The organism is Bacillus sp. JNUCC-22, from assembly GCF_018861275.1.
Taxonomy (GTDB): domain Bacteria; phylum Bacillota; class Bacilli; order Bacillales; family Bacillaceae; genus Bacillus; species Bacillus velezensis.
In genome coordinates this window covers 1,920,265-2,035,607 of sequence record NZ_CP076408.1, presented here as the reverse complement: position 1 = coordinate 2,035,607, position 115,343 = coordinate 1,920,265, and the positions used below count along the sequence as shown (strand labels likewise).

The window sequence follows — 115,343 nt, the reverse complement described above, 5'->3', positions numbered from 1 at the left end:
GGATTTTAAACAGAAGACCGGAAAATACGGCGATTTTGAAAAAAAACTCGACCTTCCGCATTCCGCTCAGGGAACAAAGGGAATGCAGGCGGTATTCAAAGACGGGATTTTATATATATCGATTGCTAAACATCTGGGGGATGCAAGCCAGATCATTATCGAAGGCTGATCTTGTTTGCTGTGCCATCTATCAGATCTGAATCATCGATACTCATGATAGGGATGACGACAACGGTGCAATCACCGTTTTGTTCACCGTACCCTTCATTTCTTTTATTGGCTACTGTGTTTCTCACCATAACGGAAGAGCCGGTGTTAAAAGCTGCTCCGCCGCTGATTCCGTTCATTTTTATATACTCAAAATTGATAACGGATGGAAAAAACATCATGATTCGCCTCCTTTTTGTATATCATGTTTATATATTCGCAATGCGGGACGCATAGAACTTTCCAAGAGTGACGGGGAAAGAAGTGATTTTCTTTGAAAAAAATAATGAAAGAGATTTTCAAAAAAGTGTGTGAAGAAGAATTAGACCGGCTTAAGAAAGTGGAACAACAGCTTGATGAGCTTCAGGATAAGTGTCATTTTGAGCCGCAGACGGTTGAAGGGGAAAAAACATATGTCCATATTGAGCACGTCAAAGTGGACAAGGTTGAATACAATATTGATTTTGAAAAGCTGAGTATAGAAGAGCTGAGCGGTATGCTGAATATCGGCGCCACTTACCATACACCGGCGCACAGGCTCAAACAAGCCTGCGCTGAAGAATTTCGGGACGACCCGCAAAATGATGCTGCGAAAGAAAAAAGACAGACAAAGCAGCAGACACCCAATGTCACCATCAGGGGGAGAAACCATTGACCCCGTTGTTTCAGCCTCCTTTTTCGAGGGTATGTATTAACAGATGCAGCGAAGAACACAGACGAAAAAGGAGATGATGAATATGTCATTATCAAAAGTACAGCAGGACAGCCTTTATCATAAATTAATCGATTTAAAGGAAAGTCTTCAGGGAGAATCAAAAGAAAATCATTCAATGAGCGAAGACACAGGAGAACTGTCGAACGGAGTAGATAATCACTTAGCTGATCACGGAAGCATTTATTTGGACAGGGTCACGAATCAAACGCTGGACGGTGTCGATCAGAATCTTTTAGATGAGGTGAACGCCGCGCTTGAACGAATGGATAAAGGAACATACGGGATTTGCGAGAAAACGGGAAAAGAAATTCCTTATGAAAGACTTGAAGCCGTGCCGTACGCCAGAATGACCGTCGAAGCGCAGCGAGAAACAGAAGGGGATGTGAAAACAGACGCTCCGTCATATGAAAGGGAATTTCACGAGCAGGTGAAAGACCTCTCAAATAAAGAAACCGTTGATCAAAAAAGCTCACAAACTTACGAAATCCTGGATCGCGAGCAGGATTCACAATAATAGCAGCAGGTACATTCATATGTACCTGTTTTTTTATTCCATAAAAAATCTCAAAATCGAAATAAAATCATTGACTTTATATAAAAAAGAAAGTAACATACTATTTGTAAGTAAATATTAAAAGATTACCGGGAGGAATTTAGAATGTCTCAAGTATTATTTGTAAAATCAAGTGACCGTACGGCTGAAGAAGGCGTATCCGTAAAATTATACGAAGCGTTTCTGGCTGCTTATAAAGAAAACAATCCGAATGATGAAGTGATCGAACTTGATCTTCATAAAGAAAACCTTCCTTACCTCGGAAGAGATATGATTAACGGAACATTCAAAGCTTCAAAAGGAATTGAAATGACAGACGAAGAGAAAAAACAAGCGTCAACTGCTGACATTTACTTAAATCAATTTGTCAAAGCTGACAAAGTCGTGTTTGCATTCCCGCTTTGGAACTTCACAGTGCCTGCTGTGCTTCATACTTATGTTGATTACCTGTCTCGTGCAGGAGTTACTTTCACATACACGCCTGAAGGCCCTAAAGGTCTGATGGGAGATAAAAAAGTAGCGCTCTTAAACGCACGCGGCGGCGTATATTCTGAAGGACCGATGGCATCTCTTGAAATGTCATTAAACTTCATGAAAACCGTCCTCGGTTTCTGGGGTGTCCAAGATCTTCACACTGTTGTCGTTGAAGGCCATAATGCTGCACCGGATAACGCTCAAGCGATCATTGAAAAAGGACTGCAAGAAGCGAAAGATCTGGCTGCAAAATTCTAATTTCCATTAACTCTTGCGCCCCTACAGGGTGTGAGAGTTTTTTCTATTATAGAAGAAACTGGCGGAAGTTTTCGAGCTGATCTTATATTGATATATTGATATATTGATATTTTGTCGAAAAAACAATTTTTATGTAGAATAAAGCATTTTTCACAAAGAAAAAAGGTTTTCTGTAAAAGAATTAACCCTCTTGCCAAAATACGACTGATGGTGTAGGATATAAGAGAAGCTACATTGTTCGTATTGTTAATTAAGTTTTAACCTTTAAGCTGTAATAGGGAGTTTTATATCGAAGCCGGAATGTCATGCCTCCATTGCAGAGGACGACAGGAACGCTTCTGCAAACACCCACTTTGAGGAGTGGTGGTTTAAAACTTTCTTACTTGCGTACGGCATACGTAGCGAAAGCCATTTCCCTTGCGGAGATGGCTTTTTATTTTGAATTGCCATTGAGCAGCGTACTTTATCAGTATGATAAAATGAAAGAATCAAAGACAAAGTGAGGTTTTACAACATATGCTGGAGAAAGCCCAATCCCTTCTGGCGCATTATTTTGGCTACGACAGTCTTCGCGCGGGCCAAAAGCAGGCGATACAATCAGTTGCAGAGGAGAGAAAAAACACGGTCTGCATTATGCCGACGGGGGGCGGAAAATCAATCTGCTATCAGATTCCCGCACTGCTGTTTGAAGGAACCACAATCGTTATTTCCCCTCTTATTTCCTTAATGAAAGACCAAGTCGACGCGCTTGAAGAAGCGGGTATCGCGGCAGCTTATATTAACAGCACCCAGACAAGCCGTGACATTCATGAGCGCCTGACCGGTTTGAAACAAGGGGCTTACCGGCTTTTTTACATCACACCGGAGCGTTTGACTTCTTCTGAATTCATTCACATCCTGCAGAATATTACGGTTCCTCTTGTCGCCATTGACGAAGCTCACTGTATATCGCAATGGGGACATGATTTCAGGCCGAGTTACCGGAATATCGAAATCCTTTTTAATGAATTAAAAGAACCGCCCGTCATCATCGCATTAACGGCGACGGCTACGCCTGAGGTTCATGATGACATCTGCAAGCAGCTTCATATTAAGAAAGAACAAACTGTATATACCGGTTTTGCCAGAGAGAATTTAACGTTTAAAGTAGTAAAGGGCGAAAACAAAGACCGGTTTATCGAGCAGTATCTGGAAAAAAATAAACACGAAGCCGGCATTATATATACAGCGACAAGAAAAGAAACCGACCGTTTATATGAGAAATTAAAACGCAGCGGCATCAATGCCGGCCGTTATCACGGCGGATTGGCGGATGATGACAGAAAAGACCAGCAGGAGCGGTTTCTTAACGATCAGATACAAGTGATGGTAGCTACGTCCGCTTTCGGAATGGGAATCGATAAGAGCAACATCAGATTCGTTTTACACGCGCAGATTCCGAAAGATATGGAGAGCTATTACCAGGAAGCCGGACGGGCCGGGCGCGATGGTCTTAACAGCGAGTGTGTGCTCTTGTTTTCGCCGCAGGATATTATGGTGCAGCGTTTTTTAATAGACCAATCGGCCGCCGGAGAAGAAAAACAAAAGCAGGATCTCAAAAAACTGAGACAGATGGTGGATTACTGTCATACGGAAGATTGCCTGCAGCGGTTTATTCTGAAGTATTTCGGCGAGAATGAGGCAGAAGCTTGCGAAGCATGCGGCAATTGCACTGATACAAGGACCGCCCATGACGTCACAAAAGAAGCGCAGATGGTATTATCATGCATCATCAGAATGAATGAGCGTTTCGGAAAAACGATGGTGGCGCAGGTGCTTAGCGGGTCAAAAAATAAAAAAGTGCTGGAAAACGGCTTCAGCAGCCTGTCCACTTACGGCATTATGAAGCATCAATCCGCAGCGGAAATCAGTGATTTTATCGAATTCCTTATTTCAGATGAATATATCAGAATGGCGGACGGCACATTTCCGACGCTTATGGTCACCCAAAAAGGCAGGGACGTTCTGCTTGGAAAAAGCGCAGTCGCGAGAAAAGAAGCCTTACAGGCCGCCGCCGTTACCGAGAATGATGAATTATTTGAGCTTCTCCGGCGTCTCCGCAAAGAGATTGCAGCTGAACAGGGCGTGCCTCCATTTGTCGTATTCTCAGATCAGACGTTAAAAGAAATGTCGGCGAAACTTCCGAAAACGGATCAGGATCTTCTTTCCGTAAAAGGGGTCGGGGAACAAAAAAGATTGAAATACGGAGCAGTTTTTTTAGAAGAAATCCGAAATTATGTAAGAGAAACAGAGTGAAAAAAAGTTTTTTTTAGAAATTTGCACATTGTGTTTTTCATTCGCGCCGGAAAAATCAGAAGCTTGAAAACCCTTGCTGTATCAGGGTTTCAGCAAGACTTACCAAGCGAGAGAAATGTTTCATGTAAAGGAACTGTAATCTAATTCAAATCGTTTTGTTATTGAACTGACATTTTCATATGTTACGATATCACCTGTTAGCCGCCAATAAAAAGCTAACAAGGGAGGATTTACTTATGAAGAAGACGATTATGTCCTTTGTCGCAGTTGCAGCAATTTCAACAACTGCATTTGGAGCTCACGCTTCTGCTAAAGAAATCACGGTGCAAAAGGGTGACACGCTCTGGGGGATCTCGCAAAAAAACGGAGTGAACCTAAAGGACTTAAAAGAATGGAATCAGTTATCTTCTGATTTAATCATTGAAGGAGAGAAACTGACTATTTCTTCAGTAGAAACAACCACATCTGGGCAGTACACAGTGAAGCAGGGCGACAGCCTCTGGAAAATTGCTCAGAAATTCGGAACATCAGTCGGCAATCTGAAAAGCTTGAATAACTTGCAATCAGATATAATTTACGCAGGCACAACGTTAAATGTGAAAGGTCAGGCTCAGGCTGCACAGCCGGCTCAAGAAGCCAGCCAGCCGCAAACTGAACAAAAACCAGCTGCTGAGACAGAACAGCCGAAACAAGAAGCTGTCAAAAACGAGCAGCCTAAACAAGAACCTGTTCAAGAACAACAACAACCTAAACAAGAAGCGAAGGCTGTCGAAGCAAAACAGCAGCCTGTTCAATCAAATACAAACCAACAAGAGCCTAAAAAGCAGCTGACAATGACTGCAACTGCTTACTCTGCTAACGACGGCGGCATTTCCGGTGTAACGGCAACCGGTGTTGACTTAAACAAAAACCCTGATGCAAAAGTCATCGCGGTAGACCCTAGTGTCATTCCGCTTGGCTCTAAGGTTTATGTTGAAGGTTACGGAGTGGCAACAGCAGCAGATACAGGCGGCGCAATTAAAGGAAATAAAATTGACGTATTTGTTGCAAAGAAAAGTGACGCTAACAACTGGGGCGTCAGAACAGTAAATGTTAAAGTATTAGACTAGTTTCATATAGAGATGAAGAACACAAGGCGAAATGCTTTGTGTTCTTTTTTTCTTCCCTTTTTTGACTGTATATAATCGTTATATGCGGAAAAAGAAAAAGTGTTTCTCTAATATAATAAGGAATGGATGTGAAAAAAGAATTGAAGGGATGAATCTGATGGAGCCGGAATGTATATGTTTATGGAATGCCTTCACAGAATCATCGGTGTTTCAAGCAGGTATATGCACCGCTTTCGCCATTGTGCTCGTTATCGGACTGTCTATGCCTGCTGTCAGGCTGTTTCAGGCGCTTGACAGAGGGAGAGGAAGGCCAGCCGTTATTGAAAAGGTGAGACGTACTGGCGTGATGAAGAATGGCAGGCACGAGCTTGTACTTATTTTAAACGTAAAAAACCAAGACGGAACGCATGATAAACGTGAACTGACACACGCCGTATATAATGAAGAGATCAGCCGTTTTTATGAAGGAGCTTCCGTATGGGTGACGGCAGCGGCCGGCGGACGAATGATGATCGCTCCGCGCACGCCGCGGCATAAGGCGTCAAAATAAAAAGACGGGGCGGTTTTCCCGTCTTTATGTATTAATGCCGATCGATCCATATCCGTCCGCCTTCTGAGCCGGCTTCTATCCTGCATGTTCCTCCGATCGGGAATGTCATCAAAGGGGAGGTATGGCCGAAATCAGCATTTGCGATAACAGGCATGGATGACAGTTCTTCTTTTGTACGGATGACGGCACGCAGAGCCTCCTCAGACACATTTGAAGCATGCTGGAAACGTCCGATGACAATTCCCTTCACGGCTGAAAAAGCGGGAAGGTGGATGAGTGACTGCAAATCCCGGTCAAACATATGAATGTCCGACATATGATCATCTTCTATAAACAGAATCACTTGCTCCATCTCCGGAAAGTATTCGGTGCCCTGCAGAAGATTCAGCGTGCATAGATTTCCTCCGATCAGTGTTCCTTCCGCATATCCGGGTTGAATAACGAGCGGTCCCGGATTCCGATAAAAACGTCTGTCCTCCTGGTTCAAATACCATTTATCATCACTCCACTCAGATGAAGGCTTTACCTCATACGGGTTGTCAGAAGCACAGCAGGCCAAGAAAGAGTCAATCGTATAGTCCAGCCCTTTTTTCATGGCAAATGAAGAAAAATGGGGACCGGAATATGTAATAAGGCCGGTTTTTTGATATATGGCATGGCCGAGAGCGGTAATATCTGAATAGCCGCAAAGGATTTTCGGATGCCGCTTGATGTTTTCATAATCAAGATAGCGAAGCAGCTGATTTGATTGGAACCCGCCGAGTGTCGTCAAAATCGCTTTTATGTCAGGATCAGCGAAAGCTTCGTGCAGATCCCGTACACGCGATTCAATGGATGATGAATCAAATTCATTTATTTCTTTCGCATTCTCTGAAAAAGAGACACGAAAGCCGAGCTCCTCCAATTTTGACTTTGCGGCAATTATATTTTCATCTGACATAACGGACATGCTTGTGGCCGGAGACACAATACGAATGCCGTCACCTTTTTTCAATTTTTCCGGATACAAAAAAAACCCTCCTTAAATGGTTTAATCTATTACACCATATTAACGAGGGTTTATCTATCATTTTTTACAGGTCGACCCATTTAATGCCGCCTGATTGCGTATCATTGTCAATCCAGACATCAAAGTGATGCTTTTCATAAAAATGAACGAGCCTGTCGACATGATCCCAATCACGCTTAGCGATGTCGCCCGTCACTTTCGGGATATTCTGCTCTCTGGCGATATGTTTTAAAAATTTCATGCAGATCGAGCCGTAGCCATGGTTCGGCGGGCCTTTAATGTCCCCGATATGAATGGCATTGTCATAATAAGAGGCGATCAGTGAAAAACAGCCTCTTCCCCGGTAGGCTGATTCACAATCAGTCAGCATAATCTTACATGTTTGGCCATCATCAATCGAGGAAACAATGATCCAATCGTCATTGTTCGATTGATCAATACCAAGCACTCGCGCGTCTTTTGATACATCTATCAGATTTTCCCGCATTCTAAAAATCTGAAATTCAAGTTTATGAAGCTCTTTTTCCAGCTCTTTCTGATCTCTTTCTTCTGCAGTAAACAAAATCATACTCCTTTCACAGCGTAAAAGTCTTAGTTAAACACAAGTATCCATTGTAGTAAATGATGTCTTGGTTTGTAAATGGGTTTTGCAAAAACTTTTTTAGAAAAGTCTGCCGTTTATATGTGGATTGACGTTTTTAAGGCGGTGCGGATAGGGAAAGGAACAGTGAGCAGCGGAAAAAGGAGGAATCTATAATGGCAATTGACTCACTCATCGGCAAATTGAAGTACGTAATGACGGAATCTCCTGATAAAATGCTTTCCTTATATGTAAATACGGATATGAGAAATCCGGATCAGCAGGGGGGAGAGTGGAAAATCGCCTTGAAAACCGGTTTTCGGAGATTAAAAGAGTATCTGTCTGCCAGTGATCCGGAAGAAGAAAAATCTCTCGTCCGCATCATGGAACGTGTCTATCAATATATCGATGGGCTTGGTAAAGAGATGCCGCGAAGTCTCGTATTTTTTGCGTCGGGAGAAGGCGGTATTTGGGAGACGATTGAATTGCAGGTGCCTGTTGAAACACGATTTTATTGGGAAGAGACGGCTGTCCTTGATCAATTAGAAATTCTTCGTGAACAATTTCCGAGCACGGCTTTTATTCTCACCCAGCAGAATGAAGTGAAGATCATAGAAACCGTACTCGGAAAAATTGAAGGAGTGGAGCATTATCATTACGACGTCATCAATGAATCGTGGAAACCGCAGGATGTAAGCGGAAGCCGCTCCGCGTCGATGGACGAAGACGCTGCCAAAGCCCACGTCGAAGAAAACCAAAACAGGCTGTATAAACGATTGGCTTCAAACCTTGATCAAAAGGCCGCTTCACACCAATGGGAGCGTCTCGTAATCGCAGGGGACAAAGAAACAGCCGATATTCTCGATCAGCATATGAATAAACCGATAGATCGGATCATTCCAAAAAATCTGTTGAATGAAAACGAACATAAGGTGATAGAAGAACTGTTGAAGGAAGCATGATATGACGAAAGGCCGGGTCTTAAACACCCGGTCTTTTTTAGGGCTTAAGTTTGTCTAATTTCTGACGAAGCGGGCGAAACCGTTGACATCAAAGCTGAATTCTCATACCATTTGGATAGTCAGTAAAATTGAGAGAGGTCATAAGATGAATCAGACAGAAAACAAACCTAAAAGTTATACCGGTATCGTGCTGACATTGACCGTTCTGATCAACGGGTTAATTGCGGTGCTGTTTTTTATGCCGAAATCGGGACAGGTCAGCATTGCCAATATTCATATTCTGCCGATGTTAAATGCCATTTTTAACAGCTTTACTTTTATCTTTTTGCTGGCAGCGCTCTTTATGATTAAGCAAAAAAATATTCAAGCGCATAAACGTTTTATTTTGGCGGCGTTTACGACGACTTTGCTGTTTTTGATCTGCTATGTCGTATACCACTCTGTGGCTGAAAATACTTTATTCGGCGGCCACGGCATCATTCGGGGGATTTATTTCTTTATTTTAATTACGCACATCTGTCTTTCCGCCGTTATCGTGCCGCTTGCGCTGTTTACGCTGATCAGAGGATTCAGCATGCAAGTGGAACGCCACAAAAAAATCGCGAGATGGACGATGCCGCTCTGGCTGTATGTCAGTCTGACGGGTGTCATTGTATACTTAATGATCTCACCGTATTATTAAAAAAAGCCGTGCTCTGCGCGGCTTTTTTTCTGTTGATTGAAAAAAGGCGCCTCATACAGGGCGCCTTTTACTCTTCAAGCGTTTCAAGTGTTGTTACATTTAAGGATTGTTCAACGGTTTTTGTTTTTGCTTTTACTTTTTCTGCGTACGTGTAATCACCATAGCAGTAGGGATAACGGAAATTGTCTTTGTTCCCTCCGCAAGTGTAAAGTTTCGGATTCTTTTTGACCTGCTGCTCGGAGTATTGTTTTGCCAGTTCCTCAGTATGTGATCCTCCATGTTCAGCCACAAAATCAATATAGCCGGCTCCCATGTTGTAGCTTTGTATAATCGTATCCAAGTCTACGCCTTTTTTCTTGCCTGTTTGGTACATGAGAGTGAATTGTTTGATTCCCTGTTTGATACTGGTTTGAGGGTTTTTAATCTCATTTCGCTTTAAACCCAGAGATTCTGAAGACTGCATGGGATCATTTCCTCTTCCTTTTGACTCCTGATATATCATGCCGAGTACAAGCGATGTATATTTGGTGAGTCCTTTTTCATCCAGCTCGTCTTCAACAAGCGGTTTGTAATCTGTCAGCCGTTCAAGCACGATCGGCTTGACATCAAACGGAAGACTTTTGAGCCATTCATTATTTGAAAATAACAGAATGAGGAAGAAGGAAACCATGACAAAAACACATATCATCATAAGACCCGCGGCAGCGAAACAGCCTTTTTTCTTTTTCTCCACTGTGTTTCACCCTCAATTTCAGGAGCATTATGACTTTTTCATTATGACACAGATGAATGCGCGAAACCAAGCGGAAACCCGTATTTGAAACATAAATTTAAAATAACGGTTCTTTTGTCAGGCGCAGGATGTATCTGCATCAATTGACATTTGGTATAATTGGGCTACTTGAGAAAAGAAGGGTGAGGTATATGACTGAATTTCACGAATCCGGAAACACAAATGACCCCGCTGTCGATTTAGATGAGGAAACTTTATTTTTGGTTGCCCAGACTTTTAAGGCGCTGTCTGATCCGACCAGAATCAGAATTCTCCATTTGCTGTCACAGGGTGAGCACGCGGTAAATGATATCGCAGAAAAGCTGAATTTGCTGCAGTCTACCGTTTCTCATCAGCTGCGTTTTCTTAAAAATCTGCGCCTCGTCAAATCACGCAGAGAAGGAACATCCATCTATTATTCTCCTGAGGATGAACATGTGTTAGATGTGCTTCAGCAAATGATTCACCATACGCGGCACGATTAAAAAACATCCCTGCTTTTTAGACAGGGATGTCAGCCGTACTGACTGTTATTGGTTTGGTCTCTGCTCGTTTTTAAAACATAAAAAGAGAAGCCGCTGTAATACACTGCGATGAAATAAAAGATACTGATGGTCAGCGGATCGGCCCCGACCGTTTGGCTGTATGCCTCCGGATGGGTAAAGTCCGCTGTGATCCGGTAAATTTCAATAACGCGATAAACAAATCTCGATAGGAATAACGTTAATAGAATAAGTTCAATCCACAGGTGAGTGCGAAAATACATTTTTCCGCGGCGTTCTTCAAAAGAAATGTTCCGTTTAGCAAACAGGACCAGAAGCCAGCCGCAAAAAGTGCCGAATATAAGATGGCCGTATAAAGCCGGGTGTGTGATGCTGAAAAACGCCAGAGCTGCGGCCAGCAATGAAAACAAAATCATTCTTGTATAAAGCCAGCGGGGTTTCAAAGGCTGAAAGCCGACGGACCGTTTCACCTTTTTATACAAAAAAAAGGCAATCATTAAGACAGGGCAGATGCTTTGAAGTGTGATATGCATGGTGTGGAACTCCCCCTCCGTTGAGTAGTGTATGCTTATCCGGCTGGTTTTAGTAGTCTGATTTATTCGCAGGCTGAAAGCATCTTTTATCACAGTATGCACGTTTCTTTTTTTTGCATAAGAGAAGCGCCCGCGCCTTTTTCAGGATTTAAACAGAAAACTCTTGATAAACTAACGGTATTAGTTATAATAAAACTAATGATATTAGTTTTTAGGGGGATGTTGATGAGAATCTTACAATACGGAACCGTTTGGCAGCTGACTTTTTTTCCAGCGCTTTTCCCGGTGAATTGTTATTTGGTTGAAGAAGAAGAAGGAGTAACCCTGATTGACGCCGGACTGCCTAACAGTCATAAAGGAATCAAACAAGCATTGCGGCAGCTTGGGAAGCCGCTGAATGACATATTACTCACCCACGCGCACGGGGATCACATCGGTTCGCTTGACTCATTAGCTGCGGAATTTCCGGATGCTTCCGTCTGTATTTCTGAGCGGGATTCTTTCTTGCTGAAAGGTGACACTTCATTATTTGAGCATGAAGCACAAACGCCGATAAAGGGGGGAGTGCCGAAAAATGTTCAGACCGAACCTGATCGCCTGCTGAAAGGCGGCGAGCGGATCGGATCTTTACTTGTCATTCCCGCTCCCGGTCATACGCCGGGAAGCCTCGCTTTTAAAGATATGAGAAATGATATGCTGATCGTCGGAGATGCCTTTCAAGTACGGGGCGGCCTTGCTGTTTCTGGGAAGCTGAAATGGAAATTTCCGTTTCCGGCTTTTGCTACGTGGAATAAAGAAGAAGCTGTAAAAACAGCAAGAACACTTATCGCTCATCAACCAAGCAGTCTGGCCGCCGGACATGGAAATGTTCTCTGCAATCCCGTTGAAATGATGGCTGAGGCTGTTGAGGAAGCCGAACGAAGCCTGCCGGGAGGCCGATCATAATGTCACCGAGAGTCGGAATGAGCCTTGACATGATATTGAGAGCTGCAGCAGGCATCGCTGACGAAAAAGGGCTAAACGAAGTGACGCTTGCGGCTGTTGCAAAGTCCTTAAACGTAAAACCGCCTTCCCTTTACAATTTTGTCAATGGCCTTCAAGGAATTAAAGCAGAGCTGGCTGTCTCCGGTTTAACTATGTTATATGAAAAAATGGCGGCCTCTGCAGAAGGACTGACGGGCGAAACGGCTTTGCTTGCTCTTGCCGATGCCTATATCAATTTCGCCGAAGCCAATCCCGGATTATATGACGCAACATTTCAAAAGATAAAAGACGGGCGGATTGAGAATCTGTCAAGCCTGCTTGTAGAGCTTGTTGTCAGGCAGCTGACTGCTAACGGTTATGCACAGTCTGACACTGCGATTCATGCTGCGAGAGGACTGAGGAGCCTTCTTCACGGATTTGCCGTGTTGAGAAAACAGAGTGCATTTGAATTAACCGAATCAATTAAGGAAAGCCGGAAGTTTGCAGTTGTTGCTTTTCTAAGAGGTTTGCAGGAGAGGGAACAATAATATTATTATGTAAACTAAATAAAAAGACGCATCATGTAAAAAGGAGGGACAAATGGATTCATTACAACATATCATTTGTGAGCGGCGCACCTATTCACATATATTTGATTCTCATGCACACACATACTGCCAAATGCTCTTTCCGCTCGAAGGACAGCTGGACCTGGAGACAGAAAGACGTAAAATCAGATTAAAACCTGATCAAATGCTGTATATTCCGCCCGGGCATGAACATCGGTTCCGTTCTTTGGAGCGAAATGAATGTCTCGTTCTCGACATACCGGCATATTTTTTCAAAGGTTCATTTGCCCCCCGCGTTCTGAATAAGCTTGATCCTTTTTGGACATCGATTCGGTTTCTGCTGACAGAAGAGACAAAGCAGCAGTCGGCTCATTCATTGAGTCTGCTTGCAGAATATATTGCTGAAAAGATACAAGAAAACCGTACAAATGATTCAATTGCGTATATCCGCCGAAATCTCTCGAAGACTTTTACAATTAAAGAGCTTGCCGCAACGGAACATTACCACCCGGCGTATTATTCCGACTGGTTTAAAAAGCAGACGGGGAAAAGCCCGCAAGCTTATATTGCTGAGCTCCGTATGAAGAAAGCGGAACAAATGCTTATTGAAACAAAATGCCGGCTGACAGACATCAGTCAGGAGGTCGGCTTTCAAAATTTGTCTTCCTTTACCAGATGGTTTGTCAGACATAAGGGAATAACGCCGCGCTTCTTCCGAAACACCTTTCAATCTGATAAATAATCCTGAAAATCGGTTAAATAAACTGCTTCTTTTTTTGGTATCATGATTGTAAAAAAGGAGTTTTTGATATGGCAGTCATCGAAGATTTTATCAAGCTTGATCTTAGAATAGGAACGGTCGTAAAAGCGGAAGTATTCCCGGAAGCAAAGGTGCCGGCCATTAAGATGACAATAGATTTCGGCGAAGAGATCGGCATGAAACAATCAAGCGCCCAGATTACAAAACGGTACGAACCGGGTGATCTGATGGGCAGACAGGTTACAGCTATTGTCAACTTTCCGCCGCGGCGGATCGCCGGATTTAAGTCAGAAGTTCTCGTTCTCGGCGGCATCCCGGAAAAAGGAGACGTTGTCCTGCTTACGCCAGAGCAGACAGTACCGAACGGAACGAAAATCGGATAATAAAAAAAGACGTTTGCAGAAGCAAACGTCTTTTGCGTATTGAGGCGATACACCACACGCCACATTCGTGTGTGCCGCAAGGGCATGTGCATCGGCTTACACAATTCAGCTCATCGCTATATCAATATAGCATGGCGGGTGCGGAAATGCAAGAGATTTTTTAATATATGTTATATCTGGCTTTGTTTTACCGATCCCAGATTCCTTCGTGTAAGGTTTCATTTGAAATTTTATGATCTTGAATAAAGCAGTTCGACAAATGCAAGAGATTCATCTAATCTTATATCCTATGGTAAAATTTAGACAGAAAGAAGCAGAAAGGAGCCGTAAATGAAAGTATTTGAAGCAGCCTCGTTCATTTCAGCCGCAGAAAAGCGGGCAAAACAATACGATCAGATTAGAGAACAATTTATCAATCTCAGAAAAGCGTTTCAGGGAATGGCTGACTTAGACGACAGTGAGTTTTCAGGCAAAGGCGCAGACAACATCAAAGCATTCTTTCAAGATCACGCCGGTGTCACAGACAGCTGGCTTGATCTGATCGATATGAAGATTGCGTTTCTTAACAGTATTTCAGGAAAAGTAGCTGATGCCGGATTGGGCGATTCGTTTGTGGAAGAGTCCTTTTTAGAACACGAGCTGATCCATGCGAAGAATCAATCACAAGCCATCATGCAGGAGCAGCGCAATGAAATGAAAGGTATCCTTGATGAAATCAGCGATATCATTCATCTTGATGTTTTCTCTACAGAAGATGTCGATCAAAAGCTTGAGTCAGCAGATAAAAAAAGGAACGATACCATACATAAACTCGGAAAGCTTGATCACGATCTAACGAAAGAATACGCAGAAACCGAGGCAAATGAACATTTCATTCAGGCAGATTTTCAACAGCTCCAAAACGCTAGGGGAAAAGGGAAAAACGCCACTCCGCTTCACTATAACGCCAAGGCATACAGGGAAAGTGACATACATAAGAAAAAAGGCGAGATTGCAAGACATTCAGACACATATTTAACGTTTAAGAAGGAAGAAGCAAAAGAGCGGGAAATCAAGGATCTGAAGAAAAAGCTCGCTGACGGTGTGACCGATCCGGATGAATATTTGGAAATTGCAAATAAGATCGGCTATGAAAACCTTGAACCTTCCCAGCAGCAATATGTCATTCAGCTTGAACAAGCAAAACAGCTGGAAGAAGCCGGAGAAGTGACTTGGGATATTTTAAAAGGAGCCGGCATCGGCCTTTATGATGTCGGGAAAGACACGGTTAGCGGGTTATGGGACTTCATAACCGATCCGGGAGAAACCTTGTCAGCACTGGGGAATGCAGTACTTCATCCAGTAAAAACATATGATGCTGTTTCAGCAGCAATCGAGGAATCGTATCAAAAAGATATGGTGAACGGAGATGCTTACTCCAGATCAAGATGGGTGACATATGCAATTGGTTCAGCAGCTGTGGCTGTCGTCGGAACGAAAGGCGCAGGAGCCGTTAACAAAGCTGATGCGGCGGGGAAAGTCATAAACAAGGCAGGACAGGCAGGGAAGAAAATTAAAGACGTTAAACTTCCAGAACTGCTTCCTTATAACTCTAAATATGATCTTGCTCTGTCGGGTGACGTACCATACAATGTGGTTGACAGCCAAAACCTTAAAAATGAACTTTTGACCAATGCAAAGAAAATCCCGGATGGAACGAGAAAGCCGTTTACTGGTCAAGAAATAAACCTTCCTTGGTTAAATAAAGAAAAGTATGGTGCCTTTGAGGTTAAGGGCAAGGTAAAAGCAAAGGGAAAAGTTAAAGACATAAGCCGCAGAGTGTATACTATGAAAGATATTGATATGAACCAAAAAAATCGTAAAGGCCTTACGAATCTTCAATTAATGAAAAGTGGAAATGCACCTTTTGCGAAAGATGGGACACAAATAAATCTACACCATTTAATTCAAGAGGAACCTGGTCCAATGCTTGAAATTCCAAATAGCTTACATACTAAATATAGCGGCATTATCCATAGGCTTAAATCTGATGGTGAAAGCTTTAGAAACGATCCGGTTTTAAAAGCCCAGTATGATAATTTCCGAGACAGGTATTGGAAATGGAGAGCAAAACAATATGAAAAATAAAAAAGGAATGAGAGATATCAATGGACTTATATGAAAAAACTATAGAGTTTATAACTGAAAATAAAGCAGACAGTTATTTTACTAGAGGAATAAGTGAAAAAGAGATTATTAATATAGAGAAGGAGCTCCAACTACAACTTCCTGATAGTTATAAATGGTTTCTGAGAAACTTTGGCTCTGGCGGCTTATATGGAATTGATATTTTAGGGTATGACTTTGGCGGGGCTTCGGTAGTTGAAACCACAGAGGAATATCGTAATTATTATCATTTATCTGATGGACTTGTGATATTAGAAGATATTGATTTTTTTGCTTATGCCTTAGATACTAATAAAATGAACAGTAATAATGAATGCCCTGTTTTTATTTGGGATAGAGTACTTGGATACCAAGACAAGCTAGCCGACAGCTTTATTGAATTTTTCTACAGAAGGTTGCTTGAAAAAAAAGAAAACTGGGAAGAAGATGAAGACTGGGACGATTAATAAAAGAAAGCTCTCTATTAGAGAGCCTTTTTCAGATTTTCAATTTTTAACAGGCTTTATAATGAGCAAACAGGCATTACTCAAAATACTCGCCGCGCCTATCCAAAGCAGCCATTGTGTTGCGGTCAGCCTTGAGGCAGTTAGGATAAAGAGTCCAATGGCAATTGATATATAATTGCCGGCTCGGTCCAGTTTACGGTTGCAATGAATTTTATATTTAGCATGAGAAATAAATTGATCAATTTTATCTTTCAGCTCATAGCATTTTTCCTTCATTTTATCCTCTGTTTCTTTTACTTTTCGATAAAGCATATTATTCATCGTCTGCACTCCCATATCGCCGTTTTGAAAATTCAGCCATGATTTTTTCTTCATAGTCATCTGAGATGAATTGTGCCTGATCTTCAACTTTCAAATGTGCTTTTTCTTCAAAACCATCCTGTTCTTCACCATCAAAACGATAAAGTTTTTGCAATAGCCTCCAGAATGTTTCAATTTCATCAGTTGTGAAGTCATGAAACATATCCGCTAAAAAATAGGTGGATTTTTCTGAACAGGAAATTAACGCTTTTTTTCCTTCAGCGGTAATCTCAATATTGATTGCACGTTTATCCAGTTTGCTTGGCACAGTGTGAACATATCCTTTTTTCGCGAGGCTTGAAATTAATTTGTTAGCGGTTTGTTTTGTTGTGCCCAGCTTTTTAGCGATATTCATAAGTGTGGTATCTTCCGTCGGTAAATGGGCAATAGCAATAAGAGTCATGTGCTGTCGGGAAGTCAACATTTCTAAGTATTCGTCCCCCCGAGCCTGCACTTTATTGACAACCGAAAATAATGATGCGTAACTTTGTTGCATAACATGCAGTTCCTTCATTAATAAATTAATATCCATAAGGTATCTCCTATCTTAATTGTCACCATGTTGACAATTATAATATACAACGAAATGGGGAACAAGTCAACATGGTGACTAATTGGAGGGGTTACGGCTGTTTTCAAAAATGTCACAGGCAGTCGGAGTGTTTACAGAAGGGGTAATAAGTATAATAAATGCGAAAAGGGCATTAATCCAAAGTGAGAAGGTGTTTGACATGCAGAAAGTGAACTGGTCAGAACAGTATGAATGGTTCAATAAACAAGATGAAAAAGACGGGCGTTTAATGGCGCTCCTTCGTCATGAGCTTACATATGAGGAAGTCATACGGTTATATATGAAAGGGTTTTATTTGAAATCAAAAGAAGGGGATGTTTCGTTAAGTAAGAACGATATCCATCGTATGTTTGGGGTTGAAGAGAGAAAGGGCGGCACATCTTGATGAACGGGAAGAGAAAAACCCTTCCCGCTTTTCATGGAAGCTGTTATTCTTTTTCCAGCATGGAAGTCAGCCATTCTCTTAACGCAGTTTTCTGTACATACCGCTTTCCGTTTCTCGTGATATGCGGAATGTCGGAGGTGTCGGGCACGATTTGTTTCGCTTCTTCCTTGGTAACTCCGAAATAATACCAATATAGAAGTGTAAATCTTTTTCTTTAATGAGAATGTGGTCAGTGTGTTCATGAGGATCAGGTGATTTAAAGTTTTTCAATCCGTCTCCTATGAAATATCCGGCTAAAGCGATTCCGATGCCGGTATGATATCCATACAGCAAACCTCCAATAAACGTTATCATTTTTTATACGGTGAAGCCGGCCGAAAGGATTCAGCCTTCATCAAAACCGCCGGGCGTTTATTGCGGGCGGTTTTGATTGCTGAGCTTTTCCACCTGCACCTTTCCGGAGAAGAAAACAGCGCCTCCGCCCATATCCGCCAGCCGATCGGGCGTGAGCGAATTGACGAGCTGTTTTTTATCATCCATATCGGCCCAAAGACCTTGGCTGACTGCAACGCCGGGAAGCACCTGTTCGCCGACCGAAACTGTCAATTCACACTCTCCGCGGTGATTCCAAACTCTAACGGTTTCCCCGTCTTCTATGTTCCGGCGTACAGCATCTTCTGTATGAATAAAAAGCTTTGGCGCTTTTTCCAGTTTTACGTGTTTTTCATTATTCGAAAATGTCGAATTTAAAAAATTATGATTCGGTCCCGGGACAAATAAAAGCGGAAAATCGCCATCGCTCTCAAGAGGGATGTGTGTCGGCAGCGCCGGATAACCGTCTTGTTTCATCTTTTCAGAATATAATTCAATTTTTCCGCTCGGTGTCTTGAGCTGTCCCGGAAAAAGCGGTTTTTTCCGTTTGGCTTTCATGAAGGAATGGCGTGAGAGCGATTCGTAATCAATATCCTCGATATACGGATTGTCGGGAAAGTCCAGCGCCTGTCTGATCAATTCTTCATCGGAATCCTGAAGCTCCTGCTCGGTAAATCCCATTGCTCCGGCAAGCAAACGGAACACTTCCGTATTCGATTTGCTGTCCCCGTAGGGTTCGATCACCGGTTTTTGCAGCTGAATAAAATGATGCCAGTAAGACGTGTAAAAATCCGTGTTTTCAAAAGCGGATGCAGCAGGGAGCACGATATCCGCATATTTGGCGGTTTCCGTTAAAAACAGATCGTGAACGACTGTAAATAAATCCTCCCGCAGCAGGCCTTTTCTGACTTTATTCGCTTCCGGCGCAACCACTGCGGGATTCGTACCGTAAATAAACAGGGAGCGCACGGGCGGTTTTGTTTCTAAAAGAACGCTTCCGAGCCTGTTCATATTAAATGATCGTGGCTTCCTGCCGTAAAGCAGATCAGGCCGCTGGAGCGCTTGTCTGTTATAGTTTAATACCGCGCTGTTGTGCTTGATTGCGCCTCCTCCGGTGTTGAGCCACTGTCCTGTAACAGCCGGAAGGCAGGCAACGGTGCGGACGATCATTCCGCCATTGTCATGGTGCTGAATGCCGTTTCCGATCCTGATAAGGGAAGGGGAGGTTTCCCCGTACATTCTCGCAAGGCGTCTGATATCGTCGGCTTTAACGCCTGTAATAGCAGAAACTGTTTCCGGATCATAGTGTTTGACATGCGCTTTTAATTCGTCACTGCCTTCGGTGTATTCTGTGAGAAATGCTTCATTGTGAAGGTTTTCGTCGAATAAGACATGCATGATACCGAGGGCGAGTGCGGCATCTGTGCCGGGGCGAATGGGAATAAACCAATCGGCAAGCCGGCCGGTTTGGTTCTTATGTACATCGATAACGACAATTTTAGCCCCTTTTTTCCGGGCTTTTTGAGCAATCATGACTTGGTGCATATTCGTGCTGACGGCATTGATCCCCCAAAAAATAAAGAGCTTTGCATGTATGGTCTCCTCCGGATCAGTACCCGCTCCTTCTCCCATTGTATAGTTATAGCCTTCAGAACCGGCTTTGCTGCAGATCGTCCGTTCGAGATGACTCGCTCCGAGACGATGGAAAAAACGGCGGTCCATTCCCTCTGCCGCCAGTTTTCCCATATTGCCGTAAAAGCTGTACGGAAGAATGCTTTCCGCTCCTTCTTCGGCAATAAGCTCTTTCCAGCGCGCACTGATCGTATTGATCGCTTCCTCCCAGGAAATAGGCGCAAACGCGGCTTCACCTTTTTTACCGATCCGTTTTAACGGAACGGTTACGCGCTTTTCATCATAAATGCGCTCAGCCATGTGTCTGACTTTGTTGCAAATATTCCCTGATGTGACCGGGTGATCGGGGTCTCCCTGAATGTTAACGATTTTTCCGTCTTTTTTTGTCACAAGCAAGCCGCATTGATCGGGACAGTCTAGTGAGCATACCGACTTAAAGACCCCGTTCGGCTGTGTTGCAGCAGAATTCATAGCCCATTTCTCCTCTTTGTTTATATTGTAAGCATTATAACATTTCAAAATCGAACGTCAATTCAGAAAAAAAGTGTTGACATCACGGAAAGACTTTTCTATGATGAGTTTATTCTTTTAAACAGCCTGACAATTTCATCATTTTATTTTCTATCCAGAGAGGTGGAGGGACTGGCCCTACGAAACCTCGGCAACATTTATTGTGCCAATTCCAGCAAGCGTATGCTTGAAAGATAGGAAAGAATGATCTATACATATTTGTGCGCTTCAAGCGCATAAAGACGGTATATGAATCTCTTTCCTTCTTTGGGGAAAGAGATTTTTTTATGACAAAATTTATGTGAAAAGGATGTTTTGCACCATGACGGTTTTAATTACCGCACCATATCACGACGAGGGGCTGAAGGAGCTGACTGAGCTGTTCGGCCGGACTGTGCACCGGCCGTGGAAGAAGCACGGCCGGGCCTATCGGGAAGATGAATTGATCCGAATGATTCAAGAGACAAACGCGTCGGGGCTTATCACTGAACTTGATGAGGTGTCTGAGCGTGTTATTGACATATTGCCTGATTCCGCTTTTATCGGTGTCTGCAGAGGAATGCCGTCTAACGTGAATATTGCGGCGGCGACTAAAAGAAAAATCCCCGTTTTCTTTACACCGGCCCGCAATGCCCAGGCTGTTGCTGAAATGTTTATCGGAAATGTGATTTCATTTTTGCGTCATACGTATTCTTCCCATCAGTGGCTGAAGGACGGGAAGTGGAACGGTGATTATTTGCAGGCTTACGTCAAATTCAGAGGAAATGAGCTGACGGGGAAAACAGTCGGCCTTATCGGTTTCGGAGCTGTCGGACAGAGAATCGCCCGGCTATTGGCCGCTTTTGACTGCAAGGTGCTTTACTATGATCCATTTGTCCATCGTGAAAACCGGGAGTATGAAAAAACGACGATTGAACGGGTATTTTCTGAAAGTGATATTGTTTCCGTTCACTTACCGCGCACAGAAGAAACCATCGGCCTTATCGGCGCCCGGCACTTTCAATTGATGAAACAGGAAGCTGTTTTTGTCAATACGTCAAGAGCGGCGGTTACAGACAGGGAAGAGCTGCTGCGGGTGCTGAAAGAACGGCGGATTAAGGGAGCGATCCTTGACGTGTTTTATCACGAACCGCCTGAATCTTCTGATTATGAACTAATCTCTTTGCCGAATGTGTTAGCGACTCCCCATTTAGCGGGCGCAACATTTGAAGTGGAAGATCATCATGTGAAGATTTTAAATGAAGCGCTTTTCAAATGGAAACAAGATCAAACCTGCTCAATACGTGAACTTTATAACAAAAGAGAACTTGAAACGGAAGGATGAGGCTGTAATGGCTGAACAAAAAGGCTACCTTGTATTTGATATCGGGACGGGGAATGCGCGAGTCGCGGTCGTGACTTCTGGCGGCGAAGTGACCTCGCTTGAAAGGGAAGACATTGAATATGTGACGGATCCGCTTTATCCGGACGGACGATATTTCTCACCGGAAGGGTTATGGAAGCAAATCAGCGCTATGGCAAGGAAGGTTATTGGCAAAAGCCCTCATATTACATTAATCGGAATCACCTCTACAAGCCAGAGGCAGGGAATTGTTCTGATCAATAAAGATAAAAAGGCATTTCTCGGTCTGCCCAACATTGATAACAGAGGCCGTGAATGGGAAGACGGGATTGAGGCAAAAGAAGAAGTGCATCAGCAAACCGGACGTCTTCCGAGCGCTTTATTTTCCGCCATGAAACTTGTCGGATTAAAAGCTAGACAGCCGTCTTTATGGAAAGAAGTGAAGTACATCACAAGCATCAGTGACTGGGTGACATTTGAGCTGAGCGGTATTTTAAGCTATGAACCGTCACAGGCTGCTGAAACACTGCTGTTTGACGTAAGGAAAAAGGCGTGGTCAGAGAAATTATGCAACATCTTCGGTGTGCCTTCTGCCATTCTTCCTTCACTCGTCCGATCTGGGACGGTTGTCGGAATGTTAACGTTTAAGAAAGCGGCGGTTCTCGGCCTTTCTGAAAGAGTGCCTGTGATTGCAGGCGGGGGAGACACACAGCTTGCCATCAAAAGTGCAGATGCAAAGCCGGGAGATATCGTCATCGTATCCGGCACGACGACGCCGATTACAAAGATAACAGCGGAGACCGGAACCGAAAGTTTAGAGAATGCATGGCTGAATTGCCATACAGAAGAAGGTCAATGGCTTCTTGAAACGAATCCGGGTGTAACAGGACTCAATTATCAAAAATTAAAATCCATTTTTTATCCGAATGAATCCTACGGCGTTATGGAACGGGAAATCGCAAGTCTGCCGAAACATGATCATGCTTGTATTTCTGCGTTAGGCTCCTATTTATCGCCTGAGAAAAACGCACTGGCAAAAGGCGGATTTATTTTTGACGCTCCGCTGTCCCAAAACTTAAGCAGAGCCCATTTTGTCAAAGCCGCACTGCTGGAAATCGCTTTTTCAATCAAATGGAACTATGAGGCGTTAATAGAGGTGGCTTCCTTTTCACAAGATGATGTGAAGGTGTGCGGCGGCGGTTTCCAAAGTGATGCTTTGACGCAGTTTCTTGCTAACCTTCTCCAAAAGAAAATCTATAAGAGAGAGGGGTTCAGCCAGGCATCCGCAATGGGAGCGGCGATGATTTGCAACGAAGCTCTCGGTGTGAAAGCAGAGCTTTCGAGCCGCACAAAGGTAATTGAGCCGGAAGCGGATCAGACGGATCTCTTCCTATATGAAGAATGGAAACATACGCAAAAATTATTTACTCATTTTCAGCCGGCGGTGAAAGCCTGACTTGGGGATGAGGTGACAACATGAAAGATTGCTGAGGAGGAACAAAAATGCTTAATAAAATAGGAATTCCAAAACAGCTCGCATGGGGATTTTTGGGAGTCGTGCTGTTTATGATGGGGGACGGCCTTGAACAAGGCTGGCTCAGCCCGTTTTTAGTTGAAAACGGCTTGACGGTACAGCAATCAGCATCCCTGTTTACAGTTTACGGTATTTCTCTCGCTGCGGCGTCTTGGTTTTCAGGGGTCTGCCTCGAAGCCTTCGGCGCAAAGCGGACGATGTTTATGGGGCTGTTGTTTTACGTGATCGGAACAGCCGCGTTTATCGCATACGGATTTGAAAATCTTAATTTGCCGGTGATGTATGTCACGTATTTTATTAAAGGGCTGGGTTATCCGCTGTTTGCCTATTCTTTTTTGACATGGGTGATTTACCGGTCGCCGAAAAACAGGCTCAGTACGGCGGTCGGCTGGTTCTGGATTGCATATTGCTGCGGGATGTTTGTATTCGGTGCTTGGTATTCAAGCTGGGCCATCAAATCCTTCGGCTATTTGAATACACTGTGGAGTTCAATTTTCTGGGTCTGCCTCGGCGCGTTTTTTGCTTTGATTTTAAATAGGGACCGCTTTGAAAAGAAAAAGGCAGATAAGCGGGAAAAGGCGCAGGAATTAATGAAGGGAATCACCATCCTTGCTGAAAATCCGCGCGTGCTCTCTGGGGGGATCATTCGGATCATTAACAGCATCGGAACATACGGATTTCCGGTATTTCTTCCGATGCATATGGCGCAGCACGGCATTTCTACAAATGTATGGCTTCAAATTTGGGGAACGATTTTTCTCGGAAATATCGTCTTTAACTTAATCTTCGGCGCAGTCGGCGATGCCTTCGGCTGGAAAAAGACTGTCATGTGGTTCGGGGGAGTGGGCTGCGGCATTTTTACTCTTTTATTATATTATGCTCCTGTTGTATCACATGGGAACTTGCTTTTCGTCAGCATCGTCGGTTTTATATGGGGAGGGCTCCTCGCCGGGTTCGTTCCGATCGGGGCTATCGTGCCGACGGCGGCCGGCAGCGATAAAGGTGCTGCCATGTCTGTGTTAAATCTGGCTGCGGGCCTGTCGGCATTTGTCGGCCCCGCGCTTGCCTGGGCGTTCATCGGGCTTGTCGGCGCACAAGGCGTTGTATGGATTTTCGCAGCGCTCTATTTCGTAAGTGCAATCTTGACCAATCAAATCAAAATACCTGAAGAGAAAACGGCAAAACACAATAAAGCATTGCCTGAATACGCTTCTTAACAGCACCGCCCCGAAAATTCGGGGCGTTTTTTTACAGCTGCTGAAGAAACCCGGCAAAGCGCTGAATTTGTTCACGTAACGATTGTTTGTTTTCGTGAAATTGTTTGAAACGATGTCCGTTTGCTCCGGACGGATGCGGGAAGCCTTCCAGAATGACCGCATGACCCATTCTGCCGTTCTTCTTCAGCATGCGGCAGGCTGATTCTGCTGCTTTGCCGAGAGGGATAAGCAGAATGTCCTTTTTCATCATTTCTATTTCATCCGGAAAACATGTCAGCGCGTAACGGCTGAGAAGAGCTGACCTGCTGATTGCCGGCCGATGTCCCGTATAGTTTTTCTGTTTATAAAAAACAGGGTGTTTGATAACGGACGTTGTATGAAGAAGCTCCCGTTTTGAATCAAATAACCGGGATGAATCCTCAACGTGAAGCGCGGCCGGCAGACCGCATTCATTAAGCATTTCGATGATGTTCTGCCTCATTGAACCGGAAAGTCCGGCCGCTTTTTTTGTTTCATAGGCTATCGTTTCAAAAGTTTCGCCATCTTTTAAAAGCTGTGCCGCTTTTTTGTAAGCCAGCTGCATTTGAAAAAAACCGGGTGTGATTCCGGAAATGGCAACGACTGCATAAGGGTTAATATATTCATTATGAGGCGAATAATACAAATCCAGATCTCCGTCCTTAGCTAAATGGAAAGCCGGAGTCAGCAAATCCGATTTTGTAAACCCTCCCGAAGAAGATAGTGCTTTAAGCTGCTGCAAAAAATGCGCAAGCCGCTCACGATCGCAAATCATGTTATGCCTCCTTGGATCCGCGCCAGTTTCTCTTAGTGTCATCAAAAACGTCGGATGACATGCAGGCTCATAAACCGCTTTTACCGGCGTTCCAGAGCATTTTCAGCACGTGAGGCGTTCCTTTAACTTCGGCTGCCGTCGTTTGCACGGCTGTTTTTTTAGTAAGAAAGTCTTCCTGCAGTTCTTTCTGCTTTTGTGATAACAAACGGGTTTCTGTTTTGATTTCATCAACGGACGTCTGCATGGACGCTGTCACGGCGTTAATCTTCTTTATATCAGGCGCTGTGTTTCTTTTAAAATGGACGGCGGATACGGCTGCATAAATTAATGCGGCAGCCGCAACGGCAGCACTGATATACAAAATGATGATCATCTGCTTTTCACTCCTTTTTTTCAGTTGATACCCTTTACGGATCGTGTTGAATCATTTTATTTGCTAATTGTTTTTTTTCTGCTTATAATGTGAAATCGTACATAAGGACATTCAGAAAGGGTGAAAGACGTGGAAAGTTTACAAAACAAAACGGCTCTTATCACGGGTGCGGGCAGAGGAATCGGCCGCGCCGCCGCTATCGCTTTAGCCAAAGAAGGAGTCAATATCGGTTTAATCGGCCGCACAGAAGCAAATGTCGAAAAGGTTGCGGAAGAAGTGAAAGCCCTTGGTGTAAAGGCATCATTCGCTGCTGCCGATGTAAAAAACCAAAAAGAGGTAGAGCAAGCCGTCTCCTCTATTAAAGAAGAACTCGGTGAGATTGACATCTTGATTAACAATGCCGGAATCAGCAAATTCGGCGGATTTTTGGATCTTACGCCTGAAGAGTGGGAAGACATCATTCAAGTGAATGTAATGGGTGTATACCACGTGACACGCGCCGTTCTACCTGAAATGATTGAGAGAAAATCAGGAGATATCATTAATATTTCTTCTACGGCGGGCCAAAGAGGCGCCGCGGCGACAAGTGCGTACAGCGCTTCTAAATTTGCCGTTCTCGGTCTGACTGAATCTCTCATGCAGGAAGTCAGAAAACACAATATCCGTGTCAGCGCAATGACTCCGAGCACGGTTGCCAGCGACATGTCTATTGAATTAAATCTGACAGACGGCAATCCGGAAAAAGTCATGCAGCCTGAGGATCTTGCAGAATATATGGTTGCTCAATTGAAATTACATCCGCGCATTTTCATCAAAACTGCCGGTTTGTGGTCAACTAATCCTTAAACAAAAGGGGACCTGTCTTCGTGACGGGTCTTTTTTTGTTTCCGCAACCCGAATAAATGGGCATAAAGATCCGTTTTTGCAGAAAAAAGAGTGAAAAAGAAACCGATATCAGCTATAATTAAACTAAATAAACTATGTACCAAATGTTCATTAAAATTATTTTTCCCCGCCTCTAAAAAACAAATCAATACAAACCAAACTGTCCGAACAATAAAAGGGAAAACGGGATAGAAAGAGAATATTCAGTACATGGAATAATTTGTTAGAAGGAAGGGTGTGCACATATTGAAAGAAGAAAAAAGAAGTTCAACCGGTTTTTTAGTGAAACAAAGAGCTTTTTTAAAGCTTTACATGATTACAATGACAGAGCAGGAACGGCTTTACGGACTGAAGCTTCTCGAGGTGCTGCGTTCGGAATTTAAACCCATCGGTTTTAAGCCGAATCATACCGAGGTGTACCGTTCACTTCACGAACTATTGGATGACGGGATTTTAAAGCAAGTAAAAGTGAAAAAAGAGGGAGCCAAACTCCAGGAAGTCGTTCTCTATCAATTTAAAGACTATGAAGCTGCGAAGCTTTACAAAAAACAGCTGAAGACAGAGCTTGACCGCTGCAAAAAGCTGATAGAAAAAGCCATTTCAGATAATTTTTAAATCCGGCCGGAACGCACCCGGCCTCCCGGGCTCAAAAGGTGATTCTGTGATTCATTATACATAATAGCAGGCTCGGAACAATACATATCAATAATACCCTCAAACTTGACATCAACTCCTGAAGTGGTAACATAAAAAACGTGTGAAAAATACGAACAAAATACGAACAAGGGAGATGTTACCGATCTTAGATCAAAAGAAAGTTGCTTTTATCGGAGCAGGATCAATGGCTGAAGGAATGATATCAGGCATGGTCCGCGCAAAAAAAATTCCCAACCAAAACATCTGCGTGACAAACCGCCGCAATACAGAGCGACTCGCTGAATTGGAACATCAATACGGAATTCAAGGAATTGCTTTTGACAGCATGAAAACCGAAGACATTGATGTCTTTATTTTAGCCATGAAACCGAAGGATGCTGAAATCGCTCTGGCTGCGCTGAAACGGCGTATTCAACCTCATCAAATCATCCTGTCTGTTCTGGCAGGCATAACAACCTCATTTATACAACAATCATTACATGATAATCAGCCGGTTGTAAGAGTCATGCCGAACACATCCAGCATGATCGGCGAATCGGCAACAGCTGCGGCTTTCGGAGACCATGTCTCTTACGGTTCAGCAAAAACCGCGGTATCCCTTTTGGAATGCCTCGGGGAAGTGTACGTGATCAAGGAAGATCAGATGGACATTTTCACCGGTATCGCAGGCAGCGGACCGGCATACTTTTATTATTTAATGGAGTTTATTGAAAAAGCAGGTGAAGAAGCCGGCTTAGACAAACGGCTGTCCCGCAAAATCGGCGCGCAAACGTTATTGGGCGCCGCTAAAATGCTGATGGAAACGGGTGAAAAACCGGATGTGCTTCGGGAAAACATCACCTCTCCAAACGGCACGACGGAAGCCGGCCTCGATGCGCTCAGGTCAGAAGGCGGCGGAGAAGCCATTGCCAAAGCCATCAAACACGCGACCGAACGTTCTATTGAGATCAGCAAAACAATTGAAAAAACGGCAGCACTATAATCGTTAAAAAACAGGAGTGATACAGTGACGTCTCGGACGAAGATCAAAAGAGTCGCGGTGAAAATCGGCAGCAGCTCACTGACGAGCCTGCACGGGGAAATCAGCAGAAGAAAGCTGGAAGCATTGGTGGATCAAATCGCACAGCTGAAAGACAGCGGCTATGAAGTGATTTTAGTATCTTCCGGCGCAGTGGCGGCAGGTTATCGGAAGCTCGGATTTATTCAGAAACCGGAAAGCCTCCCTGAAAAACAGGCTTCTGCTTCCATCGGGCAGGGATTATTAATGGAGGCTTATTCAAAGCTGTTTTTAGCGCACGGTTATGTCGCATCACAAATTTTAATTACAAGAAGCGACTTTTCCGATGAATGCCGCTACCATAATGTCCGCAATACGATGAACGTCCTTTTGGAACGGGGCATTATTCCGATTATTAATGAAAATGACACGGTCACAGTCAACCGGCTGAAATTCGGAGATAACGATACACTCGCAGCGAAGGTGGCAGGTTTAATTGATGCCGACATGCTTGTGATTTTATCAGACATTGCCGGTTTATATGATGATAATCCGCGCAGCAACCCGAAAGCGAAAAGAATCAGTCATGTAAGTGACATCACTCCGGAAATAGAAGCAAGCGCGGGAGATGCCGGGAGTGAAATGGGAACCGGCGGAATGCGTTCGAAACTGGATGCTTTTAAAATTGTGATGGCCTCCGGTATTAAAGGCTTTCTCGGGCAGGCTAACATTCCGGACATTCTGCTTCAAGCGGTAGATGAGGCGGCTGAAGGAACTTATTTTGAAGCGGAAGGAACCCTGCCGTTAAACCACAAAGAACAATGGCTTGCATTTAATTCCGGCCCCGAAGGCGAAATTGTGATGGAAAAAGAAAGCAGCCGTGATGTCGCGAACGGAAATATGGAGCTGTCACCGCATGACATCGAGCAGATTAAGGGCAGATTCAGCAGCGGAGCGGTTGTCAGGCTGCTTGATCAGCAGGGAGAAGAGCTCGGACTCGGCATCGTCAACTATTCCTCAGCCCAGCTGAAGACATTTAAAGAAACGCCGCACAAACAGACCGATCAATCAGTCATTGATCCGGAAGCGTTTGTCTGCCACGTTGAACTATCCATTCCGATCGGCTGAGAAAGATCTATAAAAATATGAAAAAGCCCGAGGCTTCGTTTTGAAGCTCGGGTTTGTTTTTTATTGATATTGTTCAAGTTTGGAGAAAAATTGAATGACAAAATGATAGAAATCATTTGCAGACGGAGCCAGTTCCCTTCCTTTTGGTTTAATAATGCCTACAGTGCGCTTCACTTGAGGAAATTCAATCGGAATTTTGACCGTGAACCGAGGGGTGGTTTCTGCAAAGGTGCTTTCAGGTAATAAAGTAACTCCCATCCCCGCGGAGACTAATCCTTTAATGGCATCTAAATCCTCGCCCTCCGTCGATACAAGCGGCGCAAAGCCGGCCTGTCTGCAAGCGTCAATCGCCATGTTACGGAGAATAAACCCTTCAGGAAATAAAACAAATTGGTCGCCGCGCAGATCAATTAAATGAATATTTTTCTGTTTGGCAAGCGGATGGTGCGGCGGAACAAGCGCGTAAATCTTTTCCGTGAATAAGATATTGCCTGTTATGTCTGGGAATTCCGTCGGAACGGGGCCGAGCAGCGCCGCATCTATATCCCTGTTTCTTACCGCTTCGATTAAAAACTTATAAGACCCCTGGCGGAGCAAAAACTCAACGTTCGGGTATTCCTCTTTAAACGCCGAAATCACCGTCGGCAAAAGCTGGCTTGCAAGGCTCGTCGGAAATCCTATTTTGACGGTTCCGCGATTCGGATCAAGATATTCATCAATTTGTTCCTTCGCGTAATCAATTGCTTTCATCGCCGTTTTAACATGTTCTAAAAATTGTTTGCCGATCGGCGTTAATTTAATATTTCTGCCTTCCCGTTCAAATAAAGTGACTTGCAGCTCTTCTTCAAGATTTGCAATCTGCCTGCTGATGGCGGATTGTGCGACATGCAGATGATCAGCCGCTTCTGACACATGTTCCCGTTCTGCTACCTCCATAAAATACCGAAGCTGGCGTAATTCCATTGCGTTCACACCTATCTATCTCATTTTGAGATGTATTTGATCTAAATTATATATTGTTTATATTGTTTTGAAAACTTACAATTAATTTAAAGTTGTCAGATTTTATGACCGATAATTAACGGAAACTGATCGGGGGAGAGGAATTATGACTTACAATCAAATGCCGAAAGCACAAGGTCTCTACCGTCCGGAATTTGAGCACGATGCATGCGGAATCGGCTTGTATGCCCATTTAAAAGGGAAACCTTCACATGACATTGTCAAAAAGGGACTGAAGATGCTTTGCCAGCTGGATCACAGAGGAGGACAGGGCAGTGATCCGAATACGGGTGACGGCGCCGGCCTGATGGTTCAGATCCCTGATGCTTTTTTTAAGAAAGAGTGCGGAGAAATGAGACTGCCGGAAAAAGGCCGTTACGGGGTAGGAATGGTCTTTTTCTCGCAAAATGAAGAGGAAAGAAAAAAGATCGAAAAACAGGTGAATGCATTCATTGAGCAGGAAGGACAGATCGTTCTCGGCTGGAGAACCGTTCCTGTAAATGTCGGAAAAATCGGAACAGTGGCACAAAGTACTTGCCCGTATGTGCGTCAAGTATTCATCGGCGCCGCAAACGATTTGAAAGACAGCCTTGCTTTTGAACGCAAACTGTATGTCATCCGGAAGCAGGCGGAAAATTGGGGCGTTCAAGAACAGCTTGATTTTTACTTCGCAAGCCTGTCAAGCCAGACTATTGTTTATAAAGGGTTGTTAACGCCTGAGCAAGTTGACGCTTTTTATTTGGATTTGCAGGATGAAACCTTCGTATCTGCATTTTCACTCGTGCATTCAAGGTTCAGCACAAATACCTTTCCTACTTGGGAACGTGCCCATCCGAACCGCTATCTGATTCATAACGGAGAAATCAATACGCTCCGGGGCAATATCAATTGGATGAGAGCAAGGGAGCAGCAGTTCGTTTCAGAAAGCTTCGGAGACGATCTTCACAAAGTGCTGCCGATTCTAAATGCTGAGGGCAGTGACTCATCCATTCTTGATAATGCGTTTGAATTTTTCGTGATGGCGGGGCGGAAACCGGCACATACGGCAATGATGCTGATTCCGGAACCATGGACGGAAAACACTCACATGTCTAAAGCGAAACGGGCTTTTTATGAATATCACAGCTCTTTAATGGAGCCGTGGGACGGGCCGACCGCCATTTCGTTTACGGACGGAAAACAGATCGGCGCCATCCTTGACCGTAACGGCCTGCGTCCGGCACGTTACTATGTGACAAAAGATGACCATATTATTTTCTCATCTGAGGTCGGCGTTATTGAAGTAGAGCAGGAGAACATTCTTCATAAAAAACGTCTGGAGCCCGGAAAAATGCTGCTCATTGACTTAGAAGAAGGCCGGATTATTTCAGATGAAGAAGTGAAAACAGAAATTTCCAATGAATTCCCTTATCAAAAATGGCTTGAAGAAGAATTGGTTCAAGTGAATCCTGACCCGGAAATCCGGGAAGAGGAACAATTCGATGATCTTCTCGTCCGTCAAAAAGCGTTTGGCTATACGTATGAAGATATTCAGAAATATTTAATCCCTGTTATTAAAGAAGGCAAGGACCCGCTCGGCTCTATGGGAAATGATTCGCCGCTCGCCGTTTTATCCGACCGCGCCCAATCACTGTTTCATTACTTTAAACAGCTGTTTGCGCAAGTCACAAACCCGCCGATTGACGCGATCCGCGAGCAGCTGGTAACTTCTACGGTGACCTGGCTTGGGGCTGAAGGCGATCTGCTGCATCCGAGTGAAAGAAATGCACGCCGCATAAAGCTTTATACTCCTGTATTATCAAACGAACAGTTTTATGCGCTGAAAACACTTGTGCACCCTGACATTAAGAGCCAGAACATCCGCACGCTGTTTTCAGATGACCTAGAAAAAGGCCTGAAGGATTTGTTTCAGCAAGCGGAAAAAGCGATCAAGGAAGGCGTATCTCTGTTAATTTTATCTGACAGGGCAATGAGTAAAGAGTTGACGCCGATTCCGCCGCTTTTGGCCGTCAGTGCGCTGCATCAGCATTTGATCCGCCAAGGTCTGCGAACAAAAGCAAGCATTATCGTTGAATCCGGAGAAGCGCGTGAAGTTCATCACTTTGCGGCTCTTATCGGATATGGTGCCGATGCTGTCAATCCGTATTTGACTTACGCTACGTATAAGCAGGAAATCGATGAAGGCCGGCTTGATATTCCGTATGAAGAAGCTGTCAGCAAATACGGAAAGAGCGTAACAGAAGGCGTCGTGAAAGTGATGTCAAAAATGGGGATTTCAACTGTGCAAAGTTACAGGGGCGCTCAAATTTTTGAAGCGGTCGGCATCGGTGAAGACGTTATCGCCAAATACTTTACCGGTACTGCATCTCAGCTTGGCGGAATCGATATCGAGACGATTGCGCAAGAAGCGAAACAGCGCCATCAAGCGGCGTACAAGGATGATTACAGCCAAACCCTTGATCCGGGAAGTGAATTCCAATGGCGGAACGGAGGAGAGCACCACGCTTTCAACCCGAAAACCATCCATACGCTGCAATGGGCGTGCCGCAAAAATGATTACAGCCTGTTTAAGCAGTATTCTCATGCAGCGGATGAAGAACGAATCGGATTTTTACGCAATCTGTTCGCCTTCAAAGAAGACCGCAAGCCTTTAAAATTAGAGGAAGTTGAATCAGCTGCTTCCATCGTGAAACGTTTTAAAACAGGAGCGATGTCATTCGGTTCATTAAGCAAGGAAGCCCATGAGGCTTTAGCGATAGCGATGAACAGGCTTGGCGGAAAAAGCAACAGCGGAGAAGGCGGCGAGGACCCGAAACGTTTCGTTCCGGATGAAAATGGCGACGACAGAAGAAGTGCGATTAAACAGATTGCTTCCGGCCGTTTCGGCGTAAAGAGCCATTATCTCGTCAATGCGGATGAATTGCAGATCAAAATGGCGCAAGGGGCGAAGCCGGGAGAAGGCGGTCAGCTTCCGGGCAACAAAGTATATCCTTGGGTGGCGGATGTCCGCGGTTCTACTCCAGGTGTAGGGCTGATCTCACCGCCTCCTCACCATGATATTTATTCAATTGAAGATTTGGCGCAGCTGATCCATGATTTGAAAAATGCGAATCGAAGCGCGCGAATCAGCGTCAAGCTCGTGTCAAAAGCCGGTGTCGGCACGATTGCGGCCGGTGTGGCAAAAGGCACTGCGGATGTCATCGTCATCAGCGGCTACGACGGCGGAACGGGCGCGTCGCCGAAAACAAGTATTAAACATACGGGTCTTCCGTGGGAGCTTGGTCTTGCAGAAGCTCACCAAACGCTGATGCTGAACGGTTTACGGGATCGCGTGGTATTGGAAACGGACGGTAAGCTGATGACAGGCCGGGATGTCGTAATGGCCGCCTTGCTCGGTGCGGAGGAATTCGGCTTTGCTACAGCGCCGCTTGTCGTTCTCGGCTGCGTCATGATGCGCGCCTGCCATTTAGATACATGTCCTGTAGGTGTCGCGACGCAAAACCCGGAGCTTCGCAAAAAATTCATGGGCGATCCTGACCATATCGTAAACTACATGCTGTTTGTCGCAGAAGAAGTGCGTGAATATATGGCGCAGTTAGGCTTTAAGACGCTTGATGAAATGATCGGACGGACAGACGTTCTTCATGTCAGTGAACGTGCGAAAGCGCATTGGAAAGCGGGCCAGCTTGATTTATCCACACTGCTGTACCAGCCTGAAGGCGTACGCACTTTCCGTACGGCGCAAAACCACAAAATCGACGAGTCGCTTGATATGACGGTTATTCTTCCGGCGGTGCAGGCTGCAATTGAAGCCGGTCAGGAAGCGGAAGCTGAAATCAAGATCAATAATACAAATCGCGTAGCCGGAACCGTGACGGGAAGTGAAATTTCTAAACGCTACGGAGCGGAAGGCCTGCCGGATGATACGATCAGACTTCATTTTACCGGATCAGCCGGACAGAGTTTCGGAGCATTTGTCCCTAAGGGGATGACGCTTCATTTGAACGGGGATTCAAATGACTACGTAGGCAAAGGGCTTTCAGGCGGAAAAATCATCGTGAAAGCGCCTGATGACTTCAATTGTGAAACACACGATAACGTTATTATCGGGAATGTCGCATTTTACGGAGCAACAAGCGGGGAAGCGTACATTAACGGGCGCGCCGGTGAACGTTTTGCAGTCCGTAACAGCGGAGTCAATGTCGTTGTAGAAGGTATCGGAGACCACGGCTGTGAATACATGACAGGCGGCCGGGTTGTCGTCCTCGGCGAAGTCGGCAAAAACTTCGGGGCGGGAATGTCAGGCGGTATCGCATACGTCCTGAGTGATGATGCCAAAGCATTTAAACGCAAATGCAACATGGAAATGATTTCATTTGAAAAGCTGACGGATGAGGCGGAGATCAAAGAAGTGCAAGAAATGGTCAAACGGCATGCAGCGCTGACAAACAGCAAAAAAGCCGCAGCTCTCCTGGACAATTGGGAAAAAGCCTCAGAAACCTTTATCAAAGTCATTCCGAAAAACTATAAACAAATGCTCCTCAGCATCGAAGAACAAAAAGCGGCGGGTTTATCAGAAGAAGACGCAATTATGTATGCTTTTGAAGCCAATACAAAGGTCCTCCAAACGCCTGCCAAAGATCAAAAACAAGCGGTAGTACAGTAAGAAAGGGGAGAGGAACATGGGGAAACCAACTGGATTCATGGAAGAAAAACGAGAAAAACCGGCTGAGCGGGACCCTCTCACTCGCTTAAAGGATTGGAAAGAGTATTCGGCTCCATTTTCAGATGAAGCGTCAAAGCGGCAGGGGGCGCGGTGTATGGATTGCGGCACACCGTTTTGCCAAATCGGCGCTGATATCAACGGTTTTACGTCCGGCTGCCCGATTTATAATCTGATACCGGAGTGGAATGACCTCGTCTATCGGGGGCGCTGGAAAGAAGCCTTGGAGCGCCTTCTGAAAACGAATAACTTTCCTGAATTCACAGGGCGGGTCTGTCCCGCTCCTTGTGAAGGATCTTGTACGCTGGCTATTTCAGATCCGGCTGTTTCAATTAAAAACATCGAGCGGACGATCATTGACAAAGGTTTTGAGAACGGATGGATTCAGCCGAGAATTCCCGCGAAACGCACAGGTAAAAAAGTCGCTGTCGTCGGTTCAGGCCCGGCAGGTCTGGCAAGCGCTGATCAGCTGAATCAAGCCGGTCATTCCGTAACAGTCTATGAGCGTGCCGACAGAGCCGGCGGCCTGCTGATGTACGGCATTCCGAGCATGAAGCTTGAGAAAAATGTCGTCGAACGCCGTATTAAGCTTTTGACGCAGGAAGGTATAGATTTTGTAACAAATACCGAAATCGGCGTTGACATAACGGCAGATGAGCTGAAAGAACAATTTGATGCCGTCATTTTGTGCACAGGCGCCCAAAAGCAGCGCAATCTGCTGATTGAAGGCCGGGAAGCAAAAGGCGTCCATTATGCGATGGACTATTTAACACTGGCGACGAAAAGCTATTTAGATTCCAACTTCAAAGACAAACAATATATAGACGCTAAAGGGAAAGACGTCATCGTAATCGGCGGAGGAGACACAGGGGCTGACTGCGTGGCAACCGCGCTGCGCCAAAAAGCGCGCAGCGTGCACCAGTTCGGGAAACATCATAAACTTCCGCAAACGCGCACGAACGACAATATGTGGCCTGAACAGCCGCACGTCTTTACCCTTGAATACGCCTATGAAGAAGCGCAGGCAAAGTTCGGCAAAGACCCGAGAGAATATTCAATTCAGACGACAAAAATGGTGACCGATAAGCAGGGCCGCTTACAAGAGATTCACACCATTCAAATGGAAAAAGTCAGAAACGAATTCGGAAAGTATGAATTTCATGAACTGCCCGGGACAGAAAAAGTATGGCCTGCTCAGCTGGTGTTCATCGCCATCGGTTTTGAAGGGACAGAACAGCCATTATTGAAACAGTTCGGTGTCGATTCGGCAAATCATAAAATTCAGGCGGCATATGGGGATTATAAAACGAATGTTGACGGTGTTTTCGCCGCAGGGGATGCGAGAAGGGGCCAAAGCCTGATTGTATGGGCGATTAATGAAGGCCGGGAAGCAGCGCGCGAAGTCGACAGTTATTTAATGGGGAGCACTGTTTTACCGTAAATAAAGGGGTTTATTTATAAAACCGGCTGGGACCAGCCGGTTTTTCGTATTGAAATGAAACCTCCTTCTTCCTTTATTGGTGATATAAGGGTAACGTGGAAGATAACATATGGATTTTTGTTTTACAGAGTGGAGAGATTGTTATCTTCCGCAGACTGAGACGATTTGCAAGCCTTGAGCCGTTTATTATGACGCCTTCAAAAACGTGACGGGCTCTGTGTGTCTTCAGTCGATTTGCGGGCAGATTTTAATTGATGAAGAAAAACATATTGAATTTCAAGCGGAAGCGCTAATAAACAAATAAGGGAACGGAGGGGTCCGCTCCTCCTTTTTTAGACATCTATACGAAAGCGATATTGCCGAACTGCCGTCCTTCCCGCATTCTGTTAAAAGCGGCAGCTGCTTCACTGAGAGGGTACATGCGGTCGATAATGGGACGGATGCCGCAGCGGTTTACCAATTCCAGCATATCCGCGAATTCCTCATTGCTTCCCATTGATGTACCGAGAATATGAATCTGCGGAAAAAATAGCGAGCGAATAGGAAATCCGAGCTGATCGCCTGAACTGGCGCCAAATGTTACGATCCGGCCATTCGGTTTAATAATGTCAAGATAGTGTTGAAACAAGGCGGGGCCTACACCGTCAAGTATGATATCTGCTTTTTCGCCATTCAGCGCCTCATTCCAGTCACCGTAGCTGTCAATCGCCCGGTCTGCACCGTATGACAGTGCGGTTTGTTTTTTGTTTTCACTGCGGGAGGTGACGCTGACTGTCGCTCCGATAGCTTTTGCCATTAATAAGGCGTATGTTGCCACGCCGCTTCCGATGCCCGGAAGGATGAGGTGTTCGCCTTTTTTTAATTGTCCTTTTGTAAATAAGGCGCGATAAGCGGTTAATGCTGATAACGGCAGCACGCCCGCTTCCTCCCAAGTCAGGTGTTCGGGTTTTAAAACGGCGTTTTCCGCAGGAACGATGACATAAGGTGAAAATGTTCCGTCGCTCGGACCGCCTAAAATATCAGGGACGGCTGGTACGTCCTCAACGGTCTTCCAATTCAGCACCGGGTTGATGATGACTTCTGCATGCAGTAAATGAGACCGGACGCCGTGTCCTATTTCGGTTACGATTCCCGCGCCGTCTGAACCGAGAGTAAATTCATGGTTTCCGGTTTCGTGGTTTTTCATTAAAAACAAATCACGATGGTTTAATCCGGCTGTTTTCAGCTTTATTTTTACTTCGCCGTTTCCCGGCCTTTTGTCAGGTGTCTGCCTGAAATCAAAGCCATTTTCGTGTATGATAAGGGCATTCATCATTCTTCTCTCCTTTATGATTGATGAGAAAGATTTTACAGGCTGTATCAGCTGCAGTAAATAAATGAAAATTGATAGCCGGCTATCAATAAAAATCATAGCAAGAAGGTGCCCTTACATGGAAAGCGGAGACTTAAAGATTTTTCAGGCTGTCGCCCGCAAAGGAAGTATTTCAAAGGCGGCAGAAAGCCTGCATTATGTTCAATCAAATGTGACAAACCGGATTCAGCAGCTGGAACGGCAATTGCAAACACAGCTTTTTTACCGCACAAATCGGGGGATGACGCTGACGCCCGCAGGTGAAAACTTATTGAAAGACGCAGACAGAATCCTTCAATTGCTGCATGAGGCACAAAAAACGGCGCAAGAGGCAGGCGATCCGAACGGCCCGCTTCGAATCGGTTCTCTTGAAACGGCGGCAGCCGTCCATCTCCCTCAATTTTTCGCGGAGTATTGCAGCCGCTACCCGAAAGTACAGCTGTCTCTGTCAACCGGTGATACACATACCTTAGTGCAGCGCGTCTTACACTATGAGCTGGACGGCGCTTTTGTTTATGGACCGGTCGAATACGAAGATCTTGAGCAAGTTGCTGTATTTCAAGAAGAATTGGTCTTGGTCTCAAATAAGCGGAAAGGCAGTTTGCAAGACTTGTTGCGAGATCCGATTCTTTATTTTGCCGCGGGCTGTTCGCACCGCCGCAAAATAAAGAACATACTGAAAGAAGAGGCAGTGCCCGCACATAAAATCATTGAATTCGGTACGTTGGAAGCCATTATTGGGGCGGTGCAGGCGGGGATGGGGGTTTCCTTTCTGCCTGCATCAGCCGTCCGTTATTTTCAAAACAGGAAAAATCTTTTTCTTCATGAGCTTCCTGAACAGTTTCGGGATATGAATATATCATTTATCTACCGGAGTGATTTATTTTTGACATCGGCGTTTGAAGAACTGCTGAATAGATTAAAAGCATTACCGAACGGAAGATGAGAAAACAGGACAGCTGTGTACGCCAATTTTTTTCGTTCTGGTTTTTCTTAAAAAAACTTTCTTTTTCGGAAAATTTATGTATAATAAAAGAAAGTTTTTCGGATAAAGTATCTGCAATGATAAGGACATGAGACATTTTAACCGGCCATACAGAGAGGGAAGGCACGGCTGAGACCTTCCCGGCACGAAGAATGAGCTTACCGCCTTTTGAGCTGTATTGGTGAACGAAAGCAGCCGATACCGTATAGCCGCGTTACGGCAAAAATGAGCCGTCACTTGAAGTGGCGGGAATTTGGGTGGAACCGCGGGTCTGACACACACTCGTCCCTTCTTTTGGGATGAGTGTGTTTTTATGTTTATATAAGAAAAATGGCAATGATAAGGACATGAGACATTTTAACCGGCCATACAGAGAGGGAGGGCGCGGCTGAGACCTTCCCGGCACGAAGAATGAGCTTACCGCCTTTTGAGCTGTATCGGTGAACGAAAGCAGCCGATACCGTATAGCCGCGTTACGGCAAAAATGAGCCGTCACTTGAAGTGGCGGGAATTTGGGTGGAACCGCGGGTCTGACACACACTCGTCCCTTGCTTTGGGATGAGTGTGTTTTTTATTTTATTAAAAATAAAGGAGAGATCAGACCGTGAAGAAGCCGCACATTGTGATTACTTTTCCTGATGGGAAACAAAAAAAATACCGGAAAGGCGTTACGTTAGAAGAGATCGCTCAATCAATCAGTCCGAGTCTGAAAAAGGCGTCTGCCGCCGGAAAGGTAAACGGATCGTTATATGACCTTAGAAGAAGCATTCATAAGGATGCGGCGATTGAACTGTGCAGTTTTCAGTCTGAAGCAGGACTGGAAGTGATGAGACACACAGCAGCACACGTATTGGCGCAAGCGGTAAAACGTCTGTATCCGAAGGTTTGTTTAGGGATCGGACCCGTTATTGACAATGGCTTTTATTATGACTTTGATATGGATGAAACGATTACTGAAAAAGACCTGGCCGTCATTGAAAAAGAAATGAACCGAATCATTTCGGAAAATCCGGAAATTATCAGAGAAGAAATCTCCAGAGAAGAGGCAGAGCAGCTGTTTGCTCATGAACCGCTGAAGCTTGAGCTCTTAGCGGGTATTCCGCAGACTGATACAATCAGTATATACCGCCAGAGCGAATTCATTGATTTATGCCGGGGTCCGCACTTGGCGTCTGCCGGACAGATAAAAGCTTTTTCGCTCACTCATGTATCAGGGGCTTATTGGTGCGGCGACAGCAACCAAAAAATGCTCCAGCGCATCTATGGAAAAGCATTTTCCTCAGAAAAGGAGCTGAACAGACATTTTCAGGTGTTGAAAGAGGCGGAGATGAGAAATCATCGGAAATTGGGAGCGGAGTTACAACTTTTTATGTTTTCGGAAGAAGCGCCGGGTATGCCTTTTTATCTGCCGAACGGTCAGTTTATCCGAAACACGCTTGAATCATTTCTGCGTTCAAAGCAGGATGACTATCATTATCAGGAAGTGCGCACCCCTATGATGATGAACCAGCGTCTTTGGGAGCAATCCGGCCACTGGGATCATTATAAAGAGAATATGTATTTCTCAGAAGCTGATCATCAGCGCTTCGCGTTAAAGCCGATGAACTGCCCCGGCCACATGCTCATATTTAAAGAAAAGCTTCGTTCTTATCGTGATCTTCCGATTCGGATGGCTGAGTTCGGTCAGGTGCACCGTCACGAATTCAGCGGGGGGCTTAATGGCCTGCTCCGCGTCAGATCTTTTTGCCAGGATGACGCACACATTTTTGTAACGCAGGATCAGATCGAGAGTGAGATCGCTTCGGCGCTGCAGCTGATTCACGAGGTGTACACCGCATTTGGTTTTTCCTATGATATTGAGCTGTCAACAAGACCGGAAGATTACATGGGAAGCGAACACTTGTGGGACAGGGCTGAGAGCGCATTAGAAAAAGTATTAAAAGAACAGGGATATCGTTTTCGGTTTAATCGGGGAGATGGTGCATTTTATGGACCGAAAATTGATATTCATATAAAAGATGCGCTGAACCGGAGCCATCAATGCGCCACTGTCCAACTGGATTTTCAAATGCCGGAAAAATTTGATTTAACATATATTGATGAAAAAAACCAAAAAGTCCGTCCTGTTGTCATTCACCGGGCGGTATTCGGATCTCTCGACAGATTTCTCGGAATCATTACAGAACATTTCGGGGGAGCGTTCCCTTTATGGCTTGCACCGGTACAGGCAAAAATCATCCCAGTATCAAACACCGCACACCGGGACTGCGCAGAACAGGTGCACCTGCAAATGAAGAAAGCGGGTATCCGGGCTGAGCTCGATCAGCGCGATGAAAAACTCGGCTATAAAATCAGAGAAGCACAAATGAAAAAAATCCCGTATATTGCTGTTGTGGGAGATCGAGAGTGCCGCCATCAATCTGTACATGTAAGGCAATACGGGCGGGAAGACACATTTGAAGAGAATGTGAGTGATTTTATTTCCCGGATCATAAGAGAGGCAAAACAAAAAATAGAGATTTAACAAAAACAACATTGACATATCGCAAAATCACGATATAATAAAGCGTATGAAACCTATTGATGTTTTTAAAGCGTTGTCTAATGAGTCACGGCTTGAGATTTTGCAATGGCTGAAAGAGCCGGACCGTCACTTCGCCCCGCATGATGGCATTGATATGAATGAGATCGGAGTATGTGTCAGCCAGATCACCGATAAGCTTCAGATGACACAGTCAACGGCGTCTCAATATCTTTCCATCCTTCAGCGGGCGGGCCTTATCCAAACAAAACGGATTGGCAAATACACCTATTATAAAAGAGATGAAGACGCGATAAAGGCGATGGCCGATTATTTTCAGCGCGAAATGTAGGGCTGAATCCTTTAGAAGAGGGATTCAGTTTCTTTTTCCGACTACGCATCGACATATTGCGATTTGTTTCTGTTTGTTCAACTCTTTATATCGATATATCACAATATATCTTTATATAAATCATCAATGAAGGAGTGTGTCAGGTGCAAAATACCTGGAAGATTTACATTTTGGCAATTATCAGTTTTTTAGTGGGGACGTCTGAATATGTGATATCAGGGATGCTTGATAAAATTGCAGGTTCCTTGGGAGTTACTGTGGCAGCGGCAGGGCAGCTGATTACGATTTTTTCACTTGTTTATGCAATCGGAACGCCTGTCATGATGGCCCTTACAGCAAAACTGGACAGAAGGAAGCTCATGATCTATGCTCTGGGGCTGTTTGTTATCGGGAATATCATTTCTTTCCTTGTGCAGGGATTCGGCTTATTTGCGGGAGCGCGGGTGATCATGGCGCTTGGAGCAGGAACTGTGGTGGTCACCGCGCTTACGATCGCAGCAAAAATCGCTCCCCCGGGAAAACAGGCAAGTTCTCTCGCAACCGTCATTATGGGGTTTACGGCGGCGCTCATTATCGGTGTTCCGATCGGAAGAACCGTGTCTGAAGCTTTTGGCTGGAAGGTGGTTTTTGCCGGAATTGCGGCAATCGGAATCATTGCCATGCTTATTATACGTTTCGCGTTGCCTGAGATAAAAGGAGATAAACCGGTGCCGCTCATTCAGCAATTTTCTCTTTTGAAGAAACGAAAGGTGGCTGTCGGGCTGGCCATTACGTTTTTTTGGCTCGGAGGCTATTCGGTTGCGTATACGTACCTTTCTCCGTATTTACTGAACGTTACTCATATCGGAAGCGGAATACTGAGTACATTGCTGCTTATTTTCGGTGTTGCAAGTCTTGCCGGTTCTAAAGCAGGCGGTTTCAGCGCAGACAAATGGGGGGCGCGTATGACATTAACCGGCGGAATGGCGCTTCATGCTATCATGCTCATGTTATTGCCGTTTGTCACACATTCTGCTTTCGGAGCGGCGGCAGTGCTTATTTTTTGGTCCTTCGCCGCCTGGTCATCTGGGCCTGCTCAGCAGTATCATTTGGCAACGATGGAGCCTGAATCATCGGGTGTATTACTTGGCCTCAACCAGTCTGTCATGCAGCTGGCTATGGCAGCCGGAGCGGGCATCGGGGGCATTGTTGTCACCCATCTGTCTCTTGCGTCAGTGACATGGATCGGATCAGCGGGTGTTGTCATCGCGATGTGCGGCGTGCTTTCGCTTGCGTCATTAACGTCTGAAAAAACCTCATCTGAATACAGTGCAGAATAAACAAAAGCCTCATTTCTCAGCTTGAGAAACGAGGCTTTTTGTCTAGTTATTTTTTATATTGTTTCAAGTTTACGCCGATTGCGGCTCCGTTTCGGCTTGAGTCGGCAACTCCGGTGAAGGTGCCGTTTTCACGGTCAATCAGGATGCTTTGCACATTACCGATATCAACCGGGCTGCTGCCGAATTTATGCCCCATTTCGTTCAGTTTTGTGCGGGCTTCTTCCGGCACTCCTTTTTCATATCGATAGGATGTCATGCTGTTTGTGTAAATTCTCGGCTCTTCGACGGCCGCTTTCAGATCCATGCCGTACTCAACTTTGTTCAGGATCGTTTGCAGGACGGAAGAAATAATCGTTGCTCCGCCGGGGGAGCCGACAGTCAGGACAGGTTCGTTATTTTTGAATAAAATAGTCGGAGTCATGCTGCTGAGCGGACGTTTATTCGGCTGCACTTCATTTGCGCCGCCAGGCACCGCATCGAAGTCTGTTAACTCATTATTCAACACAACGCCGTATCCGGGAACCATAATGCCGGAACCGAACAGCTGTTCAATCGTTGTCGTATAAGATACGACATTGCCGAAGCGATCAGTTACCGTGAAGTGAGTCGTTTGGCCTTCTTGTTTGTCAGTCGGCTGCTCCACTTGTTTATAGTTTGCAGAACCTTCCTGATAGGCCCAAGGGTCGCCGGCTTTCGGTTTTTTATTGACTTTATCAATATCTATCAGCTGTCTGCGGGCATTGATATAATCTGGATTCAAGAGGCCTTTGAGAGGGACGTTGACGAATTCTGGATCCCCGGCAAATGCGGCGCGGTCAGCATAAGCCAAATGCATCGTTTCTGCAAGAAGCTGATATTTTTGCCAAGAACGGATATCATATTGAGAAAGCTTAAAATCATCCAGAAGGTTCAGCATTTGCAACAGGAAAACACCGCCCGAGCTTGGAGGAGGAGCAGTTGCGATATGATAGCCCTGGTAATCTCCCCAGATCGGTTCGTCAATCGTCACATTGAAGTTTTTAATATCTTTTTCTGTCATTGAGCCGCCGAATTCCTGCACTGTTTCCGCAAGCTTTTTGGAGAATGCTCCGTCATAGAATGCTTTTGTGCCTTTGTACTTAATAGCTGTAAATGTTTTGGCTAAGTCTTTTTGGATGAGTGTGTCTCCTTCTTTCAGAGGTTCTCCGTCCGGAAGAAACACGTCTTTTGCAGCAGTGTGTGATAATTTGTCTTTATAATCTGAGATGGCATCAGCTAAAACCGAATCGATCGGAAAGCCTTTTGAGGCAAGTTTAATGGAAGGGGTGATGAGTTGTTTCATGGAGCGTGTGCCCCATTTGTCGAGCGCTTTTTCAAGTCCTTTTAATGTTCCCGGAACACCGACTGCAGTCCCTTTCGTAACGCGTTCGGAGAAAGGGATGGCTTTGCCGTTTTCGTCAAGGAACATATCCGGTGTTGCGCCTGCCGGTGCGCGTTCTCGGCTGTCGATAATGGTGGTGTCTTTCGTCTTCGCATCATAAACCATCATAAATCCGCCGCCGCCGATTCCTGACATCATAGGTTCAGTTACGTTTAATGCGAATTGAATGGCAACCGCGGCGTCAATTGCATTGCCGCCTTTTTTCAGCACGTCGGCACCGATTTGTGAAGCGAGAGGGTGGGCGGTGGCAACCATGCCGTCTTTGCCGACATCTACCTGTTTGTAGTCGTCATAGGAAAACGGGTGTTTCTTAGCCTGAGCGTGATAAGGGATGCTTCCGGCCGCGAGCAACGTACTGAGCAGAACGATAAAACAGAGATTCATAAACTTTTTCTTTTTCATAGTCTGCCTCCTTTGTTTTCCGCTTACAATTATAGAGTAAGTAAAATGTGCTGTTTTCACAAGTGACAAACGGAATAGTCCGGTGCGCAAAAAGCCGGAGTTTCTGTGTGAATGTAATCAGTCGCAAATAGGCTAAATGGGAAACCGGACTGAAAAAGCTGTGAAACAAGCATAAAGACAAAAAATAAGCTACAATGAACAAAACAGAATTCACTCACATGACATATGAAAGGAACGTGAGCCATGTATTTAACGATCAAAGAGACAGCGGAGTTTACCAGTCTTCCTGAAGAATATGTGCACAATCTTGTTTTGACGAATAAAATAAGGGCCGTCCATGACGGACAGCAATATTTAATCAACAAGGAACAATTTCAAACCCATCTCGAGCAGTTGGAAAAATACAAGGAAATGATTCAAGAGTTTTTAAATGAGCCGCTTCCTGAAGACATTGATGTAAAAGATGAAGACTAGGACACAATTTCATATTGTGTCTTTTTTTTGCATTTTTTTCGGTTGCTCACAAAAAAACGGATGCTCAGATTTCATTTTAAGGCCGTTGTTTTCATTTTTTAATGCCTTGAGTCTCTATTTGTTTAAAAGCTTGTCACCGGGCTGAAAATGATGTTTTTGAGGAATTTGTTGAAACTGCGTATCTGATTCACCTTATGTAACACTATGTATATTATGTTACATAAGACCCTTTATCCTTTATCATTCAACGGGTTTCGGCTATAATAGTAACATAATACTCAATATGTTACTTTACCAATTATAAGGGGTTTTTTGATGCATATCGTACAGCCGATCCGAAGTTTGGAGAAGATCCAGGAAGTCAAACAGTATTTAATGAAGAAAAGTGATCGTGATTATTTTTTATTTATTTTTGGCATGAACAGCGCACTGCGGATTTCTGATGTTCTGCCGCTTCGCGTGAGGGATGTCAGGAACAAAGACCATGTGTGGGCAACCGAAAGCAAAACGAGAAAGAAAAGAAAAATTCTGATACTGGAGTCTTTAAAGGCCGACATATACGCTTATACAAAAGACATGAAAGAGGATGACTATTTGTTTAAATCGAAACGGACGAATAAGCCCATATCCCGGATTCAGGCATACAGAATATTAAAGGAAGCGGCTGCCGCTTGCGGATTGGAGGAAATCGGGACGCATACGCTTAGAAAGACGTTCGGGTATCATTTTTATCAGAGGACAAAAGACATTGCTGAACTGCAGAGGATTTTGAATCATTCTTCTCCGTCTATTACAATGCGTTATATCGGAATAGATGAAGATACGACGAGAGCCGCCTATAAAGTGTTCGGAGGGCTGTAGACTTGAAAAAAACGGCCGCCAGCGTTACTATAATAGAAGCAGGCTCTAGTAGCACAGCGGATAGTGCAGCAGTTTCCTAAACTGCAGGTCGGGAGTTCGAATCTCTCCTAGAGCGTTTTTTGTATGAGATAGGCGCAGCTTAATAATGTCGGTAAAACAAAAACCCCCTTGTTATACAAGGGGGTTTTGAGTTGAATATTTTGTGAAAACCTGGTGGAAATGATGTGAAAAAAGCCCGCTGTAAGCAAGCGGGCTTTTTCTTATATGACAGCATCAAATTGATTGACTTTCCAAACGTTGTTTTCTTTTACGAATGTTACATCGCGTTTTGCTGACGGAGAACCGTCAAGAGTCGGTACAGTGAAGCGGTATGTTTGGACGCTTCCTTTTTTAGAAAGAAGGGTCATTTTTGCTTTTTTCCAATTCAGGAGGTTATCTCCGTCGCCGACCGGAACAGCCAATTTGCCGTCTTTTACAGTGAAGTGGTAATCTTTGAGCCCTTTGTCAATCGCTTGCTTTGTAAAAGCGGGTGTCAGATATTTTACGGCTTTCGCTTTTGTTCCGAGGTCTTTGCACATAAATACATATTGCAGATTTTGATATTCAAACGGTTCAGATGTGCAATTTGCGTTTGATTTAAGCGCACCGCCGCTCATTGTGTTCCAGAAATGTTCTCTCGCTGACAGGGCCAGCTGAAGTGCTTGTTTTTGTGTAAGGTCATTAGGTGCATTTTTTGCAGTCGCCGCAGTGCCCAATGACAGAATCAATGTAATAGTAGTGAGGAATAATAGCCATTTTTTCATGATATAATCTCTCCTTCAATCAATCTCTTTCTCTTATGTTACAAATGTTACAATAATTACGGTAAGATTACAATACCTTTTCAGAAATATTTTCCGGACTTTTTATTTTTATGGTTTATTTCCATGTAAGACGTGAGAAAAAGATAAAGAGTTTCATTGAACAAAAGGTTTTTACAAGCTGTCTGCTGAATAATAAAATGGAAGAAAATCAAAAAAGGAGTCCTACATATGGAAGTACAAGATCATTTAGAAACAGCGGAAGGCCGCGGCCAGTCAGTCTGGCGATCGATGTCACTGTTTTTAGTGCCGCTGCTTTTAAGCAATGTATTGCAATCTGTCGGCCAATTGGTCGGAATGGTATTTGTCGGAAGGTGGCTCGGAGTCGATGCGCTTGCCGCTGTATCGTCTTTTTTTCCGCTGTTTTTTCTGCTGATCTCCTTTACGATCGGAATCGGTTCGGGAAGTTCCATTCTGATCGGGCAGGCTTACGGCGCGAAAAACGAAGAGAGGATGAAGGCGATTGTCGGCACTACACTGACTTTTACCTTTATGCTCGGTGTTGTCCTGGCAGTTGTCGGCAGTGTGTTTACGCTTGATATTCTGCGGCTGATGGGAACGCCGGAAAACGTAATAGATGTCAGTGTCCGATATGCGCGCATTTTGTTTTGCGCAATGCCGCTGATGTTTTTATATTTTGCGTATACGACATTTTTACGCGGAACGGGAGATTCAAAGACTCCGTTTTATACGTTAATCGTCAGTACAGTCATAAACATCGGGCTCTTGCCCTTATTGATTCTCGGGCTTTTCGGACTTCCGAAGTTCGGCATTTACGGTTCGGCGTATGCAACCGTGATTTCAAACATCGTGACATTTATCGTACTCATGGTTTATTTGCGGAAAAGGAAACATCCATTGGCATTTGACCGGACTGCGCTCCGTTCTCTTAAAATGGACAAAAAGCTGCTCGCGCTTTTACTCCGTCTCGGTATTCCGTCGAGCATCAATATGATTCTCGTGTCACTTTCTGAAATTGCGGTCATTTCATTTGTCAATCATTACGGATCAAACGCGACGGCTGCTTACGGGGTCGTCAACCAAGTGGCGAGTTATGTGCAGATGCCGGCGGTAAGCCTCGGTATCGCCGTTTCCATTTTTGCCGCCCAATCCATTGGCGCCAATCAATTCGGCCGGCTGAAACAGGTCATCAAAGTCGGCATCGGCCTGAATTATTTGATCGGCGGGGTTTTGATTGTGCTGATTTACACCTTCTCCCGGCAGATACTTGCTTTGTTTTTAACAGATCAGGATACACTCCACATTGCCCGCAATCTGATTATGATTACCCTTTGGAGCTATTTGATTTTCGGTCACGCTCAGATCGTTTCAGCGACAATGCGGGCGAGCGGTACGGTGTTATGGCCGACGATTATCAGTATTTTTGCGATTTGGGGAATTGAAGTGCCTGTGGCCTTTATTCTTTCTCATTATACGAATCTCGGCATTCTCGGCATTTGGGTCGGTTATCCGGCGGCTTTTGTCGTCAGCCTGCTGCTGCAATACGGATATTACCGGTTTGTATGGAAGAAAAAACAGATCACCCGGCTGATTCAATAAGGTTTTACCGCACATCGCTCAGTTCATACGGGCGATGTTTTTTTTAGAGAAGGAAAATGAGTTTAGAAAATGGAATTCCTATACATGCTAGAAAACAAGGAAAGGGCAGGTGCTTATGACGATTGAACATACGACTTATTTAGGGGTTTCAGCCATAAAAGCGGAGACTGATCAGGCTGAATGCATCATTGTGCCGGAGTGGGGATCAAATGTCATATCGCTTCGGGATAAAAGAACCGGTATGCGGCTTCTGAGAGAACCGGAAACTGCGGAGCAATTCCGCGCAAAACCGATGCTGTACGGCATTCCCGTTTTATTCCCGCCGAACCGGATTACGGACGGGACGTTTCGTTTTGACGGCCGCGCGTATCAATTTGAGATAAACGAAGAGGATAAACATAATCATATTCACGGCTTTCTTCACAATCAGCATTGGAAAGCGGCGGCAGCGAAAGAAGAGGGGGATGGAATGAAAGTCGAAACAGAAATTGATCTTTCAAAGATTCCCCGTGTTCATAAACAATTTCCGCACGATGTCATTGTCCGGATGACCTATACATTAAAAGACAATGTGTTTACGCAGCGGGCGCTGATTATCAACAAGGGAACGGAGGCTTTTCCTTGGGGGCTCGGCTATCATTCAACTTTTGTTTTCAATGAAGAGCGATCCCGTCTATTTTTGACGGCTGACCGCATGTGGGAATTAAATGAACGTTTCGTGCCGACGGGCCGTTTATTGGATGTTCCTGATAAAGAAGCGTTCCGTCATGGGATGTCTTTGAAAAATAAACAGTTTGACGATGTTTTTCTTTCTTCCGGACGGAATGGCGGCAATAATGAAGCTGTTATTTATCATCCGGATGAGCAATTATCCGTTTTGTATCAGGCAGACACGTCTTTCAAGCATTGGGTGGTGTATAACGGTGACGGAAAGCAGGGGTTTGTCAGTCTTGAGCCTTATACTTCCGTTACAGATGCATTTAATCTGAATCAGCCTGCATCACTGACAGGGCTTCAGATTCTGAAACCGGGCGAAGAAGCGGCTGCGTCATCCAGGATCACTATTTTGCATGACGAAGAATAGGAAAGAGGCGGGATAACATTGAAAACATATGTGAAACGCTTGAGCGCGGTGATTCTGCTTTTGATCATTGCCGCAGTTCCTTATATTGATGATGCGGCTAAGGCGGCTGAACAAAAAAATACTTTGCAAAAAGAGCTGGAACACATTCTGGATGAAGAACCTGCTTTAAAGGGAGCTTCAGCGGGCGTCAGTGTCCGGTCAGCAAAAACAGGGGAGGTGCTGTTCGGCAGCCGGGAAGATATGCGGCTGAGGCCTGCATCACTGATGAAGCTGCTGACGGCATCTGCGGCGCTTTCCGTTCTCGGAGAAGATTATACCTTTAAGACAGAAGTACGGGCAGACGGCGCCGTAAAAGGAAAACAGCTGCGCGGAAACCTTTATCTCAGGGGAAAAGGTGATCCGACCCTATTGGCTTCTGATTTTGAGAAGATGGCTAAACAGGTCAAAGCCAGGGGCATCCAAGTCATTAAAGGAGATCTGGTCGGGGATGATTCGTGGTATGACGATACCAGGTATTCAGTTGATCTTCCGTGGAGTGATGAAGGCCAATATTATGGCGCGCAAGTATCAGCTCTTACCGCTTCACCAAATGAGGATTATGATACCGGAACGGTGATTGCGGAAATCAGCCCGGCGAAACAGCCCGGTAAAAAGCCGCGCATTTCGATTTCTCCCCATACGGACGTCGTTCGTGTGAAAAATGAAGTGAAAACCGTCGCTTCTGATGAAAAGAAAGATTTGACGGTTGAACGGGAGCACGGTGGCAATGTGATTACGATAAAGGGAACCATACCTGCCGGCTCGGCACAGGCAAGAGAATGGGCGGCAGTGTGGGATCCGTCGTCCTATGCTTTAGATTTATGGAAACAAGCGCTTACTAAACAGGGGATAACTGTAAAAGGGAAAATCAGAACAGGGCGAATGCCGCACCGCACCCAGCTCGTCACATCACGGACATCCATGCCTCTTTCAGAATTATTGATCCCGTTTATGAAACTGAGCAACAACGGACACGCCGAAATTCTGATCAAGGAAATGGGAAAAGTGAAAAAAGGGGAGGGCAGCTGGGAAAAGGGCTTGGACGTGATGAAATCGGAACTCAAATCGTTCGGGCTGAATCCGGATGAATTGATTGCAAGAGACGGATCCGGCGTTTCTCATATTAACGGCGTATCCGCCGGCCAAATCGGAGAGCTTTTGTATGCGGTTCAGAAAGAAAAGTGGTACCCGGCTTTCCTTCGTTCGCTCCCTGTCGCCGGTGCAAGCGACAGAATGACGGGAGGAACCCTTCGGAACCGGCTGAAGAATACTCCGGCAGAAGGCAAAATTAAAGCGAAAACCGGGTCACTAACATCAGTCAGTTCGATTGCCGGCTATGCAGACACAAAAACAGGAGATACGCTTATTTTTTCCGTGCTTCAAAACGGGCTGCTTGACGAAGATGACGGAAAAGACATTGAAGACAAAATCGCAGTCGTGCTGGCAAATCAATAAGAAGGGCCGAATCCTTAGAGGATTCGGCTTTTTATGATGTCTGTAAAACATTATATTGCGATTATGAATCAATCTTTTCAAAAAGTAATATCGGCAATATCCTTCCTTTTTTTTACATACTGCTTTCTTACATGTTCACCGATTATTCATTTTTTAACATAAAACTTCTTTTCGGGAGGAAAACCTTTTTAAAAGCGCAATTAATTATACATTTTATTCCTTATTATAGTGTTTAAGAACCAGTTTATAGTATGCATACATACCGTTTTACATGGTATAAAGATTATAGAAATGAAGAAGTGAAGTGAGGAATATATACTATATTCTAAAAAATGTTAGAGAAAATTTAATTTTTTATTGTGATTTCTAAAATATGTTTTAAAATAATGCTTATATGGATGATTAAGTCATATGCTGTCGAAATTTAATTGTAATTATTTCACTTTCTTATCCTCTTAAATTGAAGCGGAGGGATTCCATTGGAGAACACTGTTTATTCTTTAACTCACGCACAAAGAAGAGTGTGGTTTACGGAGCTGCTCGAACCGGGCACAAGTATCTGCAATCTCGCGGCATGCGTCAAATTCAGGGGGGACATCGATTTTGACGTACTGCGCCATGCTTTGGATTTTTCTATCTCGCAAAATGATTCGCTCAGGTTTCAACTGACAGAAGGGGACGGATCAGAACCCCAGCTGTATCTGGCGGGGCATCGGCCGATTTCTCTAGAGACTGTTGATTTTACTCATACTGATCAGGCAGAGCGGGACGCATGGATTGACACGCAGACCCGTGTTCCGTTCAAGCTGTTTCATTCACCTCTGTATCACTTTACTCTGCTTGTCATGTCAGACGAAGAAGTTTGGCTTTATTCAAAATTTCACCATATTATCATGGACGGCATCTCGCTCAACCTGCTCGGCAACCAGCTCATTGACATCTACCAAAAGATCATGCGGGGCGAGGATTTAACTGAACATCACAGACCTTCCTATCTCAGCTACATGGAAAAAGAACAGCAATACTTACAGTCTTCCCGTTTTCAAAAAGACCGTTCATTTTGGACTGAAACATACCGAACCGTTCCGGAACACCTTTCACTGGCGGAACGAACCTCTCATCTTAGACAAAGCACTGCGGCTTCCAGAGATACTATCACTCTTTCTCACTCCTTAGAACAATCTATCCGGCGTTTTTGCAAAGAAAATAATATCAGCATCATCTCTCTGTTTATGGCTTCGTTATACATATGCATCAGCCGTCTGACGGCTAAAAAGGATATTGCCATCGGCACTTATTACGGAAACCGGGGCTCCAGGCTCGAAAAGGATATGCTCGGCATGTTCGTCAGCACACTGCCGATCAGAATGACGGCAGATCCTGATGCGGAGTTCCTGTCCTTTGTCCGCAGCGTAGGAAAAGAGCAGCTGTCTGTTATGCGGCACCAGAAATATCCTTACAATCTTTTTGTGAATGAATTAAGGCAGATTCATCATGACCTGCAAAATATCATCGGTATTTCGATGCAGTATCAGCCGCTTGAGTGGCGTAAGGCAGACGGTTTCGATTATGAAACGGCCATGTTTTTCAGCGGGCATACGGCAAATGAGCTGTCCATTTTAATTAAGGAGCGGACAGATACGGGATTGATTGAGCTGAATTTTGATTACCAATCCGCTTTATTTACTGAAAAATCAATCAAACGCATTCAAACTCATTTGCTGACGATCGTTGAAAATGCCGTTAGAAATCCAGACCGGCTGATTCGGCATATTGATATGGCGGATGAAAATGAAAAGAAACGGGTGTTAACTGCGTTTAACCGTACAGAAACGGTTGAACCGCCGGCTCCGACGCTTCACGGACTGTTTGCCCGCCGCGCCGCGCTTTCGCCGCATCGTCCGGCGCTCCGTTTTCCGGGCGGTATGCTGACGTACGCCGAGCTTGACCAGTACACAGACAGGCTCGCCGTTCGGCTCCGACAAAAAGGCGTCCGCAAAGAAAGCATGGTCGGCGTACTCGCTGAACGCTCGCCGGAGATGGTGGTTTCTGTGCTTGCCGTGTTAAAAGCGGGCGGCGCCTACGTGCCGCTTGACCCGGAGTATCCTGAGGACAGGCTGCGCTATATGCTCGATGACTGCGGCGCTTGTCTCCTGCTTGCACAGCCGGGGTTATCCGTTTCCGGTTTTTCCGGAGAAACGCTAGAAGTGTCTCTTTCTGCTCTGACAAGTGAGGCGGAGACAGGGGCTGTCTCTGACGAAGCGGATGCTGATTCGCTCGCTTATATCATTTATACGTCCGGTTCGACGGGAACACCGAAGGGAGTGGCTGTTGAACACCGTCAGGCCGCCGCCTTTTTATCAGGGATGCAAGGGCAGTTCCCGTTGACGGAAGAGGATATTATCGTGCTGAAATCATCCTTTTCTTTCGACGCTTCCATCTGGCAATTGTTTTGGTGGACGATGTCAGGCGCCTCCGTGTATCTGCTTCCGGCCGGCTGGGAGAAAGATCCTGTGCGGATGATTGAAGCGTTTGCCTCAGAAAAGGTGACGACCGCGCATTTTATTCCGGCAATGGTCAACAGCTTTTTAGACGCGCTGGAAACGGAGCCTGAGGAAACAAGAACACGCCTCGGCAGAACACTGACACGCGTGTTTGCCGGAGGCGAAGCTCTTTCCCCGCTTACGGCTGCCCGGTTTGCAGATCTGTTGCCGGAGACGATGCTTATTCACGGCTATGGACCGACAGAAGCGACGGTTGATGCGGCGTTTTACGTCTGTGACCGAAAACGGGACAGCGGACGGACAAGGCTTCCGATCGGAAAACCCGTTCCGGGTGCCCGTCTGTATGTATTAGATAGCGGAGGAACCATCCAGCCTGCGGGCGTGGCAGGAGAGCTGTACATCGCAGGGACCGGGGTGGCCCGGGGCTATCTGAACCGGCCTGAGCTGACGGAGGAGCGTTTTCTCAATGATCCGTTTTACCCGGGAGAACGCATGTATCAGACGGGTGATATCGCACGCTGGACAGAAGATGGCCTTGTCGAATGGCTCGGACGTTCAGACGGACAGGTGAAAGTCCGCGGCTACCGGATTGAACCGGGAGAGATCGAAGCGGCGATCCGGCGCATCGACGGCATTCGTGAGGCAGCAGTCACCGCCCGGAACGAACACGGCGAAACCGCGCTTTACGCCTATATCGAAGGACGGGAAAGCGATGACGTGCGGGCGGAGCTTGCGACACGCCTTCCGGCCTACATGATGCCGGCTCAGTTTATAGAGATGAGCGAATGGCCGGTCACGCCGAGCGGAAAGCTTGACCGCCGCGCGCTTCCGGCTCCCGACGGAGCGGCAGACAGACAGGCGTACACCGCCCCGCGGAACGTCACGGAAATGAAGCTTTGCGCCCTTTGGGAAGAGGTGCTGAAAAACGGCCCCGTCGGCATCCGGGATCACTTTTTTGAGCGGGGCGGCCATTCGTTAAAAGCGACGGCTCTCGTCTCCCGCATCGCCAAAGAGTTCGGTGTTCAGGTGCCGTTACAGGACATCTTCGCCCGGCCGACGGTGGAAGAGCTCGCTTCGGTTATTCAGGACTTGGAAGAGAGCCCGTATGAAGCGATTCAGCCTGCGCAAACACAGGACACCTACCCGGTGTCTTCGGCGCAGAAACGGATGTATGTGCTCCAACAGCTTGAAGACGGCGGTGTCGGCTACAATATGCCGGCTGTGCTGGAACTGACGGGCCCGCTTGACCGCAGCCGGCTGGAGGAGACGTTCCGGCAGCTTGTTGAGCGGCATGAGTCGCTCAGAACGTCCTTTGAAACGGGGCCTGACGGCGAACCGGTGCAGCGCATCCATGACAGCGTACCGTTTCAGCTGGATGAGGCCGAGTCAGCTGACGCATTCGTCCGGCAGTTTTGTTTGGAAGAAGCGCCGCTCTTCCGTGCGGCTCTCGTGAAAGAATCGGACGAACGTCACCTTTTATTAACGGATATGCATCATATTATTTCTGACGGTGTGTCCGTCAACACCTTGATAAAAGAATTCGGCGAGCTGTACGCAGGCCGTTCGCTTGCGCCGATGCGCCTTCAATATAAAGACTATGCCGTCTGGCAGCGGTCGTTTCAGGAGAAAGAAGGGTACCAGAAGCAGGAATCCTATTGGCTGAAGCGGCTAGAAGGAGAGCTTCCGGTGCTTGAGCTTCCGGCTGACAAGGCCCGTCCGGCTGTCAGAAGCTTTGCGGGCGGCAGCGTATCATGCACGCTTGACGCTGAAACGGCTTCCGGCCTTCACCGCATCGCCCGGGATCACGGCTCCACTTTGTATATGGTGCTTCTCGCCGCGTACAATACGTTACTCGCGCGATTGAGCGGGCAGGAAGACATCATCGTCGGCTCGCCGATTGCCGGGCGTCCGCACAAAGACCTTGAACCGATTCTCGGCATGTTCGTCAACACGCTCGCCATCAGAACGGAGCCGAAAGGAGACAAACGGTTTACCGATTACTTGGCGGAAGTCCGCCAGGCCGCGCTTGAGGCGTATGAGCATCAGGACTATCCGTTTGAAGAGCTAGTGGAACGGCTCGGGGTGCAGCGGGACATGAGCCGCAATCCGCTGTTTGATGCGATGTTTATTCTTCTGAATATGGAGCGAGAAGAGATAAATCTGGCCGGCCTGAAGGCGTCGCGATCAGAGCATACCGAACATGATGTATCAAGTTTTGACCTGACCTTATCAGCGGCTGAATCCGATGGAAACATCCGCTTTGAAATGGAATTCAGCACCGAGCTTTTTATGAAAGAAACGATTGAACGCTGGATGGGCCACTTACTGAATCTCTTGCGCCATGTTGCCGCCGAACCGGAAGTCACACTATCGAAAGCTGACATTTTGGATGAAGAAGAAAAACAAAAGTTACTGATTGAGTTTAATAACACACAAACCGAATTCATGGAAAAACACAAACTGTTTCACCAGTTGTTTGAAGAGAAAGCAGAAGAAACGCCTCATCAGACCGCTGTTATTGAAGGAGCACAACAGATCAGCTATTCGCAGCTTAATGAGCGGGCAAATCGGCTTGCGCGAACATTACACAAAAATGGATTCGGTCCGGGAAAAAGAGCAGCTATATTGGCAAACCGCTCGATTGAAGCGATCGTCAGTGTTCTTGCCGTCATGAAATCGGGAGGGGCGTATATACCGGTTGACTCCCATTATCCCGAGGAACGGATTCGCTATTTATTAAAAGACAGCGCGGCATCCGTCTTGATGGTGCAGTCAGAATACAAAGAACTTGCTTCACAGCTGACGGATAACAATTTATTTCTCATTCAGCTCGATCATGAAGATCAATACGATATTTGTGCAAAGAATATTCAGCCGGCAGCGTCACCGGATGATACTGCATATATCATATATACTTCGGGAACAACGGGAACGCCGAAGGGAGTCGAAGTCAGAAATCTCAGCTTTACGCATGCAGCACTTGCATGGCGGAAAATTTATGAGCTTGATCGTAAACCAGTCCGAGTACTGCAGATGGCGAGTTTCTCATTTGATGTATTTTCAGGGGATCTTGCACGCGCCCTGCTAAACGGGGGAACGCTTGTCATTTGTCCGGATGACGTCCGGCTTGAGCCGCAACAGCTTTATCGGCTCATTGATCAGTACCGTATCACGTTTATGGAGTCGACACCCGCGCTGATTGTTCCGTTTATGGAATATATATATCGCCGGAAGCTCGCGCTGCAAAGTGTAAAAATACTGGTACTGGGTTCAGATATGATCAAGTCGCAGGATTTTTATACGCTTCATGAACGCTTCGGAAAAGAAATGCGGATCATTAACAGCTACGGTGTAACAGAAGCGACAATTGATTCTTCGTATTATGAAGCCGAAATGAGCGAAAAGCCGCGGGAAGATGATGTGCCGATCGGTGTTCCGCTTCCGAATGTACAAATGTACGTCTTAAACAAAGACAAACAGGTCCAGCCGATCGGCGTTTTCGGAGAGCTGTATATCGGAGGGGCCGGCGTCGCCAAAGGATATTGGGGACAGCCTGAGCTGACAGAGGGCGCATTCAGTGACCCGTTACAAACGGGAGAAACGCTTTACAGAACCGGAGATCAGGCTTGCTGGCTGCCGGATGGTACTCTTCGTTTTCAAGGGCGGATTGATAAGCAGGTAAAAATCAGAGGCTACAGAATTGAGACGGGAGAAATAGAAAGTGTGCTTTTGAAACACGATCAAGTCAAAGAAGCGGCTGTTACCGTGATGAAAGATGCCGAAGGACAAGCCCGATTAGCGGCATACATCGTTCCTAAAGAGGCCGATATCTCATCACTTCGCCAGTCTCTAATGCAGGAGCTCCCGGCTTATATGATGCCGTCCCATATTATCGGTTTAGACAGCATGCCCCTGACACTGAACGGCAAACTTGATAAATCGGCATTGCCGGCAGAAGAGATACATTCATCCCAGGCATTTGTCGCGCCCGGCGATGAAAAACAGGCGATGTTATGCCGGATTTGGGAAGATGTGCTTCATATTCAGAAAGCGGGAATCCATCACTCTTTCTTTGAGCTTGGGGGAGATTCCATTAAGGCGCTTCAAGTGTCAGCCCGACTCGCCGGAGAAGGCTGGAACATGTCGATCCGCGATTTGTTTCAGTTCCCGACGATTGCAGAACTCGCGAAGCACCTCATGCCGGCTGTTGCAATGGCTGATCAGGGGCCGATAGAAGGAAGCGCTCCGCTGACACCGATCCAGCAGAGATTTTTTGAGGAGCCGGGTGCGTTTGAGCTTCATTATAACCAAGCGGTCATGCTGTGCAGTGAAGACAGCCTCGAAATAGATGCGCTGTATCAGGCGGTTTGCGCGCTGACAGAACATCATGATGCGCTGCGAATGACTTTCACTGAAAATGAGCATGGGGAAACGGTTCAATATAATCGCGGAATCACAAAGCAGTATGAAGAAATCTTTACGCTTAACGTCATAGATATTTCAGAAGAAACGCAGCCCGAAAAACGGATAGCCGCTGAGGAAAAAGAAATACAGCAGGCTATGCGTCTTGATCAAGGGCCTCTGCTTCATCTCGGAGTGTTCCGGCAGAAGGAAGCCGACCATCTTCTTATAACAATTCATCATCTTATCGTGGACGGCGTGTCATGGAGGATATTGCTTGAAGATCTGCAGACAGCTTATCAGCAGGCATTGGAAGGCAAACAAATCAAACTGCCGCCGAAAAGCGATTCTTATATAAAGTATGCCGAAGAGCTTTTTGACATTTCCAAAAGCAAAGCATTGCTGGAGGAAGCCGCATACTGGGACAGCGTGATGTCTAGTGAAACAGCGCCGCTGCCGAAAATAACTGATGAAAACGCCGGACGATTGCAGGAAAACGCGCGCACGGCATCGTGGATATTAAGCAGCGAAGTCACGAAACAGCTGCTGTTGGAAACACAGCAGGCATACGGAACGGATGTTCATGAATTGCTTTTAACGGCGCTTGGAATGGCGCTTCATGAGTGGACGGGTTCTGAACAGATCCTTATCAGCACTGAAGGGCACGGGCGCCAAGGGCATATGCCTGACATTGATATGTCAAGAACAGCAGGATGGTTTACATCTGTTTACCCGGTGCTTTTGGATATGAGAGTGCCGGGCGGCTCAGGCGAAAAAACCGCTCACCGCATAAAGACGGTAAAAGACATGATGAGACGGGTTCCTTATCACGGAACCGGCTACGGGCTGTTGAGATATTCGCGAAACATTCTTTATAAAGACCCAGAAATAAGCTTTAACTATCTCGGTGCGTTTGACGGTCTTGAGGGAACGCTGAAGATGTCACCGTTCAAGCCGCAGCATGATATAGCGGCCGGGCGCATCCGCGAGTTTGATCTGGATATTAACGCGATGGTGGCGGCCGGGCAACTGGAGGTAAAAGCCGTTTATACCGATGTATTTGCACCGGGGGCAATCGAGGTCTTCATGAATCGTTTCCATACTCACATCGAGGACATCATCGCCCACTGTTCCGGCAAGAAAGAGCGGGAAAAAACATTAACGGATTACAGCCATACAGAATTGACCGCTCAAGCACTATCAAGCATTGAAGATCTCGTAAAAGGACTTTAATTTCATAAAAAGGTGTGTGGCATTCGTGACACAAGCGACAGAAATTCAAGATATTTACCCTTTATCATATATGCAGGAAGGCATGCTGTTTCATTCGCTTCTGGATTCCGGATCAAACGCATATGTCGAGCAGATTTCGTTTACAGTCAGCGGGGATTTATGCATTGATACATTCCAAAAAAGTCTGGATATGCTTGTCAGCCGTTATGATATTTTCAGAACGATTTTCATAAAAGAAGTGCCTGACCTTGAAGGGCCGCAGCAGGTTGTCCTTTCACGCCGTGACACAGCCGTACAGACTGAGAACATTTCAGATTATTCGGAAGAACAGCAGCAAAACATCATTAAGGAATTCAAGGAAACCGACCGGAATAAGGGCTTTGATCTGCAAAAAGGCCCCTTAATGCGCCTGACTCTTTTTCAAACGGGAGAAAACCGCCATACATGCGTTTGGACTCACCATCACATTATGATGGACGGCTGGAGCTTGGGCATTGTGCTGAAAGATTTCTTCAGCATGTATTATGCGATCCGAAACGGGCGGCCTGTAAACCTCGGCAGTCCGGCTCCTTACAGTTCTTATATCAAATGGCTCCGAAGCCGGAATAAAGAAGAAACGTCAGCGTTCTGGTCGCGCTGCTTGGAAGATTACGGAGAAGTCGTTTCCGTTCCGCAAACGAAGAATAAGCCGGCGCAAAACGGTTATGCATCTGAGCATTTTCAATTTTCCCTTGAGTCTGAAACCGTGCAAAAACTGACAGACATTGCCCGAAGCACCGGGGTCACGCTGAATACTTTATTTACGAGCATTTGGGGACTGCTTCTCCACCGTTACAACGGCACTGAAGATGCGGTATTCGGTTCAGTTGTTTCCGGCAGGCCGTCAGCTATCGCCGGCATTGAATCCATGGCCGGACTGTTTATCAATACCGTGCCGGTAAGGGTGCGCGCGGCTGGGGATATGACTTTTTCTTCTCTCCTCAAAAAGGTGCAAAAAGAGTCACTCGCTGCGGAAGAGCACAGCTATTATCCGCTTTATGACATCCAAAACGAGAGCGGTCTGCAAAAAGATCTCTTGAACCACATCCTGGTTTTTGAGAATTATCCGGTTCAGATGCAGACTGCGGTAAACGGCTGGCAGCAAACGGAAAGCAGTGCGCTCTCACTTGAAAACTTTTCGATGGCGGAAGAAACCAATTACGATCTTAACGTCGTCATCGTTCCGGGAGAAGAGTTTTATGTGAAATTCAGCTACAATGCGGGCATCTACGATCGGGAAGACATGAAACGGATCAAAGGGCATATTCTGGAGGTCATCTCCTGTGTAACGGAAGATCCGGACAGGCTTTTATCAAGCATCAGTCTCGTGCCTCCGGAGGAAGAAGCCTTGATTCATTCGTTTAACGAAACGAACCGTCCGTACCCTGAGACAACCGTTCATGGGCTGTTTGAAGAACAGGCGGCAAAAACGCCTGACCAAGAGGCGTTGAGATATAACGGGGTAAGCTGGAGCTACAAGAAATTAAATCAGCGGGCGAATCAGATTGCGCATGCCTTAAGGGAAAAAGGCGCACGCCCCGATCAGATCACTGCTGTTATGCTGCGCCGATCAATGAGTACGGTTGCCGCTCTGCTCGGAATTTGGAAGTCGGGCAGCGCCTATATGCCGATTGATGCGGAATTCCCGCCTGAACGGATTTCATTTTTACTGAGAGACAGTGAAGCCTCACTGCTCGTGACTGAAAAAGACCTGCTCCCCCTCATTCCGCCGGATTTCAAGGGCAGTGTCGTCATCATAGAGGAAACGGTTTCCCAGCAGACTGCACCGCTTCCGCCGGTATCTGACAGCGGAAATTGGGCGTATGTCATTTACACCTCCGGAACGACAGGCCGGCCGAAAGGGGTGCTTGTACAACACAAAGCGATCAGCAATACATTGCAATGGCGGCGTGAAGAATACGGGATGACAGAAGGGGACATAGCGCTTCATCTTTTTTCATACGTATTTGACGGGTCATTAACGAGTCTTTTCACTCCGCTTCTGTCGGGCGCCTGTGTATTGTTAACTGATGAAGATGATGCGAAAGACGTCCTTTCAATAAAACAGAAAATCACCCGCCACGGAGTGAGCCATCTTCTGATCGTTCCGTCTCTGTATCGCGTTCTGCTTGATTCGCTGACGAAAAAGGATGCGCAGACGCTTCGGGCGGTGACATTTGCCGGGGAAGCGGCCACTCCTGATATCGTGGAAGCGAGCCGCGGCATATGCCCGAATGCCGAGCTGCTGAATGAATACGGCCCGACGGAAAACAGTGTGGCCACGACGATTCTGCGCAACCTGCAAAAAAGCAGCCGGATTACGATCGGGCGCCCGATTGCCAACACTTCTGTCTATATGATGCATGGAGATCGGCTGCAGCCGGTCGGAGCCGTCGGTGAACTGTGTATTTCCGGAAAAGGTCTGGCGGATGGATATTTTCAGCAAAAAGAGCTGACGGGCAAAGTCTTTACCCCTCATCCGTTTCGTGAAGGTGAACGGCTTTACAGAACGGGAGATGCAGCCCGATTTTTACCGGATGGAACGATTGAATACATGGGACGCTTTGACGATCAGGTGAAGGTAAGAGGTTACAGAATTGAATTAGGAGAAATCGAAACGGCACTCAGAAGTCTGTCCGGGGTAAAAGAGGCGGCAGTCACCGTGCGCAAAATGGCGGACGGGGAACAGGAGCTTGCAGCTTATGTCGTACTGGAAAATGCGGGTGTGACATTTAAACCGCACGCTGAATTGGCCGGGAGATTACCTGCTTATATGATACCGGGAAGCTTTACCAAATTAACGGAAATGCCGCTGTCTGTGAGCGGAAAACTTGATCGGGCCGCACTTCCTGAGCCGAAAGAAGCCGAGAGAACCGGTGATTATCAAGCTCCGCGCACAATGCTTGAGACTGAGCTGCTGTCTATTTGGCAAGAAGTGCTGAAACGGGAACACATCAGTATGAGAGATGATTTCTTCCAAATCGGCGGACAGTCGCTGAAAGCCGCGTCGCTTGTTTCAAACATACATAAACGGCTGCAAATTGAACTTGCCGTCCGCCATGTTTTTGAACATCCGACCATCGAGAGCATGGCCCGCTTCCTTGAACAGAGGAAAAGAGGAGAATATGCAGAAATCACGCCTGCTGTGGCAAAGGACTTGTACCCGCTATCTTTTGCGCAAAAAAGGCTCTATGCCCTTCATCAGCTTGCAGCGGACAGTACGGGCTATCATATGCCCGCTTGTCTGGAACTGAGCGGCAGACTCAACCGGGATCGCCTGCACGAAGCCTTTTCAGCGCTGTTACAAAGGCATGAAGCGTTACGCACTTCATTTGTTTTACGAAACGGGGAGCCGATGCAGCAAATACATGCACATGTCGATCTTGACCTCACAGAGATTCACATGCCATCCGGGAACCTTCTTCAAGAGGTGATGGAAACTTTCGTCAAACCGTTTGACGTGGAAAAAGCGCCGCTTTTGAGAGTGACTTTAGCCAAAGTTACTGAAGAACGTCATTTTCTGCTGCTTGATATGCATCATCTTATCGCAGACGGTGTGTCAATGAGCGTTCTGATTCAAGAATTGACGGATTTGTACAGAGGAAAAGAGCTGCGGCCGTTAAAACTCCAGTACAAAGATTTTTCCGTCTGGCAGCATGAGCGGTTTGCCGCTGAAGAATTCAAAAGACATGAGCGTTATTGGCTGGAGACGATCGGGGAAAACATTCCCGTACTTGATCTGCCGCTCGATAAAAAGCGCCCGCAGCTTCCTGATTTCAGCGGGTCCGCGGTTCGAACGCGCCTTCAAAAGGAAACGGCGGAGAACTTGCGCCAGCTCATGGATGAGACGGGTTCGACACTGTATATGATTCTTTTGGCAAGCTACTCCTTGTTCCTTTCTAAATTGAGCGGGCAGGAAGACATTGTCGTCGGTTCACCTGCGGCCGGCAGAAGCCGCGCTGAGCTTGACGGGGTCATCGGCATGTTTGTAAATACCGTGGCAATGAGAAGCAGGCCGAAAGGGGATAAGACATTCCGCGCTTATTTAGAAGAGGTGAAAATGCTCGCCCTCGGCGCGGCCGAACATCAGGACTTCCCGTTTGAAGAACTTGCCCAAAAGCTTGATACACACCGGGAAGTCAATCGCAATCCGCTGTTTGATGCCATGCTCGTTTTGCAAAACAGTGATGATTTCGAAGTGAACCTTCCGGGCTTATCCGTTTCTTCACATGCAGTGAAGCATGACATTTCAAAATTCGACTTGACGCTTCATGCCGAGGAACGGCCGGATGGCTCACTGGATTTTCATTTTGAATACAGTACCGCGTTGTTTGAAAAGGATACGATCGAACGGTGGGCCGATCATTTTAAAGAGCTTTTAGGACAAATCGCATCGGATGATGAGCGGAAGCTGTCTGACATTCATTTGCTGGGCATAAACGAGCGGCAGATGCTTCTTCAAGCGGAAAATCAAACGGCGGAGTATCCGAGGCATGAAACGATTGTCAGTTTATTTGAAGCACAGGCGGAAAAAATGCCGGATCAAATTGCAGCCGTCATGTCTGATGAGCGTCTCACCTACCGCGAGCTCAATGAAAAGGCGGATCGAATCGCCGATATGCTGTCGGAAAACGGCATCCGCTCCGGACAGATTGTCGGAATTATGACCGAACGATCTCCGGATATGCTGATTGGGATTCTCGGTATTTTAAAAGCGGGAGGTGCTTATCTGCCGATTGATCCTGACTATCCGGACGAGCGGATTTCATTTATGCTGACTGACAGCGGCGCGCGTGCTCTGTTGACGCAATCGGGTCTTGGGATATCCGGAATGGACGGGCTGCCGGTTTTATACATCGATAAGCCTGAATCCGTTTCAGCAGACAGAACGAAAGAAATAATAACGCCTGAACAGCCGGCTTACGTGATTTACACATCGGGCACAACCGGAAAACCGAAAGGCGTTATGACGGAACACCGCAATGTCATCAGTCTTATCACACATAAAGGACTGCCGTTTGATTTCGGCTCTGAAGACGTCTGGACGCTGTTCCATTCCTATTGCTTTGATTTTTCTGTCTGGGAAATATTCGGCGCGCTCTTATACGGCGGAAAGGTAGTTATCGTGCCGAAAGACACAGCCCGTGATCCGTATTTGTACCGGCAGCTGCTGCAAAGTGAAGGCGTAACGGTGCTGAACCAAACGCCGACGGCTTTTTCCGGACTCATTCATGAAGAGGCCGGGCATACGGACAAGCTGAAGCTTCGATATGTCATTTTCGGCGGAGAAGCGCTTCAGCCCGGCATGCTGAAAAGCTGGAAAGAGAAGTACCCGGAGACGGAGCTTGTTAATATGTACGGTATTACGGAAACCACGGTTCACGTCACATGCAAAAAACTGAATATGGATGATATTGAGAGAAACAAAAGCAATATCGGCAGACCGCTGGAAACCCTTCATGCTTTTGTTATGGACGCCTATATGAATCCGCAGCCGATCGGAATTCCCGGTGAGCTTTATATCGGCGGGGAAGGCGTCGCGAGGGGATATGTAAACAGGGATGATTTAACCGCCTCCCGTTTCATCACGAATCCGCACGTTTCCGGCATGCGGCTCTACCGGACGGGTGATATCGCCAAAAGACTCTCAAATGGAGAGCTGGAATATGTCGGGCGGAAAGATGCGCAAGTAAAAGTCAGAGGCCACAGAATTGAGCTGGGAGAAATTAAATCAGCGCTGCAAGAGCTTTCCTCCGTGAAAGAGGCCGCCGTGATCACACGTGCTGATCAGCACGGTCAGCACTCCATTTACGCATACGCGGTCTTACACGGGAACGAAAAGATAAAAGAAGCAGAGATTCAGGCCTCTCTCAGAGCTTTTCTGCCGGAATATATGATTCCCGCCCGCTTGATAGAGCTTGATGAACTGCCTCTGACGGCGAATGGGAAGCTGGACGAGAAGGCGCTCCCGCAGCCTGAATTAAATGATAGCCTTGGAGATGATATCAGCCTGAGAAATGAAACTGAAGAAATGATGGCTGACATTTGGGAAGAACTCTTAGGTGTTGAAGGCCTCGGCCCCAATGCTCATTTCTTCCATCTCGGCGGGGATTCGATTAAAGCGCTGCAAGTATGTGCGAGGCTGAAACAGCAGGGCTATGAAACGACCGTCCGCGAGCTGTTCGAGCATCAGACACTGGGAGAAGTATCGATGCGGCTCCGGAAAGTCCGCCGCGTGATTGATCAGGCTCCCGTCACGGGAGACGTGCCGCTGACGCCGATCCAGCACTGGTTCTTGTCGCAATCATTGCCGCATGATCATTTTAATCAGTCCGTAATGCTCCGCAGTGCGGACAGAATCAATGAATCTGCTATGAGAAAAGCGCTGGCACAGCTCGCGGTTCATCATGACGCATTACGGATCGTATGCGGCACGCAAAACGGATCGGTGACTCAATACAACAGAGCGGAAAACCTTTCTGAAGAAGAACTCTTTACGTTTGAAACGCATGACGTGAGAGGGAAAGGGTCATTACAAGAGGAGCACGCCGCAATTGAACAGGCGGCCGCCCGTATTCAAACTTCCATTCGGCTGGAGACGGGTCCGCTCGTAGCTGTCGGATTATTTCACGCTAATGATGGCGATCATCTGCTGCTTTCTATTCATCACCTTGTCATTGACGGTGTATCATGGCGGATTTTATTTGAAGATCTCACCGCGTGCTACAGGCAGGCGCTCGCAGGAAAAGAAACCGCGCTTCCGGCAAAAACCGATTCCTATCAGACTTACGCGAAGCAAATCTCTGATTATGCAAAAAGCCGCCGGCTGTTACAGGAAGCAGACTACTGGTCCGAAAGAGAAAGAGCGGCGGTCGAACCGCTTCCGAAAGATGCCCGCATCTCTTCCAATCTTCTGAAAGATACAGATGTGATGACCGTTACATTGACGAAACAGGAGACTGAGCAGCTGTTAACGGAAGCGAACAGAGCATACACAACAGAGACGGGTGAATTATTGCTTGCCGCGTTAAGCCTTGCGCTGAACAGATGGACCGGAAACGAGACATTCAAAATCAGCATGGAAGGCCACGGAAGGGAAGAGCACTTGGAGCATCTTGATATCAGCAGAACCATCGGTTGGTTTACGTCAATTTATCCGGTATTGGTTGACGCAAGTTTTCAAGATCAGGCTGATGACGGCGAGCGGCTCGGCTATCACATTAAGCGGACAAAAGACATGATGCGCCGCATTCCGCATAAAGGAGCGGGATACGGGGTGCTGAAGTATATAAGCAAACTCTGGGAAGAGACTGAATCCGATTCTCCTGAAATCAGTTTTAACTATCTGGGACAGTTTGACCGTGAAATCCGTTCCAGCGGCTTTGGTGTTTCTCCCGTAAAAGCGGGAAATGAAGTCAGCCCAGACTGGGAACGTCCGTACACACTTGATATCAGCGGCTCCGTATCGTCGGAATGTCTCAGCATGCATGTCGTGTACAACCGTTTTCAGTATCAAAAAGAAACGATTGAAGTTTTGACGGGATATTTTCATGCCTTTCTCAAGCAAATCATCACGCATTGCACAGGCAAAGAGGAGCGTGAATGGAGCGCCGCTGATTTCAGTGACGAGGAGTTAACGCTGGAAGATCTGAGTGACATTATGGGAGCCGTCAACAAACTATAGAAAAGGAGTGGCGCAATGGGGCAGCAACCGGAAATACAAGATATATATCCTTTATCTTTTATGCAGGAGGGCATGCTTTTTCATTCTCTGTTGGATCATGACTCAAGAGCCTACTTCGAACAAGCGGTGTTTACGATCAGCGGACAGCTTGACCGGGAACGATTCCAAAAAAGTATAGATGCTGTTTTTGAACGATACGATATTTTCCGTACGACATTTATTCATAAGAATGTGGCGAAGCCCCGCCAAGTCGTGTTGAAAAACAGGCCGAGCCGCGTTCAGTTTCATGATATTTCTCATTTGGACGAGAAGGCACAAGATAAATATGCCGACCGGTTCAGAAAAGAAGATAAAGATAAAGGCTTTGATTTGCAATCAGACCCTCTCATGAGAGTCTCCATTTTGAAAAAAGCACCTGAACGCTATGTTTGTATCTGGAGCCATCATCATATCGTCATGGACGGCTGGTGTTTCGGAATTGTCATGAAGGAATTTCTGATGATCTATCAATCTCTCGGAGACGGACGGCTCCCGTCTCTCGAGCCTGTTCAGCCATATGGAAAGTATATTAAATGGCTCATGAAGCAGGATCGTAAAGAAGCCGAGATTTTTTGGAAAACGAGACTTGCCGATCTTGAGCAATCGGCGTCTCTTCCGAAAAAATCCGCGGAACCAAATGGCGAACTTGAGCAGGCGGTTTTCACCATTTCTGAAGAGCAGACAAATGAGCTGAAGAACATTGCGGCAAGGGCGGGAGCAACGCTGAATACAGTGTTCCAGGCACTGTGGGGCATGTTGCTGCAGCGTGTCAGCCGCTGTGATGACGCCGTTTTCGGTTCTGTCGTTTCCGGCCGGCCGTCGGATCTCGCAGGCGTGGAAAAAATGGTGGGACTGTTTATTAATACGATTCCCGTGCGGGTGAAAAGCGGTTCATTTTCTTTTCTGGAGCTCGTCAGGCATTTGCAGCAGGAGACGCTGCAAGCAGAAGCGTACAGCTATTATCCGCTGTATGACATTCAAGCGCAAAGCCCTTTGAAGCAAGCGCTGTTTGACCACATTATCGTGTTTGAAAATGTGCCGGCCCAGCGTGAAATTGAAAATGTGAGTCAGTCCGGTTCATTTGATTTTGCGGTAGAAGATTTCACGATGGAGGAAGTCACAAACTACGGATGCAGCATAAAGGTGATTCCGGGAAATTCTCTTTATATCCGCTTAAACTTTGATACCGGTATATACGACAGCGTTTTTATGAAGAATATCGAAACATTTTTACGGCATATGATGAAGTCAGTCATTTCCGACCCTGAAATGAGCGCCTCCGAGATCGCATTGCTTGATGCGTGTGAAGCCAGAAATATGCTGGATGCGTTTAACCGTACAGAAACGGTTGAACCGCCGGCTCCGACGCTTCACGGACTGTTTGCCCGCCGCGCCGCGCTTTCGCCGCATCGTCCGGCGCTCCGTTTTCCGGGCGGTATGCTGACGTACGCCGAGCTCGATCAGTACACAGACAGACTCGCTGTTTGGCTCCGCCAAAAAGGCGTCCGCAAAGAAAGCATGGTCGGCGTGCTCGCTGAACGCTCGCCGGAGATGGTGGTTTCAGTGCTTGCCGTGTTAAAAGCGGGCGGCGCCTACGTGCCGCTTGACCCGGAGTATCCTGAGGACAGGCTGCTCTATATGCTCGATGACTGCGGCGCTTGTATCCTGCTTGCACAGCCGGGGTTATCCGTTTCCGGTTTTTCCGGCGAGACGCTTGAAGTGTCTCTTTCTTCTCTGACAGGCGAGACGGAGACAGGGGCTGTCTCTGAAGAAGCGGATAGCGATTCGCTCGCTTATATCATTTATACGTCCGGTTCGACGGGAACACCGAAGGGAGTGGCTGTTGAACACCGTCAGGCCGCCGCCTTTTTATCCGGCATGCAAGGGCAGTTCCCGTTGACGGAAGAGGATATTATCGTGATGAAATCATCCTTTTCTTTCGATGCTTCCATCTGGCAATTGTTTTGGTGGACGATGTCCGGCGCCTCCGTGTATCTGCTTCCTGCCGGCTGGGAGAAAGATCCTGTGCGGATGATTGAAGCGTTTGCCTCAGAAAAGGTGACGACCGCGCATTTTATTCCGGCGATGGTCAACAGCTTTTTAGACGCGCTGGAAACAGAGCCTGCGGAAACAAGAACACGCCTCGGCAGAACCTTGACACGCGTGTTTGCCGGAGGGGAAGCTCTTTCACCGCTTACGGCTGCCCGGTTTGCCGATCTTCTGCCGGAGACCGTGCTCATTCACGGCTATGGGCCGACGGAAGCGACGGTTGATGCGGCGTTTTACGTCTGTGACCGAAAACGGGACAGCGGACGGACGCGGCTTCCGATCGGAAAACCCGTTCCTGGTGCCCGTCTGTATGTATTAGATAGCGGAGGAACCATCCAGCCTGCGGGCGTGGCAGGAGAGCTGTACATCGCGGGGACAGGGGTGGCCCGGGGCTATCTGAACCGGTCCGAGCTGACGGAGGAGCGTTTTCTCGATGATCCGTTTTATCCGGGAGAGCGCATGTATCAGACGGGCGATATCGCACGCTGGACAGAAGACGGCCTAGTCGAATGGCTCGGACGTTCAGACGGACAAGTGAAAGTCCGCGGCTACCGGATTGAACCGGGAGAAATCGAAGCGGCGATCCGGCGCATCGACGGCATTCGTGAGGCGGCGGTCACCGCCCGGACCGAACACGGCGAAACCGCGCTTTACGCCTATATCGAAGGACGGGAAAGCGATGACGTGCGGGCGGAGCTTGCGACACGCCTTCCGGCCTACATGATGCCGGCTCAGTTTATAGAGATGAGCGAATGGCCGGTCACGCCGAGCGGAAAACTTGACCGCCGCGCGCTGCCGGCTCCCGACGGAGCGGCAGACAGACAGGCGTACACCGCCCCGCGGAACGTCACGGAAATGAAGCTTTGCGCCCTTTGGGAAGAGGTGCTGAAAAACGGCCCCGTCGGCATCCGGGATCACTTTTTTGAGCGGGGCGGCCATTCGTTAAAAGCGACGGCTCTCGTCTCCCGCATCGCCAAAGAGTTCGGTGTTCAGGTGCCGTTACAAGACATCTTCGCCCGGCCGACGGTGGAAGAGCTCGCTTCGGTCATTCAGGACTTGGAGGAGAGCCCGTATGAAGCGATTCAGCCTGCGCAAAAACAGGACACCTACCCGGTGTCTTCGGCGCAGAAACGGATGTATGTGCTCCAGCAGCTTGAAGACGGCGGTGTCGGCTACAATATGCCGGCTGTGCTGGAACTGACGGGCCCGCTTGACCGCATCCGGCTGGAGGAGACGTTCCGGGAGCTTGTGGAGCGGCATGAGTCGCTCAGAACGTCCTTTGAAACGGGGCCTGATGGCGAACCGGTGCAGCGCATCCATGACAGCGTGCCGTTTCAGCTGGATGAGGCCGAGTCAGCTGACGCATTCGTCCGGCCGTTTTGTCTGGAGGAAGCGCCGCTCTTCCGTGCGGCCCTCGTGAAAGAATCGGACGAACGTCATCTTTTATTAACGGATATGCATCATATTATTTCTGACGGTGTGTCCGTCAACACCTTGATAAAAGAATTCGGCGAGCTGTACGCAGGCCGTTCGCTTGCGCCGATGCGCCTTCAATATAAAGACTATGCCGTCTGGCAGCGGTCATTTCAGGAGAAAGAAGGGTATCAGAAGCAGGAAGCCTATTGGCTGAAGCGGCTTGAAGGAGAGCTTCCGGTGCTTGAGCTTCCGGCTGACAAGCCCCGTCCGGCTGTCAGAAGCTTTGCGGGCGGCAGCGTATCGTGCACGCTTGACGCTGAAACGGCATCCGGCCTTCACCGCATCGCCCGGGATCACGGCTCCACTTTGTATATGGTGCTTCTCGCCGCGTACAATACGTTACTCGCGCGATTGAGCGGGCAGGAAGACATCATCGTCGGCTCGCCGATTGCCGGGCGTCCGCACAAAGACCTTGAACCGATTCTCGGCATGTTCGTCAACACGCTCGCCATCAGAACGGAGCCGAAAGGAGGCAAACGGTTTACTGATTATTTGGCGGAAGTCCGCCAGGCCGCGCTTGAGGCGTATGAACAACAGGACTATCCGTTTGAAGAGCTGGTGGAACGGCTCGGGGTGCAGCGGGACATGAGCCGCAATCCGCTGTTTGACGTTATGTTTGTGCTCCAAAATATGGAGCGTGAATCCCTGGTGTTAAATAAGCTGCATTTGGCTCAAGCTGCGGATACAAGTCATAAAACCGCAAAGTTTGATGCCACGCTTTACGCGTCAGAAGGGTCTGACGGTTCCATCAGCTTGGATTTTGAATTCAATACAGATATCTATCAAAAACAGACAATTGAAAAATGGCTTTCTTATTTTACCCGTATTCTTACAAAAGTAATTGAAAACCAAGCGATACCGCTTGGTGACATTCACGTACTGGATGATGCTGAAACAAATCGCGTCATTTATCAGTTTAATCAGACGAAAAGCGATTACCCAAGACACGAAACCATCAGCCGTTTATTTGAGCGGCAGGCAAAAGAAACCCCCGATGCCCGGGCAGTTGTATATGATGGACAAATCTTGACATACCGTGAGCTGAACGAACGGGCTAACAGAATAGCGGCGGCTCTCCGATCAAATGGCGTCGGTTCGGAAAGCGTTGTCGCATTATTAACCGGCCGCACAACAGAGCTTGCTTCCGGAATCCTCGGAATATTAAAAGCGGGGGGCGCCTACTTGCCTATCGGTGACGATGTGCCGCGGGAACGGGCTGAATGGATGCTTAAAGACTGTAAAGCTGATATTCTTCTCCAATCTGATAAACTTGACGGTCTGCCGCTTTCAGGAAAACGTTTATTCATAGAGGATATTCAAACAAAGGCCGGCTTGAGTTCGGAAAATCCCGAACCGCTCGGCGGACCTGAATCGTTGGCCTACATGATTTATACGTCCGGATCAACAGGTGCGCCAAAAGGCGTCATGATTGAACAGCGAAGCGTGATCCGCCTTGTGAAAAACAGCAATTATATTGATTTTACGCCGGAAGATAGACTGTTGTTTACTTCATCATTAGGATTTGACGTTACGACATTTGAAATATTCGGTCCGCTTTTAAACGGCGCTTCTTTATATGTAAGTGACCAGGAAACCTATCTCGACTCTGATGTTCTGGAAACATTTATACAGCAAAACGGCATTACGACACTGTGGCTGACATCGTCTCTGTTCAACCATTTATCAGAACAAAATGAACACGTGTTTTCCGGATTATCCCGATTGATTATCGGCGGGGAAGCACTGTCCCCGAGCCATGTAAACCGGGTTCGGAATGCGCTGCCGCATCTCTCAGTATGGAATGGATACGGACCGACTGAAAACACGACGTTCTCGACTTGCTTTTTGATTGAACAATCATACGATCATTCAATCCCGATCGGGCGCCCTGTCGGAAATTCAACCGCATATATCATAAACAGCAGGGGAACACCGCAGCCGATCGGCGTCATCGGCGAATTGTGCACGGGCGGAGACGGTGTGGCAAGAGGATATTTCGGCCGCCCTGAGCTGACGGAAGAAAAATTTGTCCCCAATCCTTTTGTTCCCGGAGAACGGATGTACCGCACCGGAGATTTAGCCCGCTGGCTGCCGGACGGAACGATCGAATATGCCGGGCGGATGGATGATCAAGTGAAAATCCGCGGTTATCGGGTCGAGCTGGGAGAGATTGAAGCAACACTGAGGAGCCTGGACGGCGTGAAAGAAGCTGTCGTGTCAGTCAGAACCGGGCAGTCCGGCAATAAAGAACTGATCGCATATATGAGTCTGCAGGCGGACATGGATACAGAAAAAGTGCGTTCTTCACTGTCTAAGCAACTGCCGAATTACATGGTTCCGGCCTATATGATGGAACTTGAGAAGCTGCCGCTTACGCCGAACGGTAAATTGGATCGGAAAAATCTGCCCGAACCGGAGCTCGCGCTTCAAACCGCGTACACAGCTCCCCGCAATGAGCTTGAAGAACAGCTTTCCGTGATCTGGCAGGAAGTGCTCGGCACAAAACAAGTCGGGATTGAGGACTCATTTTTTGAATTGGGCGGCGACTCAATCAAAGCGCTGCAAGTTTCCGCACGGCTCGGACGCTATGGGTGGAAAATGACGGCGAGTGACTTATTCCGGCATCCGTCCATTAAGGAGCTCGCGCCTCTTATCCGGAAAGCGGAAAGAGTTATCGATCAGCGGCCGGTGGAAGGAAACATTCCTTGGACACCCGTTCAGCAGTGGTTTTTATCACAGCGGATGGAAAACAGAAATCATTTCAATCAGTCCGTCATGATGTTCAGCTCTGACGCATTGCATAAACAGCCGCTCAAAGAAGCCTTGGAGCATCTTGTCATTCATCATGATGCACTCCGGATCACCGTCAGTGCAGAAAACGAAAGTTTCAGACAAATCAATCACGGTATTCAAAAAGATGAACTGTACAGCTTGGACATTTGGGATCTGTCTGAGACAGATACTTGGGAAAGAGAAATAGAAACTGAAGTGGCTGCGCTCCAACAGCGGATGGATATTGAAAAAGGCCCGTTATTAAAAGCCGGCTGGTTCAAAACCCGGTCCGGGGATTATTTATTCATCACCGTACATCACCTGGCGGTTGACGGAGTGTCATGGCGTATTTTGCTGGAGGATTTATCTGCCGCTTACACTCAAGCCGTAAAAGGTCAGCCGGTCCAGCTTCCGCCAAAGACCGATTCGTTTAAGCAATACGCTGAAAGGCTTTCAGAATACGCAAAAAGCAGCAAGCTGATGCGTGAAGAAGAATATTGGCGTTTTATTGAAGAAGAAACAGCCGCCGAACTTCCTTATGAAAAACCGCAGCATCAGACTGGAGCCGACAGCATTCGGCAAACGGTAAGCTTTACGCTTACAGAAGAAGAAACGTCCGTTTTGCTTCAGCAGGTCAACCGGGCCTACCATACCGATACGCAAGATATTCTTCTGACTGCCGCAGCTTTGGCTTTACGGGACTGGACAGGGGGCGGCAGACTGCGCATCGCGATGGAAGGGCACGGGAGAGAGCACATCATGCCGGAGCTCGACATCAGCCGCACCGTAGGCTGGTTTACCTCCATGTATCCGGTGCTCATTGACTTGAACACAGCAGGCGCTGAGCTTGGAACGTCGGTAAAAACGGTCAAAGACACACTCGGAAGAATACCGGATAAAGGAATAGGCTACGGCATTTTAAAATACATGACACCGCCTGAACAAAAAACAATCCGCTTCAGACAAGCGCCTGAAATCAGCTTTAACTATTTAGGGCAATTCAATGATACAGAAGATCAGCACACGTTCAGTCTGTCCGGTCTTGCAAGCGGGCACGACATCACGCCGACATGGCAGCGGGAACAAGCGGTGGAAATGAGCGCGATGGCCGCACAAAACAAACTTCACTTCAGTTTGAGCTATCCGCCGAGCCGCTTCCGCAAAGAAACGATGGAACAGCTGCTGCAAACTTTACAGCAATATTTGCGTGATATTATGGCGCACTGCACCGGCAAAGAGGAAGCAGAAAAAACCGTTAGTGATTTTAGCAGCAAAACGTTAACATCTGATGATTTGGACAGCATAGCGAGTTTTGTCGAGGAACTGTAGAAAAAGGCGACGGGGAGATTATAACATGACAAAAAAGAATGCAATTCAGGATATTTATCCGCTGTCTTATATGCAGGAAGGAATGCTTTTTCATTCTCTCCTGCAAAAGGAATCACAGGCTTACGCCGAGCAGGCCTCCTTTTCAATAACGGGGAAGGTTAAAACCCGCGTGTTTGAAGAGAGCGTTCATGCCCTTTTCGAAAGACATGATATTTTCAGAACGATCTTTATCAGCCAGAACGTGTCAGTGCCGCAGCAGGTCGTATTAAAAGAGCGGAACGTCAGCATCATTGAGGAAAATCTCACCAATTTAAACAAGGCTGATCAAATCAAGCATATTGAAGAAGCCAAACGAAGAGACCGTAAGAAAGGATTTCATCTGCAAAAAGACATGCTGATGCGGGTGACGCTGCTTCAAACCGGTGAATGTGAATATACGTGCATATGGAGTTTCCATCACATCATTATGGATGGCTGGTGTCTCGGAATCGTGCTGAAAGAGTTCTTCCAGATATACGCCTCGCGGCTCCGCCGGACACCGTTAACGCTTGAGCCCGCTGTGCCGTACGGGACCTACATCAAGTGGCTGATGGAGCAAGATAAAGAAAAAGCCGCTTCGTACTGGGAGCGGTACCTTGAAGGCTTTGAGCAGCAGACTGTTCTGCCGAAGCAGAAAAAAGCCGGCGAAAGCAGACAAGAGGAAGTGACGTTTTCCTTTTCAAAAGAGGACACGGCTAAGCTGAAAGAGCTGGCCGTAAAAGAAGAGGTCACGCTGAGCACCATTTTCCACACGCTCTGGGGCATTTTGCTTCAGGCGTATAACCAGACAGAAGATGCGGTTTTTGGTTCTGTCATTTCCGGAAGGCCGTCTGAAATCGAAGGCATCGAGCGAATGATCGGCCTGTTTATTAATACCGTGCCTGTCCGGATCAGCGGGGCAAACATCCCGTTTCAAAAGCTGATCAAAAATGTGCAAAAGGATGCTTTGAAAGGACAGGCATACAGCTATCATCCGCTTTATGACATACAGGCGAATTCACAGGTAAAACAAGGCTTAATTGACCACATTCTCGTCTTTGAGAATTATCCGGTTGAACAGGAGCTTGATGTGCTGAACAGCAAGGGGGACACGAAAGACCTTTTTCACATCCATGATTTCAGCATGGAAGACGAAACCAATTACAGTTTTTATCTTATGGTGGCGCCGGGTGACGAAATTCATTTGAAAATGAGATACGATTCAAGCATGTATGACCGCCAATTTATTGAAAATATCAAAGGCCATTTAGCACACATCGTCTCCCAGGTTCTCGACAAACCGGACATCACGCCGGACAAGCTTGAAATCATCACCCCGGAGGAAAAAGCGCAGCTGCTTGCACCGATTTCTGAAGAGACCGAAAAGCCTGTATATGACACGGTTCATGCAATGTTTGAACGGCAGGCCGCAAAAACACCGGATCAAATCGCGATTCGGTATGAAGGCGAGTCAGTGACGTACAAAGAGCTGAACGAATCGGCTAATAAGCTGGCCCGCCTGCTGCAAAAGCGCGGATTAAAGCGGGAGGAACCGGTAGGCGTCATGCTCGGCCGTTCCCCTTCTTTAGCGGCGGCTGTTCTCGGTATTTTAAAAGCGGGCGGCGCCTTTGTCCCGATTGATCCGGGCAGTCCAAAGGAGCGTATCCGATATGTCATTGAAAACAGCGGCTGCGTCCATGTTGTAACAGAGCGGCATCAGTCAGTCCCCGCGGAACAAGCGCTGCAAGTTACATACATAGAAGAGGCCGGGACGGAAGCGGACGGAAGCAATGTGCAATCCATTAATACGGCGGACGACCTTCTTTATATGATTTATACATCGGGAACGACAGGGAAACCGAAGGGTGTGCTGCTCGAACATAAAAATATGGCCAACCTGCTTTCTCACCAATTGACGAACACAGACATTGATTTTTGCACAAATGTGCTGCAGTACGCATCTGTGGCGTTTGACGTCTGCTATCAGGAGTTATTTTCAGTACTCTTGAGCGGCGGCACCCTTTGTATCGTGCCCGAATCAATCAAACGGGACGTTTCTCAGCTGTTTTCGTTTATTGATCAGCACAACACGGAAGTTGTGTTTTTCCCGACTGCGTTTGTCAAAATGCTTTTCAATGAAGAAGGTTATGCACAGTCTTTTCCCCGCTGTGTGAAGCATGTCATTACGGCCGGGGAGCAGCTGACCGTTTCGCGTTTGTTCAGGCAGACGCTCCGTTTACACGGTATGCATCTGCATAATCATTACGGCCCGTCAGAAACTCATGTGGTTTCAACCTATACGATTTCTGCGGGAGATGACATACCTGAACATCCGCCGATCGGGAAACCGATCCATCATAACAAGATGTATATTCTCAGCAAAAACAGGCAGCTTCAGCCTCTCGGAATTGCGGGAGAATTGTATATTTCCGGGGCGAATACAGGAAGAGGCTATGTGAACAATCCGGCGCTGACCGAAGAGAAATTTTTGCCGGATCCGTTCAGAACGGACGCCGTCATGTACCGGACCGGAGATTTGGCAAGACTGCGTGCGGACGGCCAAATTGAATACATCGGCCGGACAGATGATCAAGTGAAGATCAGAGGGTACCGGATTGAACCGAAGGAAATTGAAACCGTCCTGGCAAATCATCATGCCGTGAAAGAAGCTGCCGTTCTGATTCAAACGAATGAGTCGGGCGAAAATGAATTATGCGCCTACTGCAGCGTCTCACAAGCGACTGATCCTTCTCAGTTGCGAAGAGATTTGGCGAAAGAGCTGCCTGATTATATGATTCCGGTCAAATGGGCTTTTGTTGACTCAATTCCGCTCACTGCGAACGGAAAAGTCGATCAGCGGGCCCTTCCGGAAGCTTCGGCGTACGCCGCAGGCCGTCAATATACAGCTCCCCGGAATGTGACGGAGCTGAAGCTTACCCGCATATGGGAAGAAGTGCTTCAAAGCGGACCGATCGGCGTTCACGATCACTTTTTCGAGCTTGGCGGCCATTCATTAAAGGCGACGGCACTCGTTGCAAAAATAGCTAAAGAGTGCAGTGTGCAAATCCCGCTGAGCGATGTCTTCAGCCATCCGACTGTAGAAGAACTCGCCAAAATCATCAGTGAAGCAGAAGAGAACCCGTTCGCATCCATAGAAAAGACAGAAATGAAAGAAACATATCCTGTCTCATCCGCCCAAAAACGGATGTACGTCCTTCACCAGCTTGAAAATGGCGGTGTCAGCTATAACATTCCAGCCGTTTTAGAGGTGAAGGGGCCGTTTGACCGAGACAGGATGGAAGCCGTGTTCAAGGAACTGATCCGGCGGCATGAACCGCTCAGAACGTCCTTTGAAGAAAAAAACGGCCTGCCTGTGCAGAGGATTCATGACGACGTGCCGTTTGCATTTACAAAAGAACAATCAGCCGAAGCGTTTATCCGGCCGTTCGATCTCGGCAAAGCGCCCCTTTTCCGGGCGGGATTTATCCAAATAGAAAAAGACCGGCATCTGCTTTTAGCTGACATGCATCATATTATTTCAGACGGCGTATCCGTCAATCTTTTGATACGTGAATTCAGTGAGCTGTATGCTGAGAGAAGTCTGCCGCCGTTACGGATTCAATACAAAGATTATGCCGTCTGGCAGCAATCATTTATGGCGGGCGCCGCATATCGGAAACAAGAGGAGTACTGGCTGAACCGGCTTGCCGGTGAGATTCCCGTGCTTGAATTGCCGGCTGATAAGCCGCGTCCCCCGGTGCGGAGCTTTTCCGGTGACCGGGTGTCATTTGTCATCAATGAAAAACATACAGCACAGTTGAAAAAGCTGGCGAAAGAAAACAAATGCACACTGTATATGACGCTGCTCGGTGTGTACACAGTTCTGTTAGCCCGTTTAAGCGGACAGGAAGATATGATCGTCGGGTCTCCGATTGCAGGAAGGCCACATGCCGACCTTGACGCCGTTCTGGGCATGTTTGTCAATACGCTTGCTTTCAGGACGCGTCCCGACGGAAGCATGACATTCAAAGAATATTTAAAGGAAATTCGCCAAACAGCGCTTGAGGCTTACGAACATCAGGATTACCCGTTAGAAGAGCTCGTCGATAAGCTCGGTGTGCCGCGGGACATGTCCCGAAATCCGCTGTTTGACACAACATTTGCGCTGCAAAATATGGAACAGCAGAAGCTTAGGGCAGCCGGACTTGAACTGCAGCCGGCAGACGTCAGCCTGCCGATTTCTAAATTTGACTTATCACTGTACATCTCTGAAAACGCCGGTGAATTGTACTGCCAGTTTGAATACAGCACCGATTTGTTTGAGAGAAAAACGATTCAAAAATGGGCGGGATTTTTTACGACACTTGCCGAAAACGCCGCGGCTGATCCGGGCTTGGAATTAGACGATATTTCTGTTTTGACAGAAAAAGAAGAAGTGTCTCTGCTTCAAGATTTCAGCCCCTTTCAGAAAACAGCGTTTCCGCTTCATCAGTCTCTTCATGATCTGCTGGAACAGCAGGCGGAAAAAACGCCGGACCGTCCGGCAATTTTAACTGATGACATTTCGATTACGTATCAGGAACTGAACGAAAGGGCAAACGAGCTTGCGCACCAGCTGATCAAGCGCGGGATAAGGCTGGAGGATAAAACTGCCATTATGGGCCGGCGTTCTCCTGACATGATGATCGGCATTTACGCTGTCTTAAAAGCAGGCGGTGCATATCTGCCGATTGATCCGGATTACCCGGAAGAGCGGATTCGCTTTTTACTGAAAGACAGCGGCGTGAAATTCTTACTGGCAGAACCAGAACTTTTCGCACCAGATCTTTTTGAGGGAGAAACGATCTCTCTGAAAAGCGGACAAACAGGAAACCTTGAAGCTGCGGCCAACCCTAACGTTCCGGTAAAACCTGATTCATTGGCTTATATCATCTATACATCCGGTTCTACGGGACGCCCAAAAGGCGTGCAGGTTGAACATCGGTCAGCCGTAAACTTTTTATACTCACTGCAAACGCGTTATGGATTAAGTGATTCTGACATCATTTTGCATAAAACATCATACTCTTTTGACGCTTCGATTTGGGAGCTGTTTTGGTGGCCGATCGCGGGAGCTTCTGTTTTCCTCCTTCCGCAAGGCGGCGAGAAAGACCCTGAAATGATACTGAACGCATTGGAGAATAACCGCATAACGGCGGCTCATTTTGTGCCATCCATGCTTCATGCTTTCTTGGAATATATAAATTCCAGAAAACAGCCGATCAAAAAAACCTGCTTAAAAAGGGTTTTTGCCGGCGGCGAACAATTGGGCCCGCACCTGGTTTCCCGTTTTTATGACCTTCTGCCGGGAACGGAATTGACAAATTCCTACGGTCCGACGGAAGCGACAGTAGAAGCGGCGTACTTTGATTTGCCGCAAGGAAAAGAATTTCACAATGTTCCGATCGGCATTTCCGGGCATAACATGCGGCTGTATCTTTTAAATCAAAAGAAACGGCTTCTGCCGCCGGGCTGTATCGGAGAGCTGTACATCGCGGGGACAGGGGTGGCCCGGGGCTATCTGAACCGGCCCGAGCTGACGGAGGAGCGTTTTCTCGATGATCCGTTTTATCCGGGAGAGCGCATGTATCAGACGGGCGATATCGCACGCTGGACAGAAGAGGGCCTAGTCGAATGGCTCGGACGTTCAGACGGACAGGTGAAAGTCCGCGGCTACCGGATTGAACCGGGAGAGATCGAAGCGGCGATCCGGCGCATCGACGGCATTCGTGAGGCGGCGGTCACCGCCCGGACCGAACACGGCGAAACCGCGCTTTACGCCTATATCGAAGGACGGGAAAGCGATGACGTGCGGGCGGAGCTTGCGACACGCCTTCCGGTCTACATGATGCCGGCTCAGTTTATAGAGATGAGCGAATGGCCGGTCACACCGAGCGGAAAGCTTGACCGCCGCGCGCTGCCGGCTCCCGGCGGAGCGGCAGACAGACAGGCGTACACCGCCCCGCGGAACGTCACGGAAATGAAGCTTTGCGCCCTTTGGGAAGAGGTGCTGAAAAACGGCCCCGTCGGCATCCGGGATCACTTTTTTGAGCGGGGCGGCCATTCGTTAAAAGCGACGGCTCTCGTCTCCCGCATCGCCAAAGAGTTCGGTGTTCAGGTGCCGTTACAGGACATCTTCGCCCGGCCGACGGTGGAAGAGCTCGCTTCGGTCATTCAGGATTTGGAAGAGAGCCCGTATGAAGCGATTCAGCCTGCGAAAAAACAGGACACCTATCCGGTGTCTTCGGCGCAGAAACGGATGTATGTGCTCCAGCAGCTTGAAGACGGCGGTGTCGGCTACAATATGCCGGCTGTGCTGGAACTGACGGGCCCGCTTGACCGCATCCGGCTGGAGGAGACGTTCCGGGAGCTTGTGGAGCGGCACGAGTCGCTTAGAACGTCCTTTGAAACGGGGCCTGACGGCGAACCGGTGCAGCGCATCCATGACAGCGTACCGTTTCAGCTGGATGAGGCCGAGTCAGCTGACGCATTCGTCCGGCCGTTTTGTCTGGAGGAAGCGCCGCTCTTCCGTGCGGCTCTCGTGAAAGAATCAGACGAACGCCATCTATTATTAACGGATATGCATCATATTATTTCTGACGGTGTGTCCGTCAACACCTTGATTAAAGAATTCGGCGAGCTGTACGCAGGCCGTTCGCTTGCGCCGATGCGCCTTCAATATAAAGACTATGCCGTCTGGCAGCGGTCATTTCAGGAGAAAGAAGAGTACCAGAAGCAGGAAGCCTATTGGCTGAAGCGGCTTGAAGGAGAGCTTCCGGTGCTTGAGCTTCCGGCTGACAAGCCCCGTCCGGCTGTCAGAAGCTTTGCGGGCGGCAGCGTATCGTGCACGCTTGACGCTGAAACGGCATCCGGCCTTCACCGCATCGCCCGGGATTACGGCTCCACTTTGTATATGGTGCTTCTCGCCGCGTACAATACGTTACTCGCGAGATTGAGCGGGCAGGAAGACATCATCGTCGGCTCGCCGATTGCCGGGCGTCCGCACAAAGACCTTGAACCGATTCTCGGCATGTTCGTCAACACGCTCGCCATCAGAACGGAGCCGAAAGGAGGCAAACGGTTTACTGATTATTTGGCGGAAGTCCGCCAGGCCGCGCTTGAAGCGTATGAGCATCAGGACTACCCGTTTGAAGAGCTGGTGGAACGGCTCGGGGTGCAGCGGGACACAAGCCGCAATCCGCTGTTTGACGCCATGCTTGTCGTCCAGAATATAGAGCATGAGGAACTGCTGTTGGACGGTTTGCATATTCAGAATGCGGACGTGTCCCGTCCGGTTTCCAAATTTGATGTCACTCTGCAGGCTTCTGAAGGCGGGGGACAGATTCATTTTCTGTTTGAATATGCGGCGTCTTTATTCCGGAAAGAAACGATGCAGCGCTGGGCTTCCCACTTTATGACGATGCTTGAACACATTGTCCGTGAACCGGAAACTTCTTTACAAGCGATCAGCATGCTGACTGCTCCGGAACGGAACCGGATTCTTTCGGACTTTAACGGCATGACGGATCAACAGCTGCCTGAAAAAACAGTTCATGAACTGTTCATCACCCAGGCGCGAAAAACACCTGATGCCGCGGCCCTTATCAGCGGGGAAACATTGATCACATACAAAGAATTAGATGACTGGTCGAATAAAATCGCCAGAGCCCTGCAAAAACGGCAGATCGGACCTGATGCAGCCGTCGGCATTGTGATACCAAGATCGCCGGAACAAGTAGCGGCAGTCTTCGGGGTTTGGAAAGCCGGAGGAGCCTACGTCCCGATAGATCCTGAATATCCGGAGGAACGCAAGCAATATATCATCTCAGACAGCGGCACAGCGCTTCTCCTTACCGCACACGGTGCGATAGAACAAGTGCCTGATCGTTTTAACGGTGAAGTGCTCGCACTGGAGGATATCCAAGAACAGGATGCTTCGCCGGTCCAGTCATTATCAGCACCGGAAGATTTGGCTTACATCATTTATACATCGGGAACGACAGGCAGGCCGAAAGGGGTTATGGTCGAACATCGATCCGTCAGCCAAACCCTTCAATGGCGAAGCGGATTTTATGATCTGAATGAGAAAGATACGATTCTTCAGCTCTTTTCATTTTCATTTGACGGGTTTGTAACAAGCATGTTCACACCGCTGATTTCCGGTGCGAAAGCGGCCGTTTTAGCCGAAGATGAAGCAAGAGATATTCTTGCTATTAAACACTATCTTGCATCTTACCGCATCACTCACATGATCATTGTTCCCGTACTGTACCGTACACTGCTTGACGTACTGGAGCCGGGGGATGCAGAGTCTCTCAGAATTGTCACATTAGCCGGAGAAGCCGTCGACCAAAACATTATCAGCCGCAGTTTATCAGTTTGTCCACACACGGAGCTTGCCAATGAGTACGGCCCGACGGAAAACAGCGTCGCCACTACAGCGGCAAGACATATAGAACAAAGTGAGAACATCACGATCGGCCGTCCGATTGAGCATTCACACGTTTATATTTTAAACGGAGATCATCCGCAGCCGATCGGTGTAACGGGAGAACTTTGCATTTCGGGTTCCGGCCTTGCAAGAGGGTACCGCAATCTTCCTAAGCAAACGGCCCGAGCCTTTGTCCAAGACCCGTTCCAGAAGAACCGGCGCATGTACCGCACGGGCGACCTGGCAAAATGGCTGCCGGACGGCACGCTGCAATATATCGGCCGAATGGACGAGCAAGTCAAAATCAGAGGCTACCGGGTGGAACTGAAAGAAATTGAATCCGCCTTAACAGGCATAAAAGGTGTCAAAGAAGCAGCCGTCACCGCTCTGCCCGCATCAGCAGGCCAAACGGAACTATGCGCTTATATCGTGACAGAAGAAGGAACAGAAAGTGAAACCGTGCAGCAGGCGCTCAGAAATGAAATGCCCGCTTATATGGTGCCGGCGTTCTTTGAAACACTTGAAGCCCTGCCTGTCACACCGAACGGGAAGCTTGACCGCCGCGCGCTTCCTGAGCCGCGGAAAAAAGCGCACACCGGACGGGCATTTACCGAGCCTGAAAGCGACATGGAAAAAGAGCTTTCCGCGATTTGGAGCGAAGTGCTCGGAACTGAAAACATTGCCGCGGATCAATCATTTTTTGAACTGGGCGGCGATTCCATCAAAGCCCTGCAAGTATCAGCCCGATTACATCAGGCAGGAAAACAGATCGCCGTAAAAGATATTTTCAGCCGGCCGACAATTAGGGAGCTGGCGCCTTATGTCCGTACAGAGCGGCAGCCGGTCAGCCAAGCTCCTGCAGAAGGAGAAGTGAAGTGGTCGCCGATTCACAAATGGTTCTTCACACAAGACATGAAGGAAGCAAATCATTTTAACCAGTCCGTCATGCTGACGAGAGCAAATTCAATAGATGAAGGGGCTCTGAGGAAAACGTTAAAAGCCATTACCGTACATCATGATGCCTTGCGCCTTGTCTGCATAAAAGACGAAGAGAAAGGTCTTCTCCTCTTCAACAGACCGGCTGACCTCGCAGATGAGCAGCTTTACAGCCTGACCATATTAGAAATGGAAGGCGATGAGCATGAGAAGGAACGTTTTGTAAAACGCCGCGTCGCAGAGCTTCAGAGAAACATGGATTTAGAGAACGGGCCGCTGGTACAGGCGGGGCTGTTCCGCTCTGAAGCAGAAGATTACTTGTTTCTGACGGTCCATCATCTCGCTGTCGACGGGATATCATGGCGGATTTTATTGGAAGACTTGGCTTCTGCTTATGAACAGGCCATCTCTGGACAGGAAATCAAACTCCCTCAGAAAACCATGTCATTCAAAACATATACGGAGCAGCTGGCCGATTATGCCGAAAGTAAACAGCTTCTTCAGCAGGCGGAGTATTGGCGGGAGATTGAACACTATGAAACAGAAAGTCTTCCTTACGAACAGGCAGATTTATCTCAAACTCCTGCAAAAAAACGGAACACGGTATCCTTCACTCTGACAGAAAGTGAAACGGACGCCCTGTTGAAAGATGTGCACAGCGCCTACAATACGGATACGCAAGATGTGCTTTTGGCTTCCGCCGTGCTTGCCATTCAAAAGTGGTCGCCGCGGCACGCTTTGAAAATCGCCCTTGAAGGGCACGGACGCCAATCGGAGCAGGCAGGTGCGGACATCAGCAGGACAGTGGGGTGGTTCACTTCCATTTACCCGGTGCTTTTCCGGAGCGGAGCTTATGAACCTCTTGAAGAATATGAAATTCGCACATTGAAAACCGTCAAAGACACATTGCGGCGCATTCCGGATAAAGGGAACGGATACGGCGTCCTCAAATATTTAACACCGCCGAAGCTTGCCGGAATGACTTTCGGGAAAGCACCGGAGATCAGCTTTAATTATCTCGGACAATTCGATGCGCCCGGCGGGAACCCGGCAGAAACGGAACAGCCTGACGCGTTTCAGTTTTCTCCTTTGGGAGGCGGAGATGATGTGACAGATACATGGAAACGGGAGCAGTCACTTGAAATCAGCGCGATTGCGGCAAAAGGCCGGATGACCGTCAGCATTTCCTATGAAACGGAGCGCTTCCGGCAAGATACGATCGAACGGCTGTCCGAAAGCTGCCGGTATTATCTCCTGAAACTGTCGGAACACTGCCTCAGCAAAACCGATACGGAGAAGACCGTCAGTGACTTTGATGATCGGGAGCTGACTGAGGAAGCCTTGCAGGATATTGCCGACTTACTCAGCTTCCACTAAAATCGAGCGGGAGGAACACATGGACAAAACTAAAAATATCCAAAACATTTATCCCCTCAGCCGAATGCAGGAAGGAATGCTTTTTCATTCCTTTCTGCAAAAGGAGGGGGCTGCATATATCGAGCAATCCGTCTTCACCATAAAAGGCCGGCTTCGTCCGGAATTGTTTGAGCAAAGCGTACAGTCTGTCATCAGCCGCCACGATATTTTCAGAACGGTTTTTTTACCTCATGTCGCTCAGCTGAACGGCCCCCGCCAAGTTGTGCTGCGTGAGCGGGAATTCCGGCTGCACCGCGAAGATCTTACACATTTGGACGAAGCGGAACAGAGCATCTATTTACAGCGATTTAAGGAACGTGACCGCTTAAAAGGCTTTGACTTGCAAAAGGATATGCTGATGCGTGTTTCTTTGTTTAAAACGGGTGACGAAAAATATGTATGCGTCTGGAGCCACCATCACATCCTTATGGACGGCTGGTGCCTCGGCATCGTCCTTCAGGAATTCATGCATATGTACCGGGCGATTGAATCAGGCTCACCCGTCACACTGGCGCCCGCAAAGCCTTACAGCACTTATATTACATGGCTGACTGATCAGGACAAAGACGCGGCTTCTGAATATTGGAAAGGATATTTAGCAGGCTGCGAGACACCCACAGGACTCCCGAAAATATCGGCCCGTCCCCAGGAAAAAGGCTACCGTAAGAAAGAGCTCCTGTTTTCTTTAGATCAAAACCTGACAGACAGGCTGAAAACCATCGCCAAAGAAGAGGGGGCTACGCTCGCGGTTCTTATGCAGACTGTATGGGGCTTGATGCTGCAGCGCTACAACCGGACGGACGATGCCGTATTCGGCGCCGTCGTATCAGGGCGGCCTTCCGTCATTGACGGCGTGGAAAGCATGATCGGTCTGTTTATCAATACCGTGCCGGTACGCATTAAAACGGGTGACGAAAGCTTTAGAGAACTGCTGGGGCGCTTGCAGAAAGAAATGCTTGACTCAGAGGCGTTCAGTTATCATCCGCTTGCTGACATCCAATCTCAGACTGAGCTGAAACAGGATTTAATCGACCATATCATCGTGTTTGAAAATTATCCGATTCAGCAGCAGATGAAAGACGCGGAAAAGGAATCGGATGCACCGTTCCGGATCGGGAATGTCAACGTTTCGGAACAATCGGGCTACGATTTTAACCTCATCATAGCGCCTGGCGATGAGCTGCTCATCAAATTCAGCTACAATGCGAACGTTTATGATGAAGTATGGATAGAGAGCGTAAAAGGACACTTGGAAGAAGCTCTGCGCGGCGCCGCCTTCAATCCCGATGTTCCCGCTGATCGGCTTCCGATGCTCGGACAAAAGGAAAAATCAAGAATAATCGGCGAATTTAATGACACGAAAACAACTTATGAAAGAGATGAAAGCATCATCAGCCTGTTCAGCCGACAGGTGAAGAAAACCCCGGACCATCAGGCGCTTCACGCCGGCGGGCTGACGATGACGTACCGGGAGCTCGATGAACGGTCAACTGCATTCGCCCGCACCCTGCTGGAAAACGGTCTGGCGCCAAAGGGAATTGCCGGGATTCTGGCCGAACGCTCACCGGAATTTGTCATCGCTGTTCTGGCTGTATTGAAAGCGGGAGGGACGTACCTTCCCCTTGATGCAGAACTGCCAACCGACAGGATCGCCGATATGCTCACTGAGAGCGGAGCACAGCTGTTAACGGTACAAAAAGGAATTGAGACTGACATTGACTTTTCTCACATCATCTCTATCCCGGCTGCAGCTGAAAAACAAACACCTGATGCGGGAAAACTGAATACCGATACAGCACCTGATGACCTTGCCTATATTATGTATACATCCGGTTCAACAGGAAAACCGAAGGGCGTGATGATTTCCAACCGAAACGTCGTATCGCTCGTGTCAAACAGCAATTACACGTCGGCTGGCATGTCGGACCGTCTCATTCTGACAGGGTCCATCGGTTTTGATGCAGTGACGTTTGAAATCTTCGGAGCGCTTTTGAACGGAGCATGTCTTCATGTGGTTGACCGCTCGACAATGCTTGCCCCTGAGAGGTTCGGCAATTATCTTTCTTCCAACCGTATTACGATTCTGTTTTTGACGACGGCGCTCTTTAACCAGTTCGCCCAGGCAGATCCGGAGATGTTTTCTGGGTTGCACACCTTATATGTCGGCGGAGAAGCATTGTCCCCGGCGCTCATCAATAAGGTCAGACACCGCTGTCCGAATCTCAGCCTTTATAACATATACGGACCGACAGAAAATACGACATTTTCTACCTTTTACGAAATCAGGCACGATTTTTCTCAGCCGATCCCAATCGGAAAACCGATCAGCAATTCAACCGCGTATATCATTGATAAAAATGGCGGACTTGCGCCGATCGGCGTGCCCGGTGAGCTTTGTGTCGGCGGTGACGGGGTTGCCAAAGGCTATTTAAACAGGCCTGACTTAACAAGTGAAGCGTTTGTCAGCCACCCGGTTCATCCTGAAGAAAAGATCTACAAAACAGGCGACTTGGCACACTGGCTGCCTGATGGAAGCATCGGATACATCAGCCGTATCGACCGCCAATTCAAGATTCGCGGGAAGCGGATTGAGCCGGCCGAAATCGAAGCGCGCTTGACTGAAATTGATGGAATCAGGGAAGCGGCAGTCATCGTGTCAGACGAAGGACAAGAAGCAATCCTTTGTGCGTATTATACAGGCGCACATGTTGAAGAAAGAGCCATTCGATCCCTGTTGGCCAGGTCGCTTCCCGACTATATGATTCCTCAGTATGTGATGAAGCTTGACCGTATGCCGCTTACCGCAAACGGCAAAGTGGACCGCCGCGGGCTGCCTGCGCCAGAACGGAAAAAAACGTCATCAAAAGCCGTTCCGCCACGAAACTGGGTAGAGCGTGAGCTGATCGACATTTGGACGCCGATCCTCGGCTGCAGGGAGCTGGGCATACAGGATGACTTCTTTGAGCTGGGCGGCCATTCTTTGAAAGCATTGCAAGTGATTCATCAGCTGAAGACCAGGCAGCAGATGGATGTGCCAATTGAAATGATATTTGAATATCCGACAATTGAACAATTGGCTGAAAAGCTGTATTCAAACACACTGACAGAAGCTGCAGAGCAGCATATCAGCAGACTGAACCAGCCGAAAGGCCGAAATCTTTTCTGTTTTCCGCCTATCTCAGGTTTCGGGATTTTCTTTAAAGATCTTGCGGCGGCATTAAACGAACGGGCTGCTGTGTACGGTTTTAACTTTATTGAAGAAGACAGCAGAATGGAACAATACATTGATAAAATGCTGGAAATCCAGCCGGAAGGCCCTTATATACTCTTCGGATATTCGGCAGGCGGCAATACGGCATTCGAGGCGGCAAAAGCGATGGAAAAGCGCGGCTTAGAAATCAGCGACGTCATTATCGCAGACGCGTACAGAAAGCTTGACACATTGCCGCCGCAGCCAACAAACGCAACAGCCGAAAATGTCCCGGAAGCCGTCAGGGAAGCGGTCATCCGAAAAACAGAGCGCTATCAAACGTACTGGGCGGAACTGATAAATGACGGCCAAATCGCGGCAAACCTCCATTTTATCGAGGCCGGCATAAAGGAAGAGCACAGTGATAAGACCGAGCCGATGAAATGGGAAGGCGCCACAACGGGACTCTATCAGGAATATCAAGGCGAGGGCGCCCATAAAGATATGTTTGAACCCGCCTTTGCACAGCAGAATGCTGAGATCATACTGGACATCATTGCAAACAGCGGAAGACGCTTGGCGCGGAATCTGTAACATCCGGCAGAATGGTTCAGGATGACAGAGGGCAAGATAGGGGAATCAAACCAGTTTTTTTGGAGGCTTTGACATGACGAACCTATCTTGGCTTACGTATGTAATGATCATTCTTGCCAGCTACCGGCTGACCCATTTGATCGTATTTGATAAGATTACGGAATTCATAAGAAAACCCTTTATAAAGCAAGAAAAAACCGTCGATCAAAACGGGCGCGCCGTCCAAAAAAAAGTCCCTTCCTCCGCATTCGGTTATATGCTGCAATGTTATTGGTGTGCGGGCGTCTGGTGCGCCATATTGATCGGCATCTGCTACTTGGTCTGGCCCCGCTATGCACATCCGGTTATTTTCATTTTGTCCATCGCCGGAGCGCAGGCCATTCTTGAAACGTGTGTCGGCGTCGGAACGAAGGTCATTGACGTGCTCGCCGCTATGAAACATAAAAAGTCCTGAAGCGTTTTGATTCGCTTTAGGACTTTTTTCTTTCCCTTTTAGGCTGAGAGGAGCAAAGCAGGCTTTCTGATTCACCGCCCGGAATGCTTCGGAATACCGTAAAGCAGAGAGGGGGAAAAACATGAAAAGCTGCCGTTTTAGCATGATATGGTTTTTGGCCGTTGTACTGACAGCCGGCATCTTTACATTCTCAGCATCCGCACAAGCAAGCGGCACTCAGCCGGAAAGAGAAATGAGAGCCGTATGGATCGCGTCTGTCACCAATATCGACTGGCCCTCTAAAAAAGGGCTGTCACCGGAAGAGCAAAAAAGAGAATACAGCAAGCTGCTGGATGACGTTCAGGAGATGGGAATGAACGCCGTTATCGTCCAAATTAAGCCTGCGGCTGATGCTTTTTATCCATCAGATTACGGGCCTTGGTCAGAGTATCTGACAGGAACACAAGGCAAAAATCCCGGCTACGATCCGCTTGCTTTTTTAGTTGAAGAGACACATAAACGGAATCTTGAATTTCACGCTTGGTTCAATCCTTACCGGATCACGATGAATCACACAAATTTGAATGCGCTTTCAGATGATCATCCCGCGCGTTCGCATCCGGACTGGGTCGCTGCATACGGAAAACAGCTGTACTATAATCCGGGCATTCCGGAAGTAAGACAATTTATAACGGATGGAATCAAAGAGGTGGTCAGCCGTTATGACATTGATGCGGTTCATATGGATGATTATTTTTATCCTTATAAAATTGCCGGACAGGAATTCCCCGATCAGGCGGAATACGAACGGTACGGAAAAGCTCACTTTGCATCAATTGATGACTGGCGCCGGGATAACGTCAACCGGCTTGTAAAAGAAATCAACCAAACCATCAAACGAGAAAAACCTTATGTCAAATTCGGAATCAGCCCGTTCGGCGTATGGAGAAATGCCGCAGATGACCCGACAGGCTCCGAAACGGCCGCCGGGGTGCGGAACTATGATGATTTATATGCTGATACGAGAGAATGGATCCAAAAAGGATACATTGATTACATCGCACCGCAAATTTACTGGAGCATCGGATTTAAAGCGGCGGCATATGACGTCTTAGCGGATTGGTGGGGAAAAGAAGTGAACAATCGGCCGGTGCATTTATATATCGGGCAGGCAGCTTATAAAATCAACAACAACGCTGATCCGGCCTGGACCGACCCGGGGGAATACGGAAGGCAGATTACTCTAAACAGGGGATCAGCATGGATAAAAGGCAGCATGCATTTCAGTTTAAAGGATTTAAACCGTAATCCGCTCGATGTGAAAAACCGTTTGATCAAAGACATGTACAGCCGGCCCGCATTAATTCCCGAGATGCCTTGGCTCGGACATTCCGCTTTAAAAAAACCGGCTGTCAAACGGGCGGAGAAGAACGCTTCAGGCCATACACTCTATATTGAAGATGCGAAATCCAACGGTAAAAAAACGGCTTATTACGCCATTTACCGCGCAGAAAAGGGAAAGCAGCCTTATTTAGTGGATACAGTCAGAAAAACATCGTCACGGACGCAGACATTTTCAGATACTGATATTCGGGCGAAAGAAGCCTGCACCTATTTCGTTACTTCCGTTGACAGGCTTCACCATGAGAGCCGTCCCTCCGCAAAACGGACAATTAAATAGCCATTATTAATAAAACTGACAGTTGCGGCGCTGTCAGTTTTTTTGCAGCGGATGAGTCCGAATGTTCAGACTTTATTTGGATGGAATGAATAAAGACCCCCATTAATAAAATGTAGAAAGCAGCAGAAGGAGGAAGGTTAATGAATTTTCAACTGACAAAAGAACAGCAGATGGTGCGCGAAATGGTCAGAGATTTCGCCAAAAATGAAATTGCCCCGAAAGCCCATGAGGTTGATCAATCGGCCGTCTTCCCGATAGACACATTTAAAAAAATAGGCGAACTCGGGCTGCTCGGAATTCCGTTTCCGGAAGAATACGGCGGGGCGGGCGGTGATACCATTTCATATGCAGCAGCGGTCGAAGAAATCGGAAAAGCCTGCGGCAGCACGGGGCTGAGCTACGCGGCGGCCGTGTCACTCGGCGCAAGCCCATTATACTATTTCGGTACTGACCAACAAAAGCAAGAACATCTTATTCCGCTTGCTTCGGGAAAAGCGCTCGGATCATTCGGGCTGACAGAGCCGAATGCCGGTTCCGATGCCGGCGGAACCCAGACAAAAGCCGAGAAAAAGGGCGATGACTATGTGATAAACGGAGAGAAATGCTGGATCACAAACGCAAATTACGCCCGCACGGTCATTGTCACCGCCGTTACGGGAAAGAACTCCGCCGGAAAACCGATCATTTCAGCTCTCATCGTCCCGACAGACACACCGGGATTTACGATCACAAATCCGTACGACAAGATGGGTGTGAGAGGGTCGGATACGGCCGAACTTGTGCTGGAGGATGTCAGGGTGCCTGCCGATAACCTGCTCGGTGATCCTGAAAAAGGTTTTAAACAATTTTTATATACATTAGACGGCGGGCGGATCTCGATTGCGGCACTGGCTGTCGGTATCGCTCAAGGCGCACTGGAGGCATCGCTGTCATATGCGAAGGAACGCAAGCAGTTCGGCAGTCCGATATCGTCATTTCAAGCCATTCAATTTAAGCTGGCCGATATGGCGATGGAAATTGACCTTGCCAGACAGATGGTGCTTAAAGCGGCATGGCTGAAGGATCAAAACCTGCCATTTACGAAAGAAGCTGCATTCGCCAAGCTTTATGCTTCAGAAATGGCCGTCAGAACATGTCTTCAGGCCATCCAAATTCATGGCGGTTCCGGTTATATGAAGGAATGCGGTGTTGAGCGCATGCTTCGTGACGCAAAGCTGATGGAGATTGGCGAAGGAACGTCAGAAATTCAAAGAATGGTCATCGCAAGACAGCTTTTGAAGTGAAATGAAAACGTTTACTAAGACAGAGATGGAAGGGGGGCAGGTCATATGGCTGAACTTATCCATTTAACAGCCGGAAAGCTGCTTGAGCGGTCCGCGAAGCTTTTTCCGGATCGTGAAGCGGTTGTTTACCTTGAGCGCGGCCTTCGTTATACGTATGCCGAGTTTGACCGGTTATGCCGGCAAACCGCAAAAGGGCTGATGAAGCTGGGAGTTGAAAAAGGAGATCATGTTGCCATATGGGCATCCAACATTCCGGAATGGCTCGCGGCGCAATTTGCAACGGCGAAAATCGGCGCCGTTCTGGTCACCATTAATACCAATTTTCAAATCGCAGAGCTCGATTATCTGCTGGCGCATTCAGACGTCTCGGCCTTGATAATCATGGATTCCTACCGGCAGACATCTTATGTTGAGATGGTGAATAAGCTAATTCCGGAGCTGAAAACTTGTGAGCGCGGCAGGCTGCGTTCGAAACGTTATCCCTTTTTAAGGACGGTGTTATATATCGGTGATAAAAGCCTGCCCGGGATGCACCGTTGGGATTCATTGCTGGATAATGCCGAGTCTGTAACGGATGCAGCGCTTGACGGAAGGATGGACAGCCTGAAAAAGGATGATTGCATTCATATGCAATATACATCAGGTACGACCGGATTTCCGAAAGGCGTCATGCTCTCACATTTTAATATCGTAAATAACGCGGCCAATATCGCAGAATGCATGAAGCTTACTTCATGTGACCGTTTATGTATTCCCGTGCCGTTTTTCCACTGCTTTGGGTGCGTGCTCGGCGTGCTGGCATGTGTTTCCGCGGGTGCGGCGATGATTCCGATCGAACAGTTTTCTCCGCCGGCCGTTCTGAAAACGGTGGAGCAAGAAGCCTGCACGGCTCTGCACGGTGTACCGACGATGTTTATCGCCCTCCTAAATGACAGCCGTTTTTCTGAATATGATCTTTCCCACGTCCGAACCGGGATTATGGCAGGCTCGCCATGCCCGGCGGAAGTCATGAGAGAAGTGATCGGCAAAATGGGGATGACTGACATTACAATTGCCTACGGACAGACCGAAGCATCACCTGTCATTACGCAGACAAGAACAGATGATCCGTTTGAAAGAAGAGTGGAAACAGCGGGGCGCGCGCTTCCCCATATCGAAGTCAGAATCGTTCGGCCCGGAACATCCGGAGAAGCCGCCAGGGGCGAACAAGGAGAGCTCTGCACCCGCGGATATCATGTCATGAAAGGCTATTATAAAAATCAAGAAGCGACCGAAGAAGCGATAGACAAAGACGGCTGGCTGCATACCGGTGATTTGGCGGTCATGGACGAGGACGGATACTGCAAAATCACGGGCCGTCTGAAAGACATGCTGATCAGGGGCGGCGAAAATATCTATCCGCGCGAGATTGAGGAAATGTTATATCGGCATCCCGCGGTAGCAGACGTTCAGGTCGTCGGCGTTCCTGATCCGAAATACGGAGAAGAGGCCGCGGCGTGGGTCAGGCTCAAAGACGGACAAACCGCTTCCGCAGAAGACATCAGAACCTTTTGCAAAGAACATATCGCCCGCTATAAAGTCCCCAGGTACGTTTTGTTTACAGATGAATATCCAATGACAGCCTCAGGAAAAATTCAGAAATTCAAGCTGCGGGAAAAAACGATTGAAGAGCTCAAGTTAACTTAATGAAAAAGGAGTGCTTCACATTTGTTTAAAAAAGTCCTGATTGCCAACAGAGGAGAAATCGCCTTACGAATTATCCGCACCTGCAAACGTCTCGGCATCCCCTCGGCAGCTGTGTATTCAGAAGCCGACCGGGACGCGTTGCATGTAAAAGCGGCTGATGAGGCCTATCCGATCGGTAAATCGAGAGTAAATGAAAGCTATTTACATATCGACAGAATCATAGAAGCCGCCAAATCCGCCGGAGCGGACGCCATTCATCCGGGCTACGGGCTTCTGTCAGAAAACAGCCTGTTCGCCAAACGCTGCCGGAAGGAACAAATCACATTTATCGGTCCGCCCGGTGATATCATCGCCAAGATGGGAAGCAAGATTGAAGCCCGAAAAACGATGCAAAAAGCAAAGGTCCCGATCGTTCCCGGTGTTTCAGAGCCATTGCCCGATGTTCACTCCGCCTTAGCCGAAGCCCGTGCCATCGGTTTTCCGGTCATGCTGAAAGCGTCCGCAGGAGGAGGCGGAATCGGCATGCAGATCGTACATTCAGAAGAAGAGCTGGCCAAAGCGTTTGAAGGCAATCAAAAGCGGGCCGCCTCCTTTTTTGGAGACGGCGCAATGTACATGGAAAAGGTCATTGAAAATGCCCGTCATATTGAAATTCAGATACTCGCAGATTCTTTCGGCAACATCGTTCATCTGTTTGAACGTGACTGTTCAGTCCAAAGGCGCCACCAAAAAGTGATAGAAGAAGCGCCGTCGCCGTTTGTTGACGATGAATTAAGACAAAGACTCGGTGAAACCGCCGTTAAAGCCGCAAAATCGATCGGCTACCAAAATGCAGGCACAATAGAATTTCTCGTCGACGAAAAGAAACAAATCTATTTTTTAGAGATGAACACCAGACTGCAGGTGGAGCATCCGGTGACAGAAGAAATTACAGGACTGGATCTTGTGGAAGAACAGCTGAAAATTGCCGCTGGGCAGGCGCTGCCTTTCTCGCAGAAAGATATCAACCACCGCGGTCATGCGATTGAAGTGCGGATCTATGCGGAAGATCCGGTCACCTTTTACCCGTCACCCGGTACCATCTCGTCTTTTTCCGTTTTAAGACACCCGTCAGTGCGACACGAATGCGCCGTCGAAAAGGGAAGCGTCATTTCTCCGTTTTACGATCCGATGATTGCCAAAATGGTCGTCACGGCGAATACGAGAAAACAAGCCATTGAACAACTGAAAACCGCCCTTGGCGAATATCATGTAGAAGGGATTAAAACCAACATTCCGCTGCTGACAAAAATTGCTCATTCAGAAGTGTTTGAAAAGGGCGAGGCAACAACCGGTTTTTTACAAACAATGAACGAGGGGGCGTCCAAATGAGCGTCATAAAAATTCAAATGGCGGGAAACCTGTGGAAAATTCATGTGAAGCCGGGTGATGTCATTGAAGAAGGACAGGAAGTGGCCATCTTGGAATCTATGAAAATGGAAATTCCGATTATCGCTGATGCAGCGGGTACGGTGAAAGAAGTGAAAAAATCAGAAGGTGATTTCACTGATGAAGGAGAGGTCCTGATTGAACTTCAATAAAACGGGAGGTGCAGCATGAACTGTCCGAAACATGTCCGCATCAATGAAGTAGGACCGCGTGACGGCTTGCAGAATGAATCGGCGTGGGTGGATACAGAAGATAAGATTGAGTGGATCAATATGCTGTCAAAAACAGGCCTTCCCTATATCGAAGTGACATCATTCGTGCATCCGAGATGGATTCCGGCTCTTCGTGACAGCCTGGACGTCGCAAAAGGCATTGCCAGATCTGAACATACGGTCTACGCGGCTCTCGTTCCGAACCTCATCGGACTGGAGCATGCGGCAGAAGGCGGAATCGATCAGGCATGTGTATTTTTATCTGCAAGCGAAACCCATAACCAAAAAAACGTAAACAAACCGATTGACCGGACCGTTCAAGAGCTCAGGCGGGTTATTACTGAAGCAAAAGCTGAAAAAATGGCGACGAGAGCTTATCTGTCCACTGTGTTCGGCTGTCCGTACGAACAGAACGTGCCGGTCGAACAAGTCATCCGCCTGTCAGACACCCTGCTCGAAATGGGTGTTGATGAAATATCGCTCGGCGACACGATCGGCGCGGCAAACCCCTTGCAGGTCATAGCCGTGCTTGAAGCCCTTTTGCCGAGAATTCCCGCCTCAAAAATCGCACTCCATTTCCATGATACAAGAGGAACGGCTCTAGCGAATATCATTCCCGCTCTTGATATGGGCATCACATCCTTTGATACTTCCTCAGGGGGGCTTGGCGGCTGCCCGTACGCCCCTGGATCAGCAGGAAACGCTGCCACAGAAGACGTCATTTATATGCTCGAACAAATGGGGATTGATACCGGGACGGACATGAATAAACTTCTTTATGCCGCCGGCTGGATCGCGGATAAAATAGGCAAAGACCTGCCAAGCAGAAACCTGCAGGCATTCAGAACGAAATGAGAAAGGAGAAGCCATGGGAGATTGCGTCTTGTATTCCGTCTGTCAAGAAACGATCGGTCTGATCACGCTGAACCGCCCGCATGCGGCCAACTCGCTGTCTTCAGACATGATTGATCATTTACAGCGTGTGATTGAAGACATCAAAAACTCGCCATCCATTCGTTGTGTCATTCTCACCGGCACCGGGAACACATTTTGCGCCGGTGCTGATTTAAAAGAAAGAGCGGGGATGAATCATGAACAAGTTAAGCAAAGCGTCAGGCGTATCGGTGAAACGGCCGCATCCATTGAAGCTCTCCCGCAGCCGGTCATTGCAGCGCTGAACGGAACCGCTGTCGGAGGAGGCCTTGAACTCGCTCTCGCCTGCGATATCAGAACAGCCGTCAGCCGGGCGGGCCTCGGCCTTCCTGAAACAGGGCTTGCGATCATTCCCGGAGCGGGCGGAACGCAGAGACTGCCCCGGCTTATCGGCCCCGGCGCGGCAAAAGAATTGATCTATACCGGCCGAAGGCTTTCTGCCGAAGAGGGAAAAGACATGAAGCTGATCGAGCATGTTTGTGAAGCCGATGAACTTATGGAAAAAGCAAAAGCACTGGCCGGCCGCATCGCCGCTAATGGGCCGATCGCCGTCAGACAAGCAAAATCCGCGATAAACAAGGGTCTGGAGACAGATCTCAATACAGGGCTCGAAATCGAACGAAAAGCATATGAACAAGTCATCCCCACATTTGACAGAGAAGAGGGCCTGCGCGCTTTTAAAGAAAAAAGACCCCCTGAATACAAAGGAAAATAAAACATGGAGGGACTCGGATGGATTACGAAAAAGAACGGCAGACACGCAGCAAAACGATTGAAAAGGGAGGAGCCGCGAAATATCACGCAAGCAACGAAAAGAAGGGAAAACTTTTTGTAAGAGACAGGCTGAAGCTTTTATTCGATGACGGCATATCCGTTGAAGACGCTTTTTTCGCCGAGTGCATGTCAGACGGACTGCCGGCTGACGGGGTCGTTACCGGGATCGGAACCATCGGCGGCAGAACCGTTTGTGTGATGGCAAACGACTCAACCGTAAAGGCGGGCTCGTGGGGCGCGAAAACGGTGGAAAAAATCATCCGCATTCAGGAGACGGCGGAAAAGCTTCAGTGTCCGCTCTTGTACTTAGTCGATTCCGCAGGTGCGAGAATTACGGATCAGGTCGACATGTTCCCGGGCAGAAGGGGAGCCGGCCGCATCTTTTATAATCAAGTAAAGCTGTCGGGCCGCATTCCGCAAATCTGTTTATTGTTCGGCCCTTCCGCTGCGGGCGGCGCTTACATTCCGGCCTTTTGCGACATTGTCATTATGGTCGAAGGCAATGCATCCATGTACTTAGGTTCCCCGCGTATGGCAGAAATGGTGATTGGCGAGAAAGTATCGCTTGAAGAAATGGGCGGCGCCCGTATGCATTGTTCCGTATCAGGCTGCGGTGATCTCCTCGCCCCAACGGAACAGGAAGCAATCATGATGGCGCAGACATATCTCAGCTACTTTCCGGCAAATTATACTGAAAAAGCGCCCGTCAACAAATCTAAGAACCCGAAAGCTTTTGAAAAACCGCTCTCAGATGTCATCCCGGCACATCAAAACGCACCGTTCAACATGATGGATTTAATTGAACGTGTCATTGATGAAGACTCATTTTTTGAGATTAAACCGTTATTTGCGCAGGAATTAATAACGGGGCTTGCGCGGATTCACGGACAGCCGGTCGGCATTATCGCCAATCAGCCGCGTGTCAAAGGCGGGGTTTTATTTCTCGATTCGGCGGATAAAGCCGCAAAATTTATCGCTTTGTGCGACGCATTCCATATTCCGCTTCTGTTTTTAGCAGACATTCCCGGATTCATGATCGGAACGAAGGTTGAGCAGGCGGGCATCATCAGGCATGGCGCAAAAATGATCTCCGCAATGGCGGAAGCGACTGTTCCGAAGCTTTCCGTTATCGTCAGAAAAGCCTACGGTGCCGGATTATACGCGATGGCGGGGCCTGCTTTTGAACCGGACTGCTGTTTAGCGCTTCCGACTGCGCAAATTGCCGTAATGGGTCCTGAAGCGGCGGTGAATGCGGTCTACGCAAAGAAAATCAGCGGGCTAGCCCCTGAAGAAAGACCGGCTTTTATTCAAGAAAAGCGTGATGAATATAAGGAAGACATTAACCTTTACCGGCTTGCCTCTGAAATGGTGATTGACGGCATTGTTCCTGCTGATTCCTTGCGGGAAGAACTCAATAAACGCCTCACTGCTTACATGTCCAAACAACTGACATTCACACACCGGAAACACCCCGTATACCCGGTATAAATAAAAAAAAGACTGCATAGATCCGGCTCGCAGCCGCTCTTATGCAGTCTTTTTTCACAGTCTTGATCTCATTTTCTTCACAACAAAATAAACAACAATAAATACGAGAGCCAATATAATGATCGGAGTTGTATACATTCCGGCATAGCTGTCTACGTCTTTCCACTGTCCCCCGAGCTGATACCCGAGATAAACGAAAATGACAGACCACGGAATAATGGCAAGCGTCGTCAATATGACAAACTTGGAAAGAGGCATTTTCGCAAGGCCGGCCGGGATGGAGATCGCATGTCTGACGACCGGGATAAACCGCGCCGAGAACACAACGCCGGCGCCGTAACGGCGAAACCAGTTTTCCGCAACATCAACATGATGCTTTTTCAGAAGTAAGTACTTGCCGTACTTGTCCAAAAACGGCCGTCCCCCATAACGGGCGATCCAGTAAATAAAGCACTGCGCGATCGTTCCCCCGATCACACCGGCGACAATGGCGCCGATAAAGCTGATCGTGCCTTCTGACACCATATAGCCTCCGTAAGCCAGAACGATTTCACTCGGAATGATTTCGATCATTAATCCGAGCGCAATCCCTAAATAGCCCATACTTGTCAGCCAGGATAATATTTCACTAATAAAATTGCCCACACTGTTCACAACCTCTTTATCTTTTTACCCAATTATATGACTGATTGACAAGCAAAATGGTTACAAATTATTTTTTAACGCACGATTTTTCAGATTCTCTTTTTAACACCTCTTCTAAATAAGCTAAAAGTTTCGGTCTCATTTCTTCCCGCAGAAGCCCGATCTCCGTGCCGGCCTTAAAACAGCCGAACTTATCTCCTATATCAAACCGGCTTCCTTCAAGCTCCCGCGCGTAAATGCTTCGGGTGCGGCACACTTCGCGCAGCGCGTCTGTCAATTGGATTTCGTTGCCCGCGCCTCTTCCGATCGTCTTCAGCGTTTTAAAAATAGCAGGGGTTAATATGTAGCGGCCCATCACGGCAATATGAGAGGGCGCCTTTTCAACAGCCGGTTTCTCAATCAGATCCTCAACCTCGTACTCATGACCGCTCTGCCGCCCCGTCTGTATAATACCATATTTGCTGACATCAGCAGGATCGACGGGCTGTACGCCGATCGTTTCTGTGCCGTGTTGGTTATAGACGTCGATGAGCTGTGAAAGAGCGGGAGTGTCAGATACCATAATATCATCACCTAATAGAACGGCAAAAGGCTCATCTCCGATAAAATGCTTCGCACACAGCACCGCATGTCCTAATCCGAGCGGTTCTTTCTGACGGATGTAATGAATATTGGCCAAATCGGCAATCCGCTGCATTTCCTTCAGCGTCTCCGTCTTGCCTTTTTCCTGCAGATTGAATTCCAATTCCGCCGACCGGTCAAAATGATCTTCAATCGAGCGTTTGTTTCTCCCTGTAATAATCAATATATCTTCAATTCCTGACGCTGCGGCCTCTTCGACAATATATTGGATGGCCGGTTTGTCGACAATCGGCATCATTTCTTTCGGCTGCGCCTTTGTCGCCGGCAGAAATCTCGTTCCTAAACCTGCTGCGGGAATGACCGCTTTTCTCACTTTTCTCATTCATCTTCACTCCTGATCCTGTATGTTTTTCAGCGAATCTCCAAATACCCATATTCGGTTTCCGATAAAATTCATCATCATTCCGCCGATAGTGGCGGCGAACTTACTCACCAATAGCGAACAGCCGCCTTTTTGAAACGCGTAAAGCAGCAAAAAGGTGATTCCCGACGCGGCAAGATTAATCATGAGAAATCGCATGATCTCTTTCCCGTCAGCCTTGCGTTTTACACGAAACGTCCACTTCCGGTTCCATACATAGCTGTTGATGATCCCTGCCGAATAGGAGCAGATCTGCGCCGGAAGATAGGGGACATGACAAGCGGCGAGAAGAAAGAAGACACCAAAATCGATCAGCGTATTACCGACGCCTACAGTGCAAAAACGGCCTGCTGTCTTTACTTTTTCTTTCAGCATAACGGTGACCTCCCCTCATAATAAGATGCGGTTCGCTGTCCTATTTGTTGATATGGATTACTTTAGCGGACAGTGTTGAATAAACAATTACTAAAATATGAACAAAACATGAAAACGTAATGAGGCTTTGCAAAACTCATTAAGTTAAAGTTTGATAGTTTAGGTTGACATATTCCGCGGAGGGCACTAATATTCTGTATAAGTGTTAACCTTTAATTATTTTGGTTAACATTAATTTTCAAAGTAAGAGAAAGGAGGGGAATATATGCGGGAAGAAACCTATTACAGCGTCAGAATGAGAGCTTCCCGAAACGCCCCCCATGAGCAGGGCGGAAAACACATTTCCGGCGGAGAACGGCTCATCACTTACAGCGGTTTACAGGAAGCGGTAGATGGCTTATTACATAAAGGCTTCTCGCACTCAAGAGGGATACCTGATTTTATGCAGATTCAGCTTGAAAGCATTAATGAACCGATCGAAACGATCCGCCCTTTGCCGGTTGCTTTCCATCAATCAGACACGCCGGAAAAAGGACAAGCAATCGCCCGCAAGCTTCTGCAAAAGGCGGGGATTCCCCCGCACATGATAGAGAAAGCGTACGAAAACATTGCGGAATATGCAGAAGCAAGAGGAGCGGTCCTGTTTGATATCCGGGCAGGAGAACGCATTGACGGCAGAGGAAATAGAGGTGTGCGGGTATCCCGAATGGATTGGCCGTCACCTGATTTTCAAAAATGGGCTTTTACTCACAACATGCCGGAACATTCACGAATAAAAGAAGCACATGCCATCGCGGCAAAAGTTTGCGCACATCCGGGGATTATTGCTGAATTGTGCTGGTCGGATGACCCTGATTACATAATAGGCTACGTTGCCGCAAAGAAGCTGGGATATCAGCGGATTGCCAAGATGAAGAATGCCGGAGATGAAAGCGGCTGCCGGATTTTCTTTACAGATGGCTCCATAGATACGGAGAGCTGTATCCATTTTTTAGAGAAGCAGCCTGTATTCATTCAGCAGGAGGAGAAATGATGAAACAATCAATGATTGAAAAAAGCAAAAAGTATCTTTGGCTGCCTTTCACACAAATGAAAGATTACGATGAAGATCCGTTAATCATTGAAAGCGGAAACGGGATCATGCTGAAAGACATCAGCGGCAAAGAATATTATGACGGCTTTTCTTCAGTATGGCTCAATGTACACGGCCACCGCAAAAAAGAAATGGATGAAGCGATTCAAAAACAGCTTGAAAAAATCGCTCATTCGACCTTACTGGGTATGACGAACGTTCCCGCAACAGAACTTGCCGAGATGCTGACAGGCATCACACCGGAAAAGCTGACACGCGTTTTTTACTCCGACAGCGGAGCGGAAGCAATGGAAATCGCTCTGAAAATGGCCTTTCAATACTGGAAAAACATAGGGAGACCCGAGAAACAGACGTTTATTTCTATGCAGAACGGCTATCACGGCGATACGATCGGAGCCGTCAGCGTCGGCTCCATTGAACTCTTCCACCATGTGTACGGCCCGCTGATGTTTGAAAGCTACAAAGCCCCGATTCCGTATGTATACAGATCTGAAAGCGGCGACCCCGTACAGTGCCGGGATGAATGCCTTCACGCGCTCGAACAGCTGCTTGCAAAGCATCACGAAGAGATTGCCGCACTTACGATCGAATCGATGGTGCAAGGCGCATCCGGGATGATCGTCATGCCTGAAGGCTTTCTGGCAGGCGTACGAAAGCTGTGTACGGCATATGATGTGTTAATGATCGTTGACGAAGTGGCGACGGGGTTCGGCCGCACCGGAAAAATGTTTGCCTGTGAGCATGAAAATGTCCAGCCGGACTTGATGGCGGCAGGGAAAGGCATTACGGGAGGCTATTTGCCGATTGCTGTGACGTTTGCCACAGAAGCCATTTATGAAGCCTTCTACGATGACTACGACAAAATGAAAACATTTTTCCACGGCCATTCCTATACAGGAAATCAGCTTGGCTGTGCCGCGGCAATTGAAAATCTGCGTTTATTCGAATCAGAGCGCATCGTTGAACAAGTCGCCGAAAAATCAAAAACGGCAGCGGAATTTCTTCATGATCTGAAGCAGCTCCCTCATGTCGGCGATGTCCGCCAGCTCGGTTTCATGTGCGGCATAGAGCTTGTGCAGGATAAGGGGACAAAACAGCCTTATCCGCCTGAAAAGCGGATGGGATACAAGGTGTCCTTGAAAATGAGAGAGCTTGGTATGCTGACACGGCCGCTCGGAGACGTCATCGCCTTTCTGCCGCCGCTTGCCAGCACAACCGATCAGTTACAAGCCATGATCTCCATTATGAAAGAAGCGATAGCCGAGGTGACCGGCCGTGGATTTTGACGGATGGCTCCTCGGAAGGCTCGATGCGGTGAAAAGAGACGGGCTGTATCGGACGCTGCGAACACAGGAAACCGCTCTCAAAACCAAAGGGCAAAAGCGGCAGACCTGGGCGTCCAATGACTATTTAGGCCTGTCAAAAGATGAGCGGCTGATCACAGCCGCGCAAACGGCGCTGAGCCGGTTCGGAGCGGGAAGCGGCGGCTCACGGTTAACGACAGGAAATACTGTGTGGCACGAAAAACTTGAACACACAATCGCGGATTTTAAACAGACGGAAGCGGCTTTATTGTTTTCAAGCGGTTACTTGGCAAATATCGGCGTGCTTGCCTCACTGCCTCAAAAAGGCGATGTCATTTTAAGCGATCAACTGAACCATGCGAGCATTGTTGACGGCTGCCGTTTATCAAAAGCGGAAACCATCGTGTACCGCCATATTGATATGGCTGATCTTGAGAAAAAACTTGCCTCCGTCCAGGCTCGGAACCGCCGCTTCATCGTCACAGACGGCGTCTTCAGCATGGACGGCACCATCGCGCCTCTTGACCGCATAATGGCGCTTGCAAAGCAGTACCAGGCATTTGTGATAGCAGATGACGCGCATGCAACCGGTGTACTCGGGGAAAACGGCGGGGGAACAAGTGACTATTTCGGTGTTTGTCCTGATGTTGTCATCGGCACATTAAGCAAAGCTGTAGGAACGGAAGGCGGTTTTGCCGCGGGATCAAACATTTTCATTGATTTTTTGCTGAATCAGGCGCGGACGTTTATTTTTCAGACGGCCCTCCCGCCGTCAATTTGTGCGGCTTCGCATACGGCATTTGACATCATATCAGATATGCACGATACGCGCCGTGAGCTGCAGTCGTCTGTCAAAATGATAAAAACGCGTCTGGCCGATATGGGCTTTACCGTAAGAGGCGGAGATACACCGATTATCCCCGTTATCATCGGTGATGCAAAAACAGCGGTTTCAGCCGCTGCACTGCTGGAGAAAAAGGGAATCTGCGCCCCGGCCATCCGCCCGCCCGCTGTTCCGGAAGGCGAAAGCAGAATCAGGCTGACCGTTACGGCGGATCGCAGCTTACAGGACATAGACGAGCTGACAGAAGCATTTGATTCCATTAGAAAAGAGCTGAATATAAACAAATGAGAAGTTTTTTTGTTACAGGAACAGATACCGGCGTCGGAAAAACCATCGTTTCTTGCGGACTTGCCGCGGCATTCCGGCAGAAACAGGCGGATATCGGAGTGTTTAAGCCGTTTTTAAGCGGTGTGCCGCGAACTCATCCGGAAAGTGACACCTCGCTCTTGAAAGACATGTCACAAACCGCACTGTCTCATGAAGAAATCACGCCATTTGAATGGAAAGAGCCGCTTGCGCCGTACACGGCCGCCATGCTTGAGGGGAAATCCGTGAGCATGGCGGATGTCATGGCCCACTGGAGTAAGATCAAAAATCGTCATGAGTGTTTCATCGTTGAGGGGGCAGGCGGCATTTCCGTCCCGCTTGGTGAAAATTACTTAGTCAGTGATCTGATAAAAGCCATGGAATTGCCGGCAGTGATTGTCACCAGGCCTGATCTCGGAACCATCAACCACACATATTTAACCGTTGAATATGCGAAAAACATGGGGATAGAGGTTCTCGGCATTATGATCAACGGCGTAAAGAGCCGGCCGGGGCTGGACGAAAAGACAAACCCGAGCATGATTGAAACATTATGCAAAGTTCCGATTTTGGGAATCACACCGAAGCTGGATCACGTTTCACCGGAAAACATTCAACACATGATTGAGAAACATATAGATGTTTCCTCTTTCATGAATCTGACACAAATGGGGAGATAAACATGAATCAATGGATGGATCTTGCAGAGAGAGTGCTGGACGGGGCGGAAGTAACGAATCAAGAAGCGCTGGCCATTTTAAATTGTCCTGATGAGGATCTTTTATTGCTGATGCATGCCGCTTTTCATATCAGAAAACGATTTTACGGAAAAAAAGTAAAGCTGAATATGATTATGAATGCAAAATCAGGCCTGTGTCCGGAAAATTGCGGGTACTGTTCACAATCTTCAATATCAAAAGCGCCGATTGAGTCTTACCGGATGGTGGATAAGCATATATTGCTTAAAGGGGCAAAACGCGCCCACGACCTGAATATAGGGACATACTGTATCGTCGCCAGCGGGCGGGGACCGTCGAACAGAGAAGTAGATCAAGTTGTTGATGCTGTCAAAGAAATTAAAGAAACGTACGGTTTAAAAATCTGCGCATGCCTCGGTCTGCTGAAGCCGGAACAGGCAGAGCGGCTGAAACAGGCAGGAGTAGACCGGTACAATCATAACATCAATACATCACAGAGGAATCACTCAAACATTACGACCTCCCACACGTATGACGACAGGGTCAATACAGTGGAAACGGCGAAACAATCGGGGATGTCACCTTGTTCTGGTGTCATCGTCGGCATGAAAGAGACGAAACAGGACGTCATTGATATGGCGAACAGCTTAAAAGCGCTTGACGCCGACAGCATCCCGGTTAATTTTCTGCATGCGATTGACGGAACTCCGTTAGAAGGGGTAAGCGAATTACATCCGGTGTATTGCCTGAAAGTGCTCGCCTTGTTCCGTTTTATCAATCCGTCAAAAGAAATCCGTATCTCAGGAGGCCGGGAAGTCAACCTTCGTTCGCTACAGCCGCTGGGACTTTACGCCGCAAATTCGATTTTCGTCGGAGATTACTTAACGACAGCAGGGCAGCAAGAAACAGAGGATCATCAAATGCTCCATGATTTAGGTTTTGAAGTCGAATCCGTTGAAGAAATGAAAGCCGGCCTGCAATCCGCCTGCAATACGGAGGTATAAGATGACGGCGGACCTATCGATTGCACATCCGTCTCTCCATGCGGATTCGGATTTTTGGAATGACCCTTACCCGTTTTATGACAAACTGCGATCCATTGATCCTGTTTATAAAGGAACCGTATTAAAATATCCGGGCTGGTATGCCACCGGGTACAAAGAAGCGGCAGCGATTCTGAAAGACATTCGGTTTAAAAACCGCATTCCTCTTCCGGAAGCTTCAACGAAATATCAAAATCTATCGCATATCCAGCACGATATGCTGTTATTTAAAAATCAATCAGACCATAAGCGGATGCGGATGCTTATCGGTAAAGAATTTACCGCAAAGACGGCGGAATCACTTCGCCCTTGTATAAAAGAAACGGTTCATGACTTGTTGGATCAAGTCCAAATCAAAAAAACCGCTGACCTTGTTTCAGAGTTTGCCTTTCCATTGGCAAGCCTTATCATTGCGGAGATACTCGGAGTGCCGAAAGAGGAGAGATATCAATTCAGACAATGGACGGCAGACGTCATCCAGGCCATTGATCTTACCCGATCAAGAAAGACGTTAGTCAGAGCAAGCGACACCGCAGGCAGGCTGACGTCATATTTCAAAGATTTGATTCACAAGCGGAAAGCGCACCCTCAGCAAGACTTGATCAGCAGGTTTATTATGGAGGAACAGCTTTCAAAAGAGGAAGTGCTCGCGACATGTATCTTACTTGTCATAGCCGGACACGAGACGACGGTAAACCTCATAAGCAACGGTGTGTTTACTTTATTGAAACACCCTGAACAGCTTAGCGCACTGAGAGAAAACCCCTCGCTTATTGAAACTGCAGTTGAGGAATGTCTGCGCTACGACAGCCCCGCGCAGCTGACGGCACGCACCGCCTCAGAAGACTGCGAAATAAATGGGAAGACTATAAAAAAAGGAGAGCAGGTATATATCCTTTTAGGGGCAGCCAATCGCGATCCAAGCATATTCGATCAACCTCACAAAATGGATATCCAAAGAAAGCCGAACCCGCATCTTGCATTCGGAAAGAACGCCCATTTTTGCATAGGCTCCTCATTAGCGCGCATCGAAGCACAAATTGCAATTCTTACACTGTTTGAGCGGATGCCTAAGCTTCGGCTGGCTGCACACCGCCTTGAATACCGCAAGCTCATTGGTTTTAGGTCGCTCAAAGAGCTCCCGGTTGTCATTGGCTGAATGACCATGCAGGAGGGCCGGATTTTGTCGGTTCCTCTTGCAGGAAATAAATGAAAGAAAAAAGAATACATATTTATAAAGCAAAAATCCTCTCTGATCCATCTCACTATCCCTAAAAAAACTCACTGCTCAGCCAATCAATCTAATACAGCAAGAGTCTCCCTTTCTTTCGCCAAAACGGAACATTCACCATGATGCACATTTTTCAGCCTCAGAAACTGTGCAAAACCGGCATGTTTTTTGCTTTATTTTCTTAATTTTTGTAAGCGCTTACTAACATTGAGCAGAAAAGAGGGGGATTTGTGGACATTGTTATTATTTTATTGGCATTAGGCATGCTGATGTTTGCGGCTTACCGGGGCTTTTCAGTCATTTTATTCGCCCCGATTTGTGCGCTGTTTGCCGTGCTCCTGACAGATCCAAGCTTCGTACTTCCTTTCTTCTCGAATATATTTATGGAGAAGATGGTAGGATTTATTAAGCTGTATTTTCCCGTATTTCTTTTAGGGGCCGTTTTTGGCAAGGTTGTTGAAATATCCGGGCTCGCTGAGTCGATTGCAAAAACAATCGTCAAGCTTGTGGGAGCAAAAAGAGCCATTCTCGCCATCGTCTTAATGGGTGCGATTTTAACGTACAGCGGCGTCAGTCTCTTCGTAGCGGTGTTTGCCATTTATCCGTTTGCTAAAAACCTATTTATGAAAGCTGATATTCCCAAGCGTCTGATACCCGGTACGATTGCATTGGGCGCCTTTACATTTACAATGGATGCGCTTCCCGGCACACCGCAAATCCAAAATGTCATTCCGACCGCTTTTTTTAAAACAAACATTTATGCCGCTCCCTGGCTCGGACTGATTGGTGCAGCATTTGTGCTTACGGCCGGAATGATTTATTTAGAATCCCGGCGCAAAAAAGCGGCCAATGCCGGAGAAGGCTATGCTGGATTTCAATCTGAAGTTTCCGCTGCAGAGGAATCCTCAGGTCTGGCTAATGAAAAACATACGCCTGTTTTACCGCAGGAGGCAGAACCCAGCCCTGCGCGGCAAGTGCTCGCCTTTGTTCCGCTTATCCTTGTGGGGGTCATGAACAAATGCTTCACGATGTGGCTCCCGCATTGGTACCCTGACGGATTTGATTTTGCGCCGCTCGGCTTAGAAGCGTTCGGGAAAATTGACCTTTCCTCCGTCACTGCGATCTGGTCAGTAGAACTCGCACTGTTCATCGGAATCATGACAACGATTTTGTTCGATTGGAAAAAAGTCCTCTTCAATTTGAAAGAAGGACTGAATGAGGGCATCGGGGGCGCCTTGCTGGCGTCGATGAATACAGGAGCCGAATACGGATTTGGCGGCATCATTGCGGCGCTTCCCGGCTTTAAAATGGTCAGCAGCGGCATATCGCAGACGTTTACTGATCCGCTCGTCAACGGAGCGGTGACGACCACTGCGCTTGCCGGGATTACAGGATCGGCATCAGGAGGAATGGGCATCGCTTTAAGCACGATGTCAGCAGCGTATACAGAAGCAATCAATACATTCCACATCCCGCCGGAGGTCATGCACCGGGTGATCTCGATGGCCTCCGGCGGGATGGACACTCTTCCGCATAATGGCGCCGTCATTACGCTGCTCGCGGTCACCGGGTTGACCCACCGCCAATCCTACAGGGATATCTTTGCCATTACCGTCATTAAAACAGCCGCTGTGTTTGTCATCATCGCCATTTACAGTCTGACGGGCCTTGTGTAGCCAAAATAGAAAGGGGAAACGAATATGGGAAAAGGAAAAGTGATGGACTCTTATCAAGATGCTGCTGCACTGATCAAGGACGGAGACACCCTCATCGCAGGAGGCTTCGGCCTGTGCGGCATTCCGGAACAATTAATTCTCGCGATCAGGGACAGCGGCGTAAAAAACTTGACCGTTGTCAGTAATAACTGCGGTGTTGATGATTGGGGGTTAGGCCTCTTGCTTGCAAACCGGCAGATCAAAAAAATGGTCGCATCCTATGTGGGAGAAAACAAAACCTTTGAACGGCAGTTTTTAAGCGGAGAGCTGGAAGTCGAATTGGTGCCCCAAGGAACGCTCGCAGAAAGAATTCGCGCGGGAGGGGCGGGCATTCCGGCGTTTTATACACCTGCGGGCGTCGGAACATCAGTAGCCGAGGGAAAAGAACATAAGACATTTGACGGACGCACCTATCTTCTGGAGAAAGGGATTACAGGGAACGCCGCCATCGTAAAGGCCTGGAAAGCCGATCCTCTGGGCAACCTGATGTTCAGAAAGACGGCGAGAAATTTCAATCCGCTCGCTGCAATGGCAGGCAAAGTGACGATTGCAGAGGCTGAAGAAATCGTCGATGCCGGAGAGCTTGATCCGGATCAAATTCATACGCCGGGTATTTTTGTGCAGCACGTGCTGCTCGGCGGGATTCATGAAAAACGGATTGAACGCCGCACCGTCCGGCAAGCATGATAAAGGAGGCTGACAGAATGAGAGATAGCAGAAAACGAATGATCAAACGGGCTGTAAAGGAAATTAAGGACGGAATGAATGTGAACTTGGGGATAGGGATGCCGACGCTTGTAGCCAATGAGATACCGAATGATTATAACGTCCTGCTTCAGTCTGAAAACGGCTTGCTCGGGATCGGGCCTTATCCGGCGGAAGGAACGGAGGACCCCGATCTGATCAACGCGGGAAAAGAAACCATCACCGAAGTAAAGGGAGCCTCGTATTTTGACAGTGCCGAATCCTTTGCCATGATTCGCGGCGGCCACATTGATGTAGCGATCCTCGGCGGGATGGAAGTGTCCGAACGGGGAGATTTGGCGAACTGGATGATCCCCGGAAAAATGATCAAAGGAATGGGCGGCGCCATGGACTTGGTCCACGGAGCAAAACGGATTATTGTCATTATGGAGCACGTTAATAAATATGGGGAATCTAAAGTGAGAACGGAATGTACGCTGCCTTTAACCGGCAGGCAGGTGGTCGATCGGCTGATCACAGATTTGGCTGTATTCGATTTTCATGATGGCCGTATGACGCTCACCGAACTGCAGGAAGGTGTAACAATGGAGGAGGTCTTTGAGAAAACAGAAGGTCATTTTACTGTCAGCCAGTCGTTAAAAAACGGGGTCAGACCAAAATGAGGAGGTGCCGTCATGCATTCATTGCTTATTGAAAAAACAGCCGTTGTAACAGGAGCAGCCGGAGGAATCGGGCTTGAAATCGCAAAAGAATTCGCCCGTGAAGGAGCAGCCGTCATCATCTCTGATGTAAACGAACAAGCGGGGAAAGAAGCGGCGGCAAGACTGAAAGATGAAGGCTGTGAAGCAGTCAGCATCACATGCGATGTAACAAATGAAAAGCAAGTGGCCGACATGCTGCAGACGGTCGAGAAACAATTCGGACGTCTCGATATCCTTGTGAATAATGCGGGCATTCAGCATGTCGCGCCCATCGAGGAATTTCCCACCGAACAGTTTGAACGGCTCATTCGTCTCATGCTGACTGCGCCATTTATCGCAATGAAGCATGCATTTCCCATTATGAAAAAACAGCAATTCGGTCGAATCATTAATATGGCGTCTGTCAACGGACTGATCGGTTTTCACGGGAAAGCGGCATATAACAGCGCCAAGCACGGCGTCATTGGTTTAACGAAAGTCGGCGCACTTGAAGGCGCGGCTGACGGCATTACCGTCAATGCGCTTTGTCCGGGATATGTGGACACTCAGCTTGTCCGCAATCAGTTAAAGGACATTTCCGCAACAAGGAATGTACCGTACGAGCGGGTGCTTGAGGACGTCATCTTTCCGCTCGTTCCCCAAAAACGGCTGCTGTCAGTGAAGGAAATCGCTGATTACGCCGTATTTTTGGCCAGCGACAAAGCAAAAGGGGTCACAGGTCAGGCCGTAGTCATGGATGGCGGGTATACCGCTCAATAGTTCTTATACTTTTAAAAAAAACAGCCGCTCTGAACGGCTGTTTTTTTATGCCTGAAAACCTTGTTCACTCAATAGGCCGATTTACTGCGTCAATCGGTATCCGGGCAGGGTCATTCGCATGTTCTGCGGCGTATTTCGTCCTTGCGGATTTTCCCCATCCAGATCCATCTCTTGCACCACATTTATAATCAAGCGCAATCAGTTTACAATCTTTCACAGATATACAAATGATTTTTTACAATAAACAGAAAATATGTAATTTCTGACACAATAATGCCAATAGCCCTAAAACATATGAAACATGAAGAGCGCGTCCGAAGTGAAGAAGAGCCGGTAACAGGCTCCACCCCGGCTTTCATCATCTCTCTTTAAGACTGATTTTCGGTGAAATCCCCATGTTTTATTTTATGAATAAATATATCTAATTCGTTTGTGAAAACGAACAATAACTCCTCCGAAAGTATTCTATACACATTTGTTATAATCATGCTAGGATGTTAGATAAAGGGATATTTTGTAGGATATTGTATCCCCTGTTCAATATGATCGGAGGAATCTCATGAACAATCTTGCCTTTTTATTTCCTGGACAAGGGTCTCAATTTGTAGGAATGGGCAAACAATTTTGGAATGATTTTGTGCTCGCAAAGAGATTGTTTGAAGAAGCGAGCGATGCGATCTCCTTGGATGTAAAAAAACTGTGTTTTAACGGAGATATGAATGAATTGACAAAGACAATGAACGCGCAGCCCGCTATTTTAACGGTCAGTGTGATTGCTTTTCAAGTGTATATGCAGGAAATAGGGGTGGAGCCCCGCTTCCTGGCAGGCCATAGCTTAGGCGAATATTCAGCGCTTGTCTGTGCCGGCGCCCTTTCTTTTCAGGATGCCGTTACACTTGTAAGGGAGCGGGGAATTCTTATGCAAAATGCGGATCCCCAGCAGCAGGGGACGATGGCCGCCGTGACACAGCTCTCTCTCCAAACGTTGCAGGAAATATGTTCGAAAGTATCGACGGAAGACTTTCCGGCAGGTGTAGCCTGCATGAATTCAGAACAGCAGCATGTGATTTCCGGACACCGGCAAGCTGTGGAACGTGTCATCAAGATGGCGGAGGAAAAGGGTGCGGCATACACTTATTTGAATGTCAGTGCGCCTTTTCACAGTTCGATGATACGATCAGCCTCCGAACAATTCCAGACTGTATTACACCGGTATTCCTTCCGGGATGCCGCATGGCCGATCATTTCAAATGTCACCGCGCGCCCTTACAGCAGCGGAAATTCGATCAGCGAACATCTCAAGCAGCACATAACGATGCCGGTTAGATGGACAGAATCGATGCATTACTTGCTTTTACACGGAGTCACAGAAGTCATCGAAATGGGTCCGAACAATGTCTTAGCCGGTCTACTGAGAAAAACAACGAATCACATTGTACCTTATCCCTTAGGACAGACATCTGATGTTCACTTGCTTTCCAATTCAGCGGAAAGAAAGAAACATATTGTCCGTTTACGCAAAAAACAACTGAATAAATTGATGATTCAATCCGTCATTGCGCGAAATTACAACAAGGATTCAGCGGCTTATTCCAATATGACGATGCCATTATTTACGCAAATCCAAGAGCTGAAAGAGAGAATGGAAAGACATGAAAATGAGCTCTCAGAACAAGAGCTCGAACATTCGATCCATTTATGCAAATTAATTTGCGAGGCTAAACAGCTTCCGGATTGGGAAGAATTGCGGATTTTAAAATAAAGCGCCCAGGAGGGGACCTATGTATACCAGTCAATTCCAAACCTTAGTAGATGTCATTCGGGAAAGAAGCAATATCTCTGATCGCGGGATCCGTTTTATCGAATCCGATAAAAACGAGACGGTTGTCTCTTATCGCCAATTGTTTGCAGAGGCGCAAGGGTATCTTGGCTATTTACAGCATCTCGGCATTAAGCCGAAGCAGGAAATTGTATTTCAAATCCAAGAAAACAAATCATTTGTCGTTGCTTTTTGGGCTTGTATATTAGGAGGAATGATCCCGGTTCCGGTCAGTATCGGAGAAGATGATGACCATAAACTGAAGGTCTGGCGCATTTGGAATATATTAAATCATCCCTTTCTGATTGCCTCTGAAAAAGTATTGGACAAAATAAAGAAATACGCTGCAGAACACGATTTACAGAATTTCCATCATCAATTAAACGAAAAATCTGACGTCATTCAAGATCAAACCTACGATTACCCCGCTTCATTTTATGAACCTGATGCGGATGAACTCGCCTTTATCCAATTTTCTTCAGGATCGACAGGAGATCCAAAAGGAGTCATGTTAACGCATCACAACTTAATACATAACACGTGTGCCATTGGCACTGCCCTACACGTTCATTCGAAAGACTCTTTCTTATCATGGATGCCCTTAACGCATGATATGGGGCTCATCGCCTGCCACCTTGTTCCCTTCATAACCGGAATCAATCAAAATCTGATGCCTACAGAGTTATTTATTCGCAGACCTATTCTTTGGATGAAAAAAGCTCATGAACATAAAGCCAGTATTCTATCATCTCCTAATTTCGGGTACAACTACTTCCTTAAATTTCTGAAAAACGAACCAGACTGGGATTTATCCCACATCAAGGTCATCGCAAACGGTGCAGAACCGATATTGCCGGAGCTGTGTGACGAATTTTTGAAAAGATGCGCACCATTCAATCTGAAAAGATCCGCCATTTTGAATGTTTACGGTTTAGCGGAAGCGTCGGTCGGCGCAGCGTTCTCTAAAATAGGTAAAGAATTCGTTCCCGTTTATTTGCATCGTGACTATTTAAATCTTGGTGAAAGAGCTGTAAACGTCAGCAAAGAGGACCAAAATTGCGCTTCATTCGTCGAGGTGGGACAACCTATTGACTATTGTCAGCTTCGGATCTCCGATGAAACAAATGAAAGAGTAGAAGACGGAATCATCGGCCATATCCAGATCAAAGGAGACAATGTGACGCAAGGGTATTATAACAACCCAGAGAGTACGGAAAAAGCGCTGACTTCTGACGGCTGGGTAAAAACGGGAGACCTCGGATTCATTAGTGAAAGTGGTAACTTAGTCGTAACCGGAAGAGAAAAGGACATTATTTTCGTGAACGGAAAAAATATCTACCCGCACGATATTGAACGGGTCGCGATTGAAATGGAAGAGGTTGACTTAGGAAGGGTTGCCGCCTGCGGTGTATATGATCAAAAGACGCAAAGCGGAGAAATTGTGCTCTTTGTTGTTTACAAAAAATCACCTGAAAAATTCGCACCGCTTGTCAAAGAGATAAAAAAGCATTTGTACAAGCGGGGCGGCTGGAGCATAAAAGAAGTCCTTCCGATCCGAAAACTCCCTAAAACAACCAGCGGAAAGGTTAAACGCTACGAACTTGCCAGACAGTATGAGGCAGGGAATTTTTCAACAGAGTCTGCCGCCATCAATGAATGTTTGGAGAGCAGTCCGGAAACATCCGGACAGACACCCATTCATGAGATAGAAACGGAATTGCTGTCTATCTTTTCCGATGTGCTCAACGGGAAAAAGGTTCACCTCGCTGACAGTTATTTTGATATGGGAGCAAATTCATTACAGTTATCGCAGATTGCCGAGCGCATAGAACAGAAATTCGGACGCGAGCTTGCCGTTTCAGATCTCTTTACGTATCCTTCTATCACTGATTTATCGGCATATCTGTCTGAAAGCCGGGCTGAAATCAAGCAGGACGCGG

At 47.4% G+C, this 115,343-nt stretch carries 78 protein-coding genes, 1 tRNA gene, 1 other RNA gene, 1 pseudogene and 1 riboswitch (2 of these 82 only partly in view); of the genes and pseudogenes, 63 read left to right on the top strand and 18 right to left on the bottom strand.

Features of this window, described 5'->3' with window-relative positions; translation table 11 throughout:
• On the top strand, positions 1-169 hold the final stretch of the coding sequence (locus JNUCC22_RS09620) for an Hsp20/alpha crystallin family protein (RefSeq protein WP_003153787.1). The gene continues 314 nt to the left of window position 1, outside the view; only the last 169 of its 483 coding nucleotides appear in the window; its start codon lies beyond the left edge, outside the window; its stop codon occupies positions 167-169.
• On the opposite strand, the gene JNUCC22_RS09615 is transcribed toward JNUCC22_RS09620, so the two are convergent.
• A complete protein-coding gene (locus JNUCC22_RS09615; protein ID WP_061046685.1) occupies positions 156-389 on the bottom strand; it encodes a hypothetical protein in 234 nt (77 codons plus the stop codon). The genes JNUCC22_RS09620 and JNUCC22_RS09615 overlap by 14 nt on opposite strands.
• Positions 390-481: 92 nt before the next feature.
• On the opposite strand from JNUCC22_RS09615, the gene gerPC reads away from it, so the two are divergent.
• The 7 genes from gerPC (at position 482) to JNUCC22_RS09580 (ending at position 6,161) form a co-directional block, all read left to right on the top strand.
• Complete coding sequence (gerPC, locus tag JNUCC22_RS09610) at positions 482-862, top strand: spore germination protein GerPC (protein ID WP_061046686.1); 381 nt, start codon at positions 482-484, stop codon at positions 860-862.
• Positions 863-944: 82 nt separating this feature from the next.
• The gene (locus JNUCC22_RS09605; protein WP_025284851.1) at positions 945-1,436 is read left to right on the top strand and encodes a TraR/DksA family transcriptional regulator; all 492 of its coding nucleotides are present in this window, start codon (positions 945-947) and stop codon (positions 1,434-1,436) included.
• A 144-nt stretch (positions 1,437-1,580) separates the two neighbouring features.
• Positions 1,581-2,207: an FMN-dependent NADH-azoreductase gene (locus JNUCC22_RS09600; protein ID WP_003153791.1), complete on the top strand. Its 627-nt coding sequence runs from the start codon at positions 1,581-1,583 to the stop codon at positions 2,205-2,207.
• Positions 2,208-2,430: 223 nt separating this feature from the next.
• Positions 2,431-2,616, top strand: a non-coding RNA gene (ssrS, locus tag JNUCC22_RS09595) — 6S RNA.
• 107 nt (positions 2,617-2,723) lie between these two features.
• Positions 2,724-4,502 carry a DNA helicase RecQ gene (recQ, locus tag JNUCC22_RS09590; protein ID WP_216061662.1) on the top strand — a complete coding sequence of 593 codons (1,779 nt, stop codon included), beginning with the start codon at positions 2,724-2,726 and terminating at the stop codon, positions 4,500-4,502.
• A gap of 236 nt (positions 4,503-4,738) precedes the next feature.
• On the top strand, positions 4,739-5,611 hold the full coding sequence (locus tag JNUCC22_RS09585; protein ID WP_003153795.1) for a 3D domain-containing protein: 873 nt from the start codon (positions 4,739-4,741) through the stop codon (positions 5,609-5,611).
• A gap of 157 nt (positions 5,612-5,768) precedes the next feature.
• The gene (locus JNUCC22_RS09580) at positions 5,769-6,161 is read left to right on the top strand and encodes a hypothetical protein (protein WP_216061661.1); all 393 of its coding nucleotides are present in this window, start codon (positions 5,769-5,771) and stop codon (positions 6,159-6,161) included.
• A gap of 31 nt (positions 6,162-6,192) precedes the next feature.
• Here the strand turns inward: JNUCC22_RS09580 and JNUCC22_RS09575 are convergent, their stop codons facing one another.
• Both JNUCC22_RS09575 and JNUCC22_RS09570 read right to left on the bottom strand, forming a co-directional pair.
• Positions 6,193-7,170, bottom strand: a complete 978-nt coding sequence (locus tag JNUCC22_RS09575) for a S66 family peptidase (protein WP_216061660.1) — start codon at positions 7,168-7,170, stop codon at positions 6,193-6,195.
• Positions 7,171-7,234: 64 nt separating this feature from the next.
• Positions 7,235-7,732: an N-acetyltransferase gene (locus tag JNUCC22_RS09570; protein WP_007407988.1), complete on the bottom strand. Its 498-nt coding sequence runs from the start codon at positions 7,730-7,732 to the stop codon at positions 7,235-7,237.
• A 194-nt stretch (positions 7,733-7,926) separates the two neighbouring features.
• Between JNUCC22_RS09570 and JNUCC22_RS09565 the strand changes: the two genes are divergently transcribed.
• Positions 7,927-8,712, top strand: a complete 786-nt coding sequence (locus JNUCC22_RS09565; RefSeq protein WP_072589162.1) for a VLRF1 family aeRF1-type release factor — start codon at positions 7,927-7,929, stop codon at positions 8,710-8,712.
• A 145-nt stretch (positions 8,713-8,857) separates the two neighbouring features.
• Positions 8,858-9,394, top strand: a complete 537-nt coding sequence (locus JNUCC22_RS09560) for a DUF420 domain-containing protein (protein ID WP_007407990.1) — start codon at positions 8,858-8,860, stop codon at positions 9,392-9,394.
• A gap of 67 nt (positions 9,395-9,461) precedes the next feature.
• On the opposite strand, the gene JNUCC22_RS09555 is transcribed toward JNUCC22_RS09560, so the two are convergent.
• Positions 9,462-10,127 (bottom strand): lysozyme family protein, encoded by a 666-nt coding sequence (locus JNUCC22_RS09555; RefSeq protein ID WP_003153802.1) that lies wholly within the window; start codon positions 10,125-10,127, stop codon positions 9,462-9,464.
• Positions 10,128-10,318: 191 nt separating this feature from the next.
• Between JNUCC22_RS09555 and czrA the strand changes: the two genes are divergently transcribed.
• Entirely contained in the window at positions 10,319-10,651 is a 333-nt protein-coding gene (czrA, locus tag JNUCC22_RS09550; protein ID WP_007407993.1) for a Zn(II)-responsive metalloregulatory transcriptional repressor CzrA, read from the top strand.
• 29 nt (positions 10,652-10,680) lie between these two features.
• On the opposite strand, the gene JNUCC22_RS09545 is transcribed toward czrA, so the two are convergent.
• Positions 10,681-11,202, bottom strand: a complete 522-nt coding sequence (locus JNUCC22_RS09545) for a CcdC protein domain-containing protein (protein ID WP_015417617.1) — start codon at positions 11,200-11,202, stop codon at positions 10,681-10,683.
• A 225-nt stretch (positions 11,203-11,427) separates the two neighbouring features.
• Between JNUCC22_RS09545 and JNUCC22_RS09540 the strand changes: the two genes are divergently transcribed.
• The 6 genes from JNUCC22_RS09540 to JNUCC22_RS09515 all read left to right on the top strand — a co-directional run bounded on the left by JNUCC22_RS09540 (position 11,428) and on the right by JNUCC22_RS09515 (position 16,489).
• The gene (locus JNUCC22_RS09540) at positions 11,428-12,147 is read left to right on the top strand and encodes an MBL fold metallo-hydrolase (RefSeq protein ID WP_020955928.1); all 720 of its coding nucleotides are present in this window, start codon (positions 11,428-11,430) and stop codon (positions 12,145-12,147) included.
• Positions 12,147-12,713 (top strand): TetR/AcrR family transcriptional regulator, encoded by a 567-nt coding sequence (locus tag JNUCC22_RS09535; protein ID WP_020955927.1) that lies wholly within the window; start codon positions 12,147-12,149, stop codon positions 12,711-12,713. Before JNUCC22_RS09540 ends, JNUCC22_RS09535 begins: the two co-directional genes overlap by 1 nt.
• Positions 12,714-12,765: 52 nt before the next feature.
• Positions 12,766-13,476, top strand: a complete 711-nt coding sequence (locus JNUCC22_RS09530; RefSeq protein ID WP_216061659.1) for an AraC family transcriptional regulator — start codon at positions 12,766-12,768, stop codon at positions 13,474-13,476.
• Between the two features lie 68 nt (positions 13,477-13,544).
• Positions 13,545-13,877, top strand: a complete 333-nt coding sequence (gene csaA / locus JNUCC22_RS09525; protein ID WP_007407998.1) for a chaperone CsaA — start codon at positions 13,545-13,547, stop codon at positions 13,875-13,877.
• 330 nt (positions 13,878-14,207) lie between these two features.
• Positions 14,208-16,004 carry a T7SS effector LXG polymorphic toxin gene (locus JNUCC22_RS09520; RefSeq protein ID WP_046702305.1) on the top strand — a complete coding sequence of 599 codons (1,797 nt, stop codon included), beginning with the start codon at positions 14,208-14,210 and terminating at the stop codon, positions 16,002-16,004.
• Between the two features lie 20 nt (positions 16,005-16,024).
• Positions 16,025-16,489: an SMI1/KNR4 family protein gene (locus JNUCC22_RS09515; RefSeq protein ID WP_007408000.1), complete on the top strand. Its 465-nt coding sequence runs from the start codon at positions 16,025-16,027 to the stop codon at positions 16,487-16,489.
• 39 nt (positions 16,490-16,528) lie between these two features.
• Here JNUCC22_RS09515 and JNUCC22_RS09510 read toward each other — a convergent pair whose 3' ends face one another.
• Positions 16,529-16,810 (bottom strand): hypothetical protein, encoded by a 282-nt coding sequence (locus tag JNUCC22_RS09510; protein WP_046702306.1) that lies wholly within the window; start codon positions 16,808-16,810, stop codon positions 16,529-16,531.
• A complete protein-coding gene (locus JNUCC22_RS09505) occupies positions 16,803-17,381 on the bottom strand; it encodes a MarR family winged helix-turn-helix transcriptional regulator (RefSeq protein WP_032869940.1) in 579 nt (192 codons plus the stop codon). Before JNUCC22_RS09505 ends, JNUCC22_RS09510 begins: the two co-directional genes overlap by 8 nt.
• A gap of 199 nt (positions 17,382-17,580) precedes the next feature.
• Here JNUCC22_RS09505 and JNUCC22_RS09500 point away from each other — a divergent pair, with 199 nt between their 5' ends.
• Positions 17,581-17,805, top strand: a complete 225-nt coding sequence (locus tag JNUCC22_RS09500; RefSeq protein ID WP_032866462.1) for a hypothetical protein — start codon at positions 17,581-17,583, stop codon at positions 17,803-17,805.
• 43 nt (positions 17,806-17,848) lie between these two features.
• Here JNUCC22_RS09500 and JNUCC22_RS19530 read toward each other — a convergent pair.
• Together JNUCC22_RS19530 and JNUCC22_RS09495 are read right to left on the bottom strand one after the other, a co-directional pair.
• Positions 17,849-18,159: pseudogene (locus tag JNUCC22_RS19530) on the bottom strand (hypothetical protein).
• 57 nt (positions 18,160-18,216) lie between these two features.
• Positions 18,217-20,280, bottom strand: a complete 2,064-nt coding sequence (locus JNUCC22_RS09495) for a molybdopterin oxidoreductase family protein (RefSeq protein WP_216061658.1) — start codon at positions 20,278-20,280, stop codon at positions 18,217-18,219.
• Positions 20,281-20,427: 147 nt separating this feature from the next.
• Positions 20,428-20,520: riboswitch (SAM riboswitch) on the top strand.
• A 121-nt stretch (positions 20,521-20,641) separates the two neighbouring features.
• Between JNUCC22_RS09495 and JNUCC22_RS09490 the strand changes: the two genes are divergently transcribed.
• From JNUCC22_RS09490 to JNUCC22_RS09480, 3 genes are read left to right on the top strand one after another with little or no spacing between them, the layout of a single operon-like run.
• Positions 20,642-21,643 (top strand): 2-hydroxyacid dehydrogenase, encoded by a 1,002-nt coding sequence (locus JNUCC22_RS09490; protein WP_046702308.1) that lies wholly within the window; start codon positions 20,642-20,644, stop codon positions 21,641-21,643.
• Between the two features lie 7 nt (positions 21,644-21,650).
• Positions 21,651-23,117 carry an FGGY-family carbohydrate kinase gene (locus JNUCC22_RS09485; RefSeq protein WP_046702309.1) on the top strand — a complete coding sequence of 489 codons (1,467 nt, stop codon included), beginning with the start codon at positions 21,651-21,653 and terminating at the stop codon, positions 23,115-23,117.
• A 47-nt stretch (positions 23,118-23,164) separates the two neighbouring features.
• A complete protein-coding gene (locus JNUCC22_RS09480; RefSeq protein WP_124934937.1) occupies positions 23,165-24,412 on the top strand; it encodes an RbtT/DalT/CsbX family MFS transporter in 1,248 nt (415 codons plus the stop codon).
• 31 nt (positions 24,413-24,443) lie between these two features.
• Here the strand turns inward: JNUCC22_RS09480 and JNUCC22_RS09475 are convergent, their stop codons facing one another.
• Both JNUCC22_RS09475 and JNUCC22_RS09470 read right to left on the bottom strand, forming a co-directional pair.
• Positions 24,444-25,205, bottom strand: a complete 762-nt coding sequence (locus JNUCC22_RS09475) for a hypothetical protein (RefSeq protein WP_007407342.1) — start codon at positions 25,203-25,205, stop codon at positions 24,444-24,446.
• Between the two features lie 67 nt (positions 25,206-25,272).
• Positions 25,273-25,578, bottom strand: a complete 306-nt coding sequence (locus JNUCC22_RS09470; RefSeq protein ID WP_032866226.1) for a DUF948 domain-containing protein — start codon at positions 25,576-25,578, stop codon at positions 25,273-25,275.
• A 129-nt stretch (positions 25,579-25,707) separates the two neighbouring features.
• On the opposite strand from JNUCC22_RS09470, the gene JNUCC22_RS09465 reads away from it, so the two are divergent.
• The 4 genes from JNUCC22_RS09465 (at position 25,708) to proB (ending at position 29,245) form a co-directional block, all read left to right on the top strand.
• Entirely contained in the window at positions 25,708-26,424 is a 717-nt protein-coding gene (locus JNUCC22_RS09465; RefSeq protein ID WP_007407344.1) for a 3-ketoacyl-ACP reductase, read from the top strand.
• A 285-nt stretch (positions 26,425-26,709) separates the two neighbouring features.
• Positions 26,710-27,078, top strand: coding sequence for a replication termination protein (gene rtp, locus JNUCC22_RS09460; protein WP_003153833.1), 369 nt, complete (start codon positions 26,710-26,712; stop codon positions 27,076-27,078).
• A gap of 175 nt (positions 27,079-27,253) precedes the next feature.
• Positions 27,254-28,102, top strand: coding sequence for a pyrroline-5-carboxylate reductase (proC, locus tag JNUCC22_RS09455; RefSeq protein ID WP_007407345.1), 849 nt, complete (start codon positions 27,254-27,256; stop codon positions 28,100-28,102).
• Positions 28,103-28,126: 24 nt separating this feature from the next.
• Positions 28,127-29,245 carry a glutamate 5-kinase gene (gene proB / locus JNUCC22_RS09450; protein ID WP_216061657.1) on the top strand — a complete coding sequence of 373 codons (1,119 nt, stop codon included), beginning with the start codon at positions 28,127-28,129 and terminating at the stop codon, positions 29,243-29,245.
• A gap of 60 nt (positions 29,246-29,305) precedes the next feature.
• Here the strand turns inward: proB and JNUCC22_RS09445 are convergent, their stop codons facing one another.
• Entirely contained in the window at positions 29,306-30,208 is a 903-nt protein-coding gene (locus tag JNUCC22_RS09445; RefSeq protein ID WP_216061656.1) for a glutamate biosynthesis transcriptional regulator GltC, read from the bottom strand.
• Positions 30,209-30,353: 145 nt separating this feature from the next.
• Between JNUCC22_RS09445 and gltB the strand changes: the two genes are divergently transcribed.
• Both gltB and gltD read left to right on the top strand, forming a co-directional pair.
• The gene (gltB, locus tag JNUCC22_RS09440) at positions 30,354-34,913 is read left to right on the top strand and encodes a glutamate synthase large subunit (protein WP_216061655.1); all 4,560 of its coding nucleotides are present in this window, start codon (positions 30,354-30,356) and stop codon (positions 34,911-34,913) included.
• Between the two features lie 16 nt (positions 34,914-34,929).
• Positions 34,930-36,411, top strand: a complete 1,482-nt coding sequence (gene gltD / locus JNUCC22_RS09435; RefSeq protein WP_150941256.1) for a glutamate synthase small subunit — start codon at positions 34,930-34,932, stop codon at positions 36,409-36,411.
• 340 nt (positions 36,412-36,751) lie between these two features.
• On the opposite strand, the gene JNUCC22_RS09430 is transcribed toward gltD, so the two are convergent.
• A complete protein-coding gene (locus JNUCC22_RS09430; RefSeq protein ID WP_150941571.1) occupies positions 36,752-37,723 on the bottom strand; it encodes a zinc-binding dehydrogenase in 972 nt (323 codons plus the stop codon).
• Between the two features lie 118 nt (positions 37,724-37,841).
• On the opposite strand from JNUCC22_RS09430, the gene JNUCC22_RS09425 reads away from it, so the two are divergent.
• The 4 genes from JNUCC22_RS09425 to JNUCC22_RS09410 all read left to right on the top strand — a co-directional run bounded on the left by JNUCC22_RS09425 (position 37,842) and on the right by JNUCC22_RS09410 (position 42,939).
• Positions 37,842-38,708 carry a LysR family transcriptional regulator gene (locus JNUCC22_RS09425; protein ID WP_150941255.1) on the top strand — a complete coding sequence of 289 codons (867 nt, stop codon included), beginning with the start codon at positions 37,842-37,844 and terminating at the stop codon, positions 38,706-38,708.
• A gap of 643 nt (positions 38,709-39,351) precedes the next feature.
• Positions 39,352-41,271 carry a threonine--tRNA ligase gene (gene thrS / locus JNUCC22_RS09420; protein WP_216061654.1) on the top strand — a complete coding sequence of 640 codons (1,920 nt, stop codon included), beginning with the start codon at positions 39,352-39,354 and terminating at the stop codon, positions 41,269-41,271.
• A 46-nt stretch (positions 41,272-41,317) separates the two neighbouring features.
• The gene (locus tag JNUCC22_RS09415; protein ID WP_003153841.1) at positions 41,318-41,620 is read left to right on the top strand and encodes an ArsR/SmtB family transcription factor; all 303 of its coding nucleotides are present in this window, start codon (positions 41,318-41,320) and stop codon (positions 41,618-41,620) included.
• A 143-nt stretch (positions 41,621-41,763) separates the two neighbouring features.
• Positions 41,764-42,939 (top strand): MFS transporter, encoded by a 1,176-nt coding sequence (locus JNUCC22_RS09410; RefSeq protein ID WP_007407356.1) that lies wholly within the window; start codon positions 41,764-41,766, stop codon positions 42,937-42,939.
• Between the two features lie 46 nt (positions 42,940-42,985).
• On the opposite strand, the gene ggt is transcribed toward JNUCC22_RS09410, so the two are convergent.
• Complete coding sequence (gene ggt, locus JNUCC22_RS09405; RefSeq protein ID WP_094031768.1) at positions 42,986-44,761, bottom strand: gamma-glutamyltransferase; 1,776 nt, start codon at positions 44,759-44,761, stop codon at positions 42,986-42,988.
• A 243-nt stretch (positions 44,762-45,004) separates the two neighbouring features.
• Between ggt and JNUCC22_RS09400 the strand changes: the two genes are divergently transcribed.
• The 3 genes from JNUCC22_RS09400 (at position 45,005) to JNUCC22_RS09390 (ending at position 46,211) form a co-directional block, all read left to right on the top strand.
• Positions 45,005-45,235 carry an excisionase family DNA-binding protein gene (locus JNUCC22_RS09400; RefSeq protein WP_003153848.1) on the top strand — a complete coding sequence of 77 codons (231 nt, stop codon included), beginning with the start codon at positions 45,005-45,007 and terminating at the stop codon, positions 45,233-45,235.
• 315 nt (positions 45,236-45,550) lie between these two features.
• The gene (locus tag JNUCC22_RS09395; RefSeq protein ID WP_003153850.1) at positions 45,551-46,096 is read left to right on the top strand and encodes a site-specific integrase; all 546 of its coding nucleotides are present in this window, start codon (positions 45,551-45,553) and stop codon (positions 46,094-46,096) included.
• A gap of 42 nt (positions 46,097-46,138) precedes the next feature.
• Positions 46,139-46,211, top strand: a tRNA-Arg gene (locus JNUCC22_RS09390).
• A gap of 145 nt (positions 46,212-46,356) precedes the next feature.
• Here JNUCC22_RS09390 and JNUCC22_RS09385 read toward each other — a convergent pair.
• A complete protein-coding gene (locus tag JNUCC22_RS09385) occupies positions 46,357-46,899 on the bottom strand; it encodes an IseA DL-endopeptidase inhibitor family protein (RefSeq protein ID WP_014418077.1) in 543 nt (180 codons plus the stop codon).
• Between the two features lie 228 nt (positions 46,900-47,127).
• Between JNUCC22_RS09385 and JNUCC22_RS09380 the strand changes: the two genes are divergently transcribed.
• From JNUCC22_RS09380 to JNUCC22_RS09300, 17 genes are all read left to right on the top strand, one after another.
• Positions 47,128-48,516: an MATE family efflux transporter gene (locus JNUCC22_RS09380; RefSeq protein ID WP_007407362.1), complete on the top strand. Its 1,389-nt coding sequence runs from the start codon at positions 47,128-47,130 to the stop codon at positions 48,514-48,516.
• Between the two features lie 115 nt (positions 48,517-48,631).
• Positions 48,632-49,600, top strand: coding sequence for an aldose 1-epimerase (locus tag JNUCC22_RS09375; protein WP_163114177.1), 969 nt, complete (start codon positions 48,632-48,634; stop codon positions 49,598-49,600).
• Positions 49,601-49,618: 18 nt separating this feature from the next.
• Positions 49,619-51,094: a D-alanyl-D-alanine carboxypeptidase/D-alanyl-D-alanine endopeptidase gene (dacB, locus tag JNUCC22_RS09370; RefSeq protein ID WP_025284824.1), complete on the top strand. Its 1,476-nt coding sequence runs from the start codon at positions 49,619-49,621 to the stop codon at positions 51,092-51,094.
• A gap of 479 nt (positions 51,095-51,573) precedes the next feature.
• Positions 51,574-59,232: a non-ribosomal peptide synthetase gene (locus tag JNUCC22_RS09365; RefSeq protein WP_216061653.1), complete on the top strand. Its 7,659-nt coding sequence runs from the start codon at positions 51,574-51,576 to the stop codon at positions 59,230-59,232.
• A 25-nt stretch (positions 59,233-59,257) separates the two neighbouring features.
• Positions 59,258-66,955, top strand: a complete 7,698-nt coding sequence (locus JNUCC22_RS09360; RefSeq protein ID WP_216062312.1) for a non-ribosomal peptide synthetase — start codon at positions 59,258-59,260, stop codon at positions 66,953-66,955.
• A 15-nt stretch (positions 66,956-66,970) separates the two neighbouring features.
• Positions 66,971-74,620, top strand: a complete 7,650-nt coding sequence (locus JNUCC22_RS09355; protein ID WP_216062311.1) for a non-ribosomal peptide synthetase — start codon at positions 66,971-66,973, stop codon at positions 74,618-74,620.
• A gap of 25 nt (positions 74,621-74,645) precedes the next feature.
• A complete protein-coding gene (locus JNUCC22_RS09350) occupies positions 74,646-85,421 on the top strand; it encodes a non-ribosomal peptide synthetase (RefSeq protein ID WP_216062310.1) in 10,776 nt (3,591 codons plus the stop codon).
• Positions 85,422-85,440: 19 nt separating this feature from the next.
• The gene (locus JNUCC22_RS09345; RefSeq protein ID WP_216062309.1) at positions 85,441-89,244 is read left to right on the top strand and encodes a non-ribosomal peptide synthetase; all 3,804 of its coding nucleotides are present in this window, start codon (positions 85,441-85,443) and stop codon (positions 89,242-89,244) included.
• A 73-nt stretch (positions 89,245-89,317) separates the two neighbouring features.
• Positions 89,318-89,698 (top strand): DUF1360 domain-containing protein, encoded by a 381-nt coding sequence (locus tag JNUCC22_RS09340; RefSeq protein WP_007410116.1) that lies wholly within the window; start codon positions 89,318-89,320, stop codon positions 89,696-89,698.
• A gap of 121 nt (positions 89,699-89,819) precedes the next feature.
• Positions 89,820-91,358 carry a glycoside hydrolase family 10-like protein gene (locus tag JNUCC22_RS09335; protein WP_216062308.1) on the top strand — a complete coding sequence of 513 codons (1,539 nt, stop codon included), beginning with the start codon at positions 89,820-89,822 and terminating at the stop codon, positions 91,356-91,358.
• 140 nt (positions 91,359-91,498) lie between these two features.
• Positions 91,499-92,641, top strand: a complete 1,143-nt coding sequence (locus tag JNUCC22_RS09330) for an acyl-CoA dehydrogenase family protein (RefSeq protein ID WP_007410118.1) — start codon at positions 91,499-91,501, stop codon at positions 92,639-92,641.
• 45 nt (positions 92,642-92,686) lie between these two features.
• Complete coding sequence (locus tag JNUCC22_RS09325; RefSeq protein ID WP_216062307.1) at positions 92,687-94,327, top strand: AMP-binding protein; 1,641 nt, start codon at positions 92,687-92,689, stop codon at positions 94,325-94,327.
• Between the two features lie 21 nt (positions 94,328-94,348).
• Positions 94,349-95,698, top strand: coding sequence for an acetyl-CoA carboxylase biotin carboxylase subunit (locus tag JNUCC22_RS09320; protein ID WP_216062306.1), 1,350 nt, complete (start codon positions 94,349-94,351; stop codon positions 95,696-95,698).
• Positions 95,695-95,907 carry an acetyl-CoA carboxylase biotin carboxyl carrier protein subunit gene (locus tag JNUCC22_RS09315; RefSeq protein ID WP_007410121.1) on the top strand — a complete coding sequence of 71 codons (213 nt, stop codon included), beginning with the start codon at positions 95,695-95,697 and terminating at the stop codon, positions 95,905-95,907. The genes JNUCC22_RS09320 and JNUCC22_RS09315 overlap by 4 nt, the downstream gene beginning before the upstream one ends.
• A gap of 15 nt (positions 95,908-95,922) precedes the next feature.
• The gene (locus tag JNUCC22_RS09310) at positions 95,923-96,822 is read left to right on the top strand and encodes a hydroxymethylglutaryl-CoA lyase (protein ID WP_007410122.1); all 900 of its coding nucleotides are present in this window, start codon (positions 95,923-95,925) and stop codon (positions 96,820-96,822) included.
• A 13-nt stretch (positions 96,823-96,835) separates the two neighbouring features.
• Positions 96,836-97,615: an enoyl-CoA hydratase gene (locus JNUCC22_RS09305; protein WP_216062305.1), complete on the top strand. Its 780-nt coding sequence runs from the start codon at positions 96,836-96,838 to the stop codon at positions 97,613-97,615.
• Between the two features lie 17 nt (positions 97,616-97,632).
• Positions 97,633-99,162 (top strand): acyl-CoA carboxylase subunit beta, encoded by a 1,530-nt coding sequence (locus JNUCC22_RS09300; protein WP_216062304.1) that lies wholly within the window; start codon positions 97,633-97,635, stop codon positions 99,160-99,162.
• Between the two features lie 54 nt (positions 99,163-99,216).
• Here JNUCC22_RS09300 and JNUCC22_RS09295 read toward each other — a convergent pair whose 3' ends face one another.
• From JNUCC22_RS09295 to JNUCC22_RS09285, 3 genes are all read right to left on the bottom strand, one after another.
• Positions 99,217-99,807 carry an undecaprenyl phosphate transporter UptA gene (locus JNUCC22_RS09295; protein ID WP_007410125.1) on the bottom strand — a complete coding sequence of 197 codons (591 nt, stop codon included), beginning with the start codon at positions 99,805-99,807 and terminating at the stop codon, positions 99,217-99,219.
• 67 nt (positions 99,808-99,874) lie between these two features.
• Positions 99,875-100,771 (bottom strand): UTP--glucose-1-phosphate uridylyltransferase GalU, encoded by an 897-nt coding sequence (gene galU, locus JNUCC22_RS09290; RefSeq protein WP_216062303.1) that lies wholly within the window; start codon positions 100,769-100,771, stop codon positions 99,875-99,877.
• Between the two features lie 6 nt (positions 100,772-100,777).
• Positions 100,778-101,185, bottom strand: a complete 408-nt coding sequence (locus JNUCC22_RS09285) for a GtrA family protein (RefSeq protein ID WP_014418060.1) — start codon at positions 101,183-101,185, stop codon at positions 100,778-100,780.
• Positions 101,186-101,450: 265 nt separating this feature from the next.
• Between JNUCC22_RS09285 and JNUCC22_RS09280 the strand changes: the two genes are divergently transcribed.
• From JNUCC22_RS09280 to bamA, 12 genes are all read left to right on the top strand, one after another.
• Complete coding sequence (locus JNUCC22_RS09280; RefSeq protein ID WP_216062302.1) at positions 101,451-102,218, top strand: 6-carboxyhexanoate--CoA ligase; 768 nt, start codon at positions 101,451-101,453, stop codon at positions 102,216-102,218.
• Positions 102,218-103,564 carry an adenosylmethionine--8-amino-7-oxononanoate transaminase gene (bioA, locus tag JNUCC22_RS09275; RefSeq protein ID WP_216062301.1) on the top strand — a complete coding sequence of 449 codons (1,347 nt, stop codon included), beginning with the start codon at positions 102,218-102,220 and terminating at the stop codon, positions 103,562-103,564. Before JNUCC22_RS09280 ends, bioA begins: the two co-directional genes overlap by 1 nt.
• Positions 103,554-104,714, top strand: a complete 1,161-nt coding sequence (gene bioF / locus JNUCC22_RS09270; protein WP_015417578.1) for an 8-amino-7-oxononanoate synthase — start codon at positions 103,554-103,556, stop codon at positions 104,712-104,714. Before bioA ends, bioF begins: the two co-directional genes overlap by 11 nt.
• Positions 104,711-105,412: a dethiobiotin synthase gene (gene bioD, locus JNUCC22_RS09265; protein WP_025284808.1), complete on the top strand. Its 702-nt coding sequence runs from the start codon at positions 104,711-104,713 to the stop codon at positions 105,410-105,412. Before bioF ends, bioD begins: the two co-directional genes overlap by 4 nt.
• A gap of 2 nt (positions 105,413-105,414) precedes the next feature.
• Positions 105,415-106,434 (top strand): biotin synthase BioB, encoded by a 1,020-nt coding sequence (gene bioB, locus JNUCC22_RS09260; protein ID WP_007410132.1) that lies wholly within the window; start codon positions 105,415-105,417, stop codon positions 106,432-106,434.
• A gap of 1 nt (position 106,435) precedes the next feature.
• Complete coding sequence (locus tag JNUCC22_RS09255) at positions 106,436-107,632, top strand: cytochrome P450 (RefSeq protein ID WP_216062300.1); 1,197 nt, start codon at positions 106,436-106,438, stop codon at positions 107,630-107,632.
• Between the two features lie 302 nt (positions 107,633-107,934).
• Positions 107,935-109,380: a GntP family permease gene (locus JNUCC22_RS09250; RefSeq protein ID WP_029973831.1), complete on the top strand. Its 1,446-nt coding sequence runs from the start codon at positions 107,935-107,937 to the stop codon at positions 109,378-109,380.
• 24 nt (positions 109,381-109,404) lie between these two features.
• Positions 109,405-110,106 carry a CoA transferase subunit A gene (locus JNUCC22_RS09245; RefSeq protein WP_007410135.1) on the top strand — a complete coding sequence of 234 codons (702 nt, stop codon included), beginning with the start codon at positions 109,405-109,407 and terminating at the stop codon, positions 110,104-110,106.
• Between the two features lie 17 nt (positions 110,107-110,123).
• A complete protein-coding gene (locus JNUCC22_RS09240) occupies positions 110,124-110,786 on the top strand; it encodes a CoA transferase subunit B (protein WP_007410136.1) in 663 nt (220 codons plus the stop codon).
• Between the two features lie 12 nt (positions 110,787-110,798).
• Positions 110,799-111,584 carry a 3-hydroxybutyrate dehydrogenase gene (locus JNUCC22_RS09235; RefSeq protein WP_014418050.1) on the top strand — a complete coding sequence of 262 codons (786 nt, stop codon included), beginning with the start codon at positions 110,799-110,801 and terminating at the stop codon, positions 111,582-111,584.
• A gap of 559 nt (positions 111,585-112,143) precedes the next feature.
• The gene (gene bamD / locus JNUCC22_RS09230; protein WP_216062299.1) at positions 112,144-113,346 is read left to right on the top strand and encodes a bacillomycin D biosynthesis malonyl-CoA transacylase BamD; all 1,203 of its coding nucleotides are present in this window, start codon (positions 112,144-112,146) and stop codon (positions 113,344-113,346) included.
• A gap of 19 nt (positions 113,347-113,365) precedes the next feature.
• A protein-coding gene (gene bamA / locus JNUCC22_RS09225; protein WP_216062298.1) for a bacillomycin D hybrid PKS/NRPS BamA crosses the window boundary here: on the top strand, positions 113,366-115,343 show its 5' end (the start). Its footprint extends 9,971 nt past the window's final position; the window shows 1,978 of its 11,949 coding nt (coding positions 1-1,978); it begins with the start codon at positions 113,366-113,368; the stop codon falls past the right edge of the window.

What these genes read in the sequence shown, in the direction of transcription:
- JNUCC22_RS09350 (WP_216062310.1), top strand. Translation starts at nt 74,646, where the DNA reads ATGACAAAAAAGAATGCAATTCAGGATATTTATCCGCTGTCTTATATG.
- JNUCC22_RS09470 (WP_032866226.1), bottom strand. Translation starts at nt 25,578, where the DNA reads ATGATCATCATTTTGTATATCAGTGCTGCCGTTGCGGCTGCCGCATTA.
- JNUCC22_RS09530 (WP_216061659.1), top strand. Translation starts at nt 12,766, where the DNA reads ATGGATTCATTACAACATATCATTTGTGAGCGGCGCACCTATTCACAT.
- JNUCC22_RS09480 (WP_124934937.1), top strand. Translation starts at nt 23,165, where the DNA reads ATGCTTAATAAAATAGGAATTCCAAAACAGCTCGCATGGGGATTTTTG.
- JNUCC22_RS09310 (WP_007410122.1), top strand. Translation starts at nt 95,923, where the DNA reads ATGAACTGTCCGAAACATGTCCGCATCAATGAAGTAGGACCGCGTGAC.
- JNUCC22_RS09545 (WP_015417617.1), bottom strand. Translation starts at nt 11,202, where the DNA reads ATGCATATCACACTTCAAAGCATCTGCCCTGTCTTAATGATTGCCTTT.
- JNUCC22_RS09345 (WP_216062309.1), top strand. Translation starts at nt 85,441, where the DNA reads ATGGACAAAACTAAAAATATCCAAAACATTTATCCCCTCAGCCGAATG.
- JNUCC22_RS09505 (WP_032869940.1), bottom strand. Translation starts at nt 17,381, where the DNA reads ATGGATATTAATTTATTAATGAAGGAACTGCATGTTATGCAACAAAGT.
- JNUCC22_RS09315 (WP_007410121.1), top strand. Translation starts at nt 95,695, where the DNA reads ATGAGCGTCATAAAAATTCAAATGGCGGGAAACCTGTGGAAAATTCAT.
- JNUCC22_RS09280 (WP_216062302.1), top strand. Translation starts at nt 101,451, where the DNA reads ATGCGGGAAGAAACCTATTACAGCGTCAGAATGAGAGCTTCCCGAAAC.
- JNUCC22_RS09515 (WP_007408000.1), top strand. Translation starts at nt 16,025, where the DNA reads ATGGACTTATATGAAAAAACTATAGAGTTTATAACTGAAAATAAAGCA.
- JNUCC22_RS09585 (WP_003153795.1), top strand. Translation starts at nt 4,739, where the DNA reads ATGAAGAAGACGATTATGTCCTTTGTCGCAGTTGCAGCAATTTCAACA.
- bioA (WP_216062301.1), top strand. Translation starts at nt 102,218, where the DNA reads ATGAAACAATCAATGATTGAAAAAAGCAAAAAGTATCTTTGGCTGCCT.
- ggt (WP_094031768.1), bottom strand. Translation starts at nt 44,761, where the DNA reads ATGAAAAAGAAAAAGTTTATGAATCTCTGTTTTATCGTTCTGCTCAGT.
- JNUCC22_RS09520 (WP_046702305.1), top strand. Translation starts at nt 14,208, where the DNA reads ATGAAAGTATTTGAAGCAGCCTCGTTCATTTCAGCCGCAGAAAAGCGG.
- JNUCC22_RS09425 (WP_150941255.1), top strand. Translation starts at nt 37,842, where the DNA reads ATGGAAAGCGGAGACTTAAAGATTTTTCAGGCTGTCGCCCGCAAAGGA.
- JNUCC22_RS09340 (WP_007410116.1), top strand. Translation starts at nt 89,318, where the DNA reads ATGACGAACCTATCTTGGCTTACGTATGTAATGATCATTCTTGCCAGC.
- JNUCC22_RS09385 (WP_014418077.1), bottom strand. Translation starts at nt 46,899, where the DNA reads ATGAAAAAATGGCTATTATTCCTCACTACTATTACATTGATTCTGTCA.
- JNUCC22_RS09510 (WP_046702306.1), bottom strand. Translation starts at nt 16,810, where the DNA reads ATGAATAATATGCTTTATCGAAAAGTAAAAGAAACAGAGGATAAAATG.
- JNUCC22_RS09445 (WP_216061656.1), bottom strand. Translation starts at nt 30,208, where the DNA reads ATGGAATTACGCCAGCTTCGGTATTTTATGGAGGTAGCAGAACGGGAA.
- JNUCC22_RS09495 (WP_216061658.1), bottom strand. Translation starts at nt 20,280, where the DNA reads ATGAATTCTGCTGCAACACAGCCGAACGGGGTCTTTAAGTCGGTATGC.
- JNUCC22_RS09400 (WP_003153848.1), top strand. Translation starts at nt 45,005, where the DNA reads ATGTATTTAACGATCAAAGAGACAGCGGAGTTTACCAGTCTTCCTGAA.
- JNUCC22_RS09355 (WP_216062311.1), top strand. Translation starts at nt 66,971, where the DNA reads ATGGGGCAGCAACCGGAAATACAAGATATATATCCTTTATCTTTTATG.
- recQ (WP_216061662.1), top strand. Translation starts at nt 2,724, where the DNA reads ATGCTGGAGAAAGCCCAATCCCTTCTGGCGCATTATTTTGGCTACGAC.
- galU (WP_216062303.1), bottom strand. Translation starts at nt 100,771, where the DNA reads ATGAGAAAAGTGAGAAAAGCGGTCATTCCCGCAGCAGGTTTAGGAACG.
- JNUCC22_RS09500 (WP_032866462.1), top strand. Translation starts at nt 17,581, where the DNA reads ATGCAGAAAGTGAACTGGTCAGAACAGTATGAATGGTTCAATAAACAA.
- JNUCC22_RS09255 (WP_216062300.1), top strand. Translation starts at nt 106,436, where the DNA reads ATGACGGCGGACCTATCGATTGCACATCCGTCTCTCCATGCGGATTCG.
- bioB (WP_007410132.1), top strand. Translation starts at nt 105,415, where the DNA reads ATGAATCAATGGATGGATCTTGCAGAGAGAGTGCTGGACGGGGCGGAA.
- JNUCC22_RS09485 (WP_046702309.1), top strand. Translation starts at nt 21,651, where the DNA reads ATGGCTGAACAAAAAGGCTACCTTGTATTTGATATCGGGACGGGGAAT.
- JNUCC22_RS09325 (WP_216062307.1), top strand. Translation starts at nt 92,687, where the DNA reads ATGGCTGAACTTATCCATTTAACAGCCGGAAAGCTGCTTGAGCGGTCC.
- JNUCC22_RS09535 (WP_020955927.1), top strand. Translation starts at nt 12,147, where the DNA reads ATGTCACCGAGAGTCGGAATGAGCCTTGACATGATATTGAGAGCTGCA.
- bamD (WP_216062299.1), top strand. Translation starts at nt 112,144, where the DNA reads ATGAACAATCTTGCCTTTTTATTTCCTGGACAAGGGTCTCAATTTGTA.
- JNUCC22_RS09560 (WP_007407990.1), top strand. Translation starts at nt 8,858, where the DNA reads ATGAATCAGACAGAAAACAAACCTAAAAGTTATACCGGTATCGTGCTG.
- JNUCC22_RS09615 (WP_061046685.1), bottom strand. Translation starts at nt 389, where the DNA reads ATGATGTTTTTTCCATCCGTTATCAATTTTGAGTATATAAAAATGAAC.
- JNUCC22_RS09580 (WP_216061661.1), top strand. Translation starts at nt 5,769, where the DNA reads ATGGAGCCGGAATGTATATGTTTATGGAATGCCTTCACAGAATCATCG.
- JNUCC22_RS09235 (WP_014418050.1), top strand. Translation starts at nt 110,799, where the DNA reads ATGCATTCATTGCTTATTGAAAAAACAGCCGTTGTAACAGGAGCAGCC.
- gltB (WP_216061655.1), top strand. Translation starts at nt 30,354, where the DNA reads ATGACTTACAATCAAATGCCGAAAGCACAAGGTCTCTACCGTCCGGAA.
- JNUCC22_RS09240 (WP_007410136.1), top strand. Translation starts at nt 110,124, where the DNA reads ATGAGAGATAGCAGAAAACGAATGATCAAACGGGCTGTAAAGGAAATT.
- gltD (WP_150941256.1), top strand. Translation starts at nt 34,930, where the DNA reads ATGGGGAAACCAACTGGATTCATGGAAGAAAAACGAGAAAAACCGGCT.
- JNUCC22_RS09430 (WP_150941571.1), bottom strand. Translation starts at nt 37,723, where the DNA reads ATGAATGCCCTTATCATACACGAAAATGGCTTTGATTTCAGGCAGACA.
- JNUCC22_RS09415 (WP_003153841.1), top strand. Translation starts at nt 41,318, where the DNA reads ATGAAACCTATTGATGTTTTTAAAGCGTTGTCTAATGAGTCACGGCTT.
- JNUCC22_RS09305 (WP_216062305.1), top strand. Translation starts at nt 96,836, where the DNA reads ATGGGAGATTGCGTCTTGTATTCCGTCTGTCAAGAAACGATCGGTCTG.
- czrA (WP_007407993.1), top strand. Translation starts at nt 10,319, where the DNA reads ATGACTGAATTTCACGAATCCGGAAACACAAATGACCCCGCTGTCGAT.
- csaA (WP_007407998.1), top strand. Translation starts at nt 13,545, where the DNA reads ATGGCAGTCATCGAAGATTTTATCAAGCTTGATCTTAGAATAGGAACG.
- proC (WP_007407345.1), top strand. Translation starts at nt 27,254, where the DNA reads ATGTTACCGATCTTAGATCAAAAGAAAGTTGCTTTTATCGGAGCAGGA.
- JNUCC22_RS09285 (WP_014418060.1), bottom strand. Translation starts at nt 101,185, where the DNA reads ATGCTGAAAGAAAAAGTAAAGACAGCAGGCCGTTTTTGCACTGTAGGC.
- JNUCC22_RS09330 (WP_007410118.1), top strand. Translation starts at nt 91,499, where the DNA reads ATGAATTTTCAACTGACAAAAGAACAGCAGATGGTGCGCGAAATGGTC.
- JNUCC22_RS09245 (WP_007410135.1), top strand. Translation starts at nt 109,405, where the DNA reads ATGGGAAAAGGAAAAGTGATGGACTCTTATCAAGATGCTGCTGCACTG.
- JNUCC22_RS09300 (WP_216062304.1), top strand. Translation starts at nt 97,633, where the DNA reads ATGGATTACGAAAAAGAACGGCAGACACGCAGCAAAACGATTGAAAAG.
- JNUCC22_RS09605 (WP_025284851.1), top strand. Translation starts at nt 945, where the DNA reads ATGTCATTATCAAAAGTACAGCAGGACAGCCTTTATCATAAATTAATC.
- bioD (WP_025284808.1), top strand. Translation starts at nt 104,711, where the DNA reads ATGAGAAGTTTTTTTGTTACAGGAACAGATACCGGCGTCGGAAAAACC.
- JNUCC22_RS09475 (WP_007407342.1), bottom strand. Translation starts at nt 25,205, where the DNA reads ATGATTTGCGATCGTGAGCGGCTTGCGCATTTTTTGCAGCAGCTTAAA.
- JNUCC22_RS09335 (WP_216062308.1), top strand. Translation starts at nt 89,820, where the DNA reads ATGAAAAGCTGCCGTTTTAGCATGATATGGTTTTTGGCCGTTGTACTG.
- JNUCC22_RS09375 (WP_163114177.1), top strand. Translation starts at nt 48,632, where the DNA reads ATGACGATTGAACATACGACTTATTTAGGGGTTTCAGCCATAAAAGCG.
- JNUCC22_RS09565 (WP_072589162.1), top strand. Translation starts at nt 7,927, where the DNA reads ATGGCAATTGACTCACTCATCGGCAAATTGAAGTACGTAATGACGGAA.
- JNUCC22_RS09395 (WP_003153850.1), top strand. Translation starts at nt 45,551, where the DNA reads ATGCATATCGTACAGCCGATCCGAAGTTTGGAGAAGATCCAGGAAGTC.
- JNUCC22_RS09490 (WP_046702308.1), top strand. Translation starts at nt 20,642, where the DNA reads ATGACGGTTTTAATTACCGCACCATATCACGACGAGGGGCTGAAGGAG.
- JNUCC22_RS09540 (WP_020955928.1), top strand. Translation starts at nt 11,428, where the DNA reads ATGAGAATCTTACAATACGGAACCGTTTGGCAGCTGACTTTTTTTCCA.
- JNUCC22_RS09600 (WP_003153791.1), top strand. Translation starts at nt 1,581, where the DNA reads ATGTCTCAAGTATTATTTGTAAAATCAAGTGACCGTACGGCTGAAGAA.
- JNUCC22_RS09380 (WP_007407362.1), top strand. Translation starts at nt 47,128, where the DNA reads ATGGAAGTACAAGATCATTTAGAAACAGCGGAAGGCCGCGGCCAGTCA.